The following is an 86,349-nucleotide window of genomic DNA, read 5'->3' on the forward strand; positions in this document are numbered from 1 at the left end:
AATATGCAAGGATTTATAATAGGCACTTTGTGAGTTTCGCCAATCTATAGAATAAACCCCTTCAGGTGTTTTTCCATCATTTTCAAAGTGTTTATGCCCTTCAGGGTTAAAGCCTAGACGAATAGGATAACGACGAATCACCTCATTATTATTTTTGAGTAGAAGTACGCGTTGATTTTTAAATACTTCAATTGAGGTGATGGGCTTGGTCTTAATTATTTCTAAGATTTCTTCGGTTGAAAGAGCTTTATGGGATGATGTAAAAGTCGGTAAATATTTTTCATAATTATAAAAAGCGATTCCTAATGGAATCATGAGAAGTGTACAAATAATGATAGGTCTAATTTTCATATATTATTCTTTGATGTTTAAGAAACTCTCTTAAGCGACTTAAGAGAGTTTTAGTCTTTAAAGTATTAAGAAGAACAGCTGACTGCTACGTCTGGTACGTCACTTGGTAACGGACCTAAATCTTGTGGTTGTTCGAGCTCTGGTTGTCTTGTATATGGCTGATCAAGCAGCTTAAATAAACGATCTACTTCGCTAAAATCATCTCGCTCAGCTGCCTCAATAGCACGTTGAGCCATGTGATTCCGTAAGATATAAAATGGATTAGCTTTTTGCATATTCGCATCAAGCTCATCTGTATCTTGATGTTCACGAATGCTTTGATATTGGCTAAGAAACTCATCAAACTGTCGAATATCAAGGCAATCATCTCGTAGAGTTTTATATTCTTTATTTTGAAGTCGGATAAAGCTCTGAGTGTAGTCGAGTTGTTCAGTTTGTAAGATTTTTAAAAAAGTAAAACTACAATCAAGACTGTCTTTATGAAAATGGGGAAGTCCCATTTTTTGACATAAACCAGTTGTGTAATGTTCCATGAAGGTTGGTTCAAATTGTTCTAAGCAGGCTGCTAATTCCTCTTTGAACTGATCCTTTTGTTCAGGCTCAGCGAGAGGGACTAAGTTATTTAACCACGTCCATAAATTCCAATGACCTATACTTGGTTGATTTTGGTAAGTATAACGGCCTTGATAATCCGAGTGGTTATTGATCCAGTTCGGACGGAAGCGTTCCATGAAGCCATATGGACCAAAATCGAGTGTAGAACCAGTAATGTTGAGATTGTCTGTATTCATCACACCATGAGCAAATCCAACCAACTGCCATTTAGCAATCATGATTGCAGTACGCTCAACCACCTTTTTGGCAAAGGATAAAATAGGGTTCTCAGTTTCTAGACATTCAGGATAATGCCACTCAATACATTTTTGAGTGAATTCTGGCAGTAACTCTGGAGCATATTGATTAATCCATTCAAAATGCCCTAAACGGATATGGCATTCAGATGTTCTTAGTAACATCGCGCCTAACTCTAGTTTTTCGCGCTGTACCCCTTGAGTGGAGGTTGTAAAACCTACTGCGTGGCTAGAAGCGACTCCTAAAGCATTTAGAGCATGCCCAGCTAAATATTCACGAACCACAGAACGCAATACTGCGCGTCCGTCTCCCATTCTTGAATAGGGGGTTGGGCCTGCACCTTTTAGATGTAGATCTATGGTTTGACCCTTTGTATTAAGTATTTGCGCAATCAGTAAGCCACGACCATCACCGAGTTGTCCCGCCCATTGTCCGAATTGGTGACCAGCATAGACCATAGCAAGAGAAGGAAATTCAGAGAAAGTACGCTGTCCGCTACAGATTTCAACCCATGCATTCTTTTCGTCTTCTGACCATTGCAGCTCATCAGCCAAAGCAGTATTGAAATGACCTGCTTTTGCACCACGTAAAGGTGATGGTTGCTGAACATGGAATAATTTAGACGGAAGTGAAGGGTAAAGCGGATTAAATTGCATGGGCTTGGCAAAATAGAGAAAGCAGATTTCACTATACCATAGTTAAAAAGCGGGCATAAAAATAGCTCCCGAAAGAGCTATTTTAGAGCAGAATTTATTTTAGTCTGATACTACATTAGTGTTCTTTTTAATGTTACGCATTAACGTTTCTAAACACTCACGATGATGACTTAAACGGTGTTCAAGCAATTGAAAATCAACTTTAAGCTTGTGATCCATTCTATGAATCTTTTCAGCCATTGCTGCTTTTTTCGCTTGTAGTTCTTGCTCTTTTAGCTTTGCCCAGTCATTTAATGTATGGGTAAAAGCTTCGTATTCCTGAGCAATACGTTGTTTCATCTGAGTCATATCAGCATTTACATTGTGACCATAAATAGCAAGGTCTTGTTCAGCGTATTTAAATTTCATCGCTAATTCTGCTTTTTTAATATTAAAGCTTGGAATACGACGTAAATTTTTAGCTAAACCAAGTTTAGAACATGACCAGATCAACCATTTTGTTGGATCATATTGCCACCATTTCACACCATTACGATAATCGTATTGGAAGATGTGATGATAGTTATGGTAACCCTCGCCCCAGGTAGCAATGGCTAACCAGAAATTATCACGTGCAGTGTTTTCGTCTGTATAAGGACGTTTACCCCACATGTGGCAAAGCGAGTTAATAAAGAAAGTCACTTGATGGCTAATGATTAAACGCAATAGACCACCTATGAGGACTACACCCCACAAATCGCCAGTTGCCCAACCAATTAAGCCTAAAATTCCAACATGAACTGCAACTACGAGTAAACCATAGTATTTATGCTGGAACATGACCAGTTTATCGTTCAATAAGTCTGGTGCGTTTTTAAAATCTGGCTCAGATGGTGAATGATCGCGGATCATCCAACCCATATGGGCATACCAAAAACCACGCTTAATTGAATATGGATCTTCATCAACATGATCAACATGTCGATGGTGTGTACGGTGACCAGATGCCCAGAACAAAATACTATTTTGCACGGCAAATGTACCACCAATCATTAAAAGAATTTTAAGTGGTAACGACGCTTCATAAGCTCGGTGAGCCCACAGGCGGTGATAACCAGCAGTAATCCCCATACTACTTAGAGCTAAAAGAAAAATTAAGCTTACCCATGCGCTTACACTAAAATCATAATAATACGCATAAATCGGGATTATGATTGCAGCAAGAATTGGTAAACCAATTAAGGTAATGCTAGCGGTCCAGTTAATTGGGGCTTTGAGTGGGGCGGAAGTCATATCCGGCAGCGCTCCTAGAAACCTTGTCAGACAAGGTACAAAGACAAAACGACATAGCAAAACCAATCATCAAGATATATTGCTATTCTATCCTTCATATTAGCACGTGCTTAGTGAGAATCACTAACATTATTGTACAGATGTATTGAAAGAACGGTAACAGATTTAAACCATGTCACAGAGTTTTTCAAGTAGGAGAAGTTGTTTAATGAACGTACAACGATTGAAAAAAAAGAACAGCATTGATATTGCAAGAAAATTATCATTGAAGTGTGTCTTGGTCACAATCAGTCTTGTATTAGCGGCATGTCAAAGTGCACCCGATCAAAATACAAAAAAAGTTCAAACAAAAAAAACAGTTCATCATGTTCAATCGCCAGTTGTAAAAAAGAGAGTGAGTCCTGATGGTATTCAAGATATTGATTGGCAGATTAACCAAATTAATGGTCACAAGGCTAAGTTTTTTAACCAATGGCCAGTTCTTTCTTTAAATTCTGCTGTCAAAACAGTATCAGGCCATACGGGCTGTAATGGCGTTTTTGGTCGATATACTTTTGATTTCAGTCAACAGAAACTTGATATGCAGGTCAATGCAGGACATTCAAGTTGTGATGGTGCGTTGGCTCAAGAGGCAGAGTTGATTGATTCTTTACAGCGTATTCAAAAATTTCAGTTAGTAGGCAATACACTCTATTTGCTTGACCAAAGCGGTCAGCGATTAATTCAGGCACAAAAGAAATAATAAAAGGTGGTTTTTACCACCTTTTTTATATCTAAAGCGCTTGTAACATCGCAGTTGGAATATCTGTAATTAGCCCTTGTACATCTAAATCCCGTAAAGATTTAGCTCGTTCAATGTCATTTACTGTCCAAACACTAATATTTAGGTCAGCTTGTTGTGAAAGTTGAATCATTTCATCTGTTGCGAGTTGATCATGCCAGCCAATATGACAGCAACCATATTGATGAGCGAGTTCAATTGCGATTGCACCCACTGGAAGCTCAACCAATAAGCCTCGTTTAAATTGAGAATTCATCTCACGTAAAGCTGTTAGGATCTGAAGGTCAAAACTTGTGATTGTTACGACTTTCTCAAAACCCTGCAATTCAGTCTCAAGCTTTTGAACGAGTTTTTCTGCTAAATCCATGCCTCTTACAGCTTTCACTTCAACTTCAATATGATCAAAGTTATCAAGTAAGTGTAAAACGCCTGTAAGTGTAGGTGTTGGTTCAGAGTTTGGCCAATTGGGCCAATTTTGACGATGATCAAATGATAATGCTTGAGACAAATTAGATTGCTCAACAATTTGATCTATTCCTGCGGTACGTAAAAAGTTGTCATCATGGATAACAACTAATTCTTGATCTTGAAGCTGACGAATATCAAATTCGACACCACGAATACCTAGATTTTTTAAGTGCTGAAAACCACCTAGTGTGTTTTCAGGAGCTTCTTTGCGTGCACCACGATGACCAATAATGCGCATAATTTTCTTCTATCAACTATTTTTAATGATGGTCTCTTCAAAAGAGCAGAGACCATGTTTAATCTAATCTACTTTTAAATAATCTCATTAATATTTTTTTGCCAAAGCACTTCTTGTCCACCTTCAGCACGTTGTAAAGCGCGAGATGCGACAAACAACCAGTCAGACAGACGGTTTAAAAGTTGGAGTGCCGTGGTTTGAATATTCTGGTCGCGTGTTTGTACTGACAGCAGTGATCGTTCTGCACGGCGGCAGACAGCACGTGCCTGATGGGCATAACTGCAAGTTAAAGAGCCAGACGGTAGAATAAACTCTTTAAGCATGGGTAAGTCTTCATTCATACGGTCAATTTCTTTTTCAAGAAATTCAATACAAACAGGCTGAAGTAAATTGTAGTTTGGAATACAAACCTCGCCGCCTAAGTCAAAAAGCCAGTGTTGAACTAAGCTCAAACTCTTATCCCAATTTGCTTTGTCTATTACTTGACTTGCAGTGATTTGAGCTCGAAGAACGCCAATAATGGCATTTAGTTCATCGACATCACCAAGCGCTGCAACCCTTAAATCATCTTTGGCAACACGAGAGCCATCGCCTAAACCTGTTGTACCTGAGTCGCCTGTGCGTGTATAGATTTTGCTTAAACGGTGTCCCATGATGGATATCCTGAACATAAAAAAGGGGATAATGTCGGTCAGAACATTACCCCGAAACTGGAGTTAAGAAAATATTTTTATAATTAAAGTGAGATGTTAATAACGGAAAGTTACGCCTGCTGATGCGAGACGGCCGCCATTTACGTAATAGATACCTTTGTCATAGGAAGCAGTTTTATATTTCACATCACCCATATTCTGGATATTGGTAAAGAGTTTAACGTTTGGTGTAGCATTCCAGTAACCATTGAAGTCAACAGTGGTATATCCCGGAGTATCTTGATTATAGTCTTTTGCTTTAGATTTCGCAGAAAGTGAAACACTCAGTCCATAATGTTCGTTTTGTAAACCCGTACTTAAAGTAAAGCTTTGACGAGGACGTCGTGATAAATCTTGATCAGTTTCATCATTGATGGCTTTAACGTAGTTATAAGATGATTTAATAAATAAGTCATCTCTGTTCCAGTTTGCATAGACTTCGCCACCGCGCATAGATGCCTTATCAATGTTGATGTTTTGATAAATAGGGAATGTATTTATCCAATCGCCATTACACACAGCTATACAGCGTGATTCAATTAAGTTGTCGATTTTGGTGTAATACGCTGAAAGTCCAGTTGAAATGTTATAGTTTAACTTCTGATCTATACCGACTTCATAAGAAATACTTTCTTCTGGCTTCAGGTTTGGATTACCCCCAGAGCCATACATGTCATTAAGGGTTGGTGCTTTGAAAGCTGAACCAATGTTGGCATAAATACTCGTCAGTGGTAAAACTTGATAACGGATAGCACCTTGTGCAACTGTATGTGTACCATATTTTTGGTTATCTTCTACACGAACACCAATTTGAGTGTTTAAACCATTATTTTGATATTGGTGCTGTACAAAATAGCCTGTGCTATTAACGTCTTCATCGTAAGGTGAGCCATAAGAGAGTACGTCCCCATCAATATTCTGATGAGTTACGCCTGCCAATACATTTTGAGATGAGGTGAATTGCCATTTGCCATAAAGCTCAGCCTCTTTTGTTGTACTATGTACAAAATCACTTGAACCATTTTGATCAAGTTCATCTTTAAATTGAGATAATCTTGCATTTAGAGAAATATCAGAATTGAGATTTACACGACCACGAATATTAAGTAATTCATTTTTGAAATCTTGAGAAGTTAATGAACCATCATAACGAAAAGTATCGTATTGGCTTGTTCCTTCATTTTGTGTGTAGTCAACAGATGCCCCGAAATCTTCTTTTTCTACCCCAACTTTAGTACTAAAGCCTTTTTGATCATAAGAGGCTTTTTTAATGTCATTACCTTTTAGATCAGTGATGCGTGAACCGTCAGACTCTAAACGTTGACCGCGAACTTGCGCATAAAAACCGTTTTCAGCAAGGTCGGCACCTACAATGGATTTATAAGTTTTATTTTCGCCAATTTCTCCAGTTACAAATGCAGAAGTTTTTTCTGGAGTCTTTGAAATAATTTGTACAACACCACCAATCGCATCAGTACCATAAAGAACAGATGCTGGTCCTTTCAATACTTCAATTTGTTTAATATCAGTGGTATCAATAAATGCAAGATTTGCTGCACCAGTTGAGGCAGTGTTCAGACGAGCGCCATCACGTAAAATCAAAGCATGTTCAGAATTAGTACCACGAATAAAAATTGAAGATGTTTGCCCTAAACCACCACTTTGAACCATATTAATAGCTGCATCATTCATTAATAAGTGTGGTAATTCAGCAATTGGCGACTGTTCTACAACTTTAGGTTCAACAATAGAAATACGCGCTGGAACTTCACTCGCTTTTTCAGCACTTTTTGAAGCAGTCACTACAATTGGATCAAGCTGAGTTGCGTTGGTTGTATCTTCAGCAAAAATAACAGGTGAAAACCCCATCGCAATAGCGATAGCCCCTACCAGACGAGTAGGTTGAAAAGTCTTAGACATAACATGCTCCATACATTCACCCCACGTGAATGATCGGGTAGATAGATGAAACAAGTAGGTCTCCGGACTTCAGCGCCATATTTAATTTATGGACATATTCACCTTCCCACATCATTGCAGTGGTGTAAGTCGAGAACGACTTAAAAAATATGCTTTACATTGTTACCGTTGCGGGGGCAGTGCCGGACTTTCACCAGCTTCCCTAAAGCATGAATTGCTTACACTTGCTTCCAATTTTACGCAGTATAAAGTGGCGATTTATTTCATACAATGTCATTTGGAGCAATTCCCAGAGAACTTTTACGCAAGGGACAAAAATTGCATTACAATGGCGCTTATTTTAAGAAATGGTTGTAGTTTAGGCAGATCATGAGCCCATCAAACCAAAAACGTACACGAGCGAAAATCTGTGGAATTACTCGCCCTCAAGATGTTCAGTCAGTAGTTGCGGCTGGAGCTGATGCAATTGGTTTTGTATTTTTTCCACCAAGTCCAAGACATGTCACACTCGAGCAGGCACAAGAACTAGTTAAATTTATTCCTCCTTATGTACAACTTGTTGGTTTGTTTGTGAATGCAAGTGCTACTGAGATTCAGTCAGTACTTGATTGTGTTCCCCTAGATGTATTACAACTACATGGCGACGAAACTCCAGAACAATGTCAGGAGATAGCTCGCCATTGTAAGCGTCGCTGGTATAAAGCGATTCAGGTTAAGCCTGATCTGGATGTTATTGCTGAAATTCAAAAATATCAGGCGGCTGGAGCCAGTGCTGTCTTGCTCGATGCGTGGCATCCTGAGCTTAAAGGGGGCACAGGACATCAGTTTGACTGGTCTAAATTTCCAAAACTTGATATTCCATTAATCTTGGCAGGTGGTTTAACCCCTGATAATGTCATTGACGCTATTCATACTACCGGTGCTTTTGCAGTAGATGTGAGCGGAGGCGTAGAGTCCGCAAAAGGTATAAAAGACCAACAACTCATTGAACGATTTATGCAAGGAGTCCAACGTGGATCAGCAAAACAATGTGATTGACTATACACAGTACCCAGATGCTGCAGGGCATTTCGGTATCCATGGCGGACGTTTTGTGTCAGAAACTCTAATGGCGGCATTAGAAGATTTAGAAAATCTATATTCCCGCATGAAAAATGATGAACAGTTTCTGGCAGAATTCGACCGCGATCTTGCCTACTATGTAGGTCGTCCTAGTCCACTTTATTATGCTGAGCGATGGTCAAAAGAGTTAGGTGGTGCACAAATTTACCTTAAACGTGAAGACTTGAACCATACAGGCTCACATAAGGTAAACAACACGATTGGTCAGGCGCTATTGGCAAAGCTTTCTGGTAAAAAACGTATTATTGCCGAAACTGGTGCAGGGCAGCACGGTGTGGCAACAGCAACGATTGCAGCGCGTTTGGGCCTTGAATGTGTTGTTTATATGGGTGCTGAAGACGTTAAGCGTCAAGCGATGAACGTTTATCGTATGCGTTTGTTGGGTGCAACAGTTGTGCCTGTGCAAAGTGGTTCAAAAACACTTAAAGATGCCATGAACGAAGCGATGCGTGACTGGGTAACCAATGTTGATAGTACTTACTATGTGATTGGTACGGTGGCAGGTCCCCATCCATATCCCCAACTTGTACGTGATTTTCAGTCAATTATTGGTCGTGAAGCACGTAAACAGATTTTGGAACAAGCTGGTCGCTTACCAGATGCATTGGTTGCTTGTGTGGGCGGTGGTTCAAATGCAATGGGCTTGTTTTACCCATTCTTAAACGATGCCAATGTGAAAATGTACGGTGTTGAAGCTGCTGGTTTTGGTATTGAAACTGGTAAACACTCTGCGCCGTTAAATGCAGGCCATGTTGGTGTGTTACACGGTAATCGTACTTACTTGATGAGTGATGAACAAGGTCAGATTATCGAGACACACAGTATCTCTGCTGGGTTAGATTATCCGGGTGTTGGTCCTGAACATAGCTTCTTAAAAGATATGAAGCGCGTAGAATACGTGCCGATTAATGATACAGAAGCTTTGCAAGGTTTCCGTGATTTAACCAAAATTGAAGGGATTATTCCTGCTCTTGAAAGCTCACATGCCATGGCGTATGTCTCTAAGCTTGCACCGACCATGTCTAAAGATCAGATTATTATTGCGACTGTTTCAGGCCGTGGCGATAAAGATTTAATGACTGTTGCACGCATTGATGGCGTAGAAATGGTTGAGATGTAAGCGGGAATAAAAATGCCAAGTCTGTTTATGGTAATGTTGGGTGGGCGTCATGCACGCGCAAATACAGAAGTTCATGATGTTGTCATGACTGTAGGAGATACTTTGGAAGAAGTTTATCCTCAACTTAAACAGGCTTGGTTTGGTGAGGCTCAAGGATTACATATTGATGCTTGGGCTAAGCTTTCAGGAGTAAAATCCCAAGAGCAAAATTATCAAATCCATTTTACTGATGCAGCACCAAAACCAGATGACTTAAAGTTATATTTAATTAATCTGGGCGGATATAATGCTCATGAGTTCGGTGAGCTCCATCGGTATGAGTTTGTTGTTGCACCCAATGCTGTTATTGCAAAACAATTGGGTAAACAATTTATAGATCAACAGTGGCAAAAAGCGCATACAGATCGAGTCATTGATATTGATGACTGCTTAGCGATAGATTGTGTAGCAGGGCGCTATATTCATTTAATAAAAGGCGATTTTGCTGCAACAATTTGGGAAAATACGTATTTGACCGTGGTATAGGTCATTTGAAATCTAATATTCATATGGAAGTGAGTAAATGGATTTAATTCAAGAAAATGGACAGCCTCGTTATGGGCGTTTTGAATCTGTACCGTCAACCATTCACGTACAACATTATATTTATAAAACCCCTTATGGTAAGGTCTTAAAAGGCTGGCGTAAGCAATTAAAGTATAAGAAATTTAAATTCTGTGGCATTCAACATAAACATTATAGTATTGGTCTGGCCATTGCGGATATTGGCTGGGTAGGACACGGTTTTTTCTATATTTATGATCATGAAACCCAGCAGGTAATTGAATGGAATGCGATTCAGCCTTTAGGGCATAAAACCTATCTTGATGAACAGCCGTTGTTTAATCAAAGCTATTTTTCTAAATCGCCTTATCAATTTGATATTCAGCATGCGAATGGTGTGCGGTACATTCGAGTCACTAAATATGGTGAGATTCAACTCAGTGCTCGGATTTTTTGTGCTGGCACCGATATATTAAGTTTATGTACACCGACAGGAATTAATGGTTGGACCTATACTCAAAAGCAGACCACGCTGGGTGTAGAAGGGATGTTTATTAATAAACAAAACCAAGTTGTACAATTTGATGAAAAGACTTTTGCATCTTTAGATGATACCTGTGGGTTTTTGCGACCTGAAACAGCTTGGTTTTGGCTTTCATGTAATTTCTGGGATGAGCAAGGCAGACGTATTGGCCTAAATTTAGCTTCTGGCGTTAATGAAAGTTTTGGTAATGAAAACTGCTTATGGATTAACGGAGTTTTATTTCCACTTACTGACGTTTTATTTGAAAAAGTAAATGATGAACTTTGGCAAATTAGTTCTCTAGATCAAAAGCTTAATCTACGAATCCATATAGGTTGGTGTAGATACGAAAATATTAACTTACGAATGATTGGAAGCCAGTTCAATCAGTGGCAAGCTAAAATTAGTGGCACGATTGAGCATGAGGCAACCGATATAATCAATTGCAATGAGCAATATGGTTTATTAGAACAACATTACGCAAAATGGTAACAAGCAGGTTATAAACCTGCTTGCCAGAATGCTTCGCCAGCTGCAATAGGGTCATTTGTCTTTTCGAGTGTTTCAATCCAAACAGGATATTGACGAATTACCGGATGCTGACTTGGGTGAAAGTCTTTTTTAAACCAGTCCAGATATTGGCTTTTCATGGCTGTTAATGTGCCATTTTTACCGAAAAACCAAGGTAAACCCTTAAGGCTCATCAAGAGTCTTTCTTTAGAACTAAAACCATCACATTTCAACATGACATTGGTGCGATAAAGCGTAAAACCAAACATTAATACTGTTGTAGCCACTAATACAAAGCGACGTGTTGACTCAGGCACTTCACCTACCTGCTTCATTACGTCAAATGCAACATCACGATGCTCCATCTCTTCAATGGCATGCCACGCAAACAGTGCTCGAACATACGGATGCGCATTTTCCAATGTTTTTTTGTTGCTATAAAACGTCTCTGCCATTAAGGCTGTTAAATGTTCGGCAGCAGCAGTCATGGCAATGTTGTATTGAGGTGAGCGTTTTGTCAGTTCAAAATGGAAAATCCTTTTCAGCGTGGTTGTGAACTGGTCAACGGGCATGCCTTGCTCTTTCATGATCTGATTCATTTTGTCATGAGCAATACCGTGTTGAGCTTCTTGTTTAATAAAGTCCACAACTCGTCTTTGTAGTTCTGGATCATCAATTTTGTCACGGAACATACGAACACATTCAATAAAATAACGCTCTCCATCTGGAAAGGTTAAGCTGAGTGCATCGAACATACGAGTCAAAAAAGGATCATTATTAAACCAAAAGCGAGGTGCTTCGTTTAAATGAAAATCTAGATCTTTACGAACCACTGGATCGACTTGATAAGAAACATGTGCGTTCATATTTTTATTTCTCGCATCTAACTTGTTCACTAGTATGTCGCGACTGGTCGGCTTTGTTTTGACAGTTATTGCCAATTTTTATACAGTTTACGACAAGATGGCAATAAAAAAAGGATGCGCCATGCAGGAATTTACGATTTCAAATGGTTATTTTTACCTTTGGAATACTTACTTAAAAGAAAAGGGGATGGACTGGCAGGCATTAAATCTAACAGATGTTCAAGTTCGCCAAGTTCAAAACATTTTATCTGCATCTATCGATGCTCAATCACCTTTAACTTTTTTTCTTGAGCTTTTAGAGCTGACCGAATCTCGACTACAAGTTTCCAATTTAGCTTTGGAAATGGCAACTTGTATTACACCTGCCAATTTTGGTGTATTGGGATATATGGCATCCCGAAGTGGTAGCTTTGCAGAGGTTCTTGAATATATCATGAAGTTTCACCGTCTGGTGATTGACGGCGAGCAAGTCGTGCCTATGCAAATCGAGCAAGATGCTTCTAAAATTCGTTTGTATTGGCCGTTGGTTGATGACAGTAATATCATACTTTGTGAATTGACCTTGGCAGCTATGGTACAACTTGCTAAACAAATAGCCCCACTGCATGATTTTCTCTTACAACAAGTTGAGTTTGTGCACAGCGCACGTGGCCCGTTAGTGCACTATCAGCGTTTCTTTCAATGCAAATTATCATTTGGAAAACCTTACTATGCATTAACTTTTGCAAGTGAAGGACTAAGTATTCGCCCTCAACATGCAGACCCGACCTTAATGCAACTTTTGGTGAAACAGGCAGAAGAGGCGTTAGCTCAGCGTAAAATACAAACAGATTTAGCTCAGCAAATACATTGGATCGTGCATGAATATTTTAAGCAAAGACAGCAGGCGCCTAAAATAGAAGATATTGCCATCGAGTTGAATATTTCAGTACGAAGCTTACAGCGCCAGCTACAGTCATTAAACACTTCATTTAAATTAATTTTAGATGCAGAGCGCATGAGACGTTGTGAGATATTACTCAACCAAAATGCAAGCCTCACTTTAATTGCTGAACAGTTGGGATATTCGGACCAGTCAGCACTTGCACGGGCCCATAAAAATTTGACAGGACAAACCTTGCTAACAAGGAAAAGACAATTACAGTTAACCAATAAAAATGCAGTGAAATAATCTTTTTTTGGCAATTCTCTATTCAGATGACGATCTAATAATGGCTCGAAAATAGGAAGCTTTGATCATTGAGAAAAGTTTCAAAATATTGATAAATGTACGCCATGGGTTGTATGAATCATACAATCGAATATCGCCATAACGTTAGACCTGTTCAATGGACAAAAAATAGCGTTAAAATGCGATGTTCTTGTATTTCTACAAACAACTCCTCAATTTTAAATAATTCAAGGAAAGCACAACCCTATGTCACGTCTTGCCACCCGTTTTGAAAAGCTTAAGTCCCAACAACGTAAAGCGCTTGTATCTTATGTTATGGCGGGTGATCCACAACCGCAAGTAACAGTTCCGTTACTGCATAAAATGGTTGCGGCAGGAGTAGATGTCATTGAGCTTGGTTTACCATTTTCAGATCCAATGGCTGATGGTCCGGTAATTGCGCTTGCAGCTGAACGTGCGCTTGCAGCAGGGACTAACACATTAGATGCTCTTAATATGGTAAAGGAGTTCCGTGAACAGGATCAGGATACACCTGTTGTTTTAATGGGTTATTTGAATCCGGTTGAAGTGATCGGTTACGAGAAGTTTATTTCTCATGCGAAACAGTGTGGTGTAGATGGCTTATTGCTGGTGGATTTACCGCCAGAAGAGTCAAAAGAGTTTGGTGCTGTGTTGAAGCAACATGACATGGATCAAATCTTCTTGCTCGCGCCAACTTCTACAGACCAACGCATTCAACATGTGGCAAATCAGGCAAGTGGATTTATCTACTATGTTTCACTCAAGGGTGTAACAGGAGCAGCAACACTAGATACGGCAGAAGCTGCTGCACGTATTCAGAAAATCAAAAATGCCACTGATATTCCAGTTGGTGTTGGTTTTGGTATTAGTGATGCCGCTTCAGCAAAAGCAATGGGTAGCGTTGCTGATGCTGTGATTGTAGGTAGTGCTTTCGTTAAAAATTTTGCAACGTTGGCAGCGGATGACGCTGTTGAACAGACGGTGAATAAAGTCAAGGAGCTTCGAGCAGCGCTCGATGAGTTAGTATGAATCAAGAAGTGAAATCAGGGAAAGTTCTTAGCCCTTCGACACCATGGACAAAACGTCCGGTTCCAGGTATTGAAGTCGCAAATGAGCAACAAATTCTCAAAGCAACATTTACTGAGCCAACGATTGAATGCCCTGAATGTCATGCTCTAGTGACACGTACAGCAATCTCTTTCAATGCGTATGTTTGTCCGCAGTGTGATGAACACTTACGAATGAAAGCTCGTGATCGTTTGAATTGGTTCTTCGATAATGTAGTGACTGAATTGGGTCAAGAATTTAGCGCGAAAGATCCATTAAAGTTTGTCGACACTAAACCATATCCAGACCGTATGCGTGAAGCGCAAAGCAAAACTGGTGAAACAGAAGCTTTAATTGCAATGCAAGGCAATTTAAATGGCGTGGATATGATTGCATGTGCTTTTGAGTTCGACTTTATGGGCGGCTCTATGGGTACTGTAGTGGGTGACCGTTTTGTTCAAGCTGCTGAACTTGCTATTACAAAACGTCAACCATTGATCTGTTTCGCAGCTTCTGGTGGCGCACGTATGCAAGAAGGCATGTTGTCACTTATGCAAATGGCACGTACTTCAGCGGCGATCCAAAAATTAAAAGATGCAGGTTTACCTTATATTGTGGTGTTAACACATCCGGTGTATGGCGGTGTAACAGCTTCTTTAGCAATGTTAGGTGATATTCATATTGCTGAACCAAAAGCGATGATTGGCTTTGCAGGTAAACGTGTAATTGAACAAACTGTACGTGAAACATTGGAAGAGCCATTCCAACGTGCTGAATATTTGCTTGATCATGGCGTAATCGATCAGATTGTTCATCGTCATGCTTTACGTGATACTGTATCTCGACTTGTATCGAAATTGATGAACTTACCTTGAATCAACAAGCTCCACTTTCAATAGACTCTTTAGATACATGGCTCAATTATTGGAGCCATGTTCACGTTACAGGGATAGATCTTGGTCTGGAACGTGTAATTCCTGTGGCAGAAAAGCTGGGCGTAACTCAGCCTACTGCTAAAGTTTTTACAGTAGCCGGAACGAATGGTAAAGGCTCAACTACAACTACACTAGCTGCTATATTAAATGAGCAGGGTTATAAAGTTGGGTTATATCAGTCACCCCATATCTATCGCTTTAATGAACGAGTCAAATTAGGTGGAGTTGAAGTCGATGATCAAAGTCTGATTGATGCTTTTGTTCAAGTCGATCAGGCTCGTCGCGATTGTGATTTAAGCTTATCTTTTTTTGAAGCAACCACTTTGGCTGCTTTTGTCATTTTTAAACAACAACAATGCGATGTATGGGTGCTCGAAGTCGGTTTGGGCGGGCGTTTAGATGTTGTTAATGTAATTGATCCCAACGTTGCGATTATTACTAATATTGGCCTAGATCATACCGATTGGTTAGGCGATACCATTGAAAAAATTGCTTTTGAAAAAGCAGGTATTATTCGTCCACAAATTCCGGTTGTCTTTGCTGGCGAACAACTTCTACCTCAAGCAATTCAAGATAAAGTAGAAAGCACACAAGCAATTTTATATACCGTTAATCGTGATTATTTTTATAAACTCGCCGATGATGAGCAAAACTGGTACTTTGCTTCAGAAGGAATCACTTTAAAGCTTCCTTTAGGCCATTTAGCCATCGAAAATATTGCGGGGGCGGTTGCAGCCATTTTAAATAGCGGACTTGAAATTTCTCAGTCTGCTTTAGAAAAAGGTATTCAAGCTGCACGCTTAGCAGGGCGTTTTGAACAGCGTCAAGTGGAAGGGAAAACGGTAATTTTTGATGCCGGACACAATCCACATGGTGTTGAATTTTTGTTAAAGCAATTGCGAAATTTCTTAGAATACAATAAACAGTACACAGAAGTTGTCGCAGTATTTTCAATGCTGGCAGATAAAGATATAAAATCAGTAGTCGAATTATTGAAACCTACTGTTTTACATTGGAAAATTGCTGAGTTGAATGTGCCGCGTGCTGCATCGATTCAGCAACTCAATGATGCCTTGCAAGGTCAGACAGTACAACAATATGGCAATATCAAAGAGGCATTTAAATCAGCGCTTGAGCAAACAAATAACAATCAGCTGATTTTGGCCTGTGGTTCGTTTCATACTTTAGAAGCGATTTGGGAGTATTTGGAAGAATGTCAATGAATAACAAACAACGCTGGATGGGTGGTGTTGTTTTACTGGGTGGTGGTGTTTTATTGGCAGCATTACTTCTAAAAGGAAATGAAGAAATAAAGCAGGTTGAAGTTCAACCATCCACATCACCAAAAACTCAAACTAAGCCAAAGCAAGCAACCGAAGGACAAATGGTACAATTACAACCTCTAGCGGTTGATGTTGCAACAGAAAAGCGGTTGCTGGAAGAACAACGCCGTTCGCGTGAAAAGGCTGTTGCAGAACAGGAAGCACGTGCAGCTGAGTTTTTAGCAATGCAGCAGCAAGCTGAAGCAGATGCTGCTCGTAAAGCGGCTGCCGAATATGCTGCGATTAATGCACGTCGTACCGCTGCTCAAGAAAGTTCAGACAATATTCCACCGGAAGTTGTCGGCAGCGATGGTAAAGTAAAAAGTCCACAAACTGATGTGAATAAAAAATCTGTAGATAGTGCAAAAGCAGAAGCAGATAAAAAAGCGGCTGATGCCAAGCGACAAGTAGAAGCTGACAAGAAAGCAGCTGAAGCAAAACGCCAAGCAGAAGCTGATAAGAAAGCATCAGATGCTAAACGCCAAGCAGAAGCTGATAAGAAAGCAGCTGAAGCAAAACGTCAGGCAGAAGCAGATAAGAAAGCAACTGAAGCAAAACGTCAGGCAGAAGCTGACAAGAAAGCAGCTGAAGCGAAACACAAAGCAGAAGCAGATAAGAAAGCATCAGATGCTAAACGCAAAGCTGAAGCTGATAAAAAAGCTGATGCTGAAAAAGCGCGTGAACTACTTGAAAATGGTGATAAAAAGTGGATGGTGCAAGTTGCATTGGCTGCTAACCAAGCAAATGCAGATTCAGTTGTTTCTAAATTACGAGCTAAAGGCTACAAGGTAACTACGAGCCAAACCAGTAAGGGAATCCGTATTATGGTTGGACCAGCGAAAGACCGTGATACAGCAGATGCAGCCCGTAAGAAAATTACTTCTGATTCAAGTTTAAATATGAAATCGGCTTGGGTAATTGACTGGGTGCCGCTTGATCAGCGATAACGGCTGATCATCCCCTAAATCAAATCAGGAACACTTCAAAAGCTTTATTCTTGTGAGGAGTGTTCCATTCAATAGGGGATCTTGAAGATGAATACAACGATCAAAATATTAGAACGATTTGTTTTTGCACAAGATTCAGTGATTAGCGCGCTGTCTGGGGTTGCTTGTGTGGGGGATGATGTTTATTTTGTTGGTGATAATCTCCCTTATTTATTAAGAATCAATCGAACCCAGAACATGGCCGATGCAACGGTCTTTGAAAAAATTCCGTTATTTGATCCCTCAGAGCAAATACAGCTAAGTGCATTAAGCAAAGAACAGAAGCCTGATTTTGAAGCTTTAACCTCCATAAGTTGGAACGGACAATCACAGCTTTTGGTGATGGGCTCGGGTTCTACAGAAAATCGAAAACGAGCATTACTCTATAACCCTGCTAATGATCAGGTCAGAGCTTTCTTGGATGCGGTTGATTATGATTTTTTGCAGCATCAGGTTGAATTAACAGGCGGGGCTGATCTCAATATAGAAGCCATATGTTCAGACCATCGTTATCTCTATATCTTTCAACGTGGTAACATAAATCTCCATCATGGGGTTTTAGTCTTTGATTTAATCAAAATTCAAGCAGGAAAATCCTTAGAAAATGCACTTATACATTCGCTCAAACTGAGCTTAGCTGAGCTTGATGGTTCAGCAAGTGGAATTTCAGATGCTTGTTTTTTAGCGTATAAAAATTTGATTGTTGCTACAGCTACGGTCGAACAAACACTCAATACCTATGATGACGGTGCTGTCTTGGGAAGTTTTATTTTGGTGTTTTCGCCTGAGGGTAAAGCTTTAGCGGCTCATTTGATTCAAGATGCGAAAGGACAGACGCTGCCAATTAAGGTTGAAGGGATTACTTGGTTTGAGTCGAGATCCGATGGTGAAGTATTTTTATTAGTGACAGACAGTGATGGTGGTGATTCTGAAATTTTGAAGGTATTACTTAGCAACGCCGCTTTGGGAAAATCATAAAATTAAATCATATTTTTGATGGTCATCTATCTTTAAATGTATGTTTTTCGATGTAATTGATAAGAATGAAAACAATAAATAAGTTGGTGATTGAGCCAACTTATTTGCCTAATAATCGCGTTTGTATACAAAAGAAATCCAGTCTTTAGCTGCTGGAATTCGACAGTTGCTGTTGAGTCCATTTTACATTTTCAGGTGTAAATAGGCGGTCAATGTTTTTCCAGATAATATGGTAGCCATAACCACCTTGTTTCATTTCTTTGACCGCATCATCAATTGCCCAATTCTCAAAAATAATTCGATACATGGCAACACTGGCTCCTGTACGGTCTGAACCATGGTAGCAGTGTAATAAAACACGTTGATTATTCTGTTTGGCAATCTTAATTTGTTGCATGACTTCTAATAGATCTTGTCGATCAATTGCCCATGTGTTGATAGGAATATGTACAAGATTAAAATTTTCATTTTTAAAAACTAAATCATCTGCTGCTTTGGCTCTTAGGTTAATAATAGTTCCAATTTGATGGCGTTTTATCTCGGGAACCATCGTTGCATCGGGTTGTTCACTGCGAAAAACATCACCACTAATTTGATAAAAGTTATGACTCTGAGAGACTAAAGTACCCCAATCTTGTGGTCTATGTTCATGGGCAATACTTTCATGTTGCATACATCCCTGTAAATTTATACAGATGGCAAGTGTGATGAGTGATAATTTTTTCATGTTTGATACCGGTTAAGCTCATAAGGATCATGAGCACAAATTATTTCAATCGTTGGCTCATGTTGAGCTAAATGCTGCAAGCGTTTGAGATTAACAAGACGTTTCTCATTATCTTCTGCAAATGTTTTTTCCAGCAAACTAAGTGATCTTAATTTATTTTTAGGGTTTAACTCTAGGTGTGAGTAGTACGCATCTCCACAAAATAATAACCATTGATTTTGTTGCTTTATGGCAATGCCACAATGACCAGCTGAGTGACCCAATAAAGGCACCATTAAAATTTCATCTTGAAAAAGAGGAAAGCTCTTTACTTTTTCGAGATTAAACCATGCTTCACCTTGCTGATATTCAACGAAGTTCCAGTAACGATGGTCTTTATATTGATTGGTTCTATAGCGAAGTTTGCCTTTAAAATTTGGAAGTTGGGCCGCGTTATATTCTGCTGCTAAAACATGAACTGTGGCATGGGGAAAATCTGAAATTCCACCTGCATGATCAAAATCAAGATGAGTGACAAAAATATGTTGTACATCCTTAGGATTAAACCCGAGCTTTTGGATTTGCTGAATGGCACTAAACTCAAGGTTAGTCTCAATTTTGCCTAAACGTTGTACTAATGAACCTAGTCGCTGCTTCATATGTAGGTAATCTTGCAGCCCGAAGCCTGTATCAATAAGCACTAGACCTTGATCGGTTTCAACCAACAGGCAATGGCAGACAACTTCAGCCCGGAAGCCTTTTTGTCCAAAGAGTGGGGCACAAACTGGGCACATGCTGCCGCACTTTAAATGATGAATTTTATAGATCATGATTTTTATTTTTTATACCGAATCGCTTCGAGTTATAACTGATCTGGGCAGTAAAAACCATGTGTATTCAATACATAAATAAAAAAGCCATCACTTGGGATGACTTTTTAGGGTGTGATATTTACTTAAGACTTTCTAAAAATTTGGTACTTGTTTTCGATGCTCTGTTATCAATTTTTCAACTGGTTGCGTACGTGTCGCTGAAAGTTTTTATTCGAAAACTTTCGAATGTTTGCCTACGCGCTTCGTTTGTCTTCTAGCGAACTTTTCAAATGCTTGCCTACGCACTTCGTTTGTCTTGCAAGCAATAAAAACTTTAGTCGGTTTTATTACTTTCAGGCTGTGGTGTTAAGCGTAAATAAGGTTTAACCGCTGTATAGCCTTTAGGGAAGCGCTGTTTAATTTCTTCTTCATCTTTAAGTGATGGCACAATAACGACATCTTCGCCTTGTTGCCAGTTCGCTGGCGTCGCTACTTTATGCTTGTCAGTTAATTGTAATGAGTCAACTACACGTAAGACTTCATTAAAATTTCGGCCTGTTGAAGCAGGGTAGGTAATGATTAAGCGAACTTTTTTATTCGGATCAATAATCACTAATGAACGTACTGTCAGTGTTTCACTGGCATTTGGATGAATGAAACCATATAGCTCAGAGACTTTGCGGTCTTTATCTGCAATGATTGGAAAATTTACAGTCGTGTTTTGTGTTTCATTAATATCGTTGATCCAGCCCTTATGAGACTCTACATCATCTACTGACAAAGCAATCGCTTTAACATTACGCTTCGTAAATTCATCTTTTAATTTTGCTGTGTAACCTAACTCTGTTGTACATACGGGCGTATAGTCGGCTGGATGTGAAAATAAAATTCCCCAACTATCCCCTAGAAAATCATAAAAATTAATTGTGCCTTCACTCGATTCTTGTTGAAAATCGGGGGCTGTATCTCCTAATCGTAGTGTCATGATCGTTCCTCAATTGGTCATAATTTGTTATTCGATCCAATGAATATGCAGCATTATCTTTATGATTAAAATTATTGTTTTTGTATTTTATTATGAGTTTTTTATATAAGTGTAAATATATATGACTAAAACTCACTATTTTATGTGCTTAATCAATGTAACTTTAAGGTAAATTTGCTAAATTAGATTTCTCGGAAGTTATGCTTAATAGATGAGCGTTAATGTTACGTTTTTAGGGGCAGAGCGCATTACGGGGGACTAGGTGAATGATAAAACCATTCGTCTAACTATCAGATTTTTTTTAGGGGTTTTGTGCAAAACCCTTGTACTTCAAATTTCTGGCACCATAATAAACGACTGAGAAAAAGTTTATTCATTTGACCAAGCAAGATTTAGAGAGTTTATCCATGTTGGCAAGTCTGATCGGAGGTATCTTCGGTACAAAAAATGAGCGCGAACTCAAACGCATGCGCAAAATTGTTGAGCAAATCAATGCGCTCGAGCCGACGATATCAGCTTTAAGCGATGCAGACTTATCTGCAAAAACTCCAGAATTCAAACAACGTTATAATAATGGCGAAAGTTTAGATAAATTACTTCCAGAAGCGTTTGCAGTGTGTCGTGAAGCTGCCAAACGTGTAATGGGCATGCGTCACTATGACGTTCAGCTTATTGGTGGTATTACCTTGCATGAAGGTAAGATTGCCGAAATGCGTACCGGTGAAGGTAAAACCCTGATGGGTACTTTGGCGTGTTATTTAAACGCATTAAGTGGCGAAGGCGTTCATGTCATTACTGTGAACGATTATTTGGCACAGCGTGATGCTGAGTTGAACCGCCCATTATTTGAATTTTTGGGTTTATCTATTGGTACGATCTATTCAATGCAAGGTCCGTCTGAAAAAGCGGAAGCTTATCTTGCTGATATTACTTATGGTACCAATAACGAATTCGGTTTTGACTACTTACGTGACAACATGGTGTTTTCTTTAGCAGAAAAGAAACAACGTGGCTTGCACTATGCCATTATCGATGAAGTTGACTCAATCTTGATTGATGAAGCACGTACACCATTAATTATTTCTGGTCAAAGTGAAGACTCTTCGCATCTTTACGCTGCAATCAACACGATTCCCCCTAGATTACGTCCGCAAAAAGAAGAAAAAGTCGCAGATGGCGGGCATTTCTGGATTGATGAAAAACAGCGTTCAGTTGAAATGACCGAAATTGGTTATGAAACTGTTGAGCAAGAACTTATTCAAATGGGCTTGTTGGCTGAAGGTGAAAGCTTATATTCAGCAACGAATCTAAGCCTTGTTCACCATGTGTCTGCCGCTATTCGTGCACATTTCTTATTCCAACGCGATGTTCACTATATTATTCATGATGGTGAAGTCGTGATTGTTGACGAACATACTGGCCGTACAATGCCGGGCCGTCGTTGGTCAGAAGGTTTGCATCAAGCAGTTGAAGCGAAAGAAGGTTTGGAAATTCAGCCTGAAAATCAGACTTTAGCGACCACAACATTCCAGAACTATTTCCGTCTATATAAAAAGCTTTCAGGTATGACTGGTACTGCTGATACTGAAGCTGCGGAAATGAAAGAAATTTATGGCCTTGATGTTGTGATTATTCCAACTCACCGCCCAATGGTACGTAATGACCAAAACGATTTAATTTATTTAAACCGTAATGGTAAATATGACGCGATTATTCAGGAAATTACGAATATTCGTGAGCAAGGTGTGGCACCGATTCTTATTGGTACAGCGACCATTGAAGCTAGTGAAATTTTATCTTCTAAGTTAATGCAAGCTGGTATTCATCACGAAGTGTTGAATGCAAAACAACATGAGCGTGAAGCTGACATTATTGCTCAAGCGGGTAGCCCGAATGCAGTAACGATTGCAACAAACATGGCGGGTCGTGGTACAGACATTATCTTGGGTGGTAACTGGAAAGCGAAACTTGCCAAACTTGAGAACCCTACTGCTGAAGATGAAGCACATCTGAAAGCACAATGGGAACAAGACCATGAAGATGTATTACAATCAGGTGGTTTGCACATCATTGGTTCTGAACGCCATGAATCACGTCGTATTGATAACCAGTTACGTGGTCGTGCGGGCCGTCAGGGTGACCCTGGTGTTTCTCGTTTCTATTTGTCTCTTGAAGATGACCTTATGCGTATTTTCGCAGGTGACCGCGTAGTCGGAATGATGCGCGCGATGGGTTTACAAGAAAATGAAGCGATTGAACACAAAATGGTGAGTCGTTCAATTGAGAACGCTCAGCGTAAAGTTGAAGCTCGTAACTTTGATATTCGTAAAAACTTATTGAAATACGATGATGTGAATAATGAACAACGTAAGATCATTTATTCACAACGTGATGAAGTGTTAGCTGAAAATACCTTAAAAGAATACGTCGAAGAAATGCATCATGAAGTGATGAAAGGCGTGATTGCTAACTTTATTCCACCAGAGTCAATCCATGACCAGTGGGATGTTGAAGGTTTAGAGAATGCTTTACGTATTGATTTGGGCATTGAGCTACCAATTCAGGAATGGTTAGATCAAGATCGCCGTCTAGATGAAGAAGGTTTAGTTGAGCGAATCAGTGATGAAGTGATTGAACGTTATCGTCAACGCCGTGCTCAAATGGGTGATGAATCAGCAGCAATGCTTGAACGTCACTTCGTTTTAAACTCTCTTGATCGTCATTGGAAAGATCACTTAGCTGCAATGGATTACTTGCGTCAAGGTATTCACTTACGTGGCTATGCGCAAAAGAATCCTGAGCAGGAATACAAGAAAGAAGCTTTCAACCTGTTTGTAAATATGCTCGGTATTATTAAAACTGATGTTGTGACTGATTTGTCTCGTGTACATATCCCTACACCAGAAGAACTTGCAGAAATGGAAGCTCAACAGCAGCAGCAAGCTGAATCGATGAAGCTTTCTTTTGAGCATGACGATGTAGATGGTTTAACAGGTGAAGTTACACTTTCTCAAGAAACCATGAACGAGTCTGCCGATCAGCAAGCTTTCCCTGTTCCAGAAAGCCGTAATGCACCATGCCCATGTGGTTCTGGATTAAAATATAAGCAGTGTCACGGTAAGATCTAATCTGCCTTCACAAAAAAAGCAGAACAATTGTTCTGCTTTTTTTATGTTTGTAGTAAGCCTGTGAATAATGTTTGCAGTTTTAAGCATTAAATGCTATTTACTTCTCATCCAGAGTGTATGTTGGAAAGACAATGAAAAAAGTATTACAACCTTTATTTTTAACTGTTCTTGCTGTGCCTAGTTTTGTTTTCGCAGCAGAAGCAGCTTCAGCCCCTCAAACGACAACGGTTGATAAAGTACTTGCAGCAAAAGGGCCAACTTCGGCTCAAGCTGTAGTGAAGCAAGAAAATACAACAGTGATTAGCCCGCGTACAGGTATTCGCTATACGTTGGGTAACACAGGTAATCGTCCAATTATTTTACAAACCACTGCGATTGCTCCGGCAAACTCGGCAAACATTAATCGTATTGTGGCAACTAATCCTGCTTTATCTGTGAAGAGCCAAGAAAAAGCAAAAGTGGCTTTAATTGGTGAAGCAGCTGTAGCAGGACCAGCGGCAGTTGCAGCAAGCAATGTAGCAGCTCCTGCTGTATCAAATAGCATTGCAGCTGCAAATCCTACAACTATTAATTAAGTTGTATTTATAAAAAACCAGCTCAATATGAGCTGGTTTTTTGTGCATTCTATTTAAATTATTTATAATCGAAATCGTAAATTTACTTTTATACGTCTGCGTCAACAATTCAAAATTATTTAGCATAAAATAACAAGGTTGGAATTATAACTAGTGATAAGTTTTCTATATAATTTATCTATGGCTCTAGTAACTTTTCTCAAGTCTATTTATTATCGCATGATTCATGCTAATTCTATATAATTGAGTTATTACAAGAGGTTATTCATAATGAAATTTAAATTAAAATCTATCATATATACTTTTCCCTTAGTTCTATTAACATCATTAAGTCATGCAGGGGCTTATCAAGATAAGTTAAATCAGTGTTTTGAAAGTTCTGTGACAGAACAAGAGCGAAAAGATTTGACGCAATGGATATTTTTTGCAATGGCTTCAAACTCTGAATTGTCAGGCTTTACTCGTATTTCTTCTGATGAGTTAATTCTTGCAGATAAAAAGATTGCTAAAATTTATGAAAGAATTTTGACACAAAATTGTAATATGGCTGTTAAAGATGTAGTTAAAAATGAAGGTACGAATGCTCTGGAAAAATCATTTGAATATTTAGGTCAGCTTGCCATGCGTGGTATGCTTGTTGACAAGAACGTAAATCAACGAATTGGAAAATTTGCTCAGTATTTAGATGAGAGCAAATTTAAAAAAGCATTTGAATAATTTAATTTGAATATTATTTAAAACATCTATTTTTATAATCAGGTAGATAATCCAATTACGAAAAATAAAAAAACCAGTTCTAATTAGAACTGGTTTTTTTATTTTAGAATAGAGATGATTTGGATATTTAGATCTGATTATTTACATCATCATTTTTTGTTTCACGAATGAATAAGAAAGCGATGAGTGATAAAAGTGATGCTGCAGTAAGATAATAACCAACTGCATATAAACCATAAGTTTCAGCAAGTTTAGTGGCAATAAGTGGAGCAAAAGATGCACCAAAAATACCTGCCAAGTTAAACGTTAATGCTGAACCCGTATAACGAACTGAAGTTGGGAAAAGTTCAGAAAGAACAGTACCAATCGGACCATAGGTCAAGCCCATAATCGACAAGCCTGTACATAAGAAGAGAAAGACAATTAACGTATTTCCAGACTCTAACATGCTAGAGAAGAGCAAGCCGAAAATCGCAGCAGCAATACAAACACCAATAGAAGTAGCTTTACGACCAAATTTTTCTGCAAAAATAGCAGATAAAGGAATGAATGCAGCAAAGCACAGTGTGGCAAAGAGTTGAAGTTCCAAGAACTCACCGCGTGCATAGCCTAATTTAGTGGTTGCCCAGTTTAAGGCAAATACCGTCGTAAGATAGAACACCACAAAAGTACAGATTGCTGCAATCGTACCAAGTACAAGTTTGCCTGTATGTTTGGTTAAGACTTCTTTAAATGGAATATTTACTTCTTTTTGCTTATCCAAGACCTTTTGAAATGCTGGAGTCTCATGGAGTTTTAAACGAATATATAAGCCAACAATCACTAATACAGCACTTGCAATAAAGGGAATACGCCAGCCCCATTGCATGAATGCCTGCTCAGGAATGGCTGCACCCAATAATAAAAATGAACCTGTTGCTAAAATAAAGCCAATTGGAGCACCAAGCTGTGGGAACATGCCATACCATGCGCGCTTACCTTCAGGTGCATTCTCTGTCGCAAGTAATACAGCACCGCTCCATTCACCACCTAAACCTAAGCCTTGCCCTAGACGACATAGAGCCAATAGTAAAGGCGCGGCAAGACCAATTTGTGCATAGGTTGGAAGTAAACCAATACAGACTGTTGAAATACCCATGGTGAGCAAAGCTGCAACTAGAGTGGCTTTACGACCAATACGGTCTCCTAAATGACCGAATAATGCTGCACCGATAGGGCGGGCAATAAAGGCAATGGCGAAGGTTGCTAAAGATTGTAATACTGCGGCACTGCCACTACTAGCAGGGAAAAACAGGTGAGGAAAAATAATAACGGCAGCTGTTGCATAGATATAAAAGTCGAAGAACTCAATGGTTGTACCGACTAAGCTTGCAAACAAAACCCGCGCTTTTGAATTAGTGGCTACTGCCGGAGCAGCAGTCGCAGAAGTTGACTCCATATAAGACCTTATATCAGTTAAAATTTATTTTTAATTTACTATTCTTTTTAAAGACATATTTTTCTAAAAGAATAGCGTGAAAGAACATCATCCATGACTCTTTCAGGATCACTGAATAAGAGTGAAAAATGAACTAAACAATGTACCAATAGATAGCAAGAAAGTGTGCTCCTGCACCTAAAAGCACAAAAATGTGCCAGATCGCATGGGTATATCTTACCTTTTTTAACGCGTAAAACAATGCTCCGACCGTATAAGCTAAGCCGCCAATAATCAAGAAAATCAATGCGTCTTTACTCAAATAAGTACGCATATCATCCATTACAAAAACGGCAAGCCATCCCATTACAATATAGGCCAGCAAAGAAATTTTTTGAAAACGATGAATAAAAACTAACTTGAAAAGTGTACCAATTGCAGCAATGCTCCAGAGTGCAATCAGCAGAATATGGGCTTTTTGTGTAGGAATCGCGATGCTTAAGAAAGGGGTATATGTCCCAGCAATTAAATAATAAATAGCAGTGTGGTCTAGTTTCTTATACCAGTAACGTAGATTTTGTGTTTGAGCAAAGTGATAGAGTGTTGAACTCGTGAAAACTAGAATTAGACTAAATGAGTATACCCATAAACCCACCCACTGAGCAGTTGGAAGATAAGATCCCTTCATAATTAAAAAGATAGAAGCAATAACTGCCATAACGACACCAGCTCCATGGCTGTAGGCGTTAAGTAGTTCTTCTTTAGGATCGTAAGTTTCCAGCACAGATTTACTCATGAGTTTAATTTTTTTGATTAAAAATACAAATGTATAGAAATACAAAACAGTCGTAAAGTTATTTTATTTTTAATCCTAGACCCTTTAAACTTCTATTTTATATGAGTCTTCATTTTTTAGGTATATCCGTGTCGGTTTTCTCCTTTGAGCAAGAACAGCAATTCTTTTATGAAATCAAACAAATGCTTGATGAGCAGACTTTTGAGCGTTTGATTTTGAGCCAATATAAAGGAGAGTTGGAACAACTGGAAAAAATCACTTTCCGTGTTGTCGAGTTACATGGACAAAAACAGCTTTCAGCTCTATATCACCACACTACTCAGGATGTGACCAAAAACTATTCTTTTGAAGAGGGTTTGGAGCAGATTGCAGCGCTTTTAGTGCAGTGTAAGCAAGCGAACTTATTTTCAACTAGTCAAGAAATCCAACTTAAAAAAAATAAGAAAAAAGCCCTATTAAATATAGGTAAAAAGCAGACTGTAAATGCGACACAAACGGTTCAGACGCATGATCGTGAAAAGCAACGCTATGTACAGCAGGGCAATGCATTTCTAAAAGAGCTTGGTATTACCGATGAAAAAGGCCAAATCATTCCAAGCATGGCCCGTAAATGGAAACAGATAAATAAATTTATTGAAATTTTTGCGAGTGCCTATGAACAGATTGACGCATCTCAGCAAGAGCTACGGATTGTCGATTTCGGTTCAGGTAAAGGCTATTTAACTTTTGCTTTATATGATTATTTGCAAGAACAACAAAAAACACCTCTAATTACCGGTGTTGAATTACGCCCAAATCTGGTTGAATTTTGCCAAAAAGTTGCAGATAAAGTTGATTTCAATCATTTAGACTTTTTTGAGGGTGATGTACGTAGTTATCAACCGGAAAAGTTGGATGTCATGATTGCTTTGCATGCTTGTGACATTGCTACCGATTTTGCGATTCATACCGGCATTCGTTTAAATGCATCAATGATTATGTGTGCCCCATGTTGCCACAAAGAGTTACGCCCACAATTACATAGTCCCGAAGTTTTACAGCCAATGCTCCAATTTGGAATTCATGCTGGTCAGCAAGCTGAAATGTTAACCGATACATTACGTGCATTACTTTTAAAAGCTTATGGCTATGAAACTAAAGTTTTTGAGTTTGTATCGCTTGAACATACCAGTAAAAACAAAATGATTTTGGCGACGAAGCGTAAAGATGTTGCTCAGCCTGATGCCAAGATCATGGCTCAAATTCAAGCCTTGAAAGACATGTATGGTATTAAAAAACAAACTCTAGAATTGTTATTACAAGACCAGTTGCCTATCGAGAATATTGGTTGTAAGTGTTAAGTAGGTTAACCCATGTATAAAATTATAGCGGGTGTTTGGGAGCAGCTTGAGAAAGATGCCAAGCTCATCCGAGAGCAAGTTTTTATTCAAGAACAGGGAATTGCCCCTGAAGATGAATGGGATGATTTGGATGCTATGGTTTTGCACTTTATCGTGTATGACCGTGGGCAACCAATTGCTACAGCACGCTTGTTGCCGCAGCATAGCGTAGGGCGGGTAGCAGTTTTACTGTCATACCGTAAGCAAGGTGTGGGCAAAATTTTAATGCAGCATATTATTGATTATGCACGCCAGCAGAACTTACCTTATCTAAAGCTTTCAGCTCAAACTTATGTGACCGCGTTTTATGAAGCATTGGGCTTTGTAGTTCAAGGCGAGGAATATCTAGATTGTGGTATCCCACATATTGATATGACTTTAGAGTTAAATTGAGATTTCTTTTTAGAAATCTCAATTTGGCATTATTTCATTGCATTCCAGCTTTCAATGGCTTGTAAACCTGTTTCCAAGCCAACTTCATAGCTATAACGAAGTTTTTTCGGATTAGTACTTAAACGACCTGCCATATTCTTAAGGGGTGGCGGGCAAACTTCTAAAATTTGCTGCTCTGGATTATTGCTACGTACAAAATTGACCGAAGCATTATAGCGAGCACAGCGGCTACGTAAGCTGTTTGCAAAACCATAATGATGTTTAAACGCATATTTCGCGAGGAACTGATCACCTCTGCTGCTGGCTTTAAAGTAATTTTTCGGGCGAGTGCGTAAAACTAACAGTTTTTTGACATCACTTTGCTGAGCCGTCCAGCGAACAGGTAGGGCATCTGCAACGCCACCATCAAAGTATGGTTCACCCATAATATCGACGGGATGGCGCGTTAAAACTGGAATCGAGCTAGACGCACGAAGCGCATTTAACAAGTTGTCTTTACCCGCACGAAGATATTCAGCATGACCAGTTTTGGCATGCGTCAACACCATATAAAAATCAGGATTTTTAGCAAACAGACTTTGCTGATCAAGTGGATGCTCTTGCTCGCCAATTTCCCACATCCATTTTAAATCAAGTAAATCGCCGCCTTTAAAGAAGCGTTTGTAATCGATAAATTCAGGACGCAGGGAGTGATCGACATAAAACGTTAACGTGCGGCCTTGCTGGCCAGCTAAGTAATTTGCAACGTTGGTTGAACCAGATGATACGCCAACATATAAATCGAAAGGGTTGAACTGCTGCTGTAAAAAAGCATCAAGTACGCCACTGGTAAAGGCACCACGCATGCCTCCACCCTCTACAACAAGTGCATTACGGGAAAAATCTGTCATTTGATATCTAATTACTGAGTTGAGTTCTGATGTTCTTTCATATCCATTTCAGACATGTTGTCACTATGTTGAGCGTGTTGCTCTGTGGAATTTTCAGCTTTTTGCTGCATTTGCTCTTGTTGTGCTTTGCGCTGAGCTCCTGGCATATAGTCAGGTTCATTACTCATCGCTAAATAGAAAAAGCCAAGGAAAATCGCACTCAAAACACCAACGATCAGAACAAATTTCCAACCTAAAATTGCTGACTCGGAAGAATTTTTATCGGACATAAGGATTTCTCGAATGTGCTTTAGAAGCACAAAAATGAAGTCTATTTATAGCATATTTAGGCAGGAGGCTGAAATCTTAAAGGTCATAAAGAAAAACCCATATAAATAAAATATATTTATATGGGTAAGGTTTATGCAGTTTTTAAATATCCAATAAGTCTAAGTTATTGAATATTTTGTTTCTGCTCAGCTTTGGTTTTTAGCAAAGTTGGAGGTGTAAAACGTTCACCATATTTGGCAGTTAATTCTTCAGCTCGTTTTTGTGCTTTATCAGTACCGTATTGGTTGAGGAACTGGATCGCACCTCCGGTCCAAGGAGCGTAACCAATACCAAAGATTGAACCGACATTGGCATCAATAACAGTCTCTAATACGCCTTCCTCATAACAACGTAGGGTATCTAAAGCCTGTACAAACAGAATGCGATCGATCATATCTTGTTCAGAAATATCATGATCTTTTTGCCAGCGGTTTAAACCTTCCCACAGGTGCTTTTTACCACTTTCAGGATATTCATAGAAACCTGCACCGGCTGCTTTACCTTTACGGTTTAACTCTTGAATCATGGTATGAACGACCTCATCGACAGAGGTCTTAGGCAAATCTTTACCTTCGGCTTGTAGGGCTTTACGTGCTTCACTGGCAACATGTTCGGTTAAGGTTAAAGATACTTCATCCTGAATAGCGAGGGGACCTACAGGCATACCTGCTTTAAGCGCTGCCATTTCAATACGTGCTGGATGCACGCCTTCGGCAAGTAAACGCATGCCTTCTTGAATGAAAGTACCAAACACACGACTTGTAAAGAAGCCACGGCTATCATTGACAACAATCGGCGTTTTTCCAATTTGTTGTACAAAGTCGTAGGCTTTGGCAAGTGTGTCGCTTGAAGTGTTTTTACCTTTAATAATTTCGACCAACTGCATTTTGTCGACTGGGCTAAAGAAATGTAGTCCAATAAACTTCTGGGCATCTTTACTCGCCGTTGCCAAACCTGTGATTGGTAGGGTGGAGGTATTTGATGCAAAGATTCCACCTTCAGCTAAATATTGTTCAGCTTCTTGAGTAACTTTGGCTTTGAGCTCTTGGTTTTCAAATACTGCTTCAATAATTAAGTCACAGCCTTGTAAATCTTGTGCTGAGGCAGTGGCTGTAATGAGGGATAATACTTGGTCGCGTTTTTCTGTGGTCATACGGCCTTGTGAAACGCGTTTATCAAGGAGTTTCTGCGAATAGGCTTTGCCTTTTTCAGCATTTTCAATAGAGACATCTTTTAGTACAACAGGAATGCCTTTAATTGCGGTTGAATATGCAATACCAGCGCCCATCATACCTGCACCTAACACACCAACTTTGGTGGCTTGCCATTTTGCAATATCAGCAGGGCGGCTAGCACCAGACTTAATTGCATTTAGACCGTGCCAGAAAGTGCCGATCATATTTTTAGAGATTTGACCTGTGGTGAGTTTAGTGAAGTAACGAGATTCGATGCGTAACGCTGTATCGACATCGACCTGAGCGCCTTCGACTGCTGCCGCCATAATCGCTTCAGGAGCAGGGTAACAACCTTTTGTTTTGTCTCTTAACATGGCTGGGGCAATAGCAAGAACTTGAGCAACAGCTGGAGTCTTTGGATCGCCGCCCGGAATTTTATAACCCTTTACATCAAAAGGTTGTTGAGACTTAGGATTGGCTTTTACCCATGCAATCGCTTTATCTAAAAGCTCTTGTTCGTTTTCGGCAGTGTCATGTATCAGACCTAAAGATTTTGCTTTATCGACACCAAATTGCTTACCTTCCATTAAAAATGGGAATGCATTTTGAAGGCCAAGCAGGCGTACCATACGGACAATACCACCGCCACCTGGCAATAGACCTAAAGTAACTTCTGGTAGGCCGAATTTACTTTTTTGGTCATTGATTGCAATGCGGTGATGGCAACTTAATGCGATTTCCCAACCGCCACCAAGCGCCGTGCCATTTAATGCTGCAACGACTGGAATTCCTAGCGTTTCAATGGTACGTAAATGGCCTTTTAACTTTTCAACCATGTTGAAAAAATCAGTGGCATGTTCAGGCTGAACTTGAATAAGCTCATCTAAATCGCCCCCAGCAAAGAAAGTTTTTTTGGCTGAGCGGAAGATAACGCCTGAAAGTTCTGTTTCGGCTTTAAGTTTCTGCGTTGCCTCATCAAGCGAATCTCGAAACTCGGCATTCATGGTGTTTGCAGATTGACCAGTTGAATCAAGCGTTAAAATGACAATGTTATCGGCATTTTTTTCGTATTGGATTGCACTCATCTTTTATATCCCTAATCTTTATACGCGTTCAATAATGGTGGCAATACCCATACCACCACCAACACAGAGCGTAGCTAAACCGCGCTTTTTATTTTGACGTTCAAGCTCATCAAGTAGCGTGCCTAAAATCATGGCACCCGTTGCACCCAATGGATGACCTAAAGCAATCGCACCGCCATTTACGTTAACTTTTTCTGGTGGAACATTGAGTTCATTGATAAAACGCATCACAACTGCTGCAAAGGCTTCATTGACTTCAAATAGGTCAATATCATCAATAGTAAGTCCAGCTTTTTCTAACGCTTTACGTGCAGCAGGAGCAGGGCCAGTCAGCATGATCGTTGGGTCTGTCCCGACCAGTGCAGTCGCCAAAACTTTAGCGCGCGGTTTTAAGTTTTGTTCTTTCACGGCTTTTTCAGAAGCCAATAAAACAACAGCAGCTCCATCGACAATGCCTGATGAGTTACCTGCATGATGAACATGATTGATTTTTTGTGCTTCAGGGTATTTTTGTAAGGCAACAGCATCAAAACCCATTTGTCCCATCATTTCAAAACTTGGGTTGAGTTTAGTCAGTCCTTCAACTGTCGTATTTCCTTTAATAAATTCATCTTTTTCTAAAATAACCACACCCGAGTGATCTTTTACAGGAACCACAGATTGATCGAAATAGCCATTTGCCTGAGCTGCTGCAGCTTTTTGCTGAGAGTTTACTGCAAATGTGTCTACATCTTCGCGGCTATAACCATCTAAGGTTGCAATGAGGTCAGCCCCTACACCTTGTGGAACAAATGATGATTTAAGGTTTGTTTCAGGATCTAACGCCCACGGCCCACCATCTGAGCCCATTGGAATGCGTGACATTGACTCGACGCCACCAGCAACCACTAAATCTTCCCAGCCTGAGCGAACTTTCATTGCTGCCATGTTGACTGCTTCTAAACCTGAAGCACAAAAACGATTGATTTGCACCCCAGCAACATCATCATTCCAACCCGCTGCAATGGCGGCTGTTTTGGCTATGTCACCACCTTGGTCACCAATTGGCGTTACGCAGCCCAGAACAATATCGTCGACTTTAGACGTATCGAGTTGATGGCGCTGCTGTAATTCGTTTAATAAAGTGGTGAGTAAGGTAATTGGTTTTACTTCGTAAAGAGAGCCGTCTTTTTTTCCTTTTCCGCGTGGTGTGCGAATGGCATCAATAATATAAGCCTCGCTCATAACAGTTCCTTTTTTATTGCTTAAAATTTATTTGTGTTTTGAGTGTACTGGTTTTAATAGCGAGTGCAATGACGATAAGCGCACCCGTCAGGTGATGATTTTTGCCAATAGAGATACAAAAAAGCCCAAGTCATGCTTGGGCTAAATGTGAAACTAAAGAGATTAAAGAATTAGTGGTAGCCGTGTAGCTGGCGATATAAACCAGGAGTCACACCTGTCCACTTTTTAAATGCGCGGTGGAAAGTACTGGTTTCACTAAAGCCAACTTGTTGTGCAACATCTTCAAGTGTTAATTCAGGGTTGAGTAACAAGTGAATAGCAGCATCTCGGCGTAGGGCATCTTTCACGCCTTGGTAGCTCTTACCTTCAGCAGCCAAGCGGCGGCGTAAGGTTTGAGGAGACAAGTACAACATTGATGCAACGTCATTAAGCGTTGGCATTTCTTCACCAATCTGGCTTTTGAGCACATCACGAATACGAGAAGTCAGCGAGTTGGTGTTTTTGAATTTCACTAAAAGCTGAGCAGGAGCTGCTTTTAAGAACTCTTCTAGCGTTTTTTCATCTTGGCGGATTGGCAAATCAAGATAATCGGCCGCAAAGGTAATTTCAGTACGCGGTGCATCAAATTGCATGACTGGTGCAAAAAATAATGCATCATATTCATCTGCATGGGCAGGACGTGGATAGCTAAAATGAACACGTTCTAAAGGTAAGCGACGTTCAATCAGCCACGATGCCAAACCATGCCAAATCATTAACATACTTTCAGTAATGAAATGGTCTGGATCTAATGTTTTTGGAATGAGTGGAACTAAACGTGCTTCATGTTTGTCACGCTCTAGGCTTACAGACCATTCGTCACCGAATAATTTGTAAAATTGAGATGAGAGTTCAAGGGCTTGGCCCAAGGTTTTTGCATGAATAATCAACTGACACATAATGGCAAAAGTGCCCAAACGACGTGGCTGTACATCAAAACCAACGTGTTCATCTTGTGTGACCATCCACAACATTTTTATAAAACGAGTGTATTGTTCTGGCGAGATTCGAGCTTTAGGTTGACGTAATAGTTCCGCTTCGATACCCACATGTGAAAGTAACGTCTCGACATCCATGCCAAGGCGTTTTACGCCTGTTAAAGCCGCATTCACGAAGTGGATGCTAATCGTATCGCGACTCATATTGAATCCTTCAGTCTCTTTGATGTTCACTTTAAATTGACCTAAATGACCGTCTAAAAAAATAAATTGGCGATTTACAACAGAGTAAAAGCACTTTTTACATGTTAAATTGCCGAAATGATCAAGGTAAATGGCTGAACATGACATTGTTTTAGAATATTTGCTTAACTAATATAAAAGAAAATATGAATAATAGTGGTTAAAAAAACGATGACGACAGCATTAAATGGACTTAAAGTTCTAGATTTCTCGACCCTCTTACCTGGTCCTTTTGCCACAATGTACTTAGCTGATATGGGCGCAGAAGTCATCCATATTGAATCTCCATCACGTCCAGATTTAATTCGCATCATGCCGCCATATGCAAATGGACAAGCAACCGCACATAGTTATCTAAATCGAAATAAACAGTCGATTGTTCTCGATTTAAAAGATCCGGCTAGTATTGATCTGATTAAAGCCAAGATTTCTGAGTTTGATATTGTCATTGAGCAGTTTCGACCTGATGTCATGCGTCGTCTAGGGGTAGATTACGCCACGCTTGCAGAAATTAATCCGCGTTTAATTTATTGCTCAATTACAGGATATGGGCAAACAGGAAGTTATAAAGACCGAGCAGGGCATGACATTAACTATTTAGCTTTAGCTGGTATTGCTGGATATAGCGGCCGACAAGACAGTGGCCCGCCACCGCTTGGCATTCAAGTTGCTGATATTGCAGGTGGTTCACTTCATGCAGTGATTGCTATTTTAGCCGCAGTGGTTGAGCGCGCGCGTAGCGGTATAGGGCAATACATTGATATTTCCATGACCGATTGTGTTGCTAGCTTAAATAGTATGGCTGCGTCAGCCACACTTGCTGCACAGGTCGAGCAGGCGCCAGAGCATGGCATGCTCAATGGTGGCATTTTCTATGATTATTATATGACTCAAGATGGGCGCTATCTATCAATTGGTAGTCTTGAACCACAATTTATGTCAGGTTTATCAATAGCTCTTGATTTGCCACTATTATTACAAAAAGGTGCTTCATTAGATGCCGATGACCGACAAGAAGTTAAACAAGCTATTCAAGAAAAAATTAAAACTAAATCATTTAAAGAATGGCATGAAATATTCGCAAATCTTGATGTGTGTGTAGAACCTGTCTTAAGTTTAAATGAGGCTTTAAATTCGCCACTAGCACAACAACGTGGATGGATTGTGGATGTACCTTTGCAAAATAATACATCAGATACAGAGCCGCAGTTGGCGTGTCCAATTAAGTTTTCACGATCTCAAATGAGATATTCCTTTATAGGTCAAAAGCTTGGCGAAGGAAGTTGGTAAGGGCTTAATGTTATTTTTTAGCCAGGGTCGATGAAAATTATTATCTGATTAATCAATTGATTAACATTTTGAATAATTTCTTTACATAAAATTAGCGTACCCTTAATAAACAAAGACATAAAAGGTATGTAAACATGAAAGCACATAAATCCTTGATGGCTTCTTGTTTATCCGTTTTATCAATTACCCTTTTTATTCAGCATGCACAAGCTGCAGCTGCATTTGACCCAAATAGTCCGTGGATGTTGGGTGATTGGAACGGTCAACGCACAGCGTTACAAGCACAAGGTTATGATTTTTCGTTTGGATATACCGGTGAATATGCTGGTATTTTAGACTCAAAGCAGACATCTACCCATGGTAGTGCTTATACAGGGCAACTTGCTTTAGGAACTCATTTTGACCTAAATAAAATTTTAGGTTGGCAAGATACAGAAGCTCAAATCACATTAACTTATCGTGATGGGCAGTCGCTTTCTGAACACTCACCAGCTTTAGCAGGGCACTTAAGCTCGGCACAAGAAGTGTGGGGGCGTGAGCAGACTTGGCGTTTAACAGATTTATGGATCAAGAAGAAATTCATGGATCAAAAGTTAGACGTTAAAGTCGGTCGTTTTGGCGAGGGTGAAGACTTTAATAGCTTTGACTGTGATTTCCAGAACTTGGCGCTCTGCGGCTCTCAAGTAGGGAACTGGGTCGGCGATCAGTGGTATAACTGGCCAGTTAGCCAATGGGCAATGCGTGTTAAATATAACTTGCAACCTGACTTATATACGCAAGTGGGTGTATATGAATATAACCCAGAAAATCTGGACCGAGGCAAAGGTTTTAACCTAAGTACTGATGGTTCGCATGGGGCGATTATTCCTGCTGAAGTGGTTTGGTCACCTAAATTAGGTGCTCAAAGTATGTCTGGTGAATACCGTTTAGGGTATTACTACAGCACTGCTGATGCCGAAGAAATTGCTGATAAGACCAAAAACTCTCATAAGCAAGGTGTTTGGGTAACTGCAAAACAAAAATTATTTCAGCCTGCTGATCAAACAGACCGCGGTTTGACTGGTTTTGTGAACCTCACTTTCCACGATTCCGACACCAACAAAATTGATAACATGCAAAATGTAGGCTTAGTCTATAAAGGTTTGCTGAATCAACGTCCTCAAGATGAGTTGGCATTAGGTGTTGCGCGTATCCATATCAACGATGATTGGAACGATGTCCAAAATAAAGAATATGACACTGAATACAATACCGAGCTTTACTACGGTATTCATGCGACAAATTGGCTGACTATCCGTCCAAATGTGCAATATGTTCGTCATGTTGGTGCATTAAAAAATGGTGATAACACTTGGGTAGGCGGTATTAAATTCTCAACTGCATTCTAAGCGTAATTACTCCGAAAACGGATTGTCGAGGGTTAAATCATTGATTGACATAACTTGACCTTCCGTTTTTTTCTTTGTGCCTGAGTTTTATTTTAGATGTATTGGTATGCCAGTTTTTTGATCAAAAGCTTGGCGTATCTTTCCGATAAAAATGATGATTGATAAGAGGTGATTTATGAATCAACCTACTTCAAGATCAGGTTTAACGACTTTTACCGTAATTATTATTGGGTTATTAGCGTTATTCCTGTTAATTGGAGGTATTTGGCTCGCTACATTAGGCGGTTCAATTTACTATATTATTGCTGGTGTATTACTCCTGATTGTTGCATGGCAACTGTATAAGCGCGCTTCCACAGCATTGTGGGTGTATGCCGCTTTAATGCTAGGTACCATTATTTGGGGAGTCTGGGAAGTTGGAACTGACTTCTGGGCTCTTGCACCGCGTTTAGATATTTTAGGCATTCTTGGTTTATGGTTATTGGTTCCAGCCGTAACTCGTGGAATCAGCAACCTTGGATCAAGTAAAGTTGCGTTATCTTCAACGTTAGCAATCGCTATCTTGTTGATGGTTTACTCTGTTTTCAATGATCCGCAAGAAATTAATGGTGAAATCAAAACACCTCAACCAGAAACTGCTCAAGCAGTACCTGGTGTTGCCGAGAGTGATTGGCCCGCTTATGGTCGTACTCAGGCAGGTGTGCGTTATTCTCCGTTAAAACAGATTAATGACCAAAACGTAAAAGATTTGAAAGTTGCTTGGACTTTACGTACTGGCGATCTTAAAACGGGTAATGACTCTGGCGAAACAACCAATCAGGTTACTCCGATTAAAATCGGTAATAACATGTTTATCTGTACAGCTCATCAGCAATTAATCTCGATTGATCCTGCTACAGGTAAAGAAAAATGGCGTTTTGATCCGAAGCTTAAAACGGATAAATCGTTCCAGCATTTAACTTGTCGTGGTGTGATGTACTACGATGCAAACAACACAACTGAGTTTGCAACGAGTCTTCAAGGCAAGAAATCTGACTCTACACAATGTCCGCGTAAAGTCTTTGTTCCTGTGAATGACGGCCGTTTAGTTGCGGTGAATGCTGACACTGGTAAAGCATGTACTGACTTTGGTAAAAATGGTGAAGTGAACTTGCAAGAGTTTATGCCATACGCTTACCCAGGTGGTTACAACCCAACATCTCCTGGTGTCGTGACTGGTTCAACTGTTGTTATTGCTGGTTCGGTAACAGATAACTACTCAAACAAAGAGCCATCAGGTGTAATTCGTGGATACGACGTTAACACTGGTAAACTTCTTTGGGTATTTGATACAGGCGCAGCAGATCCAAATGCAATGCCGGGCGAAGGTACGAATTTCGTTCATAACTCACCAAATGCGTGGGCTCCTTTAGCATACGATGCCAAACTTGATATCGTTTATGTGCCAACAGGTGTAGGTACTCCAGACATCTGGGGTGGTGACCGTACTGAACTTAAAGAGCGCTATGCAAACTCAATGTTAGCGATTAATGCCTCTACTGGTAAATTAGTATGGAACTTCCAGACAACCCATCACGATTTATGGGATATGGATGTACCATCTCAGCCATCTTTAGCTGATATTAAAAACAAAGCTGGCCAAACTGTTCCTGCAATCTATGTATTGACGAAAACAGGTAATGCTTTTGTTCTTGATCGTCGCAATGGTCAACCAATTGTTCCTGTGACTGAAAAACCAGTTCCGCAAACAGTTAAACGTGGGCCACAAACGAAAGGCGAGCATTATTCAAAAACTCAGCCATTCTCTGACTTGAACTTGGCACCACAAGACAAATTGACTGATAAAGATATGTGGGGTGCCACAATGCTTGATCAGCTCATGTGTCGTGTTTCGTTCAAACGTCTAAATTACGATGGTATTTATACTCCACCATCTGAAAACGGTACTTTAGTTTTCCCTGGTAACTTAGGTGTGTTTGAGTGGGGCGGTATGTCGGTTAACCCTGACCGTCAGGTTGCTGTAATGAACCCAATCGGATTGCCATTTGTGAGCCGTTTGATTCCTGCTGATCCAAACCGTGCGCAAACTGCAAAAGGTGCGGGAACTGAGCAGGGCGTACAACCAATGTACGGCGTACCTTATGGCGTAGAAATCAGCGCATTCTTATCTCCACTTGGTTTACCTTGTAAACAACCAGCTTGGGGATATGTTGCAGGCGTAGATTTGAAAACCCATGAAGTGGTATGGAAAAAACGTATTGGTACAATTCGTGACAGCTTACCGAACTTGTTCCAATTACCAGCTGTAAAAATTGGTGTTCCTGGTTTAGGTGGTTCAATCTCTACTGCCGGTAATGTCATGTTTGTTGGTGCAACTCAAGATAACTACTTACGTGCATTTAATGTCACTAACGGTAAGAAACTTTGGGAAGCGCGTTTACCAGCGGGTGGACAAGCAACACCAATGACTTATGAAATCAATGGTAAGCAATATGTTGTAATTATGGCCGGTGGTCATGGTTCATTTGGTACGAAAATGGGCGACTATTTAGTGGCTTATGCCTTACCAGATAACAAATAAAATGCTTCTATAAAAAGGGCCTGGATTTATCCAGGCTTTTTTTATGTCGATTTATATTAAAGCTTATCAATAAAACCGTTATTAAATATGCAAAAAAAGCATTTTATTGATGAATAAAAGCTCGCTATGCTATCTGCCTTAATAATGAAACTACTAGCCGTACGCCATGTATTTATATACCGATTTCGATCAGCAGCTGATTAATCAACGAGTTGCTCAGTTCCGCGATCAGACAGAGCGCTATTTAGCGGGCAAACTTTCTGAAGATGAATACCGTCCATTACGTTTGCAAAATGGTTTATATGTGCAACGCTATGCGCCTATGCTGCGTATAGCCGTGCCGTATGGCTTAATGAATTCAAAACAATTACGTAAAATTGCTGAAGTTTCAACTGAATATGACCGTGGCTATGCACACGTATCTACTCGCCAAAATATTCAGTTAAACTGGCCAGCTCTTGAAGATGTACCAGAAATTTTAGCTGAACTTGCAACCGTACAAATGCATGCCATTCAAACCAGTGGTAACTGTATTCGTAATACAACGACTGACCAATATGCAGGTGTGGTTGCAGGTGAAATTGCAGACCCACGTCCAACATGTGAATTGATCCGTCAGTGGAGTACGTTCCATCCTGAATTTGCATTCTTGCCACGTAAGTTCAAAATTGCCGTTTCTGCACTTGAAGAAAAAGACCGTGCAGCAACAGCATTCCATGATATTGGTGTATATATCGTGCGTAATGAAGCAGGTGAAATCGGCTACAAAATTATGGCTGGTGGTGGTTTAGGCCGTACTCCAATCATTGGTAGCGTCATTCGCGAGTTTTTACCACGTGAAGATTTAATTGCATATTTAGAAGCAGTTTTACGTGTTTATAACTTACATGGTCGTCGTGATAATAAATATAAAGCGCGTATCAAAATTCTAGTGAAAGCGTTAACTCCTGAAGTTTTTGCTCAGAAAGTTGAAGCTGAATTTGAACATACACGTGAATCTTTGAAAATTCAGCCTGAAATCTTGAAAAAACTGGATGAAGAATTCATCCCATTTGACTATCAAGATTTGCCAGATGAAGACTTCACTGCTTTATTTGCTGAGCATCCAAAATTCAAGCAATGGTTCAATATCAACACACATGCGCATAAAGTGAAGGGCTATCGTATTGTTACGATTTCTCTAAAACGTGCAGGTATTGCACCGGGTGATATGACAACCGAAGAAATGAACTTTATTGCAGATCTTGCTGATAAATATACTTTCGGTGAACTTCGCACGACTCACGAACAAAACATTGCTTTGGCAGATGTGCCTCAAAAAGATTTGTTCGATGTATGGCAAGCGCTTGAACAACAAAATATGGCTCGTGCACATATTGGTTTTATTACCGATATTATTAGTTGCCCAGGCGGTGATTTCTGTTCACTGGCAAATGCGAAATCAATTCCAATTGCTGAAGCAATTACACGTCGTTTCGATGACTTGGACAAAGTTTATGACCTTGGTCATTTAGACTTAAATATTTCTGGTTGTATGAACGCCTGTGGTCACCACCACGTAGGTAACATCGGTATTTTAGGTGTAGATAAAAAAGGTGCTGAATTCTACCAAATTACATTAGGTGGTAATTCGGACCATGATGCATCAATTGGTGACATCTTAGGGCCATCATTTGCTGCAGATGCAGTGCCTGACGTAATTGAAGAAATATTAAATACTTATCTTGATTTACGTACTGAAGGTGAGCGTTTTGTTGACACATATCGCCGTGTAGGAATTCAACCATTTAAGGAGCGTGCATATGCTTAATACAGCTCTACCAGTGCTTTATAAAGATGGCACGATCGCTGACAATACTTATCAAATCATTGCTGAAGATGGTGTTATTCCTCAAGGTGACGTTGTTGTAACAACAGCTCAACTAGAACAATTAGCAAACATTCAAGGTAAAAAAGCTTTGTATGTTACTGTGAATGATTCACCTGAAGATCATACATTCCCATTAAACGAGCTTAATGCAATTTTCATTGAGTTTGCAGGTTTTGGTGATGGTCGTGGTTACTCATTTGCTGCACTATTACGTCGCCAAGGTTTCCAAGGTGAATTACGTGCAACGGGTGATGTATTTAAGGATGTCTTAAACTACTTAAAACGTTCTGGCTTTGATAGTTTTGTCGTAAAAGAAGGCAAAGATGTGCAAGAAGCGGCGGCAGGTTTGCAAGACTTTACCAACCCGTACCAAGCTTCAACTGCTGTACCGCAAGCAAGTTATCAAACTGGCGCTTAAATAGATTTCAAATACGAAAGCTGAACTTAGGTTCAGCTTTTTTTATAAATAATTTTTAAATGATTTAACTGAAGAACAAGAATGCTAGGCTTAATTTCAAAAATAAATCCCGGTGCCTGGTGGCTATTATTTGCCATCGCGACGGATGTACTCTCAACATTCTATTCTGCCAGAGGTAATGGCTTAGTTAATAAGACAGCTCAAGGTATCGCTCTTATTCTATATATGATCTCTTTCGCTTGTGCTGCTATTGCTTTGAAATATATGCAGGCTGGAATTCTGTACGTACTTTGGTCTGGAATTGGCGTATTAGCGACAGCTTTTCTAGCAAAGATTTTTCTTGGGCAAAATATTGATGTGGCAGGATGGGTCGGAATTGGATTCATTACGGTGGGGCTGATGATTATTGCTCAATATTCCAATATCGATATTTAAGACCTCATAGAAATATCAGAGTACTTCTATGAGGTTAAGTGTTGAAATATTAAGTATCAAGCTGGCAGTTAACCATCCACTTTATACCGAACTGGTCGGTAAAAGCGCCGTACAATGCGCCCCAGAACGTTTTTTCTAGAGGCATTTCGATTTGACCATTTGCAGATAAAGCATCAAAAAGCTGCTTTGCTTTTTCTTGCTCATCTTTTTCAAGGTTAATCGAAATGTAGTGATTATTACCTTGGGTAAAGACACTATTTGGTGCACAGAATTGATCATTTGTATCTGATGCCATAAGTACGGTGTATTCATTAATTGGCAGTGAAACATGAAGAACTAGATTCTTATCGGCTTCCGATAAAGTCACGCCTTCAGTAGGTGGCATATCGCCATAGCGGCTCAACATGCCAAACTCACCGCCAAAAACTGACTTATAGAAATTAAAGGCTTGCTCTGCCTGACCTTGAAAGTTGAGATAGTGATTGAGTTGCATTGTTATAGTCCATTGTTGTTTTCATTTAGAAGAATAAGTTAAAACGTAAAAGTGATTTTGTGGGTCATTTTTTGTAGTTTTTTCATAAAAAAATCCCGCCGAAGCGGGATTTTGAAATATTGTTTTTTTAATTAAATGAGTTCAATTGCAACGGCTGTAGCTTCACCACCACCAATACAAAGAGCAGCAATACCTTTTTTACCGCCAGTGCGTTTAAGAGCATGGATCAACGTAAGAATGATACGAGAACCTGTAGAACCAACAGGGTGACCTAATGCGCAAGCACCGCCATTGATATTTACTTTTTCAGCATCAAGTTTGAAATCATCAATTGGGCACATGGTGACCATGGCAAAAGCTTCGTTAATTTCCCATAAGTCGACATCTTGAGCATTCCAGCCAGCTTTTTTCAGAACTTTCTCGATGGCACCAACAGGAGCGATTGTAAATTCTGAAGGGTGCTGAGAGTTTGATGCTGTTGCGATAATTTTCGCAAGCGGCTGTAAACCACGTTGAGCAGCAACTTCACTTGATGTCAGTACTAACGCAGATGCACCATCCGAAATAGAACTCGCATTTGCTGCGGTGATTGTTCCGTCTTTTGCAAAAGCTGGTTTAAGTGAAGGAATTTTGTCGATCTTTGCATTTAGAGGTTGTTCATCTTGATCAACAACAACATCGCCTTTGCGACTAGGTACGGTAACCGAAACAATTTCATCTTTGAAATAGCCTTCAGTAATCGCTGTTTGAGCACGTTTCAAAGAACGAATTGCAAAGTCATCCATTTGCTCACGTGTATAGCCACGTGTGTTTGCCATATCTTGAGCAAAAGAACCCATTAAACGACCAGTTTCAGCGTCCTCAAGTCCATCAAGAAACATATGATCCTTAATTTCGCCGTGACCCATACGATAGCCAGCGCGTGCTTTTGGTAAAACATAAGGCGCATTTGTCATGGACTCCATACCGCCAGCAACAACAATTTCAGCACTGCCTGCTTTAATCATATCGGTTGCTTGCATTACTGCTTTCATGCCAGAGCCACAAAGCTTATTAATAGTCACAGCACCTGTAGAATCAGGTAAGCCTGCTTTACGCATTGCTTGACGAGCAGGGCCTTGTTTTAAACCAGCAGGAAGAACACAACCCATAATGACTTCTTCGACATCAGTAGGTTGTAAACCTGCTCTTGCGATTGCTTCTTTAATGGTTACAGCACCTAGTTCAGGCGCAGTAAGTCCCGATAACGATCCTTGAAAACCACCCATGGCAGTACGAGCACCATTAACAATTACGATGTCAGTCATTGTTCTAATCTCCAGTTGTTCTTAATCTCAAAATAAGAAATGTTTAAAACCTAGGCAGTATATTGCAAAAATCAGAGAGAAATATCTTCTGCATTAGACTGTAGAGTTCTAACAATTTTTAAAATCTTCTAAACGAATATGTCCCATTTTGCTGAGAACCAATTTAAAGTTTTTAAGCTGATCATAAGAACAATAAGTAAAACTGCCGTTAGACTCACGTGGCAGTCCAGTGTCTCCTTGAAATACGATACTATTGAGTTTTTTTCCAAACTTTTGAAATTTTAAAGAACCATAACGATGATTAAGTTCAACATTGGTCAATATCTCTTCGTCGCTTTCTCTTTGTAGATTATGATTTGTGTCTACAAAGCTTATAAGGCTTGTATCCCAATTACTATTACACAGCGTTAAATCAACACTTGGGCAAAGTACGACACTCTTATGTCGTAGAATTGCGTCATATTTGGCTTTTTGTATATGAATTGTCAGTAGTCGAGGAGTGTTTTTTAATTCTACCGAAGCCATAAATTGATGGTATAAAGGAAGAGCTATAGTGAACATAATCATAAGAATTGCGAGCGTTATAGTGAGTTCCATTAGTGTGAAACCAGGAGATTTAAACATTAAAATTCCTTAATATATAAAAGAATATTTTGATTTTATGCGTTCTATCAATGATTTATATAGCTTTTTATAATGAGGAAACACAAAATTAAATAAAGGTTATCAGGACGCTAGAATACTGGTAAAATCACCCTAAGCGAAAGAAAGAAGTTGTTCATATTTTCTAGTTGAGTAAAAAATTACCGAATTACAACGGAAATTGTAAGTAATTTTGTCAATAATTTACTTGATTAAAATTATCAAGCACTTGGAAAGTCTATCAAGTGTTTGTATGATTCAAATGTGAATAGCTTAAAAATAATACTGGGGTAAAAATATCTCAGGGGCCAATAAATTTAGGCTGAGCTTGAACAACAATTGTTATCTCTGGAGGATATCCATGAAATTGAGTCGTATTGCACTTGCTATGCTTGTCGCTGCTCCATTAGCTGCTGCTAATGCTGGCGTAACTGTTACACCATTATTGCTTGGTTACACTTTCCAAGACAGTCAGCACAACAATGGTGGTGACAAAGGTGAGTTAACTAACGGACCTGAATTACAAGACGATTTATTCGTTGGCGCAGCTCTTGGTATTGAGTTGACACCATGGTTAGGTTTCGAAGCTGAATATAACCAAGTTAAAGGTGATGTAGACGGTCTTGCTGCTGGCGCTGAATACAAACAAAAACAAATCAATGGTAACTTCTATGTTACTTCTGATTTAATCACTAAAAACTATGACAGCAAAATCAAGCCATACGTATTGTTAGGTGCTGGTCACTACAAATACGAGATTCCTGATCTGTCTTACCACAATGATGAAGAAGGTACTTTAGGTAATGCTGGTTTTGGTGCTTTCTGGCGCTTAAACGATGCTTTATCTCTTCGTACAGAAGCTCGTGGTACTTATAACTTTGACGAAAAATTCTGGAACTATACAGCTCTTGCTGGTTTAAACGTAGTTCTTGGTGGTCACTTGAAGCCTGCTGCTCCTGTAGTAGAAGTTGCTCCAGTTGAACCAACTCCAGTTGCTCCACAACCACAAGAGTTAACTGAAGACCTTAACATGGAACTTCGTGTGTTCTTTGATACTAACAAATCAAACATCAAAGACCAATACAAGCCAGAAATCGCTAAAGTTGCTGAGAAGTTAACTGAATACCCTAACGCTACTGCACGTATCGAAGGTCACACAGATAACACTGGTCCACGTAAGTTAAACGAACGTTTATCTTTAGCTCGTGCTAACTCTGTTAAATCAGCTCTTGTAAACGAATACAACGTTGATGCATCTCGTTTGTCTACTCAAGGTTTCGCTTGGGATCAACCGATTGCTGACAACAAAACTAAAGAAGGCCGTGCTATGAACCGTCGTGTATTCGCGACAATCACTGGTAGCCGTACTGTAGTTGTTCAACCTGGTCAAGAAGCAGCAGCTCAATAATTTGAGTTTTTGAACAGTAAAAAAGCGACTCGTTAGAGTCGCTTTTTTTATTGCGATTTTTAAAATATTTAGTCATTTCTACGTCTCCTTAATCATAATTTCTTTCGATTTTGGTCTAAATTATTTACCAATCGCCTTTTCTTAATTGCTGTTTAGTATCTTGTCTATCTCTACGATGTTGAACACGAGGCTTTTCCGTTTCATGCATCCCGCCTTTGTGAAGTAAAGGGGAGAGAGCCACCTGATTACGGACTTTGATTTTTGACATTTCTTTAATTTTCATGTTTTAACCTTTAATACATAAAACTTGTTTAAGTGTGTGGACAACTTCAATGAGGTCGGCCTGATTTGCCATGACTTCATCAATATCCTTATAAGCACTTGGAATTTCGTCGACAACGCCACTGTCTTTACGGCACTCAATACCTTGGGTTTGTTCAATAAGATCTTGCTGGTTAAAAAGGTTTTTTGCCTTGCTTCGACTCATCTTACGACCTGCGCCATGAGAACAAGAACAAAATGACTCAGGGTTTGCTTTACCTCTGACGATATAAGATCTTGCCCCCATTGAACCTGGGATAATGCCTAATTCATCTAAACCAGCACGAATTGCGCCTTTTCGGGTAATCAATAAATTTTCACCAAAATGTATTTCACGGCTTACATAGTTATGGTGACAATTAATTGCTTCTTTTGTCATTTGAAAAGAGGGTAGAAGAGGACGAATTGCTTCTAATATTAATCGCATCATTTCTTTGCGATTTTCAAAAGCATATTCTTGAGCCCATTCTACCGCTTCCACATAATCATCGAAACTTTTTGAGCCTTCGGCAAAATAACTCAAATCTTTATCAGGTACATGACCAAAACGATGCTGAGCTTCTTTCTTGGCTAACTCAATAAAATAAGTGCCAATAACGTTACCAAGCCCTCTGCTACCCGAATGCAGCATAATCCATACGTCTTGATTTTCATCAATACAGAGCTCGATAAAGTGGTTTCCGCCACCTAAAGTGCCCAATTGTTTTTGCCATGTCGCATCAAATTGTCGAAGCATCCGGATAAGACCAGGATGCTTTTTGATAATCCGCTCTAAGCTTTTTTCAAGTGGAATAATGCTTGAAGCTTTTGCCTTGATTTGTTTGTGTAAGGCAAATCCAACGGGGACTTTGCGCTCAATAGCATCTCGTAAACGACTTAAACTATCTGGCAATTGAGAAGCCTTTAGACTTAAACGAATTGCATTCATCCCACAGCCAATATCTACGCCTACAGCAGCAGGAATAATGGCATGTTTAGTCGGAATAACACTGCCTACGGTAGCGCCTTTTCCGACATGAACATCTGGCATAACAGCAATATGTGAGTATATAAATTGCAGTTGAGCCATTTTCTTGAGTTGTTCGATACTTTCACTATCTATATCTTGAGTGAAAATTTTAACGGGGACACCATACAGTGCCTCCTCATTTAATATTTTTTGTATGCCCATAATTTTTCTCTTATTTTTGTCCGAGCAGGCATAAAAAACCTAGCGAATGCTAGGTTTTAAATTTGAGCATTCGGACAAGTGAAGTGAATTTGTACACTTGTCCGTGAGCTGACATCGTGCCAAATTATTTAGTCTGTTTTACCTTGTACTGTTGGCATGATGTCCTCCTTATTTAAAAGTGCCGTTGAAAATCTGAACGGGATTGTACGCTTTTTAAATCAAAGATCAAGTTTTTGATCTTTGATTAACTTTAAATTACCTATTGGAACCGACTTTTAATCTTGTTCAGGTTTGACGTTCATCTGATCATAAGGGATCAGTTTGGTTTTATTTTTCCACTTATAGCCTAACCAGATAATTAAGAACAATGGCAAGCTAATATAGGTTGAAAGTAGGCCTAACCAGTCAATTTTGCCACCTAAAATGGCTTGATAGTTTTGTCCCAAAATAATGATTGAACATAGGATAAATGCAAACCAAGGGGCAAATGGGAAAAATTTGGCACGGTATGCTAAATCTTCTAATTTATAGCCTTGAGCAATATAACCTTTGCGGAAACGATAGTGCGAAATAGCAATACCTAACCAAACAATAAAGCCGCACATACCAGACATATTGAGTAGCCAGTTAAATACTTGTTTTTCACCAATAAAGGTTGTTAAAAAACAAAATGCAGCGATAAATGTTGTGGCATATAGTGCATTCATTGGAACACCACGACCATCAAGTTTTGCAAACCACCTTGGCGCACGGCCTTCCTGAGCCATTTTGAACAACATACGGGTTGAAGAATACATGCCCGAATTGCCTGCAGATAAAATAGCGGTAAGAATGACGGCATTCATTAAACCAGCAGCAAAGGCAAAGCCAACTCTTTCATAGAGTAAGGTAAATGGAGAAAGTGCGATATTTTCAGTGGTAGCAGCTTGTAATAAATTTGGGTCATCATAGGCAATGAGAGTGCCGATAATGAAAATACATAAGATATAAAACAGTAAGATTCGCCAGAAAATCTGTTTGATTGCAAGTGGAATCGTTTTCTTTGGATCTTTTGATTCGCCAGCGGCAACGCCAACCATCTCAGTTCCTTGGAATGAGAATCCGGCAATCATTGCTACACCAATCATGGCCTGCAAACCACCTACAAAAGGTGCTTCTTTATAGGTCCAGTTTCCAAAAGCTGCGACACCTGGGGTTAGCATAATCTTAATGATCATGGCTAAACCAATGATAATAAAGGCAATAATGGCGATCACTTTTACCATTGAGAACCAGAATTCGCTTTCGCCGAATCCCTTTACTGTCATGGCATTAATCATAAAGATAACAATAAGGAACAGGGCACTCCAATAGAAGCCTGGTATATCAGGGAACCAGAATTTCATAATAAACTGAACTGCAACAAGTTCGAATGCAACTGTAATCGCCCAGTTATACCAGTAGTTCCAACCTAAAGCGAAGCCAAAGCCTTCTTCGACATAACGACTGCCATATGTAAAAAAAGCACCAGAAGTCGGATTGTGGGTTGCAAGCTCACCTAAACTGGTCATTAAGAAGTAAATCATAATGCCAATGAGAGAGTAGGCGAGTAGCGCTCCACCTGGGCCAGCATTTGCAATGGTTGATCCAGAAGCAAGGAAGAGGCCTGTACCAATGGAACCACCAATGGCGATCATATTCAGATGACGAGCCCCGAGCTTACGCTGGAGTTTTTCAGGAGCATGTGTTTCGCTCATGGAGATTCCTTACATAGTTTGTTATGCACAGGCATATAACACCTTAAAGCCTTGAAGGTCAGTTTTAATCTGGCACTGACCAAAGTGCTTCTCAATTAAGATCGGATAGTTTAAAAAACGGTTTGCTACAATCCATAGCTCACCTGATGCCTTTAAATGTTTTTTAGCGTTCTGGCAGAGTCCTTCACTTGCATCATAGTTGGTATGAATACCTTGATGAAAAGGAGGATTACTGACAATGGCATCGAGTTCTGTTGGAGCGTCTGCAATACCTATAACAGGCTGCAATCTCAACTGGTCTGAACCTATTCCATTTCGACTAAAAGTCATTTCCGTTGACCGTAAAGCGAAAGCATCAATATCTAGGGCATGAATAATATTACTTGAATTTATTTTTGCCAAATAGCAACTGATAATTCCAGCACCACACCCGAAGTCGGCAATTCTACCTGATTTCACCTGATTAAGATAAGGGAGTAAAACAGCAGTTCCGACATCTAGATGATTTTGGCTAAAAACACCAGGGAGGGCGCAAATCGTAAGCTCTTGTTCATTCACCTGAACAGTATAAGTTTTAAGCCATTTTTCCAGAGGTTTAATCTGTTCTGTTTTTTCAATCTTTAAGTGCCACAATTGACAGTGGCGGGCACTATCAAGTTTTAGTACTTTGCCGAAGTTTTGTAATTGTTTAGCGGCTCTTTCTACGCCACCCTTTTTTTCACCGACTAAAAAAACAGCTTGATTGGTTTTAAGGTGACTCATCACTACATGCAATATGTAATTCAAGAGCTCTTTAGATTTTGGAACAAAAATGATTGCTTGGTCGAATTCTTGTGATGGAAACTCAACTGAGAAGTGCGCTTTTGTTCCACTATTTATAAATCCCTGATAGTCGGCATGGTTCCATGTCCAGACTGACGCATCAGTCCCAGTGGGTAATTGACTGACTAAGGCATCATTCGGTGCATTAATTAACAAGATTCTACCTTTTAAATAGTCTTGCTGTCTTAATACCACTTCACTTCTAGGATCCATGTACATCTCTCATGAAGAAGAATGCCCAGTGGGAGCTGGGCAGTAATCAAAATTTAAAGTTAGTTATTTATGCGTTTCAGGAAGCACAACATTTAGAATTAATGCCGCTATACCACCTGTTGCCACGCCCGAGCTAAAAATATTTTTAAATAATTCTGGAAGGTGTTCTAAAATTTGAGGAACTTGAGCAACACCTAAACCTAATGCAAGTGAGATGGCAATAATTAATAATGCTCGGCGATCAAGATGAACTGAAGACAGAATATTAATACCAGATGCAGCCACTGCACCGAACATGACCATAACAGCGCCACCTAAAACCGCTTGAGGAACTGCTTGTATCACACCAGCTACCGCAGGAAATAGACCTAATAAAACCAGTAAAATGGCAATCCAGATACCGACATAGCGGCTAGCAACCCCAGTGAGTTGAATTACACCATTATTTTGAGCGAAAACAGAACTAGGGAAAGTGTTAAATAATCCTGCTAATAAAGAGTTTGCACCATTAACTAATACGCCACCTTTAATACGTTGCATCCATACTGGACCATTAACAGGTTGGTTTGAAAGTTTACTGGTTGCTGTCACATCACCAATTGCTTCTAAAGAGGTCACCAAATAAATGAATGCCATTGGAATGAATAATCCCCATGAGAAGCTCAAACCAAAGTGCATTGGTGTTGGAATTTGTACGAGTGGCGCATCTTTAATACCAGAGAAATCTAGATGTCCCATAAATCCCGCAAGAATGTAACCACTCACTAAAGCGATTAAAATAGCTGAACTTTTAATCCAAACTACTCGAATACGATTTAGAACAACAATAATGGCAAGTACGGTACATGACATAATCAGGTTGTCTGCACTTGCAAAAGTATGATCTTGCATGGCTTGGTAGCCACCACCCATACTAATCAAGCCTTCTTTAATAAGTGTTAGGCCAATTAATAGAACAACAATACCGGTCACCAAAGGCGTAATTAGTCTTTTTACCCATGGAAGAATTTGCGAAACACCCATTTCAATGAAGGAACCTGCAATGACCACACCAAATATTGCAGCCATGACTTGGTTTACAGGTGTTCCTGCGGCAACCATTGCACTACCAATACCAATAATAGGACCAATAAAGTTAAAGCTTGTGCCTTGAACAATAAGAAGACCAGCACCAAATGGACCAACTTTTTTACATTGTAAAAATGTAGCAATGCCCGAAATCACCAAAGACATCGATAAAATCATGTTAGTTTCAGTACGTGAAACACCTAAAGCTAAGCAAATTAAAAGGCCAGGTGTAACAATTGGTACAATAATCGCAAGCAAATGCTGGAAAGCTGCTAAAAAAGCGATCAAAGGTTTTGGTCGATCATTTAAACCATAAACAAGGTCTAAATGGTCTTGAGAGTGTTGATTGGACATGGGTGTAGGTCCGCCGCAATTTTGCAAATTGGCGCTATTCTAATCGAGATAACTATCTTTACAAAACGAAATACAGGCTATTAGAAATTTTTTTGTCAATGTCAATAAACTGTCACTACTCAAGAGTAGTGTTTTTCTGTATAATTTGCCCTCAAACTTTAGGCGTATCGAATTTACATGTCAGATATTAAAACACTCCGTAACATTGCCATCATTGCGCACGTCGATCATGGTAAAACGACTTTAGTCGACAAACTTTTACAACAATCAGGTGCATTAGGTGATCGCGCGGGTGAAATCGAGCGTGTGATGGATTCAGGTGCAATTGAAAGTGAACGTGGTATTACCATTCTTGCAAAAAACACTGCAATTAAATGGACTGATGCGCGTACAAATACAGAATACCGCATTAACATCGTGGACACCCCAGGACATGCTGACTTCGGTGGTGAAGTTGAACGTGTAATGTCGATGGTTGACTGTGTACTTCTTCTTGTCGATTCTCAAGAAGGTCCAATGCCACAAACTCGTTTTGTGACATCGAAAGCCTTTGCGAGCGGTTTGAAGCCAATCGTGATTATCAACAAAGTAGATAAGCCAAGTGCGCGTCCTGATTGGGTAATTGACCAAGTATTTGATTTGTTTGATAACTTAGGTGGTACTGACGAACAGTTAGACTTCCCAGTTGTTTATGCTTCAGGTCTTCGTGGTGTTGCTGGTCCTTCTCCAGAAGAACTTGCTGACGACATGACTCCATTGTTCCAAACAATTGTAGATATCGTTGAACCACCAGCAGTTGATGTTGATGGTCCATTCCAAATGCAAATCTCTTCACTTGATTATAACAGCTTCGTAGGTGTTATCGGTGTTGGTCGTATTCAGCGTGGTTCAGTTAAATTAAACACACCTGTAACTGTTATCGACAAAGAAGGTAAAACACGTAACGGTCGTATCTTAAAAATCATGGGTTACCATGGTCTAGATCGCGTTGACGTTGAAGAGGCAAATGCTGGTGATATCGTTTGTGTAACAGGTATCGATGCACTTCATATTTCTGACACGATTTGTGATCCGAAAAATGTTGAAGCTTTACCGCCGTTATCTGTAGATGAACCTACTGTTACGATGACTTTCCAAGTAAACAACTCACCGTTTGCGGGTAAAGAAGGTAAATTTGTTACTTCACGTAATATTCGTGAACGTTTAGATCGTGAATTGATTCACAACGTAGCATTACGTGTTGAAGATACTGACAGTCCAGACCGTTTCAAAGTGTCTGGTCGTGGTGAACTTCACCTTTCAGTTCTTATTGAAAACATGCGTCGTGAAGGCTTCGAAATGGGCGTATCACGTCCACAAGTTATTTTGAAAGAAGTTGACGGCGAAAAGCAAGAACCATACGAAAACGTAACATTTGACGTTGAAGAACAGCACCAAGGTTCGGTAATGGAACAAATGGGTTACCGTAAAGGTGAAATGACAAATATGGAAGTTGACGGTAAAGGCCGTATCCGTATTGAAGCAACTGTTCCTTCACGTGGCTTAATTGGTTTCCGTTCTGAATTCTTGACCATGACTTCTGGTACAGGGATCATGACATCAAGCTTCTCGCATTACGGTCCAATGAAACAAGGTACTGTTGCGAAACGTCAAAACGGTGTGTTGATTTCTATGGTTCAAGGCGTTTGTTTGGGCTATGCATTATTCACATTGCAAGACCGTGGTCGTCTATTCGCTAAACCTCAGTTAGAAGTTTACGAAGGTATGATCATTGGTATTAACTCTCGTTCAGATGATATGGTTGTTAACCCAACTAAAGCGAAACAGTTAACAAACGTACGTGCATCTGGTACAGATGAAGCGTTAACGTTGACACCAGCTGTTGAATACACGCTTGAACAAGCGCTTGAGTTCATTGAAGATGACGAATTAGTTGAAGTTACTCCAAAGTCAATCCGTATCCGTAAGCGTTACTTGACTGAAAACGAACGTAAACGTAACCGTGATAAATAATTTTTCTTAAATGAAAAAGAAAAAACCGCTAAATTAATTTAGCGGTTTTTTTAATCGTTCTATTTAAAATTAAACTAAGCTTAAAATCATATTTTTCTTATCAGAGAATATGTTGTTAAAGTGTGAGATAGTTTTCTTTTTTTTGATAAAAATATTAAATTATCAATATCATGGCGAGTACTATCTAAATGGATAAGATGCCAATGAAAAAGAAAAATATAACGTGTTTTAACCCCCGACATCTGGAGATGTTTAGATGAGTATTATTCAAGAATTTAAAGAATTTGCCGTGAAAGGCAATATGATGGATTTAGCCATTGGTGTGATTATTGGTGGTGCTTTTGGCAAAATCGTAGACTCTTTAGTAAAAGATATTATCATGCCGCTTATCAGTGTAATTACTGGTGGTGGTGTTGATTTTTCGCAGAAATTCATTGTATTAGGAGCGAATCCTACCAATCTGCAATCTTTAGATGCTTTGCAAAAAGCAGGTATCAATGTTTTAACCTATGGTAATTTCCTCACCATTTTAATCAACTTTATTATTTTGGCTTGGGTTGTGTTCTTAATGGTGAAATTATTAAACAGACTTCGCCGTGATAAGAATGAGCCAGAAGCTCCAGCTGCAACTCCTGAAGATATTCAATTATTACGTGAAATTCGTGATGAGTTGAAAAAGCAAGCTTAACAATATTCTGAATTAATAAAAAACGGTACTTAAAGTGCCGTTTTTTATTACTAAGTATTTTATGTTGGACTAAAGATATTGATAAAATTGAAAGGTTACCGATAAGTTCAACTACACATATTGTAAAAGGGGTATAAATAAATGAATCAGCTTTTTGTGTATGGAACCTTATGCCCAAATAAAGCAAATGCTCATATTTTAGAGCAGATTGGCGGTAACTGGATAAAAGCCAGTGTGCGTGGTGTGATTCATATTTTAGATTGGGGACCCGACAAAGGCTTAAAAGCAATTGTTTTGGACGCAAAAGCCGATTGGGTAGAGGGTTATCTGTTTAGCACAGAAAAACTGGTTGAAAACTGGCAGATGCTTGATGATTTTGAAGGTTTTCAATATCAACGTGTCATAGCCGATGTGAAGCTTGAGTCAGGTGAACAGATCAAAGCTTGGACATATCAACTGAATACACAGGCTCAAGCTTCTGAAAACCACAATTAAAATAATGGAATCAACGTAAGCTGCTCATTCTAAATTTAACTTCTAAAAGATGATAACCAAACTGGCTTTTTATTGGACCTTGTAGTACACGTTCAGCGGCGGTAAACACCACTTTATCAATTACTGGTACCAGCTGTCCTTTTTTGACTTCGCCTAATTCACCACCACGTTTTGCTGAATTACAAGTTGAATATTGCTTGGCAAGTTTGGCAAAGTCAGCACCACTTTGTAGCTTCTTTTTTAACTGTTCAGCTAAGTCTTTATCTTTGACCAGAATATGTCGGACGATTGCTGTTTGCATTATGACTTCCTCTGAAAATTAGAGCTTATTGGGCTTTTTGAGGGGTTGGCACTCTGGGCAAAATACACTAGCACGTTGTCCGAGTTTCAAGTTTTCTAGTGTGGTTTCACAGTTAACACACATCTGTCCTGCACGTCCATACGCCAAAAGGGTCTGTTGGAAATAACCATTTTCTCCCATGGCATTGCTGTAATCACGTAAGGTTGAACCGCCCAAATCAATAGCAGATTTTAAAATCCGTTTGATTTCGATCACCAGTTTCTCGATTTGTTCAAAGCTTAGGTCCGCAGCTGGCTGTGCGGGATGGATCCCGACATTAAATAAACTTTCAGTTGCATAAATATTGCCAACACCAACCACAACATGATTATCCATAAGTGCAATTTTTGTGCCGACAGATTTGTTTTTAAGTTTTGAAGCTAAATATTCTGCATTAAAGTCAGTACTTAAAGGTTCAGGTCCTAAAGTATCAATCAACTTCCCTTGTGTTTCAGAGTTTAGCCAGAGAATGCAGCCAAAGCGACGTGGGTCATGATAACGTAACTCATGTTCCTCAAAGCGAATGATGAAGTGATCATGTTTTCTCAGCTCATCATTTGGTTGACACAAGCGGAAGCTGCCAGACATTCCTAAATGCCAAAGCATTTGATCTTGTTCAAAGTTTGCCAAGATATATTTTGAGCGACGATTTAATCCAATAAGACGTTGCCCAACGAGTTTATGAACATCATCTGGTATTGCCCAGCGTAAGCTAGGATTGCGTACTTCTACACTTTGAACTTTTTGATTCAATAAGGGAAATAAACTGGTTTTAGTTGTTTCGACTTCGGGTAACTCAGGCATCGCCAACTCGCAGAATTAACAGATATACTGGAATAATCAAGTATATCGTGTGGTATGTAATATTTCAGAGATTACTATGTCAGATATTTTACCATTAAGCTGGTTTCAACGTGAAACTTCACAGGTTGCTCATGATTTAATCGGATGCGTGCTATGTAAGCGACAGCCTGATGGACACGTCATTCGATGTATGATTACCGAAACCGAAGCTTATTTAGGAATTCGAGATAAAGCTTGCCATAGTTACAATGATAAACGCACAGCTCGAACAGATGTAATGTATGGTCATGGTGGTACGATTTACGTCTACTTAATTTACGGCATGTATGAAATGCTCAATCTCATTACCCAGACAGAAGGCATCCCTGAAGGGGTAATGATTCGGTCTGTATTTTTAAGTAATGCTTCAACTAAAAAAGAATATAAGCTTTTAGCTGGACCCGGCAAACTCACACGATATTTAGGCATTGATCGAAGTTTAAAAGGTCAGACTTTAGGTGAAGAATCTGGACTGTGGATTGAATCGGCATCAACGCAGCCTGAAGTGGTGATGACACCACGTATAGGAATTGACTATGCCGAAGAGGCAAAAGATTGGCCTGAACGATATTGTTGGAAAGACCATCCCTCTTTAAGTCGTTAATTAAAGTAGGTAGTAAGTTCTTAGATAGTGATTAAGTGTGTTCCAGATTTAAAACAATGCAGAGCAAATTCTATATCCAGACAAGACACTGCTTTTTGTTATCATAACTACAATATAAATAAAGGAAATAAGCATGTCCTTATTACGCTTAGACCGACTTCATTACTGTATTTTGATGAGTATGGGCTGTATTTCTAGCCCACTTGTTTGGGCAGAAGACTTAACCCAAGACATTACGGTATTGCCAACGTTACATGTGGAAGCAACGCGTACCGACACAACCTATTTGCAAACACCAGCTTCAGTTTTTAGAGTTGATGCGCCTCAAGCGGATACTTCCTCACAAGTAAATTTAACTGAAGTTGTAAAAGGTATACCGAGTTTACAGATTCGTAATCGTGAAAATTATGCACAAGATTTACAGCTCTCCATGCGTGGTTTTGGTGCACGTTCTACTTTTGGTGTTCGAGGTATTCGCCTATATGTTGATGGTATTCCAGCAACGATGCCAGATGGACAAGGCCAAACCTCTAATATCGATTTAAGTAGTCTGGACCATGTTGAAGTGTTAACGGGACCTTTTTCTTCGCTTTACGGAAACTCATCTGGCGGGACGATTTTAACGTCTACTAAAGAAGGGCAGGGTAAAGACTCGATTGAGCTGAGTTATTCGGGAGGCAGCCATGATAAAAGCCGAGCTGGGCTCGTGCTACAAGGTGGGGCAAAGGGTGCGAATGAACCAAGTTATGTTATTAGTTCATCATATTTCGATACCGATGGTTACCGAGAACATAGCGGTGCAGAGAAAGTATTAAACAATGCAAAACTCAGTTGGAATCTTGATGATGGTAGCAAAATCAACTGGGTAACCAACTATGTAAAAATTCATGCAGATGACCCGCAGGGTTTAACTAGAGATTTGTGGCAACAAAATCCGAAACAAATTGATCCAGATATACGTGATAAAAACTTTAATGTCCGTAAAGATATTGAGCAAACCCAAACTGGGGTGACATGGTTTAAGCCGATTAATGACCATCATGAACTCTATGCCATGGCCTATGTGGGTAATCGCCAAGTCACTCAATATCAATCTATTCCACGATGTGCATTTAAAGAAGATACAAAAGAATGTATCCCTAATAGTGCCCAGTTAAATAAAAATAATGCTGGTGGAATCATTGATTTTGAGCGTAATTATTATGGTGCTGATTTCCGTTGGACGGGTAAAGAGCTGCTGCCAAATACGACTGTGAGCGTGGGTGTTGCACTCGATAGCATGGATGAAGACCGCAAAGGCTTTGAAAACTTTAACTTAGTAAACGGGCAGCCTTCTTATGGTGTCAAAGGTAATTTACGCCGTGATGAAGATAATACTTTGTGGAATATCGACCCATACTTACAAGCATCTTGGCAGTTCTTACCAACATGGCGTTTAGATACGGGTGTGCGCTATAGCAATGTCCATTATAAGTCGGAAGATCGCTATTTAAGTAATGGCGACGATAGCGATAAAACTGATTACGATAAAGTTTTGCCTTCTGCTGCTTTAAGCTGGCAAATTTTACCTGAACTCATGGCCTATGTGAGTTATGCCAAAGGTTTTGAAACACCGACATTTACTGAAATGGCATATCGTCCAGATGGTTTGAGCGGTTTTAATTTTGATTTAACAGCATCAACGAGTGATACCTATGAAACAGGCTTAAAGTCACAAAATCATTTAGGTGATTTTACTTTGGCAGTTTTCCAGACTAAAACCAAAGATGACATTGTTTCAGCAGGGAATTCTAACGGCCGTTCAACGTTCCGTAATGCAGATAAAACCTTACGTGAAGGCATCGAGTTTGCATGGAATAAAAAGTTATGGCGAGATTTCACCGCGACTGCAAGCTATACATATTTAGATGCAACCTTTGATGCGGATATTCCAGCCTCAGGAAGTGTTGCTCAAATTTCATCAGGGAATTCCATTCCAGGTATTGCTAAAAATCAGGCTTATGCCTCTTTGGCTTGGCAACCTACACAGGGTCTATATGGTGGTGTAGATGTACAGTATATGGATAAAGTATACGTGAATGATACTAATAGTGACGCAGCGCCAAGCTACAGTGTAACCTCAGCTAATGTTGGTTATGCATGGGTGATGGGCGACTGGAAAGTAAATAGCTTTGTTCGTGTTGATAACCTATTTGATAAAAACTATGCAGGTTCAGTAATCGTAAATGATGGGAATGGACGCTACTTTGAACCCGCTGACGGGCGTAACTGGAGTGCAGGTTTACGTGTAATTAAACAATTCTAGGAATTAAAAATGGCAAAATTATTTGAAACGGTTAACTTTGGTTCATTACAACTGGCCAATAGAATTGTAATTGCCCCAATGTGCCAATATTCGGCAACAGATGAAGGTGAAGTGACCTATTGGCATGAGCAGCAATGGGCAAATTATGCGTTGTCTGGTGCAGGGCTTTGTATTGTAGAGGCGACTGCTGTACAAGCTGAAGGACGTATTAGTTATGCGGACCTTGGACTTTGGAATGATCAGCAACGTGACCAAATCAAAACGTTATTAGGTAAGGTTAGTACACTTTCACCCATGCCATTTGGAATTCAGTTAGCACATGCAGGTCGTAAGGCTTCTACTGAAAAACCATGGTTAGGGAAAGGACAGATTGCAAAAGATCAGCCACATGGTTGGCAAACGGTTGCCCCAAGTGAAAGTACCTTTTCCGTTCATGATGCAGCACCGCATGCTTTAACCATTAATGAAATTAAACAAGTTCAACAAGATTTTGCTGCCGCTGCAAAACGTGCTGTAGAAGCTGGGTTTGAGTTAATTGAAGTTCATGCTGCGCATGGTTACTTGTTACATCAATTTTTATCGCCAATTGCGAATCAGCGTACAGATGAATATGGTGGTTCTTTAGAAAACCGTATGCGCATGGCCCTTGAGGTTCTTCAAGCAATTAAATTGGCTGTTCCTGCTGGTTATCCAGTGGGAGTTAGATTGTCTGCGACCGACTGGTTAGACGGTGTAGAACACTGGGATGTTGAATCTACCGTTGGTTTATCAAAAGCTTTAGAGCAATTGGGCGCAGCCTATGTGCATGTGTCTAGTGGTGGTTTACACGAACATCAATCTATTAAGATTGGTGCTGGTTATCAGGTTCCATTTGCTGAACAAGTGAAAAAACATGTAACTATTCCAGTCATTGCTGTAGGACTGATTACCGAACCTGAACAAGCAGAAAGTATCCTTACTTCGCATCAGGCCGATGCAATTGGTCTTGCTCGTGCCATGTTATATGACCCAAGATGGCCTTGGCATGCAGCAGCAGCTTTAGGCGCGGAAGTTAAAATAGCACCTCAATATTTACGTTGCCAACCTCACGGGGTAAAACAGCTTTTTAATTCTTTTTAACTGTATCGGGCAAAGTCATCTTTGCCCGTTTTTCTTTAGATGAGTGAGGTCGTTCGGTGGTTTTTCAGGTTATTTTGCCTATCTTGATATTGCTATTGATGGGCTATGTTTGTGTTCTCATCAAATTGGTAACGCCTGAACAGATCCGGGCACTTAGCGCATTTGTGATTAAAATTTCTTTGCCAGCTTTTTTAATTCATTCCTTGGCAAATAAAAACTTACAAGACATTTGGCATCCTGCTTATTTTATTGCTTATGGCGGTGGCTCTTTAATTTTATTTTTCTTAGCTTTTATTCTCTATCGAAAATATTTTAAAAATAGTTTAACCCATAGTGCCGTAATCGCGATGGGCGCTTCTATGTCCAATACTGGATTCATGGGAACTGCTATTTTGACTATGTTGATTGGCAACCATGCAGCAATCTATATTTCTTTAACACTCATCATTGAAAATTTATTGATTGTGGCACTCATGCTGATTTTGGCCGAAGCTGGCTTACATCAACAACAAAATCTTACACCACTTTTAAAACAAACCTTTTTGAATTTACTCAAGAATCCAGTGATTATCGCTATTTTGGTTGGGATGGGATGCATTCTTTTAGATGTTAACCTTCCTACGACTCTTGATCAGTCTTTAGAGTTACTTGGGCGCACGGCATCACCTTTGGCTTTGTTTGCAATTGGGGGAAGCTTAGTTGGGATTGGAATTACAACAGTAAACATGCAAAGTGTTTTGTTGGCGACATTTAAAGTTATCCTGATGCCATCTATTATTTTTGCTCTCTTTTTAATCACTCCAGATGTAAGCCGTGAAATGCTTTACGCAGGAACATTAATTGCTGCTTTACCGATGCCAATTGCTTTTGGAATTTTTGGACAAGCATATGGCTTAAATGAAAAGGCCTTAACACCTTTAATGATTAGTACCGTTGTTGGTTTTATTGGGGTGAGCGGACTTATCGCTTTGTGGTGGTAAATTGAAAAGCCCCTTGCGGGGCTTAAGTTATTCACTATTTTTTCGGGGCTGGTTGTGCAGGAGCAGTGGCTGGTTGTTTACTTTTTTCTGCAATAATTTTATCAACTGAAGCTAAAGATTCTCTAGCATTGGGAACATTTTGGTTAGCTAACTCAGTAAAAATCTTTTTAGCCTGTGGCAAATTTTGTGGAATGATATTGCCATTGGCCATCATGGTCGCTAAAGCCATAGAAGCTGGTGCATAACCTTTTTGTGCAATTGATTGTAAGGACTCAATGCCTTGGCGTTTCATGAGTGGGTTTTTATTTTCCACACCTTGGCTAATATCATAAAGCGCTTTTACCTGAATCGCAGGGTAGTTACCCTTTCTAATTAAAGGCGCTAACTTCTGAAGAGCAATTTGATGTGATTGCGGTTTTTTCTGAGCAAATAAAATCGTAGCAATTTTTACAGTTGCATCATCCGACCCTTGAGCCGATGCTTTTTGAATATATTGACTGAATTTGTTGCTATCTTTGGCAACTCCTAGTTCGCCTGTCTCATAGATTTGAGCGAGTGTGTAACTCGCTTGTGCGTAGCCTTTATTAGATGCATCTTCATAATACTTGAGGGCTTTAGAAGAATCTTTTGCTGTGCCTTGCCCCGTTTGAGTCATATAACCTAAGTTATAGATGGCTTGGGCATTACCCGTTTGAGCTAAGCGTTGCATTTCCTGAAATGCAGCTGGGTAATTTTTGGCTGCATAGAGTTGTTCAGCTTGTTTAAAAGCATCTGTTTTAGCAGCAGCGGCAGTATTATCTGCTGCAAAAATTGATGCACTTGAAAAGGTGATTAGGCTTGCGATTAGTAATTTCTTCATTTCTTTTTAACCTTTTACTTCGTAGCTACATCATTCCGTTGATGCATTAAAATAGTTTCAAGTTCTCATCATAAATCTTGAACGCTGAAAGTAAACAGCCGATTTGTATATAAAGCACTGCACTTTGGGCAAATTGTGGAGAAAAAATACCCACTCACGTTAATAAAACAGAGTGGGTGATACTGTTATTTTGCTGTCTGGAGTAATGCTTCAATTTGTTTAGCATCACTTGGTACACCCGCGATTCTTTGACCATCTTGTAAGAATAGAGTAGGTGTTCCATCAATATTTAATTTATTACCGAAAGCTATGTTTTTCTGGATTGGTGTCGAACAGTTTTTGCTGGTCGTAGGTAACTTACGGTTAAGCATATAGTTGGTCCATGCCTCTGCCGGATTCTTTGAACACCAGATTTGATTTGAAACTTTTTCGGCGTTCGGATGCAGACTGGTAAGAGGGTAAAGGAAGACATATACCGTTACGTTGTCTACTCCAACCATATTTTGTTCTAAGTGTTGGCAATATGGGCAGTCAGGATCGCTAAAGATATAGATCGTGCGTTCGCCTTTTCCTTTTACATATTTAATCGCTTGATTGAGTGGCAAACTTTTAACATCAATCTTACCCAATTCAGCAATTCGCTCATCAGTCATATTTTTTTGTTGTTTGATGTCGACTAAATTACCTACAAAAAAATATTTGGCATCTTGGTTGGTATAGACAATGCGACCACTTGTATACACTTCATAAATGCCTTGTACAGGAGATTGATAAACACCCTTTACAGGCAAATCGGGATAATTTGTCTTAAGATTTTGTTCAAGTGTTTTAACATCAGCATGAGCAGAACCGAAAATAGCCAAACTCAACATGAGTGTAGCAAGTTTAGTCTTCATCTTTTTTCTCTTTAATTTCAACAGGGTTAATGATGGCATATAAAACTTAAAAAATTGACGTTCTAATTTAACGAGTTCATTAGTATTTTGTATCTATAAAAAAGCCCACAAGTGTAGAGGTGGGCTTTTTAATCAAACAAATAATGAGTTATTGTGGTCTGGCAACATCACCGCTTAAAGCTTCAGGTAAATCTAGAACTTGAAGTCCTAGCTCTTCTAGAGCAGCAGGTTTAGCTACGACTAAAGCAAGATAGCCTTCATCATTTGCAACACTATTGACCACTTCAACATCGTTATGTAGTTGAGCTTTCGCCGCAGGTACTTCACCTGTACCTTGCACTAGATGTAACCAGTGTTTTGGTTTTGCTTTAAACCAAAGGCGCGCCACAATTTCCTGACCTAGGTAACAGCCCTTATCGTAATTAACGCCTTCGCGTTGGTGCAAACGTAATTCTTGAGGTTGAAACTCATGTTCAGTTGCCTGTGTAATCCAAGCTTGGCCAGTCATAATTGCTTGTTTTTGCCATTCAGAAATATCAGTTTCTAGTGCAGAAAACTCAGTCTGATGACCAGAGATTTTTGGAAAAGCATGACCTTGTTCACTCAAAGTCATTTTCGAAAAAGCACCAAATTTTTTAATATGCTTGGCAAACTCTTCTGCTTGATCTTGAGCAACTACGATTTCAAAACTTTCAGCATTAATCTTTTTTAACCACAAGCCAAAGTGGATACGACCTTTAAGATCACAGATGGCTGTATAGCGTGTTTCATTTTCAGCTAAACGTTCAGTATCTACAGTAACTTGGCCTTGTAAAAACTTTTGTGCATCTACACCGTTTAAAGCATATGAGGAGAAAGCGAGTAGACTCATGATTAATCTCAAATTCAATATGTTTCTTTATGATTGCTGACTATTTTGCTCCATTTTTACTAAAAAATCAGCCATAGTTTTCGTAATTTGATTTTGCATAAAAGATAGCTTTTTTGTTTAAAAAAACACCAAAAATATACGTTTGGATGAATCTGAAGGTTTAAGCTAATAAGCATAATTTCGATAATTTAAAGGAAATTAGAATAAGGAGAATAGTGATGGCAACAGGTACAGTGAAATTTCATCGAGTATTTAAGGCACCAGCCGAGCGTGTTTATCGTGCATTTTTAGATCCGGATGCTTTAGTAAAGTGGTTACCACCTCATGGTTTTACCGCAAAGGTTCATAGTTTTGATTCAAGTGTGGGTGGCTCATACCAAATGAGTTTTACCAATTTTTCGACAGGTTCAACTCACTCTTTTGGTGGAACCTATATTGAGTTAGTTCCAAATGAATTAATTCGATATAACGACCAATTTGATGACCCTAATTTACCCGGGACCATGCAGGTCACCATTACATTAAAAACGGTATTGGTGGGTACAGAAGTAAATATTACTCAAGAAGGCATACCTGAAGTTATCCCTGTGGAAGCGTGCTATTTGGGGTGGCAAGAATCTTTATCTTTACTAACTTTGTTGATAGAAGCGGATATTCCTGATCAGTAAACCTTCTCAAATTTTAATTCAATATTTAAAAAGTGAGTGGAGCTAAATCTACTCACTTTTCTTTTATCAGATCTATCCAAAATGAAAAAAATATTGAATGATTTTATAGGGCTAAAATATAAACCTTACGCAGAGAAAGACTATGGATATCCAAATTAAACGAATTTATGAAAATGTTGACCCTAATGATGGAAAGCGTATTTTAGTTGACCGCCTATGGAGTAGGGGAATTAGTAAGGAAAATGCTCATTTAGATTTGTGGCTAAAAGAAGTGGCTCCTTCAACTGAACTTCGCAAGTGGTTCCATGCTGCAACGCCAGATCATTGGGAAGAATTTAAGCAGCGCTATTTAAAAGAGCTTGAAACCAACTCCGCAGTTGAAGAGCTACAACACATCGCAGCAGAACATACAGTTACGCTTTTATATTCAGCAAAAGATCTTGAAAATAACCATGCAATTATTTTGAAAGAATATTTATTAAGCAAAAACTCAAAATGAATGTATAAATTTTTTTTGGGTAAAAGTGTTTTATTTAAAACTTTAAAAAATGAGTCATATCTCGCATAATATACTTTTTGAGATTTTTTTCATGTCTTTGCCAAACTGCCCAAAATGCCAATCAGAATATACTTACCAAGATGGCGACTTATTGATTTGTCCTGAATGCTCAAACGAGTGGAAAGAAGGGGATGCTTCAGCAACTGAAGAACAAGAAATTATTAAAGATGCTAATGGAAATATTTTAGCTGATGGCGACAGCGTAACTGTAATTAAAGATTTAAAAATTAAAGGTTCTTCTTCAGTGGTAAAAGTAGGCACTAAAGTAAAAACGATTCGCTTAGTTCCAGATGCAAGTGATGGCCACAACATCGATTGTAAAATCGAGGGTATTGGTCAGATGAAATTAAAATCTGAATTTGTAAAAAAAGCTTAAACTGTTAATTTTCATTACATTTCGGTAGGGATATACGTCTATATCTCTATCTTTTAAATTCCTAACATCATTATAATTTTATTACGAAAAAGTATAAAAAATGGGCTATTCAAAGAATGATTGCCCATTTATATTGTCATAAATAACGAATAACTTTCGTCCAGAATAATAACGAAAGTCATACCCACACCAACAAAAAAATGAGGTTTTTATGGCAGGATGGTACGAAATTTCACAAGCGAGTGATGGTCAATACCGCTTTATCTTAAAGGCAGGAAATGGTGAACCTATTTTAAATAGTGAGCTATATAAGGCAAAAGCTTCTGCTGCAAATGGTATTGAATCAATTCAAAAAAACAGTGGTGATGACGCGCGATATGAGCGTTTAACTGCAAAAAATGGAAAGCCTTATTTCAATTTAAAAGCTGCAAATCATCAGATTATTGGAACGAGTCAGTTCTATGCGAGTGAAGCTTCGCGAGATAAAGGAATTGAGTCTGTTAAAACCAATGGTTCATCAACGACCATCAAGGACTTAACAGTTCAGGCATAAAAACTAAGTTAAAAAAAAGCAGCTTCTAAAAGCTGCTTTTTTATTTATGTATTTATTAACGCGCTAACTTAGCTAAAAGTTCTTCTTTAGTTAAATTACTCGCTTCAGCATCACGACGGCCTTTATATTCAAAAGTACCAGCATCCAGACCTTTTTCACCGATCACAATACGGTGTGGAATACCCATCAACTCAAGGTCAGAGAATTTAACACCTGGACGTTCGTTACGGTCATCAAGCAACACATCAAAACCTTGTGTCTGAAGCTCTGCATAAAGAGATTCTGCTGCTTCAAGAGTACGTGGTGATTTGTGCGCATTCATTGGAACAATTGCAATTTCAAAAGGTGCAATGGCTTGTGGCCAGATAATGCCTTTGTCATCGTAGTTTTGTTCAATTGCAGCTGCAACAACACGTGTTACACCAATACCGTAGCATCCCATGGTTACTGTAAATGGTTTGCCATCTTCACCTAAAACTTTACAGCCTAAAGCTTCAGAGTATTTAGTACCAAGTTGGAAAATATGGCCTACTTCAATACCACGTTTAATTTGTAGTGTGCCTTTACCATCTGGAGATGGATCGCCTTCAACTACATTACGCAAATCGAAAACTTCGGTAATTTGTGCATCACGCTCCCAGTTTACACCTACTGCATGTTTGTCAGCTTCATTTGCACCAGCAACGAAGTCTGAAAGAACAGATGCAGCACGGTCAACAATCACGGTTAAGCCTTTTTCGACTAAACCTTGTGGACCTGTAAAACCAGCAGTTAAACCAAATGCTTGAAGTTGTTCTTCAGTTGCAAAAGTAAGAGGCGCAGCCACTAAAGGATGCTTCTCAGCTTTAATCTCATTAAGTTCGTGGTCACCACGTACAAATAGAGCAACGACAGGAACCTGACCTTTCTCGTCAGCAACGCCTTGAACCAATAATGCTTTAACAGATTGCTTAGGATCAGCATTTAAGAACTGACATACATCGTCAATCGTTTTCTGATCTGGTGTTTCAACCAATTTTAGTTCTTGAGTAGGGGCTGCACGTTCACCGACTAAAACAGCCTCAGCCATTTCAACGTTTGCCGCATAATCAGATTCAGTTGAAAATGCGATGTCATCTTCACCACTTGAAGCCAAAACGTGAAATTCATGTGAAGCTGAACCACCAATTGAGCCTGTATCTGCTTGTACTGGGCGGAAGTCTAAGCCTAAGCGAGTGAAAATACGGCTGTATGTGTCGTACATCACGTCATAAGTTTCTTGTAACGATTCTTGAGTTGCATGGAAAGAATAAGCATCTTTCATGATGAACTCACGTGAACGCATTACACCAAAACGTGGACGAATTTCATCACGGAATTTGGTTTGAATTTGATAGAAATTTACAGGAAGCTGCTTATAACTTTTGAGTTCGTTACGCGCCATATCCGTAATAACTTCTTCATGCGTTGGTCCAAGTACAAATGGGTTCGCATGGCGATCTTTAAAGCGTAATAACTCAGGACCGTATTGTTCGTAGCGACCTGATTCTTCCCAAAGACTTGCGGGTTGAGTCACGGGCATGAATACTTCCATTGCGCCTGAACGGTTCATTTCTTCACGAACAATAGCATCTACTTTTTTAAGCACACGTGTTCCCATCGGCAGCCATGTATATAAACCAGATGCCAATTTACGAATCATCCCCGCACGTAACATGAGCTGGTGTGAAATCACTTCAGCATCATTTGGGGTTTCTCTCAACGTTGCAAATAAAAAGCGGCTTGCGCGCATGGAAAAAGTCCTAAAAGTTAAGCGTTATAAAAACGCAGATTATACGATAATCGCTGCATTATGACATGAATCGTCGAGTTTGACGCAGCATAAAGTTTTTCAAGTCATCTAGATAAGTGAAAATGACGGGTACAACCACAAGAGTCAATAGGGTAGAGGTAATCACTCCCCCAATCACAGCGTGAGCCATTGGTGCACTTTGCTCACCGCCTTCGCCAAGACCTAAAGCTAAAGGAACCATACCCATCACCATGGCGCTTGTGGTCATTAAAATTGGGCGTAAACGGGTTTTGCCAGCTTGTAAAATAGCATCATAACGGCTGACACCCTGATCCATCGCTTTCTTAATAAAATCGATAAGCAAAATAGCATTTTTAGTGACAAGACCCATCAGCATGATAATGCCAATAATCGAAAACAGGTTCAGTGTGCTTTGGAACAAGAAGAGGGCAAGGAATACGCCAATCAGTGACAATGGTAAAGAGGCCATAATCGCAGCAGGATGAATAAAGCTATTAAACTGAGAACCTAAAACAATATAGATAAATACAATTGATAAGGTAATTGCTGTTAATGCATATCCGGCAGATTCGGCCATATCGGCATTGGCACCTTGAGTATCAAATGTATAGCCCGTAGGTAGCTTAAACGCCTTTTGCATTTTATCGATGTCTTGGCCAATATCACCACTAGGTCGCCCAGATGTATTTGCCTCAATGAGTACTTCACGCTCAAGATCACGTCGGTTAATTTGTGAAGCACCGAGTTTTTCTTCGGTTGTTGCCACTGCGCTAAGTGGAACTAAAATGTTTTGCCCATTGGCATTGGTTTTATTTGAGTTGAGATATAGGTTCTGCACATCTTGCGGAAGCATACGTTTATTTTCGTTTAAACGAACATTAACGTCATAGTTTTCACCATCCCGATCTTCCCATGTTGTCACATTATCACCTGCAATTAAGGGGCGAATCGCATTGGCAATTTGTGAAACAGATAGGCCTAAATCACTTGCCAGTACACGATTAATATGAACACCCAAAGTTGGTTTTGGTTCTTTCAAAGAGCTTTCTAAATCGACTACACCTTTAATTTTTTCCATTTCAGCGATAAAACGATCTGAAATTTTTTGTAGTTCATTTAAGTCTGTCCCTTTAATAGAAATCATGATTGGCTTTTGCCCGCCCGAGACAGAATCTTGTGCTGCGGCAACAGATGTAACGCGAATGCCCGCTACAGTTTGCAACCGATCACGGAATTCATTATTGAGCGCATTAAGATCCTTGTTTCGCTGTTGTTTCGGCTTTAAGGTAACCCCCAAACCGGCGCGGTTTTTACCAGAATCAACCCCACTATTGACAACACCATAAGTTGAAACGACATCTGGAAATTGCCTGATAATTTGGTCAACCTGATGGAGTTTTGCTTGGGTATATTCCAAAGAAGCATCTACAGGAGTTTCGAACTGAATCCGAATTTCACCTTTATCTGGAGTAGGTACAAATTCAGTTCCAATGAGTTTAGAAAGTCCTAATGCAGCAAATAATGAAGCGATTGCAATAATAACCGTAATGAAACGGAAGCGTAGAGCAAGTTTTAATAGCTTTTCATACACATGACTAAGTCGATCTAGCCAATTAGAAATATGGTCAAAAAACCGTTGTAGCCAATTATCTTTTTTCTTGACCGGATCTTTCCAGTGAGCAGAAAGCATTGGATCGAGCGTAAAGCTAATAAACATTGAAATTAGAACAGCGGTACTCACTGTTACACCAAACTGATAAAAGAAACGTCCAATCAATCCGCCCATAAAAGCAACAGGTAAAAAGACTGCCACAATGGTCAGCGTAGTTGCGAGTACAGCCAAACCAATTTCTTTTGTCCCTTCAAGGGCAGCTGTGACATGATCTTTGCCAAGTTCTGTATGTCTTACAATATTTTCCCGAACGACAATCGCATCATCAATTAATAGGCCAATACTGAGTGATAGGGCTAAAAGCGTCATCATGTTAATGCTAAACCCAAAAGCCCAGATAAAAGTTAGGGTTCCAAGAAGGGTAATGGGTAAGGTTAAACCCGTGATGACGGTAGAGCGGAAAGAGCCTAAAAATAATAAAACAATTAAAACTGCTAACGCGGCACCTTCAATAATAGTGCGGGCAACATCTTTAATTGAAGCACGAATTCCTTTAGAGCTATCGGCTACGACTTTATAATTTAAACCCGCAGGCATCTGAGCTTTTAATTTCTCTAAAGTTTGATAAGTTTTGTCGACGACTTGAATTACATTGGCATCGGAACTTTTTAAAATATCAATAGAGACAGCCGTTTTACCATTATAAAAAGCGCTTGATTGTAGTTCTGCTTGAGTGTCTTCAACAGTTGCCACTTGTTTTAAGAAAATCGGTGAACCATTTTTATTGGCAATCACCAAATCTCCAAATGCAAGGGGATGAATAACCTTGGATTGAATCTGTACAACCAGTTCAGAGTTCTTTTGTTGTAAGGTTCCCGCAGGAACTTCAATGTTTTCATTTTTTAACGTATTAATGACCTGATCGATGCCAATACCGTAACTTTGCAATTGCTCAGGAAGAATTTTTATTCGTATTTGTCGTTTGGCATCCCCCAATAAATTCACATTACCGACACCTGAAACGGTCTTGAGTTGAGGCACGATCCGTTTATCGACATATGAACTTAATTGAGCCAAATTCATGCTAGTAGATTCAAATACGACTGACATAATTGGACTAGAGGAAGGGTCGTAGCGCTGTACAATTGGTGTATCAATTTCATCACGGAACTGTGCTGTGACGGGAGCAATTTTGTCTCGAACATCTTGTGCTGCAATGGCTGAAGATGTATCAAGGTTAAACTCTGCAACGACCATCGAAAAACCTTCACTTGAACGTGAAGTAATTTGCTTAATGCCTGAAATCGTATTGATTTGATCTTCGAGTTTTTTAGTAATATCTGATTCGACAGCTTCAGGCGATGCACCAGCATATTCTGTAGTGACTACTACGAATGGGAAATCTATATTTGGAAACTCCTCAACGGTCATCCGTTTCCAAGAAGCTAACCCGAGTACCATTAAGCTGATCATCATCATAATAGTAAAAACGGGGTATTTCACACTGATTCGAGTAAACCACATACGCTATTTGCTACCTTATTTATTTTTGTCGTTTGTAACCGTCACTTTTTTATTAATGTCGGAATCTTCAAATTGAATACGGCTCACCAGATCTGTGCTTTGTAAACCATCAACTAAAGCAATATTGTCGTTATAGCGCTGTTCAATCACTCGAATTTTAACTTTTTGGATGGTGTGATTACGTACCACCCATACAAAAGGATCGTGTTGCATATTTTGAATGCTGTCTAAAGGAATCGTTTGGCCTTGATTGGTATCACTACGAAGAATATTTCCATTAATGAAAGCTCCTATGCTTAACGAATCAATTTTTTCTTTAGGAACTGCAAAAAATTCGATTTGTCGGCTGTCTTGATCTGCAACAGGTGAAATACGAGTAAGGGTTGCGTTTAATTGTTTAGAATTTCCCTGAATCTGATATTGAATACTGTTACCTATTTTAAGCGCAGACTGTTGCTCAATTGGTAACTTGGCTTGTATTTCAAGTTGGTCTGGATTTACGATTTCAAATAGCGTTTGTCCAACCGATACAGTCTGACCTGGTTCTACTTGTCGCTTAGTAATTACGCCCGAAATTGGACTGGTAATAATTCCGTCTTGATCAGCCTTTCGAGCAATATCAACATTCGCTTGTTGCGCTTTTACACTTTCAAGTTGGCCTTTGTAGTCAACCTGACTCTGTTCAAACTCAACACGAGCAATAAACCCTTGATTAAATAGTCTTTGCTTTCGGTTCATTAAATTGCGTGCAAGTTCAGCTTGTGATTGAGCTGATGCAAGGTTGGCGCGCGCTTGTGCTAAGCGTGCAACATTGTCCTGATTATTCAATCTCACTAAAACTTGGCCTTTTTGTACCTTTTGGCCAACATTTGTAGTTACAGTGGTCGCCGTGGCGCTCACTTGAGCCTGAATTGAACTTTGCTGAACTGCACGAATCGTTCCTGTAAAAGCAGTTTGAGAGTCAAGCGCTCCCTCTTTAACTGCAATTAGGTCTTGAGGAATGAGTTCAATTTTTGCTGGAGCTGGTGCCGTTGTTTTAGTTGTTTCTTGCTGATTACATGCAGCTAAAATCAAACATAAACTAATAATACTCAGTTTAAAAATAGTGGAAGGGGTGAGATGCATTTTGTGCATATAGCATCATCCTATAGTTCAAATTTTATTTTGCCCCTATTCTTGATAAACCTTTACAGTTATTCAAGCTTTTTTAAACGTTCGATAATATTTTCATACTCGCTGTTGGTACGGTTGTAGGTCTTGGAAAGTGTTTCAAGTGTTTGTTTAACCCTGTAAATATTATTTAGATTGTTTTCAATCAACGTCTTATGGTGCTCAGGAATAACTTCTCTCTTTCTGAAATATTCCATTTCTTGACGTTTAAATAAAATTTTATCTTGTTGTAACTGGTCGAGTTGTTCCTGTTGATAGTTAATTTGCTTCTTTATAGCAAGTAGTGCTTGATCTCTTTTAATCAAAGCTGTCTTACTATTGCTATAGGCTTTTTTTAATTTGATATCTAGTTCTCTATGCCGTGCTGATAATGCTCTTTGACTTGATTGATTTAAATCAGCCTGCGCATTATAAGAATGGTTTCTTTTAATCACTTGCATATTTTGATCTAGAACTTCATAACCATAACGAATATGAGCAGGTGTGACTGATGTACTGATATTGGCCGTACCCTGTTGATCATAATAACGATACCAGACCACTTTAGAAGTATCGGCTATAGCAAGGGTTGAAGCCCAGAAAAAGAGTGAACCGAAGGAAATAATGCCTATAGATACAGACAAGCAGTTCCTATAAAAGGCATATTTCATCCAATTATTCATTGAAAATCCCCAAAAAAGAAAGCTAAATCGCTTATTTTTAAATAATTAATCTTTATTATATTAGTTATTATTTAGCTGAATAAAAATATAGTCATTATAAAAAAAATGATAATTTCAATTAAAGTGTGATGAGGTTAAAAGTTATTGTTTATAAATGAGAAAGTAGACAAAAATGCCTCATTGAAAATAGACCGTGAGATATGTTAAAAATACTTATAAATGTGTAAAAACAAATTTAAGTTAAATTGCATTTATATTTTATATTTATTGGGGATGGAAGATTAAATGGAAGATGCATTCCAAAATCTGAAAGTAATGGTAATTGATGACTCAAAAACCATTCGCCGTACAGCCGAAACTTTATTACAGCGAGAAGGCTGTGAAGTGATTACTGCGGTGGATGGATTTGAAGCTTTGTCCAAAATTGCAGAAGCAAATCCAGATATTGTTTTTGTCGATATCATGATGCCTCGTTTAGATGGTTATCAAACTTGCGCTTTGATTAAAAACTCTCAAAATTATCAGAACATTCCCGTTATCATGCTCTCTAGTAAAGATGGTTTATTTGATCAGGCAAAAGGGCGTGTGGTAGGTTCAGATGAATACTTGACGAAACCTTTTAGCAAAGATGAATTGTTAAACGCGATTCGTAATCACGTAAGTTCATAATTAAGTAATTTAAGGGCAAAGAAATGACACGTATTCTCATTGTTGATGATTCACCAACAGAAACTTTTCGTTTTAAAGAAATTCTAACCAAGCATGGTTATGACGTACTTGAAGCATCTAATGGTGCAGATGGTGTAACTTTGGCAAAAGCAGAACAGCCTGACTTAGTGTTAATGGATGTTGTCATGCCAGGTGTAAATGGCTTTCAGGCAACCCGCCAGATTACCCGTGATGAAGACACTAAGCATATTCCTGTGGTAATCGTGAGTACTAAAGATCAGGCAACTGACCGAGTATGGGGCAAGCGTCAAGGTGCAATCGACTATCTGATTAAACCTATCGAAGAAAAGCAATTGATTGATGTAATTAAACAATTTCTAAAGTAACTCATCCATCCATAAAAACATAAATAACGGGGTTACATGCCCGTTTTATAGGATCGAGTATGGCAGCGAATGGATTTATCGAGTTACTTCGTTTGTCTAAACGGGGTAATAAGAATTACGCTTCAGTTCAAAATGAAGCACAGCGATGGTCAGGAATTGCTTTTGAAATGAGGGGGCAATACTTCGTCGCACCACTTGGGGAAGTGTCAGAAGTTATCTATCCACCGAAATATACGCCAGTTCCAAATGCTCAAAGTTGGGTGAAAGGTTTGGCGAACATTCGGGGACGATTGCTTTCGGTTTCTGATTTGGCTCATTTTATTTCAGGGCAACGAAGTACATTTTCGTCTGCCCAAAAAGTGTTATGTATTAGCCATCACGACCAGTATGTGGGGTTGGTTGTGGATCAGGTCTTGGGGATTCAGCACTTTAATAAAAAAAGTTTTTTTTCTCAAAGCTTAGACTTGGAGGAAAATCTAAAAGATTATTGCCAAGGTTATTTTCACCAACATAACCAGCATTGGCATGTCTTTTTATTTAGTCGTTTATTGCAAAACCCACATTACATGAATGCATCGACAAAATTTATAAACTAATTTTTACGCTGTGAAAAACAGAGTATTTTCTGGGGAGAAGCTATGGGCTTTAAGCTTAAAAAGAAAAGCGGCAATCGTGTTGCGTCCGAAAAATCGGGTCTCAATTTTATTGCAAAAATCCAGTCGGGAATTGAGCAATACGCCAGTTTATTTGGGGAAAGTGAAAAGTCCAAGCCTATCCTTTATGTAGCGTTGTTATGTTTATTATTTGCTTTAACTTCGCTCGCTTATTTATTTTATAGCGTACCTCGACATAACGAATTAACCCGTAGTTTGGGTGAGTTGCGCTTATTGTCACAAACTATTTCTAGACAGGCTACTGAAGCAACGGCTTCAGGATCACCTAAAGCCATGAAAGACTTGGCTGAATCAAATAAACTTTTTGCAGAAAATATCAAAGATGTTGAAAATATTCATGGTACATCTTCAAAAGAATACAAAAAGGTTGCGGTTCTGTGGAAAGCTTTGTCTTATGACGTTAACTTGATCTCGTCACATCAGGACGTAATTAATCAGTTATATAACATGAACATCTCGATTAGTGACTCTATTCCAGAGATTCAGGCTGAATATAACTTGATGGTCGATAAGATGGTTCGCGAAAAAGCACCGAGTAGTCAGGTGATTATTGCTAAAAACCAGGTATTTATTGCAGAACGTATTTTACGCTCTATTAACTCTGTTTTGGTTGGTTCAGAGAACTCTGAGAACTCAGCGCATGACTTTAGTGTCGATATTGAGACCTTTGGTGTGTATTTAAATGCACAGCTAAACGGCAATGCTGAATTGGGTGTTGCTAGAGTTGAGTCTCCAGAAGTACGTGAATCTTTGGAAGGTATTAAATCTGAATATGATCAAGTTTTAAAATCTGCAGCGGCATCGGTTCTTAAACATACAGATCAGATTGTAAACGTACGTCAATCATCAGGTGAGATCTTCTCGGAATCTGATGAAATGTTATCTGTATTGGGTGATCTTTCTAAGCAAACACAGTATGGTTGGAAAGCCTTTGCTTTAGTTGCGCTTCTTACATTATCACTTATTGGTTTAATTAGCTCAGTCTTAAAGCTTTTATCACTTCGTAGTAAAGCGGATAAACAACGTGTAGCTACCTTGCAAGAAGAATATGACCGTAACCAAAACGCGATTTTACGTTTATTAGATGAAATCGCCGACTTGGCAGATGGTGACTTGCGTTCATATGCAACTGTATCTGAGGACTTTACAGGAGCGATTGCCGACTCGATTAACTTCGCGATTGACCAACTACGTGATCTTGTATCCCGAATTCATGAAACTTCTCAGGAAGTTGCCCGCTATACGCATGATACACAAAATATTACTAACCAGTTGGCAGAAGCATCAGAGCATCAGGCACAAGAAATTGCTGGCGCATCAACCGCAATGAATGAAATGGCGCAATCAATTGACCAAGTATCTTCAAATGCATCTGAATCTACCGAAGTAGCAGAACGTTCGGTACAAATTGCTTCTAATGGAGCACAAGTAGTAAACCGTTCAATTGAAGGTATGGACACGATTCGTGAACAGATCCAAGAAACCTCTAAGCGTATTAAACGTTTGGGTGAGTCTTCACAAGAAATTGGTAACATCGTATCGTTAATTAATGACATTGCGGACCAAACAAACATTCTTGCATTAAATGCAGCAATTCAAGCATCTATGGCAGGTGAAGCAGGACGTGGTTTTGCCGTGGTTGCAGACGAAGTACAGCGTCTTGCAGAACGTTCTGCATCGGCAACTAAACAGATTGAAACTCTGGTTAAAACAATTCAGACCGATACGAATGAAGCTGTTATTTCAATGGAACAAACAACCACTGAGGTTGTGCGCGGAGCGAACTTGGCAAAAGATGCAGGTATTGCCTTGGACGAGATTCAAAAAGTATCTGGTGACTTGGCAAACTTGATGGCCAACATTTCTGATGCAGCAAAACTTCAGTCTGCATCTGCGAGTCACATTGCGACAACCATGACCGTCGTACAAGAAATTACTTCGCAAACGACAACTGCAACATTCGATACAGCGCGTTCTGTTTCTGAATTAGCAAATATGGCAGAGTCATTACGTGAATCGGTAACGGACTTTAAATTACCTGATTAAATTGGGGACGAGGATAGCTGTTTCTATACTAGCTATTCTTCTAAAAAGTATTAACAACACCAGATAAGTATTGGGGACACAGCTATTTATCTGGTGTTGACTCTGTCGTTTTTCTCCATTTAGGGGACAAGCAAAAGAAGCCTTTGCTATGAAAGAAATATTAAAAACTTTAACTGAAGCAATGATGCTACCGGAAGATAGCTATTCTCAACAAGATGCTGAATTTCTTGATATCTTCGTTGAAGAAATTGAAGAAATTTTTGTTGAATTGCAATCTTTGATTCATGAATGGATGCAATCTAAAAATGTTGCTACGCTGACTGAAATCCGTCGCCATTTTCATACCTTGAAAGGTTCGGGGCGAATGATTGCAGCGAAATCCTCTGCTGAGCTTGCTTGGACTGTAGAAGATACGCTTAATCGGGTAATCAATGAGAGTCTCACATTAACTCCTAACGTCCAACAATATGTTCAGTTGGTATTTAAGTTCTATTTCTTTAAATTAGTAGATGACTTTAAATCTAAAAAGGAACATGCAGTAGATTTTAGACCTCTTATTTTATTGGGACAACAATTACAACAACAGCAAAGTCTAGAGCCTGCTTTAGAAGAACTTTTATTATTGTCGGATACTCTCACTGCGGAAACTAAGACTGGTTTAGAGGTGGGTGATTTAGAACAGGAATCAGATAATTTAACTATAGAAACCGCCATAGAAAGTGAACATAACCTTGCTGAAACCTTAGTTTTATTTATGGAAGAAGCGGAAGAACACTTAGCGACCATCGATCAGTTTTTAGAACAAGAAATACATCAGCACGAGAGTTACAATGCATTAATCCGTGCATTACATACGTTGCGCGGCAGCTCGGCAATGGCTCAGGTAGAAGCAATTTTTGATGCTAGTACTAAAGTTGAGCATTTATTTAAAATCTTATTACAAGAAGAGCTATCTTCTCATTCAGAAGAAATTTTACTACTCCGTGATTATCGTCAATTTATTCGAAATTGTTTAGATCTATTGGCTGCGCATTGTTCTAATGAGCAATTAGACTCTAACCTGAAACAGTTCAATCAGGTTTGGGATGCTTATATGGAGCAGCATGGGGAGCATGCGAGCCCGCTCACGCCTCCACATGGTTTAGTATCTCAGCTTTTACAGCTAGATGTTTCAGAATTACTTGATGCAGAGTTAGATTTTGAAAAGGGAATTCGTTCTGAGTTTCCTCATTATCTTGAACGTTTAAGTGAACAAGCTGATTTGTTATTGCAACATACTCAGTCGCAGGCCATGGTTGGTTTATATGAATATACGAACCAGCTGAAAGATAGCTATGACGTATTGCTTGATCGACCTGATTTATTACACTCAGATTATGTTTTTGAAATTTATCAGAAAGCACATCAACAATTAATTCAGTTATTTGATGCATTAGCTGCGGGTCAAAGAGTTAGTATTATTGAGCAACACCAAAATATTTTGGAAGAGCTAAAACTATATACCCAATATATTCCAAGCCTTAATTCTGAACCATTAGAAAGTCATCAGGAAGTTGGTGAGTCACTCTTTAGTGCTGATGTAGAACAAACAGCAAATGAACCTTCAGCATCTATCGAAAGTATACTAACTGATCATGTAGTCATGAGTCAGAGTGTGCATTTAGATCGCCAGTTCATGTCTACTGAGCACGTAAACCGTTATTTTGATCCAGAACTGTTAGATATTTTTCTTGAAGAAGCCGATGAGTTGCTTGAAGGAATGGATACAGATCTTAATATTTGGGTTAATGATCAAGAGAACTTTGCTGCTCTTAATAATCTGATGCGCTATTTGCATACCTTAAAAGGTGGGGCAAATATGATTCAGGCAAATTATATTGGGTTAATTGCACATGAATTAGAAAGTATTTATGAGCGCTTAATTCAAAGACAGTTAATTACTTCATCTGCTCTCATCGATTTTATCCGTCTGGTTCAAGATGATTTAGCTGATCGCCTACAAATAGTACGTGAACAGCACCTAGATTATGCTGCTTCTCATACTATTCAAGCGCTTAAGAATGCAGGTAAGGTATATAATTCACTCGGGTCTGCTGCTAAAGAGATGCAAGCAGAGTCTGAAACAGATGTTATACCGGAATCAAGTATTGAAGTATTACAACAAGAAGCTATACACAATACTGCGTTAAATCTCGATGAGTTAACTTCTAATTTTGAGCAGATTGTTGAGTCTAATATTAGACTTGTTGAACACACAGAATTACAAGTTTTTGATGCAGAAGGCTATACAGACAGTATCCAAGATCAGGATATTGACTCTGTTGTCGAGCAGACATTTATGGAGGAAGCGGCCGAGCTGTTAGAGATGGCCGATCACCTATTAAAGCAGTGGTTCGAGCAGCGTACCAATCGTAGTATCTTGCTTCAGCTTCAAAGGGCAGTGCACAGCTTGAAAGGTGGTTCCCGTATGGTGGGACTTGAAACCGTACAAGCGATTGCTTATCAACTTGAAAACGCTTTTGAAAAATTTGCGCTTTATCATTTTAGCTCAAATATTTATGACAACTTGCTAGAGAGTGCGATTGTTTGGTTAAAAGAAGCAATTTTCAAGCAAAATTATCAACATTTTGATGGTTTACAACAAAGTTTAGAAAATATTCAGTTTATTGAAACTGCAATACAAATTCCAAGTAAGTTGACTAGAACTGATCTATTTAGTACTGAACCTGTAATGAGCTTCGTGCAAGGTGATGGGGCAGAACCACCGCCAATGATGGGGGCATGGGAACAAACGCAGCATCTTGAACAAAATAATGAGATGATCCGGGTTTCGGCAGATTTAATTGAGAAAATGATTGATTTGTCTGGTGAAAATTCGATTAACCGTTCACGAATTGAAATGGATCTAAGTCAATTTGGTCATACGCTAGTGGAAATGGAATTAGCCATTCAACGACTTGCAGACCAGTTACGTCGAATGGAAGGCGAATTAGAAAGTCAGATTATTGCAAAACACGGTATTGAGCACTCTCGTTATACAGAATTTGATCCTCTAGAGATGGACCAATATTCTTCATTGAATCAATTATCGAAATCACTTGCCGAATCTGCATCGGATTTAGTGGATTTCAAAAATACATTATCCGAGAAAATCAGAGACACCGAAAGTTTGCTGGTACAGCAATCACGTATTCAGGCCGAAATTCAAGAAGGCCTAATGCGAACACGATTAGTACCATTTTCTCGATTGCTACCTCGTTTACAAAGAATTGTGAGGCAGACTTCTACTGCGTTGGATCGACCAGCAGAGCTTTTTGTTAATAATACCGAAGGTGAATTAGACCGGACAATGCTAGAACGTTTGGTTACTCCACTTGAGCACATGCTTCGAAATGCAATTGACCATGGTTTAGAAGATCGTGTGCAACGTGAACAAGCGCGAAAACCAGAAACTGGACGTATTGAACTGAATATTCATCGTCAAGGTACGGATGTTGTTGTTACATTTAAGGATGATGGCCGAGGTATTGATATCGAGAAGGTCCGTCAAAAGGCCCTATTGTCTGGTTTGATTAATTCTGAGCAAGTATTAGAACATCAAGATATTTTACAGTTGATTTTCCATCCAGGGTTAAGTACAGCTGATCAAGTCACTCAGATTTCAGGTCGTGGTGTAGGACTAGATGTTGTACAAAGTGATATTAAAGCTTTGGGCGGACATGTGAGTGTCGACTCTGTGTATGGGCAAGGAACAATCTTTACCATACGTGTTCCAACCACAGTGGCTGTTAGTGATGCCTTAATGGTTAAAGTTGCTGATCAACAATTTGCAATTCCTTTGGCTCAAATTGATCGAATTGTTCGAGTTTCACCAACTTCATTAGAACAGTATTTTGGAAGTGCACAAGAATTCTTTGAATTTGAAAATAAACGCTATCCATTACGCTATTTATCTGAGTTTGTTGGTAATCAACCGATTCCACGTTTAAGTGGGATGATGTATTCACTACCAGTATTAATGATTAAGACCAATAATGGACAAACAATTGCATTATTGGTTGATCAGCTTATTGGTTCACGTGCGCAGATTGTGGTCAAGCCAATCGGGCAGCAGTTCTCTAGTATTGGTGCGATTGCAGGCGCAACTATTTTAGGTGATGGTCAAGTTTGTCTAATTTTAGATGGACAAAATATTGCTCGCCAAATTCAGTCTACCCGCCGACATAAGCAGCTGAATGAAGCTATCTATAGACAACGTGAGTCGGATGAACGCCGTCTTATTATGATTGTGGATGACTCTGTCACAGTCCGTAAGGTAACGACTCGTTTACTCGAACGTCAGGGCTATGACGTAGTAACTGCTAAAGATGGTATTGACGCAATTGAGCAGTTGGAAAATATTAAACCAGATCTGATGCTGCTTGATATCGAAATGCCGCGAATGGATGGCTTTGAGGTACTTAATCTCGTGCGACATCATGATCTACATCAAGATATGCCAGTCATTATGATTACATCCAGAACTGGCGAAAAACACCGTGAACGAGCATTTACTTTAGGGGTTAACCAATACATGGGTAAACCTTTCCAAGAAGAAGATTTACTTCACAATATTGATGCTTTTTTCACGACACGTGAAGAGGAACTTGCCTAATGAAGAGTCATATCAGTACATCTTTAATTAATGAAATGGATCAGCAAGAACTTCAACATTTAATTACTGTTTCAACTGGTTTTATTGATGCATATATTATTGAATGCGATCAGCAAGTGCCGATGCTATTGCCACAAAACATAGTGTTATCAGCTATGGACGTTAAAAATGGTATCAAGCATATTGAATGGCATGACGTAAAACTTCCAGTCTATACAGTGCATAATGAAATTGATTCGCGAGCGGTGGCATTAGTTATTGAAAGTGAAGATATCAGCCAACGTTTTGCACTCATATGTAAATCGATGCCAGTTTCAGTTCGTCTGCGTATTTCTGAAGTCGTAGATGAAAACGAAGATATACAGGACTCTTTACAGCACCCAACTGTATTTAAATATGTGCGTATGGAGAATCAACGCTACCACGTTCCTAATTTGCAATATATCCAAAATTCGCTTCATTTATAAAAAAAAGGAACTCAATTTGAGTTCCTTTTTAATTTTCATTTAGCTAATAAATTTTCTAAAATTTGCTCATAAATATCAGTCAGTGGATCGAGGTCATGTACGTCAACATGCTCATTAATTTGATGAATTGTTGCGTTAAGAACCCCTAACTCCAATACTTGTGCGCCTGTTGGAGCAATAAAACGTCCGTCAGAAGTACCACCACTTGTTGAAAGCTCAGTTTCAGTGCCAGTTACATTTAAAATCGCAGTTTGAGCCGCATTAACGAGTTCACCAACTGGCGTCAGGAAAGGTAAACCAGAGAGATTCCAAACGATTTCATACTGTAAACCGTGTTTATCTAAAATCTCATGAACACGTTGTTTAAGCTGTTCAGCCGTCACTTCTGTTGAATAACGGAAGTTAAAGGTAACTTCTAAAGTACCTGGAATTACGTTGGTTGCACCAGTTCCAGCATGAATATTTGAAATCTGAAATGATGTTGCTGGGAAATATTCATTTCCATTATCCCAAACGCTTTGGCATAGCTCTGTTAAAGCAGGTGATGCTTCATGAATTGGGTTTAGTGCTAAATGTGGATAAGCCACATGGCCTTGTTTACCTTGGACCTTTAATACAGCATTGAGGGAACCACGACGCCCATTTTTAACAATATCACCTAATTTATGAGTACTTGAGGGTTCGCCGACCAAACACCATTTAATTTTTTCATTACGTTCTTCAAGAGTCTCAATAACCTTGACCGTACCGTTAATCGCAGGACCTTCTTCATCGGAAGTAATCAGAAATGCGATAGATCCTTTATGGTCTGGGTGTTTTGCTACAAAACGCTCAGATGCGACAACCATAGCTGCCAAAGCTGTTTTCATATCAGCTGAACCGCGACCGTATAGTTTTCCATCGCGAATTTCAGGTGCGAATGGGTCTGAATTCCATGCTTCTAACTTACCAGTCGGTACGACATCAGTATGACCTGCAAAACAAAATACAGGTTCTTCAGTTCCGCGACGTGCCCAGAGATTATCTACCTCACCAAAATGCATTGGTTCAATATGAAAACCAACTTGGCTTAAACGGTCTGCCATGATGGTTTGGCAAGTGTGATCAATTGGAGTAACAGAAGGTTGTTGTAAAAGTTCTAGGCTAAGCGAGAGAGTATCTGAATGGTTCATACCGGAAATTGCGTGCTGATCAGGTGAAATATAGTCCGATATAATAGGCGAATCTCTACGTGATGGGTACGTAAAAATAAAAAAACCTTATCGGAATGATAAGGTTTTTTAGTGACAACTCTAACTTACATTTTATCTTGTGTTTTTTCAGCAGTATTCGTTACAGCATCACCTGCTTTAGAAACATCTTTACCAAAACCCTTAAACGTATTACAGCCTGTTAAAACAACAGCAATCATTACAGAAGCAGCTAAAACTTTTTTCATCATTTTCTCCGTTTAAATTTAATAATGAAGTAAATTTAGATTAAAAAACAAACGGAAAAAGAAACATGACTGTTTAATAGTAAAAACGTTATAAAATGTTTCTGAAAGCTTAAAGTTATTGTTAATTATTTGAATTTCTGAATGTTGACTTAAATTTTAAGTGTGAAGGGTGTCTAAACATATAAAACAGAGCCTCCTGACCATTTTTACAATATAAGCCGTCTGTCCACCAATGTGCTGGGGCGGAACTAGGTTGTTTATTTGGACACAGCCATTCGTGCCTTTCTAATCGATAAAAAGAGGAATGAGGAATTGTGGTGCCCCAATATCCCAAACGACGCTTTAAATTGACCCAGTCAGGTAGGGGCTGCTGCAAATTTAAATCTAAAGGGAGATAAAGTTGTCCCTTTAAAACTGCAAAGCGTTGATGAATTTCAAAGTTTAATGCTTCAGGAAACTGAAATTGTTTGTTGGTAAAGTGGTAAAGCTTTTTGCTTAAAGTATCCTGACGGTTCAGGCCAATCCATTGTTCTAAATGTAAATCTGCCTCACCGAGATAATATTTTAAGGCGACCTCCCAATGTTCAATTTTTTGAGTGTCTTTATTTAAAATTAAAAAATCCAGCTCGCCTAATGTTTTTGCCCCCTCAATTTTTTGAATACTATGTCCCAATAATTGATAATGATGATACTGATCCTCTTGTAACCAAAACCAGAGTAGATGTTCAAAGCGTAAACCTAAACGTGTACTTTTAAGCTGAGATAAAAATTGAAGTAGGGGTTCTGGTGATTCATCAAGTTCTTTTAACCGTGGTAAATAATCTTGAAAATGATCTTCCCATACTTTATCGCTATGCAAATTAAAGTGATGCTCGATAGATAAACTTGTGGGTAATTGGCAAAGTAAATTTGGGCTGGCAATACAAAAAGCGAGTTGTCGAACGATAGGATGTTGAAATTGAAGCCATCGCTCGAAATAGGACGTTTTAACTGAGGCAATATTCATACATTTAATACTCGAAGTAATTCATCCTAATTTCATGACGGATCAACAAAAAACATTAGAAAAACACTTTATACTAACGCCAACAGCAGGTTAAGGTTTATATATGCGAACATTGTTCTGGCGCTCTTTAGTCGTGATTTTTATCACGCTAGGCATTATTGGAGCAATTTTACCAGGTATGCCGACAACAGTGTTTTTGATTCTGGCTGCTTGGGCTGCTTCAAAAGGCTGGCCACAAATGGATGATTGGTTGTTAAATCACCCTAAATATGGACCAACATTACGTAATTGGCGAGCCAATGGCACAGTACCTCGTAAAGCGAAGTGGATTGCAAGCATAATGATGGCAATTAGCGGAATTATAATGCTATTTACCTCTGCGCCACTTTTGGTCAAGGCTTTTACTGATACTACCATGTTGATCGTTGCAATTTGGTTATGGCTAAGACCTGAGCCAGAAAACAAAGACCACTAATATTTTGTTTTTCAACATGGCTGTGTATAGAAATATAGGTAATGGTTAACCATTGTTGAGCTGTAAAACCTAACAAATATATTCAAAAGTGATATTCAGATAAGAGAATAAGTTCAATGACTCAATTTAAACTCGAAGATGCTGATGTTCTCATCGATTTAGCAAATCAAACGTTAACTTTGCCTAAACATAATAAGTTTTATGTCATTTCTACAGGAAAGAATGGAATTGGTGAGCAGGAAAACACGGGTAGAACACCACGTGGATGGCACAGAGTGGCTAAGAAAATTGGTGCAGAGTCTCCCCAAAATGCAGTTTTTATCGCACGTAAGCAAACAGGGGAGGTTTATAGCACTGAGTTAGCTGCCCAATATCCTGAACGAGACTGGATACTTTCTCGTATTCTTTGGTTAGATGGCCTAGAGACTGGGTTTAATAAAGGGGAAGGCCACGACACTATGCAACGTTATATCTACATTCATGGAACTCCAGACACGCAACCAATGGGGGTGCCAATGTCACATGGGTGTGTTCGAATGCGTAATGAAGAAATCATTGAGCTATTTGATTTAGTTGCCGAAGATGCATTAGTTTATTTATCTGAACAATCTTTAACCTGAGTACGAGTTTTATCTATTCTTCATTAGCGGTGTAAATGCAGAAAATATTGAAATAAGTGTTTAAATAAAATACAAAAAATTGTTTTTTACTTAATAATGACTTATTTTTAATCATTCATTCGCATTTTTTCAAAAAGAAGTCGAAAAGCGTTTGACACCTGTTAAAGATTCTCTATAATGCACCTCACAAACGATGAAGACGTTAAAGGGCGCTTAGCTCAGTTGGTAGAGCGTCTGCCTTACAAGCAGAATGTCGGCGGTTCGATCCCGTCAGCGCCCACCA

80 protein-coding genes, 1 tRNA gene and 1 riboswitch (1 of these 82 cut by a window edge) are annotated in these 86,349 nt (G+C 39.2%); of the genes, 43 read left to right on the top strand and 38 right to left on the bottom strand.

The window, feature by feature from the left end; all coding sequences use genetic code 11:
* The 3 genes from BMW38_RS12745 to BMW38_RS12755 all read right to left on the bottom strand — a co-directional run.
* Positions 1–351, bottom strand: the 5' portion of a protein-coding gene (locus tag BMW38_RS12745; RefSeq protein WP_092708636.1) for a L,D-transpeptidase family protein. Its footprint begins 231 nt before the window's first position; 351 of the gene's 582 nt are visible here — the first part of the coding sequence; it begins with the start codon at positions 349–351; its stop codon lies off the left edge, out of view.
* A 65-nt stretch (positions 352–416) separates the two neighbouring features.
* Positions 417–1,859 (bottom strand): protein adenylyltransferase SelO, encoded by a 1,443-nt coding sequence (locus BMW38_RS12750; RefSeq protein WP_092708639.1) that lies wholly within the window; start codon positions 1,857–1,859, stop codon positions 417–419.
* Between the two features lie 99 nt (positions 1,860–1,958).
* Complete coding sequence (locus BMW38_RS12755; protein ID WP_092708642.1) at positions 1,959–3,131, bottom strand: acyl-CoA desaturase; 1,173 nt, start codon at positions 3,129–3,131, stop codon at positions 1,959–1,961.
* A gap of 208 nt (positions 3,132–3,339) precedes the next feature.
* On the opposite strand from BMW38_RS12755, the gene BMW38_RS12760 reads away from it, so the two are divergent.
* A complete protein-coding gene (locus BMW38_RS12760; protein WP_092708645.1) occupies positions 3,340–3,873 on the top strand; it encodes an META domain-containing protein in 534 nt (177 codons plus the stop codon).
* 31 nt (positions 3,874–3,904) lie between these two features.
* On the opposite strand, the gene BMW38_RS12765 is transcribed toward BMW38_RS12760, so the two are convergent.
* The 3 genes from BMW38_RS12765 to BMW38_RS12775 all read right to left on the bottom strand — a co-directional run bounded on the left by BMW38_RS12765 (position 3,905) and on the right by BMW38_RS12775 (position 7,230).
* Positions 3,905–4,618, bottom strand: a complete 714-nt coding sequence (locus BMW38_RS12765; RefSeq protein ID WP_092708648.1) for a glycerophosphodiester phosphodiesterase — start codon at positions 4,616–4,618, stop codon at positions 3,905–3,907.
* A 74-nt stretch (positions 4,619–4,692) separates the two neighbouring features.
* The gene (locus BMW38_RS12770; protein ID WP_092708651.1) at positions 4,693–5,271 is read right to left on the bottom strand and encodes a cob(I)yrinic acid a,c-diamide adenosyltransferase; all 579 of its coding nucleotides are present in this window, start codon (positions 5,269–5,271) and stop codon (positions 4,693–4,695) included.
* A gap of 96 nt (positions 5,272–5,367) precedes the next feature.
* A complete protein-coding gene (locus BMW38_RS12775; RefSeq protein ID WP_170834068.1) occupies positions 5,368–7,230 on the bottom strand; it encodes a TonB-dependent receptor plug domain-containing protein in 1,863 nt (620 codons plus the stop codon).
* Positions 7,231–7,265: 35 nt separating this feature from the next.
* Positions 7,266–7,473, bottom strand: a riboswitch (cobalamin riboswitch).
* Positions 7,474–7,599: 126 nt separating this feature from the next.
* Here BMW38_RS12775 and BMW38_RS12780 point away from each other — a divergent pair.
* Genes BMW38_RS12780 through BMW38_RS12795 form a run of 4 tightly spaced genes read left to right on the top strand, consistent with a single transcriptional unit; the run spans position 7,600 to position 11,030 of the window.
* A complete protein-coding gene (locus BMW38_RS12780) occupies positions 7,600–8,268 on the top strand; it encodes a phosphoribosylanthranilate isomerase (protein ID WP_092708657.1) in 669 nt (222 codons plus the stop codon).
* The gene (trpB, locus tag BMW38_RS12785; RefSeq protein WP_003655197.1) at positions 8,243–9,472 is read left to right on the top strand and encodes a tryptophan synthase subunit beta; all 1,230 of its coding nucleotides are present in this window, start codon (positions 8,243–8,245) and stop codon (positions 9,470–9,472) included. Before BMW38_RS12780 ends, trpB begins: the two co-directional genes overlap by 26 nt.
* 12 nt (positions 9,473–9,484) lie before the next feature.
* Complete coding sequence (locus BMW38_RS12790; protein ID WP_092708660.1) at positions 9,485–9,997, top strand: DUF1543 domain-containing protein; 513 nt, start codon at positions 9,485–9,487, stop codon at positions 9,995–9,997.
* 37 nt (positions 9,998–10,034) lie between these two features.
* Entirely contained in the window at positions 10,035–11,030 is a 996-nt protein-coding gene (locus tag BMW38_RS12795; RefSeq protein WP_092708663.1) for a DUF2804 domain-containing protein, read from the top strand.
* A gap of 8 nt (positions 11,031–11,038) precedes the next feature.
* Here BMW38_RS12795 and BMW38_RS12800 read toward each other — a convergent pair whose 3' ends face one another.
* A complete protein-coding gene (locus BMW38_RS12800; RefSeq protein WP_092708666.1) occupies positions 11,039–11,914 on the bottom strand; it encodes a metal-dependent hydrolase in 876 nt (291 codons plus the stop codon).
* A 121-nt stretch (positions 11,915–12,035) separates the two neighbouring features.
* On the opposite strand from BMW38_RS12800, the gene BMW38_RS12805 reads away from it, so the two are divergent.
* From BMW38_RS12805 to BMW38_RS12830, 6 genes are all read left to right on the top strand, one after another.
* Positions 12,036–13,085: an AraC family transcriptional regulator gene (locus tag BMW38_RS12805; RefSeq protein ID WP_004638919.1), complete on the top strand. Its 1,050-nt coding sequence runs from the start codon at positions 12,036–12,038 to the stop codon at positions 13,083–13,085.
* A 246-nt stretch (positions 13,086–13,331) separates the two neighbouring features.
* Positions 13,332–14,135 carry a tryptophan synthase subunit alpha gene (gene trpA, locus BMW38_RS12810; RefSeq protein ID WP_017392444.1) on the top strand — a complete coding sequence of 268 codons (804 nt, stop codon included), beginning with the start codon at positions 13,332–13,334 and terminating at the stop codon, positions 14,133–14,135.
* Positions 14,132–15,028, top strand: a complete 897-nt coding sequence (accD, locus tag BMW38_RS12815; RefSeq protein ID WP_092708669.1) for an acetyl-CoA carboxylase, carboxyltransferase subunit beta — start codon at positions 14,132–14,134, stop codon at positions 15,026–15,028. The genes trpA and accD overlap by 4 nt, the downstream gene beginning before the upstream one ends.
* The gene (folC, locus tag BMW38_RS12820; protein WP_092708672.1) at positions 15,025–16,311 is read left to right on the top strand and encodes a bifunctional tetrahydrofolate synthase/dihydrofolate synthase; all 1,287 of its coding nucleotides are present in this window, start codon (positions 15,025–15,027) and stop codon (positions 16,309–16,311) included. The genes accD and folC overlap by 4 nt, the downstream gene beginning before the upstream one ends.
* Positions 16,302–17,357, top strand: a complete 1,056-nt coding sequence (locus BMW38_RS12825; RefSeq protein WP_092708675.1) for an SPOR domain-containing protein — start codon at positions 16,302–16,304, stop codon at positions 17,355–17,357. The genes folC and BMW38_RS12825 overlap by 10 nt, the downstream gene beginning before the upstream one ends.
* Positions 17,358–17,444: 87 nt before the next feature.
* Positions 17,445–18,374, top strand: a complete 930-nt coding sequence (locus BMW38_RS12830) for a DUF6929 family protein (protein ID WP_092708678.1) — start codon at positions 17,445–17,447, stop codon at positions 18,372–18,374.
* A 145-nt stretch (positions 18,375–18,519) separates the two neighbouring features.
* Here BMW38_RS12830 and BMW38_RS12835 read toward each other — a convergent pair whose 3' ends face one another.
* The 3 genes from BMW38_RS12835 to BMW38_RS12845 all read right to left on the bottom strand — a co-directional run bounded on the left by BMW38_RS12835 (position 18,520) and on the right by BMW38_RS12845 (position 20,877).
* Positions 18,520–19,101 (bottom strand): dual specificity protein phosphatase family protein, encoded by a 582-nt coding sequence (locus BMW38_RS12835; protein ID WP_199990782.1) that lies wholly within the window; start codon positions 19,099–19,101, stop codon positions 18,520–18,522.
* Positions 19,098–19,910: an MBL fold metallo-hydrolase gene (locus tag BMW38_RS12840; RefSeq protein WP_213031159.1), complete on the bottom strand. Its 813-nt coding sequence runs from the start codon at positions 19,908–19,910 to the stop codon at positions 19,098–19,100. Before BMW38_RS12840 ends, BMW38_RS12835 begins: the two co-directional genes overlap by 4 nt.
* A gap of 316 nt (positions 19,911–20,226) precedes the next feature.
* Complete coding sequence (locus BMW38_RS12845) at positions 20,227–20,877, bottom strand: peroxiredoxin (RefSeq protein ID WP_005050084.1); 651 nt, start codon at positions 20,875–20,877, stop codon at positions 20,227–20,229.
* 407 nt (positions 20,878–21,284) lie between these two features.
* Between BMW38_RS12845 and secA the strand changes: the two genes are divergently transcribed.
* From secA to BMW38_RS12860, 3 genes are all read left to right on the top strand, one after another.
* Entirely contained in the window at positions 21,285–24,005 is a 2,721-nt protein-coding gene (gene secA / locus BMW38_RS12850; RefSeq protein WP_092708684.1) for a preprotein translocase subunit SecA, read from the top strand.
* Between the two features lie 131 nt (positions 24,006–24,136).
* Complete coding sequence (locus BMW38_RS12855; protein WP_092708687.1) at positions 24,137–24,580, top strand: hypothetical protein; 444 nt, start codon at positions 24,137–24,139, stop codon at positions 24,578–24,580.
* 270 nt (positions 24,581–24,850) lie between these two features.
* Positions 24,851–25,297 (top strand): hypothetical protein, encoded by a 447-nt coding sequence (locus BMW38_RS12860; RefSeq protein ID WP_092708690.1) that lies wholly within the window; start codon positions 24,851–24,853, stop codon positions 25,295–25,297.
* A 127-nt stretch (positions 25,298–25,424) separates the two neighbouring features.
* Here BMW38_RS12860 and BMW38_RS12865 read toward each other — a convergent pair whose 3' ends face one another.
* Positions 25,425–26,735 (bottom strand): MFS transporter, encoded by a 1,311-nt coding sequence (locus BMW38_RS12865; protein ID WP_092708693.1) that lies wholly within the window; start codon positions 26,733–26,735, stop codon positions 25,425–25,427.
* A 133-nt stretch (positions 26,736–26,868) separates the two neighbouring features.
* Positions 26,869–27,510 (bottom strand): PAQR family membrane homeostasis protein TrhA, encoded by a 642-nt coding sequence (locus BMW38_RS12870; RefSeq protein ID WP_003655229.1) that lies wholly within the window; start codon positions 27,508–27,510, stop codon positions 26,869–26,871.
* 128 nt (positions 27,511–27,638) lie between these two features.
* Here BMW38_RS12870 and BMW38_RS12875 point away from each other — a divergent pair, with 128 nt between their 5' ends.
* Positions 27,639–28,850, top strand: coding sequence for a class I SAM-dependent methyltransferase (locus BMW38_RS12875; RefSeq protein WP_092708696.1), 1,212 nt, complete (start codon positions 27,639–27,641; stop codon positions 28,848–28,850).
* Positions 28,851–28,862: 12 nt separating this feature from the next.
* Positions 28,863–29,282, top strand: a complete 420-nt coding sequence (locus tag BMW38_RS12880) for a GNAT family N-acetyltransferase (protein ID WP_092708700.1) — start codon at positions 28,863–28,865, stop codon at positions 29,280–29,282.
* Between the two features lie 29 nt (positions 29,283–29,311).
* Here the strand turns inward: BMW38_RS12880 and BMW38_RS12885 are convergent, their stop codons facing one another.
* The 5 genes from BMW38_RS12885 to BMW38_RS12905 all read right to left on the bottom strand — a co-directional run bounded on the left by BMW38_RS12885 (position 29,312) and on the right by BMW38_RS12905 (position 35,146).
* The gene (locus BMW38_RS12885) at positions 29,312–30,172 is read right to left on the bottom strand and encodes a patatin-like phospholipase family protein (protein ID WP_092708703.1); all 861 of its coding nucleotides are present in this window, start codon (positions 30,170–30,172) and stop codon (positions 29,312–29,314) included.
* 11 nt (positions 30,173–30,183) lie between these two features.
* Positions 30,184–30,441 (bottom strand): hypothetical protein, encoded by a 258-nt coding sequence (locus tag BMW38_RS12890; RefSeq protein WP_004638947.1) that lies wholly within the window; start codon positions 30,439–30,441, stop codon positions 30,184–30,186.
* Between the two features lie 164 nt (positions 30,442–30,605).
* A complete protein-coding gene (locus BMW38_RS12895; RefSeq protein WP_092708706.1) occupies positions 30,606–32,741 on the bottom strand; it encodes a 3-hydroxyacyl-CoA dehydrogenase NAD-binding domain-containing protein in 2,136 nt (711 codons plus the stop codon).
* 18 nt (positions 32,742–32,759) lie between these two features.
* The gene (locus BMW38_RS12900; protein ID WP_092708709.1) at positions 32,760–33,965 is read right to left on the bottom strand and encodes an acetyl-CoA C-acetyltransferase; all 1,206 of its coding nucleotides are present in this window, start codon (positions 33,963–33,965) and stop codon (positions 32,760–32,762) included.
* A 170-nt stretch (positions 33,966–34,135) separates the two neighbouring features.
* Entirely contained in the window at positions 34,136–35,146 is a 1,011-nt protein-coding gene (locus BMW38_RS12905) for an AraC family transcriptional regulator (protein WP_004638954.1), read from the bottom strand.
* Between the two features lie 210 nt (positions 35,147–35,356).
* Between BMW38_RS12905 and BMW38_RS12910 the strand changes: the two genes are divergently transcribed.
* From BMW38_RS12910 to BMW38_RS12935, 6 genes are all read left to right on the top strand, one after another.
* A complete protein-coding gene (locus BMW38_RS12910; RefSeq protein ID WP_092708802.1) occupies positions 35,357–36,475 on the top strand; it encodes a CaiB/BaiF CoA transferase family protein in 1,119 nt (372 codons plus the stop codon).
* 155 nt (positions 36,476–36,630) lie between these two features.
* Positions 36,631–37,863 carry a carbohydrate porin gene (locus tag BMW38_RS12915; RefSeq protein ID WP_080632415.1) on the top strand — a complete coding sequence of 411 codons (1,233 nt, stop codon included), beginning with the start codon at positions 36,631–36,633 and terminating at the stop codon, positions 37,861–37,863.
* Positions 37,864–38,038: 175 nt separating this feature from the next.
* Positions 38,039–40,444, top strand: coding sequence for a glucose/quinate/shikimate family membrane-bound PQQ-dependent dehydrogenase (locus tag BMW38_RS12920; RefSeq protein WP_092708712.1), 2,406 nt, complete (start codon positions 38,039–38,041; stop codon positions 40,442–40,444).
* 166 nt (positions 40,445–40,610) lie between these two features.
* Complete coding sequence (locus BMW38_RS12925; RefSeq protein ID WP_092708715.1) at positions 40,611–42,254, top strand: nitrite/sulfite reductase; 1,644 nt, start codon at positions 40,611–40,613, stop codon at positions 42,252–42,254.
* Positions 42,247–42,732, top strand: a complete 486-nt coding sequence (locus tag BMW38_RS12930; RefSeq protein WP_092708718.1) for a DUF934 domain-containing protein — start codon at positions 42,247–42,249, stop codon at positions 42,730–42,732. The genes BMW38_RS12925 and BMW38_RS12930 overlap by 8 nt, the downstream gene beginning before the upstream one ends.
* 81 nt (positions 42,733–42,813) lie before the next feature.
* Positions 42,814–43,167, top strand: coding sequence for a DMT family transporter (locus tag BMW38_RS12935; protein WP_004638961.1), 354 nt, complete (start codon positions 42,814–42,816; stop codon positions 43,165–43,167).
* A gap of 49 nt (positions 43,168–43,216) precedes the next feature.
* On the opposite strand, the gene BMW38_RS12940 is transcribed toward BMW38_RS12935, so the two are convergent.
* The 3 genes from BMW38_RS12940 to BMW38_RS12950 form a co-directional block, all read right to left on the bottom strand.
* A complete protein-coding gene (locus tag BMW38_RS12940; protein WP_017389828.1) occupies positions 43,217–43,660 on the bottom strand; it encodes a VOC family protein in 444 nt (147 codons plus the stop codon).
* Between the two features lie 131 nt (positions 43,661–43,791).
* Positions 43,792–44,967 carry a thiolase family protein gene (locus BMW38_RS12945; protein ID WP_005036248.1) on the bottom strand — a complete coding sequence of 392 codons (1,176 nt, stop codon included), beginning with the start codon at positions 44,965–44,967 and terminating at the stop codon, positions 43,792–43,794.
* Positions 44,968–45,075: 108 nt separating this feature from the next.
* The gene (locus BMW38_RS12950) at positions 45,076–45,591 is read right to left on the bottom strand and encodes a GspH/FimT family pseudopilin (protein WP_092708721.1); all 516 of its coding nucleotides are present in this window, start codon (positions 45,589–45,591) and stop codon (positions 45,076–45,078) included.
* A gap of 379 nt (positions 45,592–45,970) precedes the next feature.
* Here BMW38_RS12950 and omp38 point away from each other — a divergent pair, with 379 nt between their 5' ends.
* Positions 45,971–47,017 (top strand): outer membrane protein Omp38, encoded by a 1,047-nt coding sequence (gene omp38 / locus BMW38_RS12955; RefSeq protein ID WP_092708723.1) that lies wholly within the window; start codon positions 45,971–45,973, stop codon positions 47,015–47,017.
* A gap of 124 nt (positions 47,018–47,141) precedes the next feature.
* Here omp38 and BMW38_RS19440 read toward each other — a convergent pair whose 3' ends face one another.
* The 5 genes from BMW38_RS19440 to BMW38_RS12975 all read right to left on the bottom strand — a co-directional run bounded on the left by BMW38_RS19440 (position 47,142) and on the right by BMW38_RS12975 (position 52,702).
* Positions 47,142–47,300 carry a hypothetical protein gene (locus BMW38_RS19440; RefSeq protein ID WP_170834069.1) on the bottom strand — a complete coding sequence of 53 codons (159 nt, stop codon included), beginning with the start codon at positions 47,298–47,300 and terminating at the stop codon, positions 47,142–47,144.
* Positions 47,301–47,303: 3 nt separating this feature from the next.
* Positions 47,304–48,509 carry an RtcB family protein gene (locus BMW38_RS12960; protein WP_092708725.1) on the bottom strand — a complete coding sequence of 402 codons (1,206 nt, stop codon included), beginning with the start codon at positions 48,507–48,509 and terminating at the stop codon, positions 47,304–47,306.
* Between the two features lie 275 nt (positions 48,510–48,784).
* A complete protein-coding gene (locus BMW38_RS12965; RefSeq protein ID WP_092708728.1) occupies positions 48,785–50,245 on the bottom strand; it encodes an amino acid permease in 1,461 nt (486 codons plus the stop codon).
* A gap of 21 nt (positions 50,246–50,266) precedes the next feature.
* On the bottom strand, positions 50,267–51,280 hold the full coding sequence (locus BMW38_RS12970; RefSeq protein WP_092708731.1) for a class I SAM-dependent methyltransferase: 1,014 nt from the start codon (positions 51,278–51,280) through the stop codon (positions 50,267–50,269).
* Positions 51,281–51,343: 63 nt separating this feature from the next.
* Positions 51,344–52,702 (bottom strand): uracil-xanthine permease family protein, encoded by a 1,359-nt coding sequence (locus tag BMW38_RS12975; protein ID WP_092708734.1) that lies wholly within the window; start codon positions 52,700–52,702, stop codon positions 51,344–51,346.
* Positions 52,703–52,879: 177 nt separating this feature from the next.
* On the opposite strand from BMW38_RS12975, the gene typA reads away from it, so the two are divergent.
* The 3 genes from typA to BMW38_RS12990 all read left to right on the top strand — a co-directional run bounded on the left by typA (position 52,880) and on the right by BMW38_RS12990 (position 55,898).
* A complete protein-coding gene (gene typA, locus BMW38_RS12980) occupies positions 52,880–54,715 on the top strand; it encodes a translational GTPase TypA (protein WP_003655262.1) in 1,836 nt (611 codons plus the stop codon).
* Positions 54,716–54,971: 256 nt separating this feature from the next.
* Positions 54,972–55,403 (top strand): large conductance mechanosensitive channel protein MscL, encoded by a 432-nt coding sequence (mscL, locus tag BMW38_RS12985; protein ID WP_003655263.1) that lies wholly within the window; start codon positions 54,972–54,974, stop codon positions 55,401–55,403.
* A 141-nt stretch (positions 55,404–55,544) separates the two neighbouring features.
* Positions 55,545–55,898: a gamma-glutamylcyclotransferase family protein gene (locus BMW38_RS12990; protein WP_092708737.1), complete on the top strand. Its 354-nt coding sequence runs from the start codon at positions 55,545–55,547 to the stop codon at positions 55,896–55,898.
* Between the two features lie 10 nt (positions 55,899–55,908).
* On the opposite strand, the gene BMW38_RS19490 is transcribed toward BMW38_RS12990, so the two are convergent.
* Both BMW38_RS19490 and mutM read right to left on the bottom strand, forming a co-directional pair.
* Complete coding sequence (locus tag BMW38_RS19490; protein ID WP_003655265.1) at positions 55,909–56,199, bottom strand: peptidylprolyl isomerase; 291 nt, start codon at positions 56,197–56,199, stop codon at positions 55,909–55,911.
* Positions 56,200–56,217: 18 nt separating this feature from the next.
* Complete coding sequence (mutM, locus tag BMW38_RS13000) at positions 56,218–57,042, bottom strand: bifunctional DNA-formamidopyrimidine glycosylase/DNA-(apurinic or apyrimidinic site) lyase (protein WP_092708739.1); 825 nt, start codon at positions 57,040–57,042, stop codon at positions 56,218–56,220.
* Between the two features lie 76 nt (positions 57,043–57,118).
* Here mutM and BMW38_RS13005 point away from each other — a divergent pair, with 76 nt between their 5' ends.
* The 4 genes from BMW38_RS13005 (at position 57,119) to BMW38_RS13020 (ending at position 62,089) form a co-directional block, all read left to right on the top strand.
* Positions 57,119–57,685, top strand: a complete 567-nt coding sequence (locus tag BMW38_RS13005) for a DNA-3-methyladenine glycosylase (RefSeq protein WP_092708743.1) — start codon at positions 57,119–57,121, stop codon at positions 57,683–57,685.
* Between the two features lie 133 nt (positions 57,686–57,818).
* Positions 57,819–59,990 (top strand): TonB-dependent receptor family protein, encoded by a 2,172-nt coding sequence (locus BMW38_RS13010; RefSeq protein WP_213031160.1) that lies wholly within the window; start codon positions 57,819–57,821, stop codon positions 59,988–59,990.
* Between the two features lie 9 nt (positions 59,991–59,999).
* Positions 60,000–61,109, top strand: coding sequence for an NADH:flavin oxidoreductase/NADH oxidase (locus tag BMW38_RS13015; RefSeq protein ID WP_092708746.1), 1,110 nt, complete (start codon positions 60,000–60,002; stop codon positions 61,107–61,109).
* A gap of 56 nt (positions 61,110–61,165) precedes the next feature.
* A complete protein-coding gene (locus BMW38_RS13020) occupies positions 61,166–62,089 on the top strand; it encodes an AEC family transporter (protein WP_092708749.1) in 924 nt (307 codons plus the stop codon).
* A gap of 34 nt (positions 62,090–62,123) precedes the next feature.
* Here the strand turns inward: BMW38_RS13020 and BMW38_RS13025 are convergent, their stop codons facing one another.
* The 4 genes from BMW38_RS13025 to BMW38_RS13040 all read right to left on the bottom strand — a co-directional run bounded on the left by BMW38_RS13025 (position 62,124) and on the right by BMW38_RS13040 (position 64,891).
* On the bottom strand, positions 62,124–62,948 hold the full coding sequence (locus BMW38_RS13025; protein WP_092708752.1) for a tetratricopeptide repeat protein: 825 nt from the start codon (positions 62,946–62,948) through the stop codon (positions 62,124–62,126).
* Between the two features lie 185 nt (positions 62,949–63,133).
* Complete coding sequence (locus BMW38_RS13030) at positions 63,134–63,844, bottom strand: DsbC family protein (protein ID WP_092708755.1); 711 nt, start codon at positions 63,842–63,844, stop codon at positions 63,134–63,136.
* A gap of 148 nt (positions 63,845–63,992) precedes the next feature.
* Positions 63,993–64,715 carry a CAF17-like 4Fe-4S cluster assembly/insertion protein YgfZ gene (locus tag BMW38_RS13035; RefSeq protein ID WP_092708758.1) on the bottom strand — a complete coding sequence of 241 codons (723 nt, stop codon included), beginning with the start codon at positions 64,713–64,715 and terminating at the stop codon, positions 63,993–63,995.
* A gap of 59 nt (positions 64,716–64,774) precedes the next feature.
* Positions 64,775–64,891, bottom strand: a complete 117-nt coding sequence (locus BMW38_RS13040; RefSeq protein WP_092708761.1) for a hypothetical protein — start codon at positions 64,889–64,891, stop codon at positions 64,775–64,777.
* Between the two features lie 39 nt (positions 64,892–64,930).
* Between BMW38_RS13040 and BMW38_RS13045 the strand changes: the two genes are divergently transcribed.
* The 4 genes from BMW38_RS13045 to BMW38_RS13060 all read left to right on the top strand — a co-directional run bounded on the left by BMW38_RS13045 (position 64,931) and on the right by BMW38_RS13060 (position 66,871).
* Positions 64,931–65,383 (top strand): SRPBCC family protein, encoded by a 453-nt coding sequence (locus tag BMW38_RS13045; protein ID WP_092708764.1) that lies wholly within the window; start codon positions 64,931–64,933, stop codon positions 65,381–65,383.
* 142 nt (positions 65,384–65,525) lie between these two features.
* The gene (locus tag BMW38_RS13050) at positions 65,526–65,882 is read left to right on the top strand and encodes a DUF488 domain-containing protein (RefSeq protein ID WP_092708767.1); all 357 of its coding nucleotides are present in this window, start codon (positions 65,526–65,528) and stop codon (positions 65,880–65,882) included.
* Between the two features lie 91 nt (positions 65,883–65,973).
* Positions 65,974–66,318 (top strand): zinc ribbon domain-containing protein YjdM, encoded by a 345-nt coding sequence (locus tag BMW38_RS13055; protein WP_092708770.1) that lies wholly within the window; start codon positions 65,974–65,976, stop codon positions 66,316–66,318.
* A gap of 211 nt (positions 66,319–66,529) precedes the next feature.
* Positions 66,530–66,871 carry a YegP family protein gene (locus tag BMW38_RS13060; protein WP_092708773.1) on the top strand — a complete coding sequence of 114 codons (342 nt, stop codon included), beginning with the start codon at positions 66,530–66,532 and terminating at the stop codon, positions 66,869–66,871.
* 55 nt (positions 66,872–66,926) lie between these two features.
* Here the strand turns inward: BMW38_RS13060 and BMW38_RS13065 are convergent, their stop codons facing one another.
* The 4 genes from BMW38_RS13065 to BMW38_RS13080 all read right to left on the bottom strand — a co-directional run bounded on the left by BMW38_RS13065 (position 66,927) and on the right by BMW38_RS13080 (position 73,631).
* Positions 66,927–68,642, bottom strand: coding sequence for a proline--tRNA ligase (locus BMW38_RS13065; protein WP_092708776.1), 1,716 nt, complete (start codon positions 68,640–68,642; stop codon positions 66,927–66,929).
* 58 nt (positions 68,643–68,700) lie between these two features.
* Positions 68,701–71,799, bottom strand: coding sequence for an efflux RND transporter permease subunit (locus BMW38_RS13070; protein ID WP_092708779.1), 3,099 nt, complete (start codon positions 71,797–71,799; stop codon positions 68,701–68,703).
* A gap of 15 nt (positions 71,800–71,814) precedes the next feature.
* Positions 71,815–72,924: an efflux RND transporter periplasmic adaptor subunit gene (locus tag BMW38_RS13075; protein WP_092708806.1), complete on the bottom strand. Its 1,110-nt coding sequence runs from the start codon at positions 72,922–72,924 to the stop codon at positions 71,815–71,817.
* 68 nt (positions 72,925–72,992) lie between these two features.
* Positions 72,993–73,631: a hypothetical protein gene (locus BMW38_RS13080; RefSeq protein WP_213031161.1), complete on the bottom strand. Its 639-nt coding sequence runs from the start codon at positions 73,629–73,631 to the stop codon at positions 72,993–72,995.
* 285 nt (positions 73,632–73,916) lie between these two features.
* Here BMW38_RS13080 and pilG point away from each other — a divergent pair, with 285 nt between their 5' ends.
* The 6 genes from pilG to BMW38_RS13110 all read left to right on the top strand — a co-directional run bounded on the left by pilG (position 73,917) and on the right by BMW38_RS13110 (position 82,527).
* Positions 73,917–74,300, top strand: a complete 384-nt coding sequence (gene pilG, locus BMW38_RS13085) for a twitching motility response regulator PilG (RefSeq protein ID WP_000389061.1) — start codon at positions 73,917–73,919, stop codon at positions 74,298–74,300.
* Positions 74,301–74,323: 23 nt separating this feature from the next.
* Positions 74,324–74,686 carry a response regulator gene (locus BMW38_RS13090; protein WP_005036319.1) on the top strand — a complete coding sequence of 121 codons (363 nt, stop codon included), beginning with the start codon at positions 74,324–74,326 and terminating at the stop codon, positions 74,684–74,686.
* 59 nt (positions 74,687–74,745) lie between these two features.
* The gene (locus BMW38_RS13095) at positions 74,746–75,282 is read left to right on the top strand and encodes a chemotaxis protein CheW (RefSeq protein ID WP_005309806.1); all 537 of its coding nucleotides are present in this window, start codon (positions 74,746–74,748) and stop codon (positions 75,280–75,282) included.
* Positions 75,283–75,324: 42 nt separating this feature from the next.
* The gene (locus BMW38_RS13100) at positions 75,325–77,406 is read left to right on the top strand and encodes a methyl-accepting chemotaxis protein (RefSeq protein ID WP_092708782.1); all 2,082 of its coding nucleotides are present in this window, start codon (positions 75,325–75,327) and stop codon (positions 77,404–77,406) included.
* A 148-nt stretch (positions 77,407–77,554) separates the two neighbouring features.
* Positions 77,555–82,060, top strand: a complete 4,506-nt coding sequence (locus BMW38_RS13105) for a hybrid sensor histidine kinase/response regulator (protein ID WP_092708784.1) — start codon at positions 77,555–77,557, stop codon at positions 82,058–82,060.
* Positions 82,060–82,527 (top strand): hypothetical protein, encoded by a 468-nt coding sequence (locus tag BMW38_RS13110; RefSeq protein WP_004639007.1) that lies wholly within the window; start codon positions 82,060–82,062, stop codon positions 82,525–82,527. Before BMW38_RS13105 ends, BMW38_RS13110 begins: the two co-directional genes overlap by 1 nt.
* A 35-nt stretch (positions 82,528–82,562) precedes the next feature.
* On the opposite strand, the gene dapE is transcribed toward BMW38_RS13110, so the two are convergent.
* From dapE to BMW38_RS13125, 3 genes are all read right to left on the bottom strand, one after another.
* Positions 82,563–83,699 carry a succinyl-diaminopimelate desuccinylase gene (gene dapE / locus BMW38_RS13115; protein WP_092708787.1) on the bottom strand — a complete coding sequence of 379 codons (1,137 nt, stop codon included), beginning with the start codon at positions 83,697–83,699 and terminating at the stop codon, positions 82,563–82,565.
* Between the two features lie 125 nt (positions 83,700–83,824).
* Positions 83,825–83,968 (bottom strand): entericidin A/B family lipoprotein, encoded by a 144-nt coding sequence (locus tag BMW38_RS13120; protein ID WP_003655297.1) that lies wholly within the window; start codon positions 83,966–83,968, stop codon positions 83,825–83,827.
* A 118-nt stretch (positions 83,969–84,086) separates the two neighbouring features.
* The gene (locus BMW38_RS13125) at positions 84,087–84,971 is read right to left on the bottom strand and encodes a DUF1853 family protein (RefSeq protein WP_092708790.1); all 885 of its coding nucleotides are present in this window, start codon (positions 84,969–84,971) and stop codon (positions 84,087–84,089) included.
* A 103-nt stretch (positions 84,972–85,074) separates the two neighbouring features.
* Between BMW38_RS13125 and BMW38_RS13130 the strand changes: the two genes are divergently transcribed.
* The 3 genes from BMW38_RS13130 (at position 85,075) to BMW38_RS13140 (ending at position 86,349) form a co-directional block, all read left to right on the top strand.
* Positions 85,075–85,446, top strand: coding sequence for a YbaN family protein (locus BMW38_RS13130; protein ID WP_092708793.1), 372 nt, complete (start codon positions 85,075–85,077; stop codon positions 85,444–85,446).
* 116 nt (positions 85,447–85,562) lie between these two features.
* A complete protein-coding gene (elsL, locus tag BMW38_RS13135) occupies positions 85,563–86,066 on the top strand; it encodes a cell wall-recycling L,D-carboxypeptidase ElsL (RefSeq protein WP_092708795.1) in 504 nt (167 codons plus the stop codon).
* 207 nt (positions 86,067–86,273) lie between these two features.
* A tRNA-Val gene (locus BMW38_RS13140) sits at positions 86,274–86,349 on the top strand.

It is taken from the genome of Acinetobacter sp. yr461 (assembly GCF_900110445.1).
In the GTDB taxonomy this organism is placed as follows: Bacteria; Pseudomonadota; Gammaproteobacteria; order Pseudomonadales; family Moraxellaceae; genus Acinetobacter; species Acinetobacter calcoaceticus.

Coding starts and splice junctions, on each gene's coding strand:
- BMW38_RS12750 (WP_092708639.1), bottom strand. CDS start 1,859: ATGCAATTTAATCCGCTTTACCCTTCACTTCCGTCTAAATTATTCCAT.
- BMW38_RS12755 (WP_092708642.1), bottom strand. CDS start 3,131: ATGACTTCCGCCCCACTCAAAGCCCCAATTAACTGGACCGCTAGCATT.
- BMW38_RS12760 (WP_092708645.1), top strand. CDS start 3,340: ATGAACGTACAACGATTGAAAAAAAAGAACAGCATTGATATTGCAAGA.
- BMW38_RS12765 (WP_092708648.1), bottom strand. CDS start 4,618: ATGCGCATTATTGGTCATCGTGGTGCACGCAAAGAAGCTCCTGAAAAC.
- BMW38_RS12770 (WP_092708651.1), bottom strand. CDS start 5,271: ATGGGACACCGTTTAAGCAAAATCTATACACGCACAGGCGACTCAGGT.
- BMW38_RS12775 (WP_170834068.1), bottom strand. CDS start 7,230: ATGTCTAAGACTTTTCAACCTACTCGTCTGGTAGGGGCTATCGCTATT.
- BMW38_RS12780 (WP_092708657.1), top strand. CDS start 7,600: ATGAGCCCATCAAACCAAAAACGTACACGAGCGAAAATCTGTGGAATT.
- BMW38_RS12790 (WP_092708660.1), top strand. CDS start 9,485: ATGCCAAGTCTGTTTATGGTAATGTTGGGTGGGCGTCATGCACGCGCA.
- BMW38_RS12795 (WP_092708663.1), top strand. CDS start 10,035: ATGGATTTAATTCAAGAAAATGGACAGCCTCGTTATGGGCGTTTTGAA.
- BMW38_RS12800 (WP_092708666.1), bottom strand. CDS start 11,914: ATGAACGCACATGTTTCTTATCAAGTCGATCCAGTGGTTCGTAAAGAT.
- BMW38_RS12805 (WP_004638919.1), top strand. CDS start 12,036: ATGCAGGAATTTACGATTTCAAATGGTTATTTTTACCTTTGGAATACT.
- trpA (WP_017392444.1), top strand. CDS start 13,332: ATGTCACGTCTTGCCACCCGTTTTGAAAAGCTTAAGTCCCAACAACGT.
- accD (WP_092708669.1), top strand. CDS start 14,132: ATGAATCAAGAAGTGAAATCAGGGAAAGTTCTTAGCCCTTCGACACCA.
- BMW38_RS12825 (WP_092708675.1), top strand. CDS start 16,302: ATGTCAATGAATAACAAACAACGCTGGATGGGTGGTGTTGTTTTACTG.
- BMW38_RS12830 (WP_092708678.1), top strand. CDS start 17,445: ATGAATACAACGATCAAAATATTAGAACGATTTGTTTTTGCACAAGAT.
- BMW38_RS12835 (WP_199990782.1), bottom strand. CDS start 19,101: ATGAAAAAATTATCACTCATCACACTTGCCATCTGTATAAATTTACAG.
- BMW38_RS12840 (WP_213031159.1), bottom strand. CDS start 19,910: ATGATCTATAAAATTCATCATTTAAAGTGCGGCAGCATGTGCCCAGTT.
- BMW38_RS12845 (WP_005050084.1), bottom strand. CDS start 20,877: ATGACACTACGATTAGGAGATACAGCCCCCGATTTTCAACAAGAATCG.
- secA (WP_092708684.1), top strand. CDS start 21,285: ATGTTGGCAAGTCTGATCGGAGGTATCTTCGGTACAAAAAATGAGCGC.
- BMW38_RS12855 (WP_092708687.1), top strand. CDS start 24,137: ATGAAAAAAGTATTACAACCTTTATTTTTAACTGTTCTTGCTGTGCCT.
- BMW38_RS12860 (WP_092708690.1), top strand. CDS start 24,851: ATGAAATTTAAATTAAAATCTATCATATATACTTTTCCCTTAGTTCTA.
- BMW38_RS12865 (WP_092708693.1), bottom strand. CDS start 26,735: ATGGAGTCAACTTCTGCGACTGCTGCTCCGGCAGTAGCCACTAATTCA.
- BMW38_RS12870 (WP_003655229.1), bottom strand. CDS start 27,510: ATGAGTAAATCTGTGCTGGAAACTTACGATCCTAAAGAAGAACTACTT.
- BMW38_RS12880 (WP_092708700.1), top strand. CDS start 28,863: ATGTATAAAATTATAGCGGGTGTTTGGGAGCAGCTTGAGAAAGATGCC.
- BMW38_RS12885 (WP_092708703.1), bottom strand. CDS start 30,172: ATGACAGATTTTTCCCGTAATGCACTTGTTGTAGAGGGTGGAGGCATG.
- BMW38_RS12890 (WP_004638947.1), bottom strand. CDS start 30,441: ATGTCCGATAAAAATTCTTCCGAGTCAGCAATTTTAGGTTGGAAATTT.
- BMW38_RS12895 (WP_092708706.1), bottom strand. CDS start 32,741: ATGAGTGCAATCCAATACGAAAAAAATGCCGATAACATTGTCATTTTA.
- BMW38_RS12900 (WP_092708709.1), bottom strand. CDS start 33,965: ATGAGCGAGGCTTATATTATTGATGCCATTCGCACACCACGCGGAAAA.
- BMW38_RS12905 (WP_004638954.1), bottom strand. CDS start 35,146: ATGAGTCGCGATACGATTAGCATCCACTTCGTGAATGCGGCTTTAACA.
- BMW38_RS12910 (WP_092708802.1), top strand. CDS start 35,357: ATGACGACAGCATTAAATGGACTTAAAGTTCTAGATTTCTCGACCCTC.
- BMW38_RS12915 (WP_080632415.1), top strand. CDS start 36,631: ATGGCTTCTTGTTTATCCGTTTTATCAATTACCCTTTTTATTCAGCAT.
- BMW38_RS12920 (WP_092708712.1), top strand. CDS start 38,039: ATGAATCAACCTACTTCAAGATCAGGTTTAACGACTTTTACCGTAATT.
- BMW38_RS12925 (WP_092708715.1), top strand. CDS start 40,611: ATGTATTTATATACCGATTTCGATCAGCAGCTGATTAATCAACGAGTT.
- BMW38_RS12930 (WP_092708718.1), top strand. CDS start 42,247: ATGCTTAATACAGCTCTACCAGTGCTTTATAAAGATGGCACGATCGCT.
- BMW38_RS12935 (WP_004638961.1), top strand. CDS start 42,814: ATGCTAGGCTTAATTTCAAAAATAAATCCCGGTGCCTGGTGGCTATTA.
- BMW38_RS12940 (WP_017389828.1), bottom strand. CDS start 43,660: ATGCAACTCAATCACTATCTCAACTTTCAAGGTCAGGCAGAGCAAGCC.
- BMW38_RS12945 (WP_005036248.1), bottom strand. CDS start 44,967: ATGACTGACATCGTAATTGTTAATGGTGCTCGTACTGCCATGGGTGGT.
- BMW38_RS12950 (WP_092708721.1), bottom strand. CDS start 45,591: ATGTTTAAATCTCCTGGTTTCACACTAATGGAACTCACTATAACGCTC.
- omp38 (WP_092708723.1), top strand. CDS start 45,971: ATGAAATTGAGTCGTATTGCACTTGCTATGCTTGTCGCTGCTCCATTA.
- BMW38_RS19440 (WP_170834069.1), bottom strand. CDS start 47,300: ATGAAAATTAAAGAAATGTCAAAAATCAAAGTCCGTAATCAGGTGGCT.
- BMW38_RS12960 (WP_092708725.1), bottom strand. CDS start 48,509: ATGGGCATACAAAAAATATTAAATGAGGAGGCACTGTATGGTGTCCCC.
- BMW38_RS12965 (WP_092708728.1), bottom strand. CDS start 50,245: ATGAGCGAAACACATGCTCCTGAAAAACTCCAGCGTAAGCTCGGGGCT.
- BMW38_RS12970 (WP_092708731.1), bottom strand. CDS start 51,280: ATGGATCCTAGAAGTGAAGTGGTATTAAGACAGCAAGACTATTTAAAA.
- BMW38_RS12975 (WP_092708734.1), bottom strand. CDS start 52,702: ATGTCCAATCAACACTCTCAAGACCATTTAGACCTTGTTTATGGTTTA.
- typA (WP_003655262.1), top strand. CDS start 52,880: ATGTCAGATATTAAAACACTCCGTAACATTGCCATCATTGCGCACGTC.
- mscL (WP_003655263.1), top strand. CDS start 54,972: ATGAGTATTATTCAAGAATTTAAAGAATTTGCCGTGAAAGGCAATATG.
- BMW38_RS12990 (WP_092708737.1), top strand. CDS start 55,545: ATGAATCAGCTTTTTGTGTATGGAACCTTATGCCCAAATAAAGCAAAT.
- BMW38_RS19490 (WP_003655265.1), bottom strand. CDS start 56,199: ATGCAAACAGCAATCGTCCGACATATTCTGGTCAAAGATAAAGACTTA.
- mutM (WP_092708739.1), bottom strand. CDS start 57,042: ATGCCTGAGTTACCCGAAGTCGAAACAACTAAAACCAGTTTATTTCCC.
- BMW38_RS13005 (WP_092708743.1), top strand. CDS start 57,119: ATGTCAGATATTTTACCATTAAGCTGGTTTCAACGTGAAACTTCACAG.
- BMW38_RS13010 (WP_213031160.1), top strand. CDS start 57,819: ATGTCCTTATTACGCTTAGACCGACTTCATTACTGTATTTTGATGAGT.
- BMW38_RS13015 (WP_092708746.1), top strand. CDS start 60,000: ATGGCAAAATTATTTGAAACGGTTAACTTTGGTTCATTACAACTGGCC.
- BMW38_RS13025 (WP_092708752.1), bottom strand. CDS start 62,948: ATGAAGAAATTACTAATCGCAAGCCTAATCACCTTTTCAAGTGCATCA.
- BMW38_RS13030 (WP_092708755.1), bottom strand. CDS start 63,844: ATGAAGACTAAACTTGCTACACTCATGTTGAGTTTGGCTATTTTCGGT.
- BMW38_RS13035 (WP_092708758.1), bottom strand. CDS start 64,715: ATGAGTCTACTCGCTTTCTCCTCATATGCTTTAAACGGTGTAGATGCA.
- BMW38_RS13040 (WP_092708761.1), bottom strand. CDS start 64,891: ATGCTTATTAGCTTAAACCTTCAGATTCATCCAAACGTATATTTTTGG.
- BMW38_RS13050 (WP_092708767.1), top strand. CDS start 65,526: ATGGATATCCAAATTAAACGAATTTATGAAAATGTTGACCCTAATGAT.
- BMW38_RS13055 (WP_092708770.1), top strand. CDS start 65,974: ATGTCTTTGCCAAACTGCCCAAAATGCCAATCAGAATATACTTACCAA.
- BMW38_RS13060 (WP_092708773.1), top strand. CDS start 66,530: ATGGCAGGATGGTACGAAATTTCACAAGCGAGTGATGGTCAATACCGC.
- BMW38_RS13065 (WP_092708776.1), bottom strand. CDS start 68,642: ATGCGCGCAAGCCGCTTTTTATTTGCAACGTTGAGAGAAACCCCAAAT.
- BMW38_RS13070 (WP_092708779.1), bottom strand. CDS start 71,799: ATGTGGTTTACTCGAATCAGTGTGAAATACCCCGTTTTTACTATTATG.
- BMW38_RS13075 (WP_092708806.1), bottom strand. CDS start 72,924: ATGCATCTCACCCCTTCCACTATTTTTAAACTGAGTATTATTAGTTTA.
- BMW38_RS13080 (WP_213031161.1), bottom strand. CDS start 73,631: ATGAATAATTGGATGAAATATGCCTTTTATAGGAACTGCTTGTCTGTA.
- pilG (WP_000389061.1), top strand. CDS start 73,917: ATGGAAGATGCATTCCAAAATCTGAAAGTAATGGTAATTGATGACTCA.
- BMW38_RS13090 (WP_005036319.1), top strand. CDS start 74,324: ATGACACGTATTCTCATTGTTGATGATTCACCAACAGAAACTTTTCGT.
- BMW38_RS13095 (WP_005309806.1), top strand. CDS start 74,746: ATGGCAGCGAATGGATTTATCGAGTTACTTCGTTTGTCTAAACGGGGT.
- BMW38_RS13100 (WP_092708782.1), top strand. CDS start 75,325: ATGGGCTTTAAGCTTAAAAAGAAAAGCGGCAATCGTGTTGCGTCCGAA.
- BMW38_RS13105 (WP_092708784.1), top strand. CDS start 77,555: ATGAAAGAAATATTAAAAACTTTAACTGAAGCAATGATGCTACCGGAA.
- BMW38_RS13110 (WP_004639007.1), top strand. CDS start 82,060: ATGAAGAGTCATATCAGTACATCTTTAATTAATGAAATGGATCAGCAA.
- dapE (WP_092708787.1), bottom strand. CDS start 83,699: ATGAACCATTCAGATACTCTCTCGCTTAGCCTAGAACTTTTACAACAA.
- BMW38_RS13120 (WP_003655297.1), bottom strand. CDS start 83,968: ATGATGAAAAAAGTTTTAGCTGCTTCTGTAATGATTGCTGTTGTTTTA.
- BMW38_RS13125 (WP_092708790.1), bottom strand. CDS start 84,971: ATGAATATTGCCTCAGTTAAAACGTCCTATTTCGAGCGATGGCTTCAA.
- BMW38_RS13130 (WP_092708793.1), top strand. CDS start 85,075: ATGCGAACATTGTTCTGGCGCTCTTTAGTCGTGATTTTTATCACGCTA.
- elsL (WP_092708795.1), top strand. CDS start 85,563: ATGACTCAATTTAAACTCGAAGATGCTGATGTTCTCATCGATTTAGCA.